This is a genomic window from Streptomyces sp. NBC_00820, assembly GCF_036347055.1.
Classification (GTDB): Bacteria; Actinomycetota; Actinomycetes; order Streptomycetales; family Streptomycetaceae; genus Streptomyces.
The window spans coordinates 4047757-4160823 of the sequence record NZ_CP108882.1; the positions used below are offsets into that span (position 1 = coordinate 4047757).

Annotated in this window: 101 protein-coding genes, 6 tRNA genes and 1 pseudogene (2 of these 108 cut by a window edge); 57 read left to right on the forward strand and 51 right to left on the reverse strand. The window is 71.5% G+C overall.

Annotated features, from left to right (window positions below; translation table 11 throughout):
* Window positions 1-75, forward strand: the end of a protein-coding gene (locus OIB37_RS18330; RefSeq protein WP_330458680.1) for a hypothetical protein. It extends 165 nt beyond the left edge of the window; only the last 75 of its 240 coding nucleotides appear in the window; its start codon lies beyond the left edge, outside the window; it ends in the stop codon at window positions 73-75.
* 125 nt (window positions 76-200) lie between these two features.
* Here the strand turns inward: OIB37_RS18330 and OIB37_RS18335 are convergent, their stop codons facing one another.
* Window positions 201-1874: an LCP family protein gene (locus OIB37_RS18335; RefSeq protein WP_330458681.1), complete on the reverse strand. Its 1674-nt coding sequence runs from the start codon at window positions 1872-1874 to the stop codon at window positions 201-203.
* A gap of 270 nt (window positions 1875-2144) precedes the next feature.
* Window positions 2145-4373: a PT domain-containing protein gene (locus OIB37_RS18340; RefSeq protein WP_330458682.1), complete on the reverse strand. Its 2229-nt coding sequence runs from the start codon at window positions 4371-4373 to the stop codon at window positions 2145-2147.
* A gap of 435 nt (window positions 4374-4808) precedes the next feature.
* On the opposite strand from OIB37_RS18340, the gene OIB37_RS18345 reads away from it, so the two are divergent.
* A complete protein-coding gene (locus OIB37_RS18345; RefSeq protein ID WP_330458683.1) occupies window positions 4809-5333 on the forward strand; it encodes a hypothetical protein in 525 nt (174 codons plus the stop codon).
* 166 nt (window positions 5334-5499) lie between these two features.
* On the opposite strand, the gene OIB37_RS18350 is transcribed toward OIB37_RS18345, so the two are convergent.
* The 5 genes from OIB37_RS18350 to OIB37_RS18370 form a co-directional block, all read right to left on the reverse strand.
* Window positions 5500-6462 (reverse strand): DUF4331 family protein, encoded by a 963-nt coding sequence (locus OIB37_RS18350; RefSeq protein WP_330458684.1) that lies wholly within the window; start codon window positions 6460-6462, stop codon window positions 5500-5502.
* A gap of 113 nt (window positions 6463-6575) precedes the next feature.
* The gene (locus tag OIB37_RS18355; protein ID WP_330458685.1) at window positions 6576-7211 is read right to left on the reverse strand and encodes a poly-gamma-glutamate hydrolase family protein; all 636 of its coding nucleotides are present in this window, start codon (window positions 7209-7211) and stop codon (window positions 6576-6578) included.
* Between the two features lie 41 nt (window positions 7212-7252).
* Window positions 7253-9211 (reverse strand): copper resistance CopC/CopD family protein, encoded by a 1959-nt coding sequence (locus tag OIB37_RS18360; protein ID WP_330461883.1) that lies wholly within the window; start codon window positions 9209-9211, stop codon window positions 7253-7255.
* Between the two features lie 234 nt (window positions 9212-9445).
* Window positions 9446-10069, reverse strand: a complete 624-nt coding sequence (locus OIB37_RS18365; protein WP_330458686.1) for a GNAT family N-acetyltransferase — start codon at window positions 10067-10069, stop codon at window positions 9446-9448.
* Window positions 10062-12242, reverse strand: coding sequence for a penicillin acylase family protein (locus OIB37_RS18370; protein WP_330458687.1), 2181 nt, complete (start codon window positions 12240-12242; stop codon window positions 10062-10064). The genes OIB37_RS18365 and OIB37_RS18370 overlap by 8 nt, the downstream gene beginning before the upstream one ends.
* Window positions 12243-12318: 76 nt before the next feature.
* Here OIB37_RS18370 and OIB37_RS18375 point away from each other — a divergent pair, with 76 nt between their 5' ends.
* The 8 genes from OIB37_RS18375 to OIB37_RS18410 all read left to right on the forward strand — a co-directional run bounded on the left by OIB37_RS18375 (window position 12319) and on the right by OIB37_RS18410 (window position 16687).
* Window positions 12319-13047 (forward strand): siderophore-interacting protein, encoded by a 729-nt coding sequence (locus tag OIB37_RS18375; RefSeq protein WP_330458688.1) that lies wholly within the window; start codon window positions 12319-12321, stop codon window positions 13045-13047.
* Between the two features lie 24 nt (window positions 13048-13071).
* Window positions 13072-13665, forward strand: coding sequence for an HhH-GPD-type base excision DNA repair protein (locus tag OIB37_RS18380; RefSeq protein WP_330458689.1), 594 nt, complete (start codon window positions 13072-13074; stop codon window positions 13663-13665).
* A 147-nt stretch (window positions 13666-13812) separates the two neighbouring features.
* Window positions 13813-14487 carry an HdeD family acid-resistance protein gene (locus OIB37_RS18385; RefSeq protein ID WP_330458690.1) on the forward strand — a complete coding sequence of 225 codons (675 nt, stop codon included), beginning with the start codon at window positions 13813-13815 and terminating at the stop codon, window positions 14485-14487.
* A gap of 94 nt (window positions 14488-14581) precedes the next feature.
* Entirely contained in the window at window positions 14582-14914 is a 333-nt protein-coding gene (locus OIB37_RS18390) for a hypothetical protein (protein ID WP_330458691.1), read from the forward strand.
* A 61-nt stretch (window positions 14915-14975) separates the two neighbouring features.
* Window positions 14976-15098 carry a hypothetical protein gene (locus OIB37_RS18395; protein WP_330458692.1) on the forward strand — a complete coding sequence of 41 codons (123 nt, stop codon included), beginning with the start codon at window positions 14976-14978 and terminating at the stop codon, window positions 15096-15098.
* 202 nt (window positions 15099-15300) lie between these two features.
* The gene (locus tag OIB37_RS18400; RefSeq protein ID WP_330458693.1) at window positions 15301-15480 is read left to right on the forward strand and encodes a YegP family protein; all 180 of its coding nucleotides are present in this window, start codon (window positions 15301-15303) and stop codon (window positions 15478-15480) included.
* A 171-nt stretch (window positions 15481-15651) separates the two neighbouring features.
* Window positions 15652-15948, forward strand: a complete 297-nt coding sequence (locus tag OIB37_RS18405) for a type II toxin-antitoxin system VapB family antitoxin (RefSeq protein WP_003986294.1) — start codon at window positions 15652-15654, stop codon at window positions 15946-15948.
* Window positions 15949-16069: 121 nt separating this feature from the next.
* Complete coding sequence (locus OIB37_RS18410; RefSeq protein WP_330461884.1) at window positions 16070-16687, forward strand: LytR C-terminal domain-containing protein; 618 nt, start codon at window positions 16070-16072, stop codon at window positions 16685-16687.
* 165 nt (window positions 16688-16852) lie between these two features.
* Here OIB37_RS18410 and upp read toward each other — a convergent pair whose 3' ends face one another.
* The gene (gene upp / locus OIB37_RS18415) at window positions 16853-17488 is read right to left on the reverse strand and encodes a uracil phosphoribosyltransferase (protein WP_330458694.1); all 636 of its coding nucleotides are present in this window, start codon (window positions 17486-17488) and stop codon (window positions 16853-16855) included.
* Between the two features lie 710 nt (window positions 17489-18198).
* Between upp and OIB37_RS18420 the strand changes: the two genes are divergently transcribed.
* From OIB37_RS18420 to OIB37_RS18450, 7 genes are all read left to right on the forward strand, one after another.
* Window positions 18199-18738 (forward strand): tRNA adenosine deaminase-associated protein, encoded by a 540-nt coding sequence (locus OIB37_RS18420; RefSeq protein ID WP_330458695.1) that lies wholly within the window; start codon window positions 18199-18201, stop codon window positions 18736-18738.
* A 59-nt stretch (window positions 18739-18797) separates the two neighbouring features.
* On the forward strand, window positions 18798-19229 hold the full coding sequence (gene tadA, locus OIB37_RS18425) for a tRNA adenosine(34) deaminase TadA (RefSeq protein ID WP_330461885.1): 432 nt from the start codon (window positions 18798-18800) through the stop codon (window positions 19227-19229).
* A gap of 44 nt (window positions 19230-19273) precedes the next feature.
* A tRNA-Ser gene (locus OIB37_RS18430) sits at window positions 19274-19358 on the forward strand.
* Between the two features lie 175 nt (window positions 19359-19533).
* Window positions 19534-19713, forward strand: a complete 180-nt coding sequence (locus OIB37_RS18435; RefSeq protein ID WP_330458696.1) for a hypothetical protein — start codon at window positions 19534-19536, stop codon at window positions 19711-19713.
* Window positions 19714-19718: 5 nt separating this feature from the next.
* Window positions 19719-20012 (forward strand): Dabb family protein, encoded by a 294-nt coding sequence (locus OIB37_RS18440; RefSeq protein WP_330458697.1) that lies wholly within the window; start codon window positions 19719-19721, stop codon window positions 20010-20012.
* 192 nt (window positions 20013-20204) lie between these two features.
* Window positions 20205-21089 (forward strand): RNA polymerase sigma factor SigF, encoded by an 885-nt coding sequence (locus OIB37_RS18445; RefSeq protein ID WP_330461886.1) that lies wholly within the window; start codon window positions 20205-20207, stop codon window positions 21087-21089.
* A gap of 313 nt (window positions 21090-21402) precedes the next feature.
* Complete coding sequence (locus OIB37_RS18450) at window positions 21403-22338, forward strand: RNA polymerase sigma factor SigF (protein ID WP_330458698.1); 936 nt, start codon at window positions 21403-21405, stop codon at window positions 22336-22338.
* 345 nt (window positions 22339-22683) lie between these two features.
* On the opposite strand, the gene OIB37_RS18455 is transcribed toward OIB37_RS18450, so the two are convergent.
* Window positions 22684-22881 carry a hypothetical protein gene (locus OIB37_RS18455; protein ID WP_330458699.1) on the reverse strand — a complete coding sequence of 66 codons (198 nt, stop codon included), beginning with the start codon at window positions 22879-22881 and terminating at the stop codon, window positions 22684-22686.
* A 204-nt stretch (window positions 22882-23085) separates the two neighbouring features.
* Here OIB37_RS18455 and OIB37_RS18460 point away from each other — a divergent pair, with 204 nt between their 5' ends.
* The 4 genes from OIB37_RS18460 to OIB37_RS18475 all read left to right on the forward strand — a co-directional run bounded on the left by OIB37_RS18460 (window position 23086) and on the right by OIB37_RS18475 (window position 27611).
* Window positions 23086-23580 carry a MarR family winged helix-turn-helix transcriptional regulator gene (locus tag OIB37_RS18460; RefSeq protein ID WP_330458700.1) on the forward strand — a complete coding sequence of 165 codons (495 nt, stop codon included), beginning with the start codon at window positions 23086-23088 and terminating at the stop codon, window positions 23578-23580.
* Window positions 23581-23593: 13 nt separating this feature from the next.
* Window positions 23594-26137 (forward strand): MFS transporter, encoded by a 2544-nt coding sequence (locus OIB37_RS18465; protein ID WP_330458701.1) that lies wholly within the window; start codon window positions 23594-23596, stop codon window positions 26135-26137.
* A gap of 90 nt (window positions 26138-26227) precedes the next feature.
* Window positions 26228-27049 (forward strand): YceI family protein, encoded by an 822-nt coding sequence (locus OIB37_RS18470; protein WP_330458702.1) that lies wholly within the window; start codon window positions 26228-26230, stop codon window positions 27047-27049.
* Window positions 27050-27140: 91 nt separating this feature from the next.
* A complete protein-coding gene (locus OIB37_RS18475) occupies window positions 27141-27611 on the forward strand; it encodes a PPOX class F420-dependent oxidoreductase (RefSeq protein WP_330458703.1) in 471 nt (156 codons plus the stop codon).
* A gap of 125 nt (window positions 27612-27736) precedes the next feature.
* Here the strand turns inward: OIB37_RS18475 and OIB37_RS18480 are convergent, their stop codons facing one another.
* From OIB37_RS18480 to OIB37_RS18535, 12 genes and pseudogenes are all read right to left on the reverse strand, one after another.
* Window positions 27737-28531 carry a TetR/AcrR family transcriptional regulator gene (locus OIB37_RS18480; protein ID WP_330458704.1) on the reverse strand — a complete coding sequence of 265 codons (795 nt, stop codon included), beginning with the start codon at window positions 28529-28531 and terminating at the stop codon, window positions 27737-27739.
* Between the two features lie 123 nt (window positions 28532-28654).
* Window positions 28655-30055 carry an MFS transporter gene (locus tag OIB37_RS18485; protein WP_330458705.1) on the reverse strand — a complete coding sequence of 467 codons (1401 nt, stop codon included), beginning with the start codon at window positions 30053-30055 and terminating at the stop codon, window positions 28655-28657.
* 53 nt (window positions 30056-30108) lie between these two features.
* Window positions 30109-32364: a glycosyltransferase family 39 protein gene (locus tag OIB37_RS18490; RefSeq protein WP_330458706.1), complete on the reverse strand. Its 2256-nt coding sequence runs from the start codon at window positions 32362-32364 to the stop codon at window positions 30109-30111.
* Between the two features lie 83 nt (window positions 32365-32447).
* Window positions 32448-33686 (reverse strand): annotated as a pseudogene (locus OIB37_RS18495) (glycosyltransferase); the annotation flags it as partial.
* Window positions 33687-33699: 13 nt separating this feature from the next.
* Window positions 33700-35508 (reverse strand): HAMP domain-containing sensor histidine kinase, encoded by a 1809-nt coding sequence (locus tag OIB37_RS18500; protein ID WP_330458708.1) that lies wholly within the window; start codon window positions 35506-35508, stop codon window positions 33700-33702.
* Entirely contained in the window at window positions 35505-36245 is a 741-nt protein-coding gene (locus tag OIB37_RS18505) for a response regulator transcription factor (RefSeq protein ID WP_330458709.1), read from the reverse strand. Before OIB37_RS18505 ends, OIB37_RS18500 begins: the two co-directional genes overlap by 4 nt.
* A gap of 100 nt (window positions 36246-36345) precedes the next feature.
* The gene (locus tag OIB37_RS18510) at window positions 36346-36729 is read right to left on the reverse strand and encodes an antibiotic biosynthesis monooxygenase family protein (protein ID WP_330458710.1); all 384 of its coding nucleotides are present in this window, start codon (window positions 36727-36729) and stop codon (window positions 36346-36348) included.
* 94 nt (window positions 36730-36823) lie between these two features.
* Window positions 36824-37705, reverse strand: coding sequence for a DUF2797 domain-containing protein (locus tag OIB37_RS18515; protein WP_330458711.1), 882 nt, complete (start codon window positions 37703-37705; stop codon window positions 36824-36826).
* A 200-nt stretch (window positions 37706-37905) separates the two neighbouring features.
* Complete coding sequence (locus tag OIB37_RS18520; RefSeq protein ID WP_330458712.1) at window positions 37906-39003, reverse strand: BRO-N domain-containing protein; 1098 nt, start codon at window positions 39001-39003, stop codon at window positions 37906-37908.
* A gap of 107 nt (window positions 39004-39110) precedes the next feature.
* Window positions 39111-39458: an HGxxPAAW family protein gene (locus OIB37_RS18525; protein ID WP_330458713.1), complete on the reverse strand. Its 348-nt coding sequence runs from the start codon at window positions 39456-39458 to the stop codon at window positions 39111-39113.
* 178 nt (window positions 39459-39636) lie between these two features.
* A tRNA-Arg gene (locus OIB37_RS18530) sits at window positions 39637-39709 on the reverse strand.
* A 698-nt stretch (window positions 39710-40407) separates the two neighbouring features.
* Window positions 40408-40498, reverse strand: a tRNA-Ser gene (locus OIB37_RS18535).
* A 209-nt stretch (window positions 40499-40707) separates the two neighbouring features.
* Here OIB37_RS18535 and OIB37_RS18540 point away from each other — a divergent pair.
* Both OIB37_RS18540 and OIB37_RS18545 read left to right on the forward strand, forming a co-directional pair.
* Window positions 40708-41214, forward strand: a complete 507-nt coding sequence (locus OIB37_RS18540; RefSeq protein ID WP_330461887.1) for an SSI family serine proteinase inhibitor — start codon at window positions 40708-40710, stop codon at window positions 41212-41214.
* A 397-nt stretch (window positions 41215-41611) separates the two neighbouring features.
* Window positions 41612-46147: a hybrid sensor histidine kinase/response regulator gene (locus OIB37_RS18545; protein WP_330458714.1), complete on the forward strand. Its 4536-nt coding sequence runs from the start codon at window positions 41612-41614 to the stop codon at window positions 46145-46147.
* A 319-nt stretch (window positions 46148-46466) separates the two neighbouring features.
* On the opposite strand, the gene OIB37_RS18550 is transcribed toward OIB37_RS18545, so the two are convergent.
* The 3 genes from OIB37_RS18550 to OIB37_RS18560 form a co-directional block, all read right to left on the reverse strand.
* The gene (locus tag OIB37_RS18550; RefSeq protein ID WP_330458715.1) at window positions 46467-48122 is read right to left on the reverse strand and encodes a long-chain fatty acid--CoA ligase; all 1656 of its coding nucleotides are present in this window, start codon (window positions 48120-48122) and stop codon (window positions 46467-46469) included.
* A 97-nt stretch (window positions 48123-48219) separates the two neighbouring features.
* Window positions 48220-48777: a SigE family RNA polymerase sigma factor gene (locus OIB37_RS18555; protein WP_330458716.1), complete on the reverse strand. Its 558-nt coding sequence runs from the start codon at window positions 48775-48777 to the stop codon at window positions 48220-48222.
* Between the two features lie 396 nt (window positions 48778-49173).
* Window positions 49174-49488, reverse strand: coding sequence for a hypothetical protein (locus tag OIB37_RS18560; RefSeq protein ID WP_330458717.1), 315 nt, complete (start codon window positions 49486-49488; stop codon window positions 49174-49176).
* Between the two features lie 367 nt (window positions 49489-49855).
* On the opposite strand from OIB37_RS18560, the gene OIB37_RS18565 reads away from it, so the two are divergent.
* From OIB37_RS18565 to OIB37_RS18580, 4 genes are all read left to right on the forward strand, one after another.
* Window positions 49856-50749, forward strand: coding sequence for a bifunctional DNA primase/polymerase (locus OIB37_RS18565; protein ID WP_330458718.1), 894 nt, complete (start codon window positions 49856-49858; stop codon window positions 50747-50749).
* 88 nt (window positions 50750-50837) lie between these two features.
* Window positions 50838-51278 carry a hypothetical protein gene (locus tag OIB37_RS18570; RefSeq protein ID WP_330458719.1) on the forward strand — a complete coding sequence of 147 codons (441 nt, stop codon included), beginning with the start codon at window positions 50838-50840 and terminating at the stop codon, window positions 51276-51278.
* Between the two features lie 466 nt (window positions 51279-51744).
* Window positions 51745-52497 carry a DUF2637 domain-containing protein gene (locus tag OIB37_RS18575; protein ID WP_330458720.1) on the forward strand — a complete coding sequence of 251 codons (753 nt, stop codon included), beginning with the start codon at window positions 51745-51747 and terminating at the stop codon, window positions 52495-52497.
* Between the two features lie 189 nt (window positions 52498-52686).
* Window positions 52687-53973 carry a hypothetical protein gene (locus OIB37_RS18580; protein ID WP_330458721.1) on the forward strand — a complete coding sequence of 429 codons (1287 nt, stop codon included), beginning with the start codon at window positions 52687-52689 and terminating at the stop codon, window positions 53971-53973.
* A 41-nt stretch (window positions 53974-54014) separates the two neighbouring features.
* Here the strand turns inward: OIB37_RS18580 and OIB37_RS18585 are convergent, their stop codons facing one another.
* Genes OIB37_RS18585 through OIB37_RS18600 form a run of 4 tightly spaced genes read right to left on the reverse strand, consistent with a single transcriptional unit; the run spans window position 54015 to window position 56108 of the window.
* A complete protein-coding gene (locus tag OIB37_RS18585) occupies window positions 54015-54488 on the reverse strand; it encodes a GNAT family N-acetyltransferase (RefSeq protein ID WP_330461888.1) in 474 nt (157 codons plus the stop codon).
* Between the two features lie 29 nt (window positions 54489-54517).
* Window positions 54518-54943, reverse strand: a complete 426-nt coding sequence (locus OIB37_RS18590; protein ID WP_330458722.1) for an arsenate reductase ArsC — start codon at window positions 54941-54943, stop codon at window positions 54518-54520.
* Between the two features lie 29 nt (window positions 54944-54972).
* Window positions 54973-55800, reverse strand: coding sequence for an aquaporin (locus tag OIB37_RS18595; protein WP_443058171.1), 828 nt, complete (start codon window positions 55798-55800; stop codon window positions 54973-54975).
* Complete coding sequence (locus OIB37_RS18600) at window positions 55713-56108, reverse strand: ArsR/SmtB family transcription factor (protein ID WP_330458724.1); 396 nt, start codon at window positions 56106-56108, stop codon at window positions 55713-55715. Before OIB37_RS18600 ends, OIB37_RS18595 begins: the two co-directional genes overlap by 88 nt.
* A 79-nt stretch (window positions 56109-56187) precedes the next feature.
* Between OIB37_RS18600 and OIB37_RS18605 the strand changes: the two genes are divergently transcribed.
* Complete coding sequence (locus OIB37_RS18605; protein WP_330458725.1) at window positions 56188-56658, forward strand: ArsI/CadI family heavy metal resistance metalloenzyme; 471 nt, start codon at window positions 56188-56190, stop codon at window positions 56656-56658.
* Between the two features lie 83 nt (window positions 56659-56741).
* Here the strand turns inward: OIB37_RS18605 and OIB37_RS18610 are convergent.
* Together OIB37_RS18610 and OIB37_RS18615 are read right to left on the reverse strand one after the other, a co-directional pair.
* Window positions 56742-56831: transfer RNA gene (locus OIB37_RS18610), tRNA-Ser, on the reverse strand.
* A 286-nt stretch (window positions 56832-57117) separates the two neighbouring features.
* Window positions 57118-57333 (reverse strand): hypothetical protein, encoded by a 216-nt coding sequence (locus tag OIB37_RS18615; RefSeq protein ID WP_330458726.1) that lies wholly within the window; start codon window positions 57331-57333, stop codon window positions 57118-57120.
* Window positions 57334-57475: 142 nt separating this feature from the next.
* Between OIB37_RS18615 and OIB37_RS18620 the strand changes: the two genes are divergently transcribed.
* Complete coding sequence (locus OIB37_RS18620) at window positions 57476-58009, forward strand: NUDIX domain-containing protein (RefSeq protein ID WP_330458727.1); 534 nt, start codon at window positions 57476-57478, stop codon at window positions 58007-58009.
* Here the strand turns inward: OIB37_RS18620 and OIB37_RS18625 are convergent.
* Window positions 57987-59327 (reverse strand): helix-turn-helix domain-containing protein, encoded by a 1341-nt coding sequence (locus OIB37_RS18625; protein WP_330458728.1) that lies wholly within the window; start codon window positions 59325-59327, stop codon window positions 57987-57989. The genes OIB37_RS18620 and OIB37_RS18625 overlap by 23 nt on opposite strands.
* A gap of 125 nt (window positions 59328-59452) precedes the next feature.
* Between OIB37_RS18625 and OIB37_RS18630 the strand changes: the two genes are divergently transcribed.
* The 3 genes from OIB37_RS18630 (at window position 59453) to OIB37_RS18640 (ending at window position 61288) form a co-directional block, all read left to right on the forward strand.
* On the forward strand, window positions 59453-59683 hold the full coding sequence (locus tag OIB37_RS18630; RefSeq protein WP_330458729.1) for a hypothetical protein: 231 nt from the start codon (window positions 59453-59455) through the stop codon (window positions 59681-59683).
* A 253-nt stretch (window positions 59684-59936) separates the two neighbouring features.
* Window positions 59937-60380 carry a glycine-rich domain-containing protein gene (locus tag OIB37_RS18635; protein ID WP_330458730.1) on the forward strand — a complete coding sequence of 148 codons (444 nt, stop codon included), beginning with the start codon at window positions 59937-59939 and terminating at the stop codon, window positions 60378-60380.
* 71 nt (window positions 60381-60451) lie between these two features.
* Window positions 60452-61288: a protein kinase gene (locus OIB37_RS18640; protein WP_330458731.1), complete on the forward strand. Its 837-nt coding sequence runs from the start codon at window positions 60452-60454 to the stop codon at window positions 61286-61288.
* Between the two features lie 1011 nt (window positions 61289-62299).
* On the opposite strand, the gene OIB37_RS18645 is transcribed toward OIB37_RS18640, so the two are convergent.
* Both OIB37_RS18645 and OIB37_RS18650 read right to left on the reverse strand, forming a co-directional pair.
* Window positions 62300-62386: transfer RNA gene (locus tag OIB37_RS18645), tRNA-Ser, on the reverse strand.
* A 121-nt stretch (window positions 62387-62507) separates the two neighbouring features.
* Complete coding sequence (locus OIB37_RS18650) at window positions 62508-64040, reverse strand: S1C family serine protease (RefSeq protein ID WP_330458732.1); 1533 nt, start codon at window positions 64038-64040, stop codon at window positions 62508-62510.
* A gap of 333 nt (window positions 64041-64373) precedes the next feature.
* Between OIB37_RS18650 and OIB37_RS18655 the strand changes: the two genes are divergently transcribed.
* The 3 genes from OIB37_RS18655 (at window position 64374) to OIB37_RS18665 (ending at window position 67109) form a co-directional block, all read left to right on the forward strand.
* Window positions 64374-65201 (forward strand): glycerophosphodiester phosphodiesterase, encoded by an 828-nt coding sequence (locus OIB37_RS18655; RefSeq protein WP_330458733.1) that lies wholly within the window; start codon window positions 64374-64376, stop codon window positions 65199-65201.
* 96 nt (window positions 65202-65297) lie between these two features.
* Complete coding sequence (locus OIB37_RS18660) at window positions 65298-65936, forward strand: ATP-binding protein (RefSeq protein ID WP_330458734.1); 639 nt, start codon at window positions 65298-65300, stop codon at window positions 65934-65936.
* A 207-nt stretch (window positions 65937-66143) separates the two neighbouring features.
* Entirely contained in the window at window positions 66144-67109 is a 966-nt protein-coding gene (locus OIB37_RS18665; protein ID WP_330458735.1) for a DUF5926 family protein, read from the forward strand.
* A 244-nt stretch (window positions 67110-67353) separates the two neighbouring features.
* On the opposite strand, the gene OIB37_RS18670 is transcribed toward OIB37_RS18665, so the two are convergent.
* Both OIB37_RS18670 and OIB37_RS18675 read right to left on the reverse strand, forming a co-directional pair.
* A complete protein-coding gene (locus OIB37_RS18670; protein ID WP_330458736.1) occupies window positions 67354-68028 on the reverse strand; it encodes a hypothetical protein in 675 nt (224 codons plus the stop codon).
* A gap of 163 nt (window positions 68029-68191) precedes the next feature.
* On the reverse strand, window positions 68192-68857 hold the full coding sequence (locus OIB37_RS18675) for a bifunctional DNA primase/polymerase (RefSeq protein WP_330458737.1): 666 nt from the start codon (window positions 68855-68857) through the stop codon (window positions 68192-68194).
* A gap of 606 nt (window positions 68858-69463) precedes the next feature.
* On the opposite strand from OIB37_RS18675, the gene OIB37_RS18680 reads away from it, so the two are divergent.
* Window positions 69464-70930, forward strand: coding sequence for a PP2C family protein-serine/threonine phosphatase (locus OIB37_RS18680; protein WP_330458738.1), 1467 nt, complete (start codon window positions 69464-69466; stop codon window positions 70928-70930).
* Window positions 70931-71096: 166 nt separating this feature from the next.
* On the forward strand, window positions 71097-72584 hold the full coding sequence (locus OIB37_RS18685) for an aminopeptidase P family protein (protein ID WP_330458739.1): 1488 nt from the start codon (window positions 71097-71099) through the stop codon (window positions 72582-72584).
* A gap of 43 nt (window positions 72585-72627) precedes the next feature.
* On the opposite strand, the gene OIB37_RS18690 is transcribed toward OIB37_RS18685, so the two are convergent.
* Entirely contained in the window at window positions 72628-73200 is a 573-nt protein-coding gene (locus tag OIB37_RS18690; protein WP_330458740.1) for a GNAT family N-acetyltransferase, read from the reverse strand.
* Window positions 73201-73403: 203 nt separating this feature from the next.
* The gene (locus tag OIB37_RS18695) at window positions 73404-73850 is read right to left on the reverse strand and encodes an ATP-binding protein (RefSeq protein ID WP_330458741.1); all 447 of its coding nucleotides are present in this window, start codon (window positions 73848-73850) and stop codon (window positions 73404-73406) included.
* A gap of 224 nt (window positions 73851-74074) precedes the next feature.
* Here OIB37_RS18695 and OIB37_RS18700 point away from each other — a divergent pair, with 224 nt between their 5' ends.
* From OIB37_RS18700 to OIB37_RS18745, 10 genes are all read left to right on the forward strand, one after another.
* Window positions 74075-75001: a hypothetical protein gene (locus tag OIB37_RS18700; protein WP_330458742.1), complete on the forward strand. Its 927-nt coding sequence runs from the start codon at window positions 74075-74077 to the stop codon at window positions 74999-75001.
* Between the two features lie 159 nt (window positions 75002-75160).
* Entirely contained in the window at window positions 75161-75970 is an 810-nt protein-coding gene (locus OIB37_RS18705) for a YcnI family copper-binding membrane protein (protein ID WP_330458743.1), read from the forward strand.
* 89 nt (window positions 75971-76059) lie between these two features.
* Window positions 76060-76716 (forward strand): SCO family protein, encoded by a 657-nt coding sequence (locus tag OIB37_RS18710; protein ID WP_330458744.1) that lies wholly within the window; start codon window positions 76060-76062, stop codon window positions 76714-76716.
* Window positions 76717-76817: 101 nt separating this feature from the next.
* Window positions 76818-77264 carry a copper chaperone PCu(A)C gene (locus OIB37_RS18715; RefSeq protein ID WP_330461889.1) on the forward strand — a complete coding sequence of 149 codons (447 nt, stop codon included), beginning with the start codon at window positions 76818-76820 and terminating at the stop codon, window positions 77262-77264.
* Window positions 77265-77277: 13 nt separating this feature from the next.
* On the forward strand, window positions 77278-79350 hold the full coding sequence (locus OIB37_RS18720; RefSeq protein WP_330458745.1) for a copper resistance CopC/CopD family protein: 2073 nt from the start codon (window positions 77278-77280) through the stop codon (window positions 79348-79350).
* An 8-nt stretch (window positions 79351-79358) separates the two neighbouring features.
* Complete coding sequence (gene efeB, locus OIB37_RS18725; RefSeq protein ID WP_330458746.1) at window positions 79359-80642, forward strand: iron uptake transporter deferrochelatase/peroxidase subunit; 1284 nt, start codon at window positions 79359-79361, stop codon at window positions 80640-80642.
* Between the two features lie 198 nt (window positions 80643-80840).
* Window positions 80841-81773 carry a prephenate dehydratase gene (pheA, locus tag OIB37_RS18730; protein ID WP_330458747.1) on the forward strand — a complete coding sequence of 311 codons (933 nt, stop codon included), beginning with the start codon at window positions 80841-80843 and terminating at the stop codon, window positions 81771-81773.
* A gap of 540 nt (window positions 81774-82313) precedes the next feature.
* On the forward strand, window positions 82314-83591 hold the full coding sequence (serS, locus tag OIB37_RS18735; protein WP_330458748.1) for a serine--tRNA ligase: 1278 nt from the start codon (window positions 82314-82316) through the stop codon (window positions 83589-83591).
* Window positions 83588-84406, forward strand: a complete 819-nt coding sequence (locus tag OIB37_RS18740; RefSeq protein ID WP_330458749.1) for an HAD family hydrolase — start codon at window positions 83588-83590, stop codon at window positions 84404-84406. The genes serS and OIB37_RS18740 overlap by 4 nt, the downstream gene beginning before the upstream one ends.
* Window positions 84407-84445: 39 nt before the next feature.
* Entirely contained in the window at window positions 84446-84859 is a 414-nt protein-coding gene (locus OIB37_RS18745; protein ID WP_330458750.1) for a hypothetical protein, read from the forward strand.
* Window positions 84860-84989: 130 nt separating this feature from the next.
* Here OIB37_RS18745 and OIB37_RS18750 read toward each other — a convergent pair.
* The 5 genes from OIB37_RS18750 to OIB37_RS18770 all read right to left on the reverse strand — a co-directional run bounded on the left by OIB37_RS18750 (window position 84990) and on the right by OIB37_RS18770 (window position 88891).
* Window positions 84990-85079, reverse strand: a tRNA-Ser gene (locus tag OIB37_RS18750).
* Between the two features lie 262 nt (window positions 85080-85341).
* A complete protein-coding gene (locus tag OIB37_RS18755) occupies window positions 85342-86061 on the reverse strand; it encodes an ABC transporter permease (protein WP_330458751.1) in 720 nt (239 codons plus the stop codon).
* A gap of 10 nt (window positions 86062-86071) precedes the next feature.
* A complete protein-coding gene (locus tag OIB37_RS18760) occupies window positions 86072-86983 on the reverse strand; it encodes an ABC transporter ATP-binding protein (protein WP_330458752.1) in 912 nt (303 codons plus the stop codon).
* Window positions 86980-87903: an ABC transporter permease subunit gene (locus OIB37_RS18765; protein ID WP_330458753.1), complete on the reverse strand. Its 924-nt coding sequence runs from the start codon at window positions 87901-87903 to the stop codon at window positions 86980-86982. Before OIB37_RS18765 ends, OIB37_RS18760 begins: the two co-directional genes overlap by 4 nt.
* Window positions 87893-88891, reverse strand: coding sequence for an ABC transporter ATP-binding protein (locus OIB37_RS18770; protein ID WP_443058172.1), 999 nt, complete (start codon window positions 88889-88891; stop codon window positions 87893-87895). The genes OIB37_RS18765 and OIB37_RS18770 overlap by 11 nt, the downstream gene beginning before the upstream one ends.
* A gap of 228 nt (window positions 88892-89119) precedes the next feature.
* Between OIB37_RS18770 and OIB37_RS18775 the strand changes: the two genes are divergently transcribed.
* Window positions 89120-89962 (forward strand): M24 family metallopeptidase, encoded by an 843-nt coding sequence (locus tag OIB37_RS18775; RefSeq protein ID WP_330458754.1) that lies wholly within the window; start codon window positions 89120-89122, stop codon window positions 89960-89962.
* The gene (locus OIB37_RS18780; RefSeq protein WP_330458755.1) at window positions 89959-91719 is read left to right on the forward strand and encodes an SDR family oxidoreductase; all 1761 of its coding nucleotides are present in this window, start codon (window positions 89959-89961) and stop codon (window positions 91717-91719) included. The genes OIB37_RS18775 and OIB37_RS18780 overlap by 4 nt, the downstream gene beginning before the upstream one ends.
* A 127-nt stretch (window positions 91720-91846) precedes the next feature.
* Here OIB37_RS18780 and OIB37_RS18785 read toward each other — a convergent pair whose 3' ends face one another.
* From OIB37_RS18785 to crcB (OIB37_RS18795), 3 genes are all read right to left on the reverse strand, one after another.
* Window positions 91847-93010: an NAD-dependent formate dehydrogenase gene (locus OIB37_RS18785; RefSeq protein ID WP_330458756.1), complete on the reverse strand. Its 1164-nt coding sequence runs from the start codon at window positions 93008-93010 to the stop codon at window positions 91847-91849.
* Between the two features lie 143 nt (window positions 93011-93153).
* Window positions 93154-93528, reverse strand: a complete 375-nt coding sequence (gene crcB, locus OIB37_RS18790; RefSeq protein ID WP_330458757.1) for a fluoride efflux transporter CrcB — start codon at window positions 93526-93528, stop codon at window positions 93154-93156.
* Window positions 93525-93992 (reverse strand): fluoride efflux transporter CrcB, encoded by a 468-nt coding sequence (crcB, locus tag OIB37_RS18795; protein ID WP_330458758.1) that lies wholly within the window; start codon window positions 93990-93992, stop codon window positions 93525-93527. The genes crcB (OIB37_RS18790) and crcB (OIB37_RS18795) overlap by 4 nt, the downstream gene beginning before the upstream one ends.
* Before the next feature lie 162 nt (window positions 93993-94154).
* On the opposite strand from crcB (OIB37_RS18795), the gene OIB37_RS36315 reads away from it, so the two are divergent.
* The 4 genes from OIB37_RS36315 (at window position 94155) to OIB37_RS18810 (ending at window position 97408) form a co-directional block, all read left to right on the forward strand.
* On the forward strand, window positions 94155-94451 hold the full coding sequence (locus OIB37_RS36315; RefSeq protein ID WP_443058173.1) for an FmdB family zinc ribbon protein: 297 nt from the start codon (window positions 94155-94157) through the stop codon (window positions 94449-94451).
* A gap of 192 nt (window positions 94452-94643) precedes the next feature.
* Window positions 94644-95291, forward strand: a complete 648-nt coding sequence (locus OIB37_RS18800) for an AmiS/UreI family transporter (RefSeq protein WP_330458759.1) — start codon at window positions 94644-94646, stop codon at window positions 95289-95291.
* A gap of 36 nt (window positions 95292-95327) precedes the next feature.
* A complete protein-coding gene (fmdA, locus tag OIB37_RS18805) occupies window positions 95328-96575 on the forward strand; it encodes a formamidase (RefSeq protein WP_330458760.1) in 1248 nt (415 codons plus the stop codon).
* A 284-nt stretch (window positions 96576-96859) separates the two neighbouring features.
* On the forward strand, window positions 96860-97408 hold the full coding sequence (locus OIB37_RS18810; protein WP_330458761.1) for an RNA 2'-phosphotransferase: 549 nt from the start codon (window positions 96860-96862) through the stop codon (window positions 97406-97408).
* Window positions 97409-97472: 64 nt separating this feature from the next.
* Here the strand turns inward: OIB37_RS18810 and OIB37_RS18815 are convergent, their stop codons facing one another.
* Window positions 97473-98375: an LLM class flavin-dependent oxidoreductase gene (locus OIB37_RS18815; protein ID WP_330458762.1), complete on the reverse strand. Its 903-nt coding sequence runs from the start codon at window positions 98373-98375 to the stop codon at window positions 97473-97475.
* A gap of 474 nt (window positions 98376-98849) precedes the next feature.
* Here OIB37_RS18815 and OIB37_RS18820 point away from each other — a divergent pair, with 474 nt between their 5' ends.
* Window positions 98850-99776 (forward strand): Cof-type HAD-IIB family hydrolase, encoded by a 927-nt coding sequence (locus OIB37_RS18820; RefSeq protein ID WP_330458763.1) that lies wholly within the window; start codon window positions 98850-98852, stop codon window positions 99774-99776.
* 19 nt (window positions 99777-99795) lie between these two features.
* Here the strand turns inward: OIB37_RS18820 and cydD are convergent, their stop codons facing one another.
* The 4 genes from cydD to hisC form a co-directional block, all read right to left on the reverse strand.
* Window positions 99796-103416, reverse strand: coding sequence for a thiol reductant ABC exporter subunit CydD (gene cydD / locus OIB37_RS18825; RefSeq protein ID WP_330458764.1), 3621 nt, complete (start codon window positions 103414-103416; stop codon window positions 99796-99798).
* A gap of 58 nt (window positions 103417-103474) precedes the next feature.
* Window positions 103475-104479, reverse strand: a complete 1005-nt coding sequence (gene cydB, locus OIB37_RS18830; RefSeq protein ID WP_330458765.1) for a cytochrome d ubiquinol oxidase subunit II — start codon at window positions 104477-104479, stop codon at window positions 103475-103477.
* Window positions 104480-104494: 15 nt separating this feature from the next.
* A complete protein-coding gene (locus tag OIB37_RS18835) occupies window positions 104495-106003 on the reverse strand; it encodes a cytochrome ubiquinol oxidase subunit I (RefSeq protein WP_330458766.1) in 1509 nt (502 codons plus the stop codon).
* A 222-nt stretch (window positions 106004-106225) separates the two neighbouring features.
* Window positions 106226-107305 carry a histidinol-phosphate transaminase gene (hisC, locus tag OIB37_RS18840; RefSeq protein ID WP_330458767.1) on the reverse strand — a complete coding sequence of 360 codons (1080 nt, stop codon included), beginning with the start codon at window positions 107303-107305 and terminating at the stop codon, window positions 106226-106228.
* Window positions 107306-107740: 435 nt separating this feature from the next.
* Between hisC and OIB37_RS18845 the strand changes: the two genes are divergently transcribed.
* From OIB37_RS18845 to OIB37_RS18855, 3 genes are all read left to right on the forward strand, one after another.
* Window positions 107741-108853 (forward strand): LacI family DNA-binding transcriptional regulator, encoded by a 1113-nt coding sequence (locus OIB37_RS18845; RefSeq protein ID WP_330458768.1) that lies wholly within the window; start codon window positions 107741-107743, stop codon window positions 108851-108853.
* A 566-nt stretch (window positions 108854-109419) separates the two neighbouring features.
* Window positions 109420-110499 carry a metallophosphoesterase gene (locus OIB37_RS18850; protein ID WP_330458769.1) on the forward strand — a complete coding sequence of 360 codons (1080 nt, stop codon included), beginning with the start codon at window positions 109420-109422 and terminating at the stop codon, window positions 110497-110499.
* A gap of 181 nt (window positions 110500-110680) precedes the next feature.
* Window positions 110681-111550 (forward strand): hypothetical protein, encoded by an 870-nt coding sequence (locus OIB37_RS18855; protein ID WP_330458770.1) that lies wholly within the window; start codon window positions 110681-110683, stop codon window positions 111548-111550.
* Window positions 111551-111602: 52 nt separating this feature from the next.
* Here the strand turns inward: OIB37_RS18855 and thiC are convergent, their stop codons facing one another.
* Window positions 111603-113067 carry the 3' portion of a phosphomethylpyrimidine synthase ThiC gene (gene thiC, locus OIB37_RS18860; protein WP_330458771.1) on the reverse strand. Its footprint extends 332 nt past the window's final position, so only the last 1465 of its 1797 coding nucleotides appear in the window; the start codon falls outside the window, past its right edge — the gene reads right to left on this strand; its stop codon occupies window positions 111603-111605.

Consider the following 113067-nt stretch of genomic DNA (forward strand, 5'->3'; position numbering starts at 1 on the left):
AGAAACGCGCTGATCATCCTGGGCCTCGGCGTCCTCCTGCTCGGCGGCGGCGCCGCCCTCTGTTTCGGCAGCTGAGGGTTGTTCCGGGACGACGGGGTCGTCATCGTCGCCGGAGAACTCGCAGACCACTACAGGCAGAGCCAAGGCCCCGGCCGGGGCACACCGGGGCCGCGCCGAGGCCCAGCCGCCCGGGCCGGGACTTACGGCGCCGAGTCCTTCACCTTGCCGGCGAGGGCGTACGCCTTGGTCGGGGAGGTGCTGGACGGCGGGTTGTCCGCGCTGGTGGGCTTGCCGTTGGCGTCCAGCCCTATGACGTTGTCGTAGGTGCTGACCTGCGTGCACTCCTTGGAGGTGCCGGTCTGCTGGTTGGAGCCCTGCAGGGCCGTCTGCGTGTCGACGGGCGCCGAGGTCGACTTGCCGCCGGGGAAGGTGTCGCCGGTCTTCCAGTCGGCGCCGATGAGCAGCACGATCTGGGAGCCGTCGCCCTGCCTGACCGCCCTGGACGGCAGCCCGAGCGCCTTGGCGACCGTCCGGGCCTGCGCCTGCTGCCCTGCCGGGTAGGTCAGTGAGGTGGCCGTGGCGGGGGTCCCGTTCCCGGAGTCGGTCCGCTCGCTGAATCCCTGGCCGGTCAGTACCTGGGCGATCGCCTCCGCCCGGTGGCCCACCCCGGTGCCGTTCTCGACGTGAACGGCGACCGAGGCGGCGGGGACCGGGGCGGCGGCCGGCGAGGAGGAGCCCGGCTTGGCGGCGGTCTTGGTGAGCGACTGGTCGTCCGCGATGGCCTTGAACATCTCCTTGGCGCCCGGGCCGATCACCGTCTGGTCCTGGCCCGGCAGCTCGACGTCCTGGGTCTGCATGGTGGCCCAGGTGATCCGGCTGGCGGGCACCTTGTTGAGGTCGCGGGCCAGGCCGATGAGCTTGTCGGCGGAGTCGAGGCTGTTGTCGACGGTCAGCGCCTTGGTCGCGGCGTTGGCGATGCCCCACATCTTCTTCGGGCTGCTCAGCGTGCCCTTGCTCTTCATCTGGTTGAGGAGGGCGTTGAGGAAGTCGTGCTGGGCGCCGGTCCGGCCGCGGCTGTCGCTGGCGTCACCGAAGCCGTGCCGGGTCCGCACGAACTCCAGCGCGGCATCGCCCTGCAGCGTGTGGTTGCCCTGCTTCAGCTTCAGGTGGCTGTAGGGGTCGTAGATGTCCTTGGTGACGCAGACGGGCGTCCCGCCGACCGCGTTGGACATCGCCACCACGCCGACGAAGTCGATCACCATGAAGTGGTCGATCGGGATCTTGGTGAGCTGGTGCACCGCGACGACGCTGCAGCCGGGGCCGCCGTTCAGCGCCGAGTTGATCTGCGTCCGGGTCTGCGCCGGGATGCTCGGGTGACCCGAGTCGTGGCAGCCGGTCCAGCTGGTCCGCAGGTCGCGGGGGATGCTCATCACCGTGGCGTTGGACCGGTCCGCGGATATGTGGACGACCATCTCCACGTCGGCCCGGACGCCGCCGCCCTTCCCGCAGTGGCCGCCGAGCTTGCAGTTCGCCGCCTTGTCGCGGTCGTCGGATCCGATGACCAGGATGTTGATCGGGCTGCGTCCGAACGCGTCGACCTTCTCGTGCCCGGCCCCGTCCTTGCCGTTGGCGGACAGGTCGTCGGACTTGATGTTGGCGTTCAGCTTCCAGTACGCGTACGCGGCGCTGCCGACGCCGAGCACCAGCGCGAACCCCAGCGACAGGCCAACGATCTTCAACCCGCGTCTTTTCGCGGGCTTCTTCCTGGCTTTGCGCGCGGCAGCCCTGCCGCCCTCCGGCTCCGCCGGGTCCGCCTCGTCGGACCTGGTCCGGCCGTTGGTACGCCTCCGCGATCCGCTGGGGGGCTGTGCCATGAGAACTTCCTCGTACCTTCAGGGGTCGATGGCTCACAGAGCTGTTCCCGGGGAAGACCTCCGGAGAGGCCGTCAGGTTGCACTCACGTTCGTTTCCGACCGTTTCCTTACGGGGAAATACCGCGGCGGTCGGCCGAGTCGGAGGGCCGGCACCCGCCTCCCGTCCTCCCGGGTCGCCGGCCCGCGCCGTGAACGGCGAAGGTCCCGGCCGCTCTCGGCGACCGGGACCTTCGTCCACTCCGGGTGTGTACGGGACTCCGTACCGCTCGGCTAGCTGGTGAAGAGGATGTACTTCCAGGCGCCGTACGTCGTCGAGTTCACGCTGTCCCCGGAACTTCCGTTGACGTACACGGAACGCACCCGGGCGCGGATACCGGACTCACCGGCGTGGCCCAGGTTGACGATCGACTTGCCGTTGGTGCCGAGCGAGAAGTACTCGGAGTCCGACGAGTACCACTGGCCGTCGTAGTACACCTGGAGGTCCAGGCGGTGGCTGCGGCCCTTGTAGTACGTCATCGTCGTCGTGTCGATGACGTCGGTGTTCTTGTGGAAGTAGTAGTACGTCGTGGAACCGATCTTGCCGGTCCGGTAGTACTTCGACAGCGCCGACGACACCTTCACCCGCGCGTACCCGGTGGACTTCACCGTCTTCGGCGCGCTGCGGGCGTCGCCCTTGAACACGGCGGAGACCGCGGTGTCCCGGGTCATGCTCACGGACACCGACAGGTTGCCGCTGGAGTTGACCTTGCCGGACTTCAGCAGCTTGTTCGGCTTGTCGCCGCCGAAGGGGTCGGCCCAGATCTCGACCGTGCGGTTCTTGTACGTCGCCCCGAGGTGGGCCGTGAAGGTCACCGCCTTGCCGTAGTCGTACAGCTTGCCGTTGTTGTTCAGCGTGAGCGACGGCGTGGTCCGGGAGACCGCGACCGTGTCCGAGGCCGAGACCGGGGCGTGCGTGGCGTCACCGGCGTAGGACACCGTGTACTTGACGCTGCCGCCGGCCGGAGGCGTGTCCTTGAAGGAGAAGGTGCCGTCGGCCTTCGGCGTGACGGACGCCAGCTGCTTGCCGGCGGGGCTGTCCAGGTCGGTCCGCGTGACGCGCAGGGAGACACCGCTCGGCAGCGACACCGTCGCCGACAGCTTGCCCGTCACGGTGAGCGCCTTGGCGCGCGCGGCCGTCGACGGGGCGTTCACCGTCAGGGTCGGGACGTTCATCGTCGGGTCGGTCAGCACCTTGAGGGTGTAACCGCTGCCCGTCTGCGCGAGCGCGAAGATCCGCGAGGAGTCCGGGGCCCACGTCAGGGCGGCCGTGGTCGTACCGGCCGCTCCGACGGTGTAGGTACGGACCGGCTGACCGGCGTTGGGCCGGTAGACGGCCACCTTGGCGCCGTTGACCTGGGCGACCAGTCCGGTCGCGGAGACGTCGGCCCGCTGTCCGGCGGGGTAGGTGCCGGCGGCGGTGAACTTCCCGCCCGCGTAGGCGTCCCGCTGCGCGCCGTTGACGAGCACCTGGGAGCCACCGGGCACGAGGTCGATGTCGCCGATGCCGTCGTTCAGCGAGTAGTCACCGAAGTACCAGGCGGTCAGGGCCGGTTCGGCACCGGACACGTCGACTACCGCCATCGAGTCCGTCGAGATGCCGGTCTCACCGATGGCCAGCGCGCCGGGCTGGGACGGGTCCGTGTCGAGGATCCCCGGGTCCCAGATACCGGGCCACGGTCCCGGGAACTGGCCGAGCGTCACCACGCCCGCGGCCGTCGTACCCGTCGTACCCGTGATGCCCTTCGCAGCCGTCGCGCCGGCCAGGTGGGCCGCATCGGCCGTCGGGTCGGACGTCGGGTCCGCCGTCGGGTCGGCGGTCGGCTCAGACGTCGGGTCCGCCGTCGGGTCGGCGGTCGGCTCAGACGTCGGGTCGGCGGTCGGCTCGGTCGTCGGGTCCACCGTGGGATCCGCCGTGGGATCCGCCGTCGGAGCAGTCGTCGGGTCCGCCGTCGGCTCGGCCGGGGGCGTCGGGTCGGCCGGGGGCGTCGGGTCCGTCGGCTCGGCCGGGGGCGTCGGGTCGACCGAGCCCAGGTTGCCGTCCCACTGGTCGCCGTAGGTGAACCAGACCTTGCCGCCGGCGAAGGCCACGTAGCGCGGGCCCTCCGTGGTGGCGATGGCGTAGCGGGCCTTGACGTCGAGCGTGGCCGCGTCGAGGGCCACGATCTCGTGGGTCCCCTCCGCCGCCGCGTACAGGGTGGAGCCGTCGTCGGACACCGCGAGACCCGAGACGCCCCTGATGCCGGTCACCGAGTCGACGAGGGCGCCGGTGTAGTCGGCGGCCACGATCTTCCCCGCCGTGCGGTCGCCGACGAAGACCCGGTGCAGGGCACCGTCCGCGACGATGCCGCCGGGTGTGGCGACCGACGCCGAGGCGGCCGAGGCGGACCCGGCCGAGGCGGCGCACAGCGCCGCGGAGCTGAAGAGGACCGCGAGCGACGTCGCGGTCGAGATGCTGCGCATACGCACAGTGATTTTCCCCCCACAAGGAAACCAGGTGATCAACCGTGTATCGAGAGCGCCGCGCGACATCCGGACACCTCGCCTACGGACGGCGGCGGTGTGGGGCGCGGCTGCAGTGGGTGAAGCGTAGGGCATGACTGTGACAGCCGCTAAGCGTTATTCCCGGGTGGCCTCCCTCACGGACCGCCCGGCGTCCTCCTTCCGGCGCGCCACCGGCCCGGATGGACACACCCGGCGGCGCGGCGGAGCATGGATGACAGGGGCAGCACACCGGTCACGTACGACCGTTGTGGACGCCGTGCGGCAGTGAACCCGCGCTGGACCCCGAGCCCGGGACAGCGCGCTCGCGTGCGTCCCGGCGCGCGCCTCGGCACGTCTCACCGTCGCCGCCCGCCGCCGCGCCCGGCATGCCCTTCCCGCCCGGGAGGAAGAACGATGACCCGCACCCGTCGCCTCGCGATGTTCACCCCGCTGTTCGTGTCCGCACTGGCCCTCGGTCCGACGGTCGCCGCGCACGGAGCACAGCAGGGGCCTGCCGCCGCCCCCGCCAAACCCAGGTGTGTCCTCACCCAGGACACCGCCAACTCCAAGCCCGACGACCCCAAGTTCACGCTCTCCGCCTCCGGATTCGAGTCCGGCACCGTGTCCTTCTCCGGCGGCAACGGGGGCGGCGCGACGAAGACGGCCAACGGATCCTTCTCCGTCAGCAACCTCGGGCCCGGCCGCTACACCGCCTCGAGCGACGAGGACGGCACGGTCAACTGCGGCCGCACACCGGGGCAGAAGAACGAGAAGAAGGACGCCCGGGCCCAGTACCGGAAGGGCTTCTCGGACGGGTTCTCGGCGATCAGGGCGAACTGCGGCGCGAAGCCGCCGAAGAACGCCAACAAGGCGGACCCGAACTACGAGCGCGGCTTCAAGGACGGGGCGAAACTGGCCGCCAATCGGTTCTGCGACTGAGTCCCGCTGCCGGCCGCCCCAGGCATGCCGAGGCCGGCCGGCCGAGACGTACGCCCCAGGCCGAGACCTACGACCACGGATCCGTCGCCCGTCCCAGCGGGCGCCCGGTGGGCTCCTACCGGGTCCCGCCCGGCTCCCAGCGGCTCCCGGCGGGACGGGCGGACGGTCAGGGCGTCGGGTGCGGGTGGCCCAGGTAGGGGAAGTCGGGGAGCAGGTCGGTGTGCGGGGCGATGTGGTCGTCCGTGATCCTGCCCCCGGAGACCATGGCGAGCCGGGCCGAGGTGACGTCGTCGGCGAGCGTGCGGCCGTTGGGGTAGGCCGCCGGCCGGGAGCGGTCGTAGCGCAGCACGTCGGGCAGCACGGTGCGCAGGGTCTTCTCGGCGTCCTCGGCGCTGTAGCCGCCGGTGTGGGCGAGTACGGCGCTCCACGGCTCCAGGTAGGTGTCCCAGTCGTCGGCGGGCTCACCGGTGTTGTAGGTCTCCTTGGCCTCGTCGGATTCGTTGAAGTACGCGGTCAGGGACGGGTGGGCGCCTCGGTCCACGGAGACGAGTTCGCCGTCCTGGTCCACGCTGACCCGCGCCCAGACGCCGATCGGGCCGTCGCCCAGCTCGCTGTCGGGGACCTCCACGACGATGCCGAAGACGTTCTTGTCGATCCCGAAGTCCTTGCCGGTCCACTGGAAGTTGTCGACGATCCCGTCCAGGTCCGCGAAGAAGGGGTCACTGCGCAGGCCCGCGGAGAACCGGAGGTCACCGGCGGTCACGATGTTCGGCTCGGCCCCGAAGGCGACCTCCGCGCCGGAGACGACCACTTCGCCGCCGGCCGCCCGGTCCTTGGCCTCGGCACCGGTCGCCCGGTGGACGGTGACCGTCTGGCGGCCGTCGGCAGGGGCGGAGAAGACGAAGCTGTAGGCCAGGTCGGCGACGTCGTCCCCGTCGGTGTCCACGTCGATCCGGTACACGGCGTCCGGGTGGAACGCCTCGCCCTGGGCCGGCGCGAACGGATTCACGTTCATGATCAGGACGGTGCGTCCGTTCTCGGCGGCGGGAAAGGCGAAGACGTCGGTCAGGTCCAGGCGGGCGTCGTCCTTGGGGGAACGCAGGTGAGGTCCGCTGAGGTGGTGGGACATGGTGGCCTCTCGCTGATGTGCCGGCCCCCCTCACACCGCAAACGCGGTTCCAGAGAACCACAGCGTGCCGCCGGGTGCCCGGTGGCCGACTCCGGACGGCGGTCCCGGGCGGATCACCGGGAACGGCGCGGAAGGCGGACCCGCCGGGCTCCGGCCGTCAGCGCGGTCGTCACCCGGGACGGCGGTGTGTCCGGCGCTCCCTGGACCCTGCCGGGCCGTGCGGTCCGCGCGGTCAGGGGGAGTTCGATCTGCACCCCGCCCGACCGGGTCAGGTTCACGGGGTTGCGGGGGTTCAGGCCGCGCAGGCCGGACGGGATCGCGGGCATGTCCGTGACCGCCTCGAAGGACGGGGCGAGCGGTGCGAGGGCCTCGGCCATGGTGTGCGCGGCCTCGCGGTTGGTGCCGCCGAGGAAGATCGAGCGGGGCGTCTCCCGTCTCAGGTGCCCGTGCAGGGAGATCGTCAGCGAAACGTGGGCGAGGAACTCCCGCAGGCTCTCGCAGTGGGGCACGGACATCCGGTGCGAGGGGATGTGCACCGGGTCGCCGGCGGGCTGCGTGAAGACCAGGCAGGTGGCACCCGTGCGGGCGGCCACCTCGTGCGCCAGCTCCGCCGTGCCGCCCTCCCTGCTCCCGTGCAGGGCGAGCAGGCCGACGTCCGAGCGGACCGTCAGGGTGGCGAGGAACTCCACTCCCTCGATCACGACCCGTTCGGCCCGCTCCTGCGGGTCCGTCCACGCCTCCCGCGCCATACGCTCCGCCTCTCCTCACGTACGGGGCGGCCGCCGCCCCGCTACCGCGTCACCCGCACCGGCCTGGACACCGTCACCTGGTCCACCTCCGACACCCGCACGGTCACCTTCATCGTCCATTCCCCGGGGATCGGCAGGGCGAAGGAGTCGGCCGCCCAATAGCCGCCCCGGTCGGTGACCTTGGTGTCCAGGGGGCCGATCCGCTGGGCGGGCAGGGTGAAGGTGACGCGGAGTTCGGGGACGGAGGACAGGCCGCCGTCGGGGCCGTAGACGACCGCCTGGACGGAGTTCACGCCGACCCTGCCGGAGTCCAGGGTGATCTGCACCTCGCCGTGGCCGCCGGCGGTACCGACGTCGAAGGGGATGGTGGTGACCGAGGCGGTGGGGATGCCCGTCGTCGTCGTGGCCGCCGCCGGTTCCGCCGTCGCCTCGGTCGCCGCACGGCCGGGCAGGGTGCTGGTCAGGAGCGTCGTCAGGACGAGGACCACGACCCCGACCGCCACCTCCGCCAGCACCGAACGGCGGAGGTACTGGTAGAAAAACGAGGGCGGGGGCCGGAACGGGTGGGACGGGTCCGTCGAGTCCGCGGGATTCGTGGAGTCAGTTGTGCCCGTCGTACCCGTCGTACCCGTGGAATCCGTCGTGCCCGTGGAGTCCGTCGTGCCCGTGGAGTCCGCGCTGAGCGGAGCGAGCGGAGGGCCTCCGGCCGGCTGGGGCACACGACTCTCCTCCGACTGCGGAACGCGGGCCTCCTCCGGCTGGGGGACCCGACTCTCGGGGGCCGCGGACGGGGCGGCCAGGCGGAGCGTCCAGTTGCGGGAGAGGGACGCCGCCATGAGCAGCAGGACCACCGCGCTGAGCTTGACCGTCAGGATGCGGCCGTAGGAGGTGCCGGTGAGCGCGGCCCAGGAGCCCAGGCCGCGCCAGGACTGGTAGACGCCGGTGGCCACGAGCACGGTCACCGAGGCGAGGGCGAGGCGGGAGAAGCGGGCGACGACGCGCACCGGCAGCGCGGCCGGGTCCGTGGCCGCCCGGCGCAGCGTCGCGAGCAGGGCCGTCAGCCCGCCCAGCCACGCGGCCGTCGCCAGGAGATGGAGGGCCGCGGAAACGACCGCCACCGGGACCTGGAGGCCCACCGAGGCGTGCTCGGCCGCCGCCCAGGTCAGGGAGAGGACCACTGCGAAGGTCGCGCCGACCGCCAGGGCGTCGCGGCGCGGCACCCTCCGCCGCCATCGCCTCGGGAGCAGCACCCGCGCGTTCTTCAGAGCCAGGGCGAAGGCGGCGGCCCCGAGCAGCAGGGCCAGGCGCAGCAGCAGGAGTTCGCCGGGGCGGGACGTCACCGTGCGGGACAGGGAGGAGAGGGCGAAGGCCCGTGCCGGGGAGGCGCCCTCCTCGTACGGGCCCCGCAGCAGGAACAGGGCGACCGTCGAGCCGAGCAGGGTCCAGCCGCCGGCGAGCAGCAGGGGACGCAGATGGGCGCGCGACGGCGGCCGGCAGTAGGCGACGAACGCCGCCGTGCCCAGCAGGAGGGCCACGGAGAGGTAGGCGAGATAGCGCCCGATGTCGTACAGGCGGCCGGCCGCGCCGTCCCCCGTCCCGTCGGGGACGACGCTCGTCGTGCTCGCCGTGCGCTCGCCGACCGAGAAGGTGAGCGCGCCGGACACCGGGTGGCTGTCCGCCGACACCACGCGCCAGGCCACCGTGTAGGTGCCGTGGCGCAGGCCGGCGGGGAGGGGGACGCGGACCGTGTCGGAGTGGCCGGGGACGTGGGCCGCCTCGCCGGTGCGGACGCGGTGGTTCGTGGGGTCGTAGACGCGCAGGGAGTCGGTGAGCAGGCCCACCGACTCGGTGAAGGCGAGCGTCACCTGCCGGGGGGCCTTTTTCACCAGGCTGCCGTCGCCCGGGCCGGTGCCGCGCAGGGCCGCGTGGGCCGAGGCGGGGGCGGCGGTGCCGAGCAGGAGGAGGCACAGGGCCGCACCCAGCAGGAGCAGCCCGCGCAGCCGCCGGGGGTGGCGGGGGTGGCGGGGGTGGCGGGGGTGGCGGGGGTGGCTGCGTGGGCACCCGGCCCGCCCGCCACTGTCCGCGGCGTCCAGGACCTCCCCTGGCTTCCCCTCCTGGCCCTCCTGCCCCTTGCGCCCGTCCCTCGCTTCGTGTGCCTCGGCCCGCACGTCACCCGCCTTCCGTCCCAGGACCTGCGTCTCCCCTGATACGTACGGACGGACCGGCCACCGTGCTCAAACCGTGCCGGTGTCCTCCGGGAAGGCCTTCTCCCGGGTGAGGAAGGCCAGTCGGGCGCGCTTCTCCGGGAGGAAGACGTCCGGCAGGTCGATCTCGGGCAGGACGACCTCGGGACCGGAGGCGAAGCCCTGGCGGGCGAAGCGGGCGATCGCCTTGGTGTTGCGCACGTCCGGGTCGACCACGATCCGGTGGCGGTCCAGGACCAGCAGGACGTACGACGTCATCGCGGCCAGCAGCACGGAGGTCCAGCCGGGACGGTGGCCGGCCGGTCCGGCGGGGGCGAGCAGGAGGTGGACGCCGATGTCGCCGGGGCGGACGTCGTAGCACTCGCCGACCCGGTCGGCGTCGGGCTCGTAGGTCTGGAGCAGCGCGACCGGTTCGCCGTCCTTGAGGACCAGGTGGGCGTGGTGGGTGTCGAGGGTGGCCATGTGGGCGTAGATCTCGGCGACTTGGGCTGGGGTGAGGCCGTTCATGCCCCAGAAGGCGGCGCGTTCCTCGCTCACCCAGGTGTGGATCACCGCCGCGTCGGCCTCCGGGTCGAGGGGCCGGATGCGGACGGTGCCGTAGCCGTCGACGTGCTGTTCGTGAACGGGAGTCGGGGTGACGTACCGGTCAGACATCGATCTCCTCAGTCCTCTCTGCCTGTTCTGCCTGCTCTGACATCTCTGCCACCTGTGCCACCTCTGCTGCCGCCGTATCCGCCGTATCCGCGCGTTCCAGCGTGAGCCGGGTCCAGTCGGTGACCACGGCGGCCAGCTCTCCCCCGAGCCACAAGGGGAGTTGGTCGTGGTGGTGGGGTTCGCCGGGGACACCGTCCGCGCCGAAGGGGACCACCCAGCGGCTGTCCTCGCGGCGGGCCAGGTCCCAGACGTAGCGGGCGGCCGGGCCGCGGGCCGCCCGGTCGGTGAGGCCGGGGACGGCGGAGGTGCACAGCACGCAGTCGTGGTCGCCTGCCAGGCCCGGTCCGTCGTACGGCTCCTGCGGCAGCGCACGCCAGGGAGCGAGGCGGTGGATGTCTGACCAGGCGCCGGCCGGGGGTGCGGCGGCGACCTCCTCCAGGGCCGTCCGGACCGCCTCGGCGCGGTCGATGCCGTACAACTCCTCGGCGGACAGCAGGTGTTCCAGGGCGAACCCGATGCGCGGGGTGAGAGCGAGCCAGGGGAGCAGGACCTCGGGGTAGGCGGGGGGTTCGGTGAGGGGCTCGAAGGCCGGGTGCGCGGCCAGGTGCCGTACGACCGCGGTGCGCACCGCCGCGTAGGCCGCCGCGTCGGTGCTGTCGGCGTCCATGCGGCGGTTCCAGGCCAGGAGGCGGTCGCGGAGGCGGGCCGCCTCGGGGGTGAGGCCGTCGAGAGCGGCGACGTGGTCCAGGAGGGGGGCGGCGGAGGCCAGATGGGTGTCGGTGTGGATCGCGGACATGCCGTCGGCGGACCAGGTGCGGCGCTCTTCGAGGAGGGCGCGGATGCGGTCGGCGCGGTGGGGCGGCGCGAACTCCACGCCCAGGGGCGTGGCGAGGCCGCGCTGGTTCGCCATCACCGCCACGCCGTCGTCCGGTTGGGCGTACGCGGGCTCGTGCCAGCCCTGCCAGGCGTGGCCGGGTTCCCAGGCGGGGACCAGGCGGACCCGGTTGGCCCGGGCGCGCAGGGGGACGCGGCCCGCGACGCGGTGCAGGAGTCCGCCTTCGGTGTCGGCGGCCTGGACGACGTTGACCGGTTCGGCCCAGACGTCGAAGGCCCTGTCGATGTCCGCGACCGTGCGGGAGCGGAGGAGGGGGAGGAGGGCGCTGAAGCCGAGGTCGTCCGTCACCCGGGGCGGGTAGCGCAGGGACAGGGCGGCGGGGGGCCGCGCGCCCGTGTCCGGCATCGCCTCCAGCCCCTCGGGGCCTCCGGCGATCACCGGCCCGCGGTCGGTCTCCACCACCTCGATCTCGGCCGGCGCCTCCCCCGCCACCTCCACGGTCTCCGTGTGCCGGTGGACGGCGTGCCACTGTCCGTCGGGCCCCAGGGCCTCGATGCCCGCGCCGGTGCGCCGCAGGCGTTCGCGGTAGAGGTCCTGGTAGTCGGCCATGGCGTTGGTGATGGACCAGGCGGCGGTGCCGGTGTGGCCGAAGTGGGGGATGCCGGGGACGCCGGGGACGGCGAGGCCGATGACGTCGAACTCGGGGCAGGAGAGGCGGATCTGCTGGTAGACGCCGGGGTCCTCGATGAAGCGGTGCGGGTCGCCGGCGAGCAGGGGCTGCCCGGTGGTGGTGCGGGTGCCGGCGAGGAGCCAGCCGTTGCTGCCGGCGGTGCCGGGGCCGTCGGTGGCGAAGAGGCCGGCCGCCTCGGGGCCGAGGTGCCGTATCGCCTCCTCGCGCCACAGCTTGGCGGGGAAGCCGGCGAAGAGGATGTGGGTGGTGAGCCAGATGCCGAGCGGGGTCCAGGGCCGCCAGGGGCCGGGGGTGAGGCCGGTGCGGGCGAACTCGGGTGCGCGGGCGGCCCCTTCGGGCAGGCCGGCGTTGACGCCGTCGGCGTACGCCCGGACCCATTCGGCGGTCTCCGGGTCGCTTTTCTCCAGTGCGGCGAAGCAGCGCCTGGCGGTGTCGTCGAGGCGGGCGCGGCGGGCGAAGACGTCCCAGGGCAGCGACTCGGCGCCGAGGAAGGACGCGGAGGTGCCCTGCGCGCGGTGGCGTTCGACCTCGATCTGCCAGGCACGGTCCACAGCGGTCACCCGGCCCTGTGCGTGGGCGAGTTCGCGGACGCCGGAGGCACGCAGGTGGGGGATGCCCCAGGCGTCTCGGTAGGTCTCGGTGGTCACCCTGGACACCCCTTCGCTTTAGGTTAGCCTTGCCTAAGTTAGCAACCGGGGAATCGTACGCGAGGGGTGGACCGGGATGGGACAGGTGCGTCGGGGCTGGGAGGGGGCGGTCCTCAAGCTGATGCGCGCGAAGGACTTCGTGTGCACGGTCACCGAGGCGGAGGACGTCACCCCGCACTACCGGCGGCTGCGGATGAGCGACGGCGGGCTGCTGGCCGCGACCGGCGTCCATCCCACGATGTGGGTACGGCTGTGGTTCTCCGACGCCGACGGCCGGCCGCACCAGCGGGCCTACACACTCGTCGACCCCGACCCCGAAACCGGCACCTTCGGACTGGAGTTCGCCCTGCACGAGGGCCACGCCTCGGACTGGGCCCGCACGGCCCGGCCGGGCGACACCATCGAGGCGACCGTCCAGGGCACCGGGTTCCAGCACCCCGAACCGACGCCCTCGCACCTGATCGCCGTAGCCGACACGGCCTCGCTGCCCGCGCTCAACTCCCTTCTCACCGCCCTGGACACGACACCGGCGACCGTGTGGTTCGAGGGCTCGCTGGAAGGCCTGCACCGCCGCTCCGACCCGGCCCGGCACGAGATCCGCGAGGTCCCCCGCCGGGACGCGGGCGCCCATCTGGCCGCCCGGGTACGCGCCGAGCTGCCCGGCGTGCTGTCCGCCACCGCGGACCCGTACGTCTGGATCGCCTGCGACACCGCGACGACCCGCGCCCTGGCGTCGTACGTCCGCAAGGACCTGGGCGTGCCGAGGACGCGGCTGCACGCCCTCGGGTACTGGCGGGCGGACTGAGCCCGCGCGCGGGATCATCGACCCATGGACGTCACTCTGCACCTCGCCCAGGACCCCGAAGCCGACGCGCTGCTGGGGCGCAGTCCGCTCGCCGCGCTCACCGGGATGCTGCTGGACCAGCAGATCCCGATGGAGTGGGCGTTCAAGGGTCCGGAGACCATCGCCCGGCGGATGGGCGGCGACGACCTGGACGCCCACGACATCGCCGCCCGCGACCCGGAGGCCTTCGCCGCGCTGCTCTCCGAGAAGCCGGCCGTGCACCGCTACCCGGGATCGATGGCCAAGCGAGTCCAGCAGCTGTGCCAGTACCTGGTCGAGCACTACGACGGGGACGCCGAGGCGGTGTGGCGGGGCGTCACCGACGGGCCCGAACTGCTCAGGCGACTGCAGGAGCTGCCCGGGTTCGGCAAGCAGAAGGCGCAGATCTTCCTCGCGCTGCTCGGCAAGCAGCTGGGGGTGCGGCCCAAGGGCTGGCGGGAGGCCGCCGGGGCGTACGGGGAGGCCGGGTCCCACCGGTCCGTCGCCGACATCACCGGCCCCGAGTCGCTGGTCAAGGTGCGGGCGCACAAGCAGGAGATGAAGGCGGCGGCCAAGGCGGCGAAGGCCGCCGGGAAGTAACCGCCTCCGACCGGCCGGGGCCCGCCGGGAAGTAGCCGCCTCCGGCCGTCCAGGGACCCGTCAAGGCGGCCGGCCTCGGTCGGCCCGTCTCAGTCGGCCGGCCCCTCCCGGGTGGCGGGGGCGCCCCGGGCGGTCCAAGCATGGAGCATGACCGAGGCACCCAGCGGCGGACCCTCCTGGGACCGCGAGTCCGACGACCGCAGCGTCCACTCACCCCACGCCCCTCACGGGGTCCACGAACACGAACCCGAACCGCCCTTCGAGGGCCCCCTGCACGCCCTGTCCCGAGCCGCCTGGCAGGTCGTCCTGCTCACCGGCATCGCCTCGCTGATCCTGGGCGTGCTGGTGCTGGTGTGGCCAGGCCCCTCCCTGCTCGTCGCCGGCATCCTGTTCGGCGTCTACCTCGTGGTCAGCGGCGTCTTCCAGCTGATCTCCGCGTTCGGCACGCACAAGAAGACCTCGCTGCGCGTGCTGGCCTTCGTCAGCGGCGGCCTGTCCATCCTGCTGGGCCTGCTCTGCTTCCGCGGGCCCATGCAGTCGATCCTGCTGCTCGCGCTGTGGATCGGCATCGGCTGGCTGATCCGCGGGATCACCCAGACCATGGCCGCCGTCTCCGACTCCTCGATGCCCGGCCGGGGCTGGCAGATCTTCCTCGGGGTCGTCACCTTCATCGCCGGCATCGTGCTGATCGACTCGCCCTTCGAGTCGGTGGCCGTACTGACCCTGGTCACCGGCTGGTGGCTGATCGCCGTCGGCATCGTCGAGATCGTCACCTCGCTCCAGATCCGCAGCCGGGCGCGGAAGATCCCGCAGACGGTATGACCGGCGTCAACCGCGAGGCCTCCGAGGTACGCCGAGCGAGCGGATCTGACCGCCGCACGATGAACACCGTGCCTCGCACGGGGAGATGACCAGGGTGAGCACCGCACGAACCCGCCCGCCGCGCCACCGCGCGTGGCTACGGCTGCTCGTGCTGCTGCTCGCCCTGCTCGTTCCCGGCGCCCACGCGCAGGCCCAGGCCGCGCCGGCGCTGACCGCGTCCGCCGAGCCCGCCGAGCACGACGCCCTCGACACGCTCGTACGACCGCCCGCCCGCGCCCTCCACCAGGCCGACGCACCCGAACGCGCCACGCCCCTGCCCGGCCAGGCGCCCGCCGGAACCGCGGCGCACCCGCGCCCCCGGGCGTTCGGGGCGCCCGGGGCGCCGTTCGCCCTCCCCCTGCTGCGCACGGTGGTCCTGCGCTGCTGACACGCGCCTCGCTCCCGCAAGGCCCTGTCAGTCAGACGCGAGGAACACGAGGAACACAGCCATGCCCACCGACCCCTACGCGGTCCTGCGCGCCCTGCTGCGCGCGGAGGCCAGGCGCAACACACCCTCCCGACCGGCCGGCGAGTCGCCGCAGGCGCGGCAGCCGAAGAAGACCGCCCACTGACGTGCCGGCGGAGGCGGCCCTCGCCTCCGCCGGACCGCGATCCACAGCCTGTGGACAACGTGACGCCACGGCGGCGCGGACAGCGTGAACAACGCGGACGGCCACCGAAAGACCCTCGCACCCTCCGGACTTCGTCAAGCTGCGCGGACACCTCACCCGGCTTAGCGTCATCCCAGGGGGCAGATCCGAGAGGTGACTCGCCATGACGGGCAAGTTCGAGGTCTACGAGGACAAGGATCACAAACACCGCTTCCGCCTCAAGGCGGGCAACGGCGAGATCATCGCGGCGAGCCAGGCCTACGAGAGCAGAGAGTCCTGCATGAAGGGCATCGAGTCCGTGAAGCGGAACGCCCCCACCGCTCCGGTGATCGACCAGGAGTAGACGGCGGCCTGACGGCCTGTCGGCCGGCGCGCCGACAGGCCGCCCGCCCCTCGACGGAGGGACACCGGCGCGCCGATAGTCACCCGTATGCCAGCTTTGTCGCATCTTTTCAAGCGGCGCACTCCGCCGCCATGGCTGCGCCCGGAACGCCTCGCCCGGTAGGCTTTCCGTGTGATCTTCAAGCGCATCGGAAACGGCCGGCCGTACCCCGACCACGGCCGGGAAAGCACCCGGCAGTGGGCGGACGTCGCGCCGCGCCCGGTCCGCCTCGATCAGCTCGTGACCACCAAGCAGCAGCTCGATCTGGAGACGCTGTTGGCCGAGGACTCGACGTTCTACGGCGACCTCTTCGCGCACGTCGTGAAGTGGCAGGGCGACCTCTACCTGGAGGACGGGCTGCACCGCGCGGTCCGCGCCGCCCTCCAGCAGCGCCAGGTGCTGCACGCACGCGTGCTCGAACTCGGCTGACCCCGACGCCACGGCCTTTGACCCTTTCGGGTTCCGCTGGGCGCCGTCAACTGATCATCTAATAGGCATCGCCGCCCCGGCACACTACGCTGCGCCCATGAGCATGCTGACTCCCCCCGGCATGGGTGGCCAATACCGGATCACGGGGGACAAGTACCCCCGGATGCGCCCTCCTCGGCGGCGCGGCAGGCTGGTGTTCGCCGTCGTGGCGTCCGCAGCCGTGCTGGGCCTGATCGGCTGGGGCACGCTGCAGCTCATCGACGTCTTCACGGGCGGCGACAAGCGTGTCTCAGCGGCGACCAGAGCGGACTGCCGGACCGCCGCGCATCCCGCCACCGCCGAGACCAGGGTGTCGCCCAGGCCGGGCGAGATCACGGTGAACGTCTACAACGCCACCGCGCGCACCGGGCTGGCCAAGCAGACGGCGGACGAGCTGAAGAAGCGCGGATTCAAGATCGGCGCCGTGGGCAACGCGAGCAAGGACTTCGACAAGAAGGTCAAGGGCGCCGGAGTGCTCCTCGGCCCCGCCGCCGCGCTCGACACCACGCTGCCGGTACTGACCGCCCAGCTCACCGGCGCCGAGCGCCGTACCGACGCCGCCCGCAAGGGCGGTGACCTCGACCTGATCATCGGTGACGGCTACAAGAGCCTCACCCAGCGGGCGGCCGCCGACCTGGCCGTGGCCAAGCTGACGTCACCCGACCGGACGGCCGACGCGCCGAAGAAGAAGGGCTGCTGAGCCGGGGCCCATCGCCGCGGCGGGCCGGACGGCGGCCGCCAGGCCCCGGTCCGGCCGGAAGTCCTGCTCCGGCCCGGAGTCCCGGTCCCGCCGGGAAGCCGGCCGGGAACCATGGTCCCGCCGGAAGCCCGGCCCGGACCGGGCCGGGACGTCGCGCGGCCGGTGTTACTCCGCCGCGCCGTACAGACGGTCGCCCGCGTCGCCGAGGCCGGGGACGATGTAGCCGCTCTCGTTGAGGTGGTCGTCGACGGCGGCCGTCACGACCGTCACCGGCGTCCCCGCCAGCTCGCGCTCCATGACCTCGACGCCCTCCGGGGAGGCGAGCAGGACCACGGCGGTGACGTCGTCGGCGCCCCGCTTGATCAGCTCCTGGATCGCCGCGACCAGGGTGCCGCCCGTGGCCAGCATCGGGTCCAGGACGTACACCTGGCGGCCCGAGAGGTCCTCCGGCATGCGCGAGGCGTACGTCTCGGCCTGCAGCGTCTCCTCGTTGCGGATCATGCCCAGGAAGCCCACCTCGGCGGTCGGCAGCAGCCGGACCATGCCGTCCAGCATGCCGAGGCCGGCGCGCAGGATCGGCACCACCAGCGGGCGCGGACGGGCGAGCTTCACACCCGTGGTGCGGGCGACCGGCGTCTGGATGTCGACGGCCTCGGTGCGCACGTCCCGGGTGGCCTCGTAGGCGAGCAGGGTGACCAGCTCGTCGGCGAGACGGCGGAAGGTGGCGGAGTCGGTGCGCTGGTCGCGCAGCGTGGTGAGCTTGTGAGCGACCAGAGGGTGGTCGACGACATGGAGACGCATGTCCCTAACAGTAACCGCGCCCGGCCACCGCTCGCTCTGGCACCAAACCGCCCGTCCGAGGGAAACCGGGAGGGGCGGACCTGACGGGTACGACCGTGCCCGGCCCGCCCGACCTGCCTGACCTGGCCAGGAACGGCCCCGGAGCCACCACCGGCGCCACCTGGCCGGAGGCCGCCCGCACCCGGCCCGGCACGCCCCGTGTCGCCCCCGTGTCGCCCCCGTGTCGACCCCCTCCCGGCCCTCTCCCAGCTCTCTTCCGCTCCTCGCCCGGCGCCCCTCCCGGCCAGGGACCGATGCCGCGCGGCCGTGTCCGGACCGCCTCGCTGGGGCGTCCCGGCCGCGCCACGCCATGCGCGGGCGTACGTTCCGCGGGCAGGCCCCGCCGTCGTACGGTCCTGTACGCAAGGACCGCGGGGAAGAACCCGGCAGGAGGAGATCGAAGCCCGCTTCGGTGTCGCGGAGGTGGCCGTGCGGCGGCGTCTGGAAAGCCGCGTACGATCCGCAGGTGGTGGCAACAAGAGCGCTGGTGGGTCGAAGAGGGATCCACGATCGAAACAGCCAGACACAGGGTGCCGAAGACGTCCCCTGAACGCCTTGTTTCTGCCACGATTCCGAGTGGGCGGGGCTCGGAGCGCAAGCCTTCGCTCCGCCCAGGACCTCCGCCGGGGGGACCCCCAACCGGCACGCCTCTGACCAGTGGGAGAGTCACGGTGTACTTCGCCGCACTGCTCGCGCGCACCGAAGACGGGTGGAAAGCGAGCGACACAGAGCTCGACGATGTGGAGACCCTGTCGGATCTGGCCGACCTCGCCCGGGAAGCCTCTCCCGAAGAGGACACGGTGCTCGTCCTGATCGAGCAGGAGGACGCCTGGTTCGGCGTCGTCCGCCTGGACGGCGAGGACGACCCCCGCATCTACGTCTCGGACGCGGCCGCCGCGGCCCGCAGCGCCTACGGTGAGCTGCTGCTCACCGACGAGCTGCTGGGCCGGGACCCGGACGCCGACGACGGCACCGATCTGGACTCCTTGGACCTCGACGGCACGGAGGACGGTGAGTCCGAGGACGAGGACGAGGACGACGAGGACGGCCCGTCCGCCGACGCCGTGCCGCACAGCCCGGTGGGCGACAGCGAGATCCTCGACGACCTGGGGATCGGCCAGAAGGAGCTGCGCACCCTGGACGCCGAGGACGCCCTCGGTGCGATCGCCGAGGCCCTGGGCGCCTCGGAGGTCCTGGAGACCGTCCGCTGACCGCACCACAGAACCCGCACGGCGCGCCGGACCCGGTGCGCGACCCCTGGCGGACCGCGATGCGGCTCGCCCTGGCCGAGGCGGAACAGGCCGTCCGGGGCGGCGACGTACCCGTCGGGGCCGTCGTCCTGTCACCGGACGGGACGACGGTGCTCGCGACCGGGCACAACGAGCGCGAGGCCACCGGTGACCCCACGGCGCACGCGGAGGTCCTCGCGCTGCGCCGGGCCGCCCAGGCCCTCGGGGAGTGGCGGCTGACCGGCTGCACACTCGTGGTCACCCTGGAGCCCTGCACGATGTGCGCGGGCGCGCTCGTGCAGTCCCGGGTGGACCGGGTGGTCTACGGCGCCCGCGACGACAAGGCCGGCGCGGCCGGCTCCCTGTGGGACGTCGTACGCGACCGCCGGCTCAACCACCGTCCCGAGGTCGTCGAGGGCGTGCTGGCCGGGGACTGCGCCCGGCAGCTCACGGAGTTTTTCCGGGACCGCTGAATCCGATTTCAGACCATGCCCCACCTTGCTGTAAGGTCTCCCTCGGTAGCGTGTCCGAGCGGCCGAAGGAGCTCGCCTCGAAAGCGAGTGTGGCGCAAGTCACCGAGGGTTCAAATCCCTCCGCTACCGCCGAAGAAGGGCCCCGTCGCGAGACGGGGCCCTTCGTGCATGTGTTTCACGGCGCGGCGCGGCGGAAAGCAAGAGCCCTTGGCGGGCGGGCCGTTGATCCCCTCGGAACGCGTGACGGTTACACTCGCCGCCGGCAGCAGGGGGCCCACGGGGCACAGGGACAGGGGAGGCCGCGGTGGCGGTGAACGCCAAGAAGATCGCCATGTACGCGCTCGTGGTGTTCGCGCTGTACGTCATCATCACGGACCCGGCGAAGGCGGCGGACTACGTCCAGATAGGCTTCGAGGGCATATCGGACGCGGCCAAGGCCATAGGCGACTTCATGACCTGGGCCGCCAACGGAGGAAAGGGCTGACCCCCATGATCCGCCACCTGGTCCTGTTCAAGCTCAACGAGGGCGTCGACCGCGACGATCCGCGGGTCGTGGCGGGCGTGGCGGCCTTCCGGGCGCTCGGCGGCCAGATCGGGGAGCTGCGCTTCTGGGAGTGCGGCTGGAACGTCACCGACCGGCCGATCGCCTACGACTTCGCGATCAACTCGGCCGTCGAGGACAAGGACGCGCTGGTGCGCTACCTCGAGCACCCGGCCCACCAGGCGGGCGTGACCCTGTGGCGCGAGTTCGCCACGTGGGTGATCGCCGACTACGAATTCTGAGCCGCCGCCCTTCACGGCCGCCCACCGAACCCAGGCCCTCCGCCGTTACGGCGGGGGGCTTTCGCGCGTCCGGCGACCCAACTTGGCGCCGCCAGGCCACAACACGGCGTTATGGGGTGCTTGCACACAGTGCACATGTCTTGTGATGCTATGACCGCTTTTGACGGATGATTGACCGATGAAGAGGTGGCGTTGACCGTGTCGGCCAGTACTGCGCCGCCCCAGGCGGAGGCCTCCGCCCCCGCCCCCGTTCCCCCGTCTCCCGCCCCCTCTCCCGACCCGTCCCCCGCCCCCGTCACCGCCCCCGAGAAACGCCGTGGCGCCGACACCCGCGCGCTGACCCAGGTGCTCTTCGGCCAGCTCAAGGACCTCACGCCGGGCACGCCGGAGCACAACCGGGTACGGGGGGCGCTCATCGAGGCCAACCTCCCGCTCGTGCGCTACGCCGCGGCCCGCTTCCGCTCCCGCAACGAGCCGATGGAGGACGTGGTCCAGGTCGGCACCATCGGCCTGATCAACGCCATCGACCGGTTCGACCCGGAGCGGGGCGTGCAGTTCCCGACCTTCGCGATGCCGACCGTGGTCGGCGAGATCAAGCGCTACTTCCGGGACAACGTCCGCACCGTCCACGTGCCGCGCCGGCTGCACGAGCTGTGGGTGCAGGTCAACAGCGCGACCGAGGACCTGACGACCGCCTTCGGACGCTCACCGTCCACCGCCGAGATCGCCGAGCGCCTCAGGATCAGCGAGGAGGAGGTGCTGTCCTGCATCGAGGCGGGACGGTCGTACCACGCCACCTCGCTGGAGGCCGCGCAGGAGGGCGACGGGCTGCCGGGCCTGCTGGACCGGATCGGCTACGAGGACCCGGCCCTGGACGGCGTGGAACACCGCGACCTGGTCCGCCACCTCCTGGTCCAACTCCCCGAACGGGAGCAGCGGATCCTGCTGCTGCGCTACTACAGCAATCTCACCCAGTCGCAGATCAGCGCGGAACTCGGGGTGTCCCAGATGCACGTCTCGCGGCTCCTCGCGCGCAGCTTCCAGCGGCTGCGCTCCGCCAATCGCATCGAGGCATGACCGGCGCACGGGAGCACGGAGCGCAACACAGCAGCTCACACCGGTTCGCAAGCGGGATCGAACGGTCACCGTCGAGAGCGAATCGTGCACCGGCGCCGTTCCCGGCTGTTCTGCGCTGAAAAGCCGTCAGACCCCCTGTTTCCAGGGCCGATTCGCATCTTGCTTGTCGACATGTCACTACAGCGCGTTGCCGACATGTGACATTCTGCGGGAAGCGCGTTTGCCGTGGCTCCGGCTCCGGTATTCAGGTGAAGGCCGCGCTGCCCGGAAAAGGCAGCGCACCGCGACCGTCCCGCGACCCAAAGGGGGTGGCATGTCCGCAGACCAGGGCAGCTCGAAGGTACTCACGCCCACGAGCGAGGCAGCGCCCAAGAAGCTTGACGTTCTCGACGTCCTCGACGGCATCGAGGGCGTCACGCCTCTCGACGCCGTCCCCGCCCCGGCGGGAGCGGCCCCGGCCGCCGAACCGGCACTGCCGGCCACGGGGGACATCGACACCCGAACCCTGTCCCGCTCCCTGTTCCTGCGGCTCGCCGCACTGGACGAACACAGCCCCGAGCACGCCTACGTCCGCGACACCCTGATCGAGCTGAACCTTCCGCTCGTGCGCTACGCGGCGGCCCGCTTCCGCTCCCGCAACGAGCCGATGGAGGACATCGTCCAGGTCGGCACCATCGGCCTGATCAAGGCGATCGACCGCTTCGACTGCGAACGGGGCGTGGAGTTCCCGACGTTCGCGATGCCGACGGTCGTGGGCGAGATCAAGCGCTTCTTCCGCGACACCTCGTGGTCGGTGCGCGTGCCGCGCCGGCTCCAGGAGCTGCGCCTGGCCCTGACGAAGGCCAGCGACGAGCTCTCCCAGAAGCTGGACCGCTCGCCGACGGTGACGGAGCTGGCCGCGGCCCTCGGCGTCTCCGAGGAGGACGTGGTCGACGGCCTCGCGGTCGGCAACGCCTACACCGCCTCCTCGCTCGACTCCCCGGCACCCGAGGACGACGGCGGCGAGGGCTCGCTGGCGGACCGCCTCGGCTACGAGGACACCGCGCTGGAGGGTGTGGAGTACCGCGAGTCCCTCAAGCCGCTGCTGGCCAAGCTTCCGCCGCGGGAGCGCCGGATCATCATGCTTCGCTTCTTCGCGAACATGACCCAGTCGCAGATCGGCGAGGAGGTCGGCATCTCCCAGATGCACGTCTCCCGGCTGCTCACGCGCACACTGGCGCAGCTGCGGGACGGGCTCATCTCGGACTGAGGCCCCGCCGACGGCGAAGCGCCGTGGCCCCGCGCCGGCCACGGCGCCGGTCCACGGCGCTCGGCGCATCGCACGGCGGTCCGTACGGCGCCCGTCGGCCGACGACTCGTACCGCGCCTCGTACGGCGCCCTGCACGGCGCTGTGTACGGCGCCCTGCACGGCTATGGCGCCCTCGCGCGCCGCTCCTGACCCACGCCCGTCACAGCGCGGGCACAGGGGCGCCGAGGTGCCGTCCTGGCGGTGCCGGCGGCTGCCGCGTGCGGCAACTCGCGTGACGGCACGGGAAATTCGCCGGGGGCGACCACCGCCCTCGGCGACTCCGGTGCCGCTGACGCGCGAGGGTGCTACTTGAACGCGAGCCAGGCCACCGCGGCGACGACGGCCACGGCGACGACGATGCCGACGATCAGGCCGACGCGGGGACCGGACGAGGCGGCCTGCTGCTGCTGTTGTACCGGCGGAGCCTCGTCGACGAAGGCACGGAACATCTGGGTGCTGCCTGCCGGGTCGTAATTGCCCTGAGGGCCCTGGGTGTTAGCCATGGGCCGAGACACTAGCGAATCCCGGGGTGCGGCCCAAGTGCGGGGCCACCGGGACAGAAGAGGGCACGTCACCCGCGCCCACCTGCATATTTACTTTTACAATACTTGCCTTTGCCAAGTTTTTGCGCCGCCATCCACCTCATTATTTGCCTGCGGCAACCAAGCACCCTTACGGTTGCCTCAAGCAACAATTACGGAGGTGCCATGGCCGAGCAGGCGCAGTTCGAGGAGCTGGCGCGACAGCTCACCGCCGTCGGCGCCGTGAAACGGGACATGGGGCGCATCCTGCCGCCCGACTGCCCGGCCGGGTCGGCCACCGTGCTGACCCTGCTCGGCCGCCACGGCGACATGCGCATGAGCAGACTCGCCGAGCTGCTCGCCGTGGACATGTCGGTCACCAGCCGGCATGTCGCGCACGTCGCCGTACGCGGCTGGATCGAACGGTCACCGGACCCGGCGGACAAGCGCTCGCGCATCCTGCACCTGACACCCGCGGGCCTGGAGCAGCTCGACGAGCTGTCCCGGCGGACCACCCGGCTGCTCGCCGAACGGCTGGCCGACTGGAACGACGAGGACCTCGCCCAGCTCACCCGGCTGATGACGCGCCTGCGCGCATCCTTCGGCGACTGTCGCTCCACCCCGTCGCGGCCGTCCGCACCCGTAGTCGACGAGACCACCCGTACACCCGCAAGCACGTAAGAAAAGGAAGCCCATGGCAACAACCACACCAGCCGGTGTGCGGGCTCACGCCAAGCACGGGGGAGGCCCCGACCAGGCCCCCATGACGCACAAGCAGATCATGGAGGCGCTCTCCGGCCTGCTGCTCGGCATGTTCGTGGCCGTTCTGTCCGGCACCATCGTCTCCAACGCCCTGCCGAAGGTCATCGGCGACCTGGGCGGCGGCCAGTCCGCCTACACCTGGGTGGTCACCTCCGCCCTGCTGTCGATGACCGCGTCCACCCCGCTGTGGGGCAAGCTCGCCGACCTCTACAGCAAGAAGGCGCTCGTCCAGATAGCCCTGGTCATCTACGTCCTGGGCTCGGTGATCGCCGGCCTGTCGCAGAACCCCGCCATGCTGATCGCCTGCCGCGTGGTCCAGGGCATCGGCGTCGGCGGTCTGACCGCCCTGGCGCAGATCATCATGGCCGCCATGATCTCCCCGCGCGAGCGCGGCCGTTACTCCGGCTACCTCGGCGCCACGTGGGCCGTGGCCACCGTCGGCGGTCCGCTGATCGGCGGTGTCATCACCGACACGTCCTGGCTGGGCTGGCGCTGGTGCTTCTACGTCGGCGTGCCCTTCGCGGTCATCGCGCTGATCGTGCTGCAGAAGACCCTGCACCTGCCCGTCGTGAAGCGACAGGTCAAGGTCGACTGGGCCGGCGCCCTCTTCATCACCGCCGCCGTCTCGCTGCTGATGGTCTGGGTGACCTTCGCGGGTGACAAGTACGACTGGCTGTCGTGGCAGACGTACGCGATGGTCAGCGGGTCGATCGTGCTCGGTCTGCTCTTCGTCCTGATCGAGTCCCGCGCGAGCGAGCCGATCATGCCGCTGCGCCTGTTCCGCAACCGCACCATCACGCTCGCCTCGCTCGCTTCGCTGTTCGTCGGTGTCGCGATGTTCAGCGGCACGGTCTTCTTCAGCCAGTACTTCCAGCTGGCGCGCGACGAGTCCCCCACGATGTCGGGTGTCCTGACCATCCCGATGATCGCCGGTCTGTTCGTCTCCTCCACCGTCTCCGGCCAGCTCATCACCCGCACCGGACGCTGGAAGGCGTGGCTGGTCAGCGGTGGCGTGCTGACGGCGGCGGGCCTGGGCCTGCTCGGCACGCTCCGGTACGACACCACGTACTGGAAGATGGCCGTCTTCATGGTGCTGGTGGGCATCGGCCTCGGCATGATGATGCAGAACCTGGTGCTCAGCACGCAGAACCAGGTGTCGGCCGCCGACCTCGGCTCGGCCAGCTCCACGGTCGTCTTCTTCCGCTCCCTCGGCGGCGCGATCGGCGTCTCCGCGCTGGGCGCGGTGATGTCCCACAAGATCACCGACTACGTCAAGGACGGCCTGGCCGCCCTGGACCCGAAGTACGCCGCCGCCCTGGCCGGTTCGAACTCCTCCGGTGAGATCCCGGACATGGACAAGCTCCCCGCTCCGCTGCGCACGGTCATGGAGAGCGCGTACGGCCACGGCATCGGCGACGTGTTCCTGATCGCGGGCTGCCTGGCGGCGGCCGCCTTCCTGATCACGCTGTTCATCAAGGAGGTCCCCCTGCGGGCCAAGAGCGCTCCGGCGCAGGACACCACCGAGCCGCAGGCCGCCGAGACGGTCGCGGCCGCCGCCCAGACGCTCGCGGCCGCCGAGGCCGCCGCGCCCGCCCCCGAGCAGGTTCCGGTCCCGGCCATGGCCGTGGCGAGCACCGAGGAGGGCACCGGGGCGGCTCCCGCCGCACAGCCCGTCGCCCTCGCGGCCACGGACACCTTCGAGCAGCCCGGCTCCGCCGGCGTCCCCGTCCACGGCTTCGTCCGCGGCGCGGAGGGTGCCCCGGTCGCGCAGGCCGCGGTCACCCTGATCTCGCTCTCCGGCCGCCAGCTGGGCCGCGCGGTCACCCGGGCCGACGGCTCCTACGCGGTCGACGCGCCGGGCACGGGCTCGTACGTCCTGATCGCCGCCGCCGACGGCCACCAGCCGCAGGCGTCCACGATCGTCGTGCAGGACGGCCCGCTGTCGTACGACATCCTGCTCAGCGGGACCAGCGGGCTGACCGGTGTGGTCCGGGCGGCCGGGAGCGCGCTGCCGGTCAAGGGCGCGATGGTGATCGTCACCGATGTGCGCGGGGACCTGCTGGCCACCGCCTCCACCGGTGAGCAGGGCGAGTTCGGCTTCGCCGACCTGGTGCCGGGCATGGTGACCGTCGCGGTCAACGCGAGCGGCTTCCGGCCGCGCGCGCTGCCGGTCGAGGTCGCGGCCGCCGGGATCACCCGGGTCGAGGCCGACCTGGACGCCGGCGCCCGGCTCCAGGGCGTCGTACGGGCCCCGCACGGCCCGCTGGCCGACGCCCGGGTGACCCTGGTGGACCAGGCGGGCAACGTGACCGGCACGGCCACCACCGGTTCGGACGGGGCGTACGCCTTCACCGACCTGGACGGCGGCGAGTACACCGTCATCGCCACGGGCTACCCGCCGGTGGCCACCGCGCTGACCGTCTCCGGCCCCGGAGTCGACGGCCACGACATCGAACTCGCCCACCCCGGCGAGTAGTTCACCCCCGGCCCGTGGCGCGCGTGAAGGCGCGCGCCACGGGCCGGACTCTTTGCGACCAATTTTTAGGCTTTTACAGGGAGAAACGGGATGGGACTGACCGCGAGAATCCGCACCCGGGACGGATGGGCCGTGTCGCACGCGGTCGTCACGGTGACCGACTCGACCGGCAGGCAGGTGCTGCGGGCCGAGGCCGACCCCGAGGGGGCCGTGCGGGACACCACCGCTCTGGCGCCGGGCGCCTACACGGTGATCGTGACCGCCGTGGGGTACGCGCCCGCCGCCTCCAGCGCGATCGTCACCGCGAGCGGGCGTGCCGAGGTCGGCACGGTCACGCTGGCCCGGCAGGGCGGCACCGAGCTGCCGCCGCCCGGCCCGTGGACCATCGACCCGGCCCACTCCTCCGTCGGCGCCGTCGCCCAGCACCTGGGCATCTCCAGCGTGCGCGGACGGTTCACGGAGTTCGGCGGGACGATCGAGATCGCGCCAGGTGACCTCACCAAGTCCCGCGTGGAGGCGGTGATCCGGGCCGCGACCATCGACACCGGCAACGCGATGCGCGACACGCACCTGCGGTCCGCCGACTTCCTGGACGTCGAGCGGCACCCGGAGATCACCTACACGGGCGGCGAGCTGACCCAGGCCGGCCCTGACCGGTGGACCGTGCACGGCGAGCTGTCGATGCACGGCGTCGTCCGTCCGGTCGACCTGGACCTGGCCTACCTCGGCACCGGCGCCGACCCGTGGGGCGGCACCCGGGCCGCCTTCCGCGCCACGGCCGAACTGCACCGCGAGGACTTCGCGATGAACTACAACCAGATCCTCCAGGCCGGCATCGCCGCCATCGGCACGACCCTCAAGGTCGAGCTGGACATCCAGGCGGTCCAGGGCGACGCCCTGCCCGCCGCCTGAACCGGCGGGGCCGCCCGCCGAGAGGTGACGTCCTGGTCCTGCGCACAGCGGGATCAGGCGGACCGGGCCGCACGCGCTCTACGCTGCGGCCATGGCACCCCACATCGCGACGAACACCCGTGTATCCCTCGACGGACTGCTGGACTTCGTACGCCCCCGCCACCGCGCGATCCTGCTCACCCGCCGCGCCGACGGCAGCCCCCAGGGCTCCCCGCTGACCTGCGGCGTGGACGACTCGGGCCGCATCGTGGTGTCCACCTACCCAGAGCGCGCCAAGACCCGCAACGCCAGGAACGACCCCCGGGTCAGCCTGATCGTCCTGAGCGACGACTGGAACGGCCCCTGGGTCCAGATCGACGGCACCGCCGAGGTCGTGGACGCCCCCGACTCCGTCGAGCCCCTGGTCGAGTACTACCGCAACATCGCCGGCGAGCACCCCGACTGGGACGAGTACCGGCAGGCCATGGTCAAGCAGGGCAAGTCCATCATCCGGGTGACACCGGAGCGGTGGGGACCCGTGGCGACCGGCGGCTTCCCGGCCCGCCTGGCGGAGGAGGAGTAGCCGACCGGGCGCCTGGCGGTCGGTCGGCGGCCGGTGGCCGTCGGCCGGGCGCGGCGGCCGGTGGCCGGGGGCGGCGGGCGGTGGCCGGGGGCGGCGGGCGGCGGCCGGTGGTCAGGGGTCAGCGGTCAGCCGCGGGCCACCATCGCCTCGATGCCGGCGATCAGCAGGTCCAGGGCGAAGACGAAGTCGCGGTCCATCATCTCCGCGACCGTGTCCCCGCCCCGGGCCGCCATGATGTCCCTCGACTCCCGGTACACCTCGGCGGACCCCAGGGCCTCGGACACCAGGCTCATGGCCTGCTGGAAGTACTCGTCCGCGCTCAGTCCCGTGTCCGCGATCCGGGCGAAGAAGTGGCCCTCGATCGTGCCGTAGCCGTACACGAACTGGAAGACGGCCGAGATCGCCCCCGTCACCCCGTGCGCGGGCAGTCCCGTGCGGCGGACCACCCGCTGGACCACCCGGGAGAACGCGAGCGAGTTCGGGCCGATGTTGAGGAAGCGCCCGGCGAGCGGGGACAGCCAGGAGTGCCGCACCAGCAGCGCCCGGTACTCGGCGGCCAGCCCGCGCAGCTGGTCCCGCCAGCCGGCGTCCGGGTCCTCCAGGTCGGGCAGCGGCAGCTCTCCGAAGGCCGCGTCCAGGGCGAGTTCGAGCAGGTCGTCCTTGGTGTCGACGTACCAGTACAGGGACATCGCGGTGACGTTCAGCTCGCCGGCGAGGCGCCGCATGGAGAACTTCTCCAGCCCGTCGGCGTCCAGCAGCCGTACGGACACCGCGGTGATCCGCTCCCGGTCGAGCCCCGAGGGCTGCCCGCCGCGCCCACCGCGCCGGTCCTGCCGCTCCTGCCGGTCGTGCCGGTCGTGCCGGTCCTTCGCGTCCAGCCAGACGCTGCCCCGCGCCGCCCCCGCACCCGCCTTCGCCATCGACGCACCCTCCTGGAACTCCGGCCATCCCTCACGATGCTAGGCGCCGTCCGGGGGGCGGAGGGAACCGCGCTACCGGCCACGGTGAACCCGCGGCCGCGCGCCCGCCCCTGCCCCCGGCTCTCAGGCGGCCGCCCGCTCCGCGCGCCGCAGCAGCCCCGCCGCCAGCAACCCCCCGACCAGCACGGCGACGGCCCCCACCAGCTGCCCGGCCCCCAGCCCGGACGCCAGGGACTTCCCCGAGGCGACGGAGGAGCTGAGCACGGCCCCCAGCACGGCCACGCCGAGCCCGTTGCCGAACTCGGCCAGCGTGCCGTTGATCCCGGCCCCCACTCCGGCCTTCTCCGGCGGGATCGCGCTCATGATGGCGTGCGCCATGGCCGGGTTGGCGACCGCACACCCCACCCCGATCAGCACCAGACCGAGCAGCGTCCCCGCGTACCCACCGGAGTCCAGCTCCGCGATGGACACCAGCCCGAGCGCCATCACCACCATGCCCAGCGCGATCGACACCGGCGTCCCCAGCCGCGCCGCCCACTTCGCCGACAGCCCGGTGAAGTTGAGCAGGACGACCGACAGCGCCAGCGGTGCCGTGCGCAGTCCGGCCTCCAACGGGCCGTATCCGAGGACGGACTGCAGATGCTGGGTCAGCAGGAACAGCGCCCCGCCCATCCCGAAGGTGATGAGCACGGCCCCGGCGACCGCCCCCGTGAACCTGCGGTTCCGGAAGAACTGGAGGTCGACCATCGGCTCCTCGGTCCGGCTCTCCCAGAGCGCGAAGAGACCGAGCGCCACCACCGCCACACCCGCGGCGCCGAGCACCCGCGGCGAGGTCCAGCCGTGCCGCGGACCGGAGATGACCGCGAACACCAGCGAGGCCATGCCGACGGTCGACAGCAGCGCGCCGAGCAGGTCCGGACGGCCACCGCTCACGGGCGGGTTCTTCGACTCCGGTACGAGCACCACCGCCGCGGCCACGCCCAGCGCCGCCACCGGGATGTTGATCAGGAAGATGGCGCCCCACCAGAAGTGGTCCAGTACGAAGCCGCCGATGAGTGGGCCGGCCGCGAAGCCCAGCGAGTTCACCGCGCTCCAGATCCCGATCGCCTTCGGCTGCTCCTCGGGCGCGAAGATCTGCATCGCCACGGCGAGCGTGGTGGTCAGCAGCAGCGCCCCGCCGACGCCCATGCCGGCCCGCGCGGCGATCAACTGGCCGGTGGTGTCGGCGAGTCCGGCCACCAGCGAGCCGATCCCGAACAGGGCGAGCCCCGCGATCAGCATCTTCTTGCGGCCGTACCGGTCGGCGGCGCTGCCCGCGGTGAGCAGCAGGCCGGACTGCACCAGGGAGTAGGCGTTGATCATCCACTGGATGTCGGAGGTGGCCGCGTGCAGCGCGCGGGTGAGGGAGGGGATGGCCACGTTCAGGACGGTGTTGTCCAGCAGCACGGTGAGCTGGGCGAGGCAGATGACACCGAGGATCAGCCAGCGCTGGGGATGGCCTGCGGCAGGGGTCGTACGCGACATGCCGTACACCGTATAGGACCTGCTATACGGTGTACGGCTATTTTGGCCGGGGGTCAGGTGCCCGACGCTCGCGTCAGGTCGTAGAACGTGGCCGACCCGACCGTCACCTTCGTGAAGGTGCTCTCGACCCAGGAGGTGATCCGGGAGGCCGTACCGCTGCCGGCGCCCGCGCGGCCGCCCTCGCCCATGCCGCCGCCCATGCCGCCCATGCCGCCGCCGGCGATGAAGTAGTGGATCCTTCCGTCGGTCACGTACTTCTTGAACTGGGCGAGCGTCGGGGACGGGTCGGTGCCGTTGAAGCCTCCGATCGCCATCACCGGGTCACCGGTGGCCAGCTGGTAGCTCGCGGCGTTCTGGGAGCCGATGGACGCGGCGGCCCAGGTGTAGCGCCCGGCGTCCTTCTCCAGCAGCTTCTTCGCCGCGGCGGAGACGTTCGCGCCGTCCAGCAGGCCGCCGGCGCCACCGCCGGGACCACCCGTACGACCGCCCTCGCCGGGCACAGCGCCGCCGGGGAAGCCGCCGCCGGGGAAGCCGTTGGCCCGGCCGTTGCCCTGGCCCTGGCCCTGCGGGGTGCCGTTCTGGCCCGGTGTTCCGCCGCCGGGGAAGCCCTGCCCGGGTCCCTGGCCCTGGCCGGGCATGCCCCCGTTCCCGTTCGGTTGACCCTGACCCTGGCCCGGCATGCCGGGGGCGCCGAAGCCGCCCCGCGGTCCGCCGTCGGCGCCCGCGCCCCGGCGGCCGCCGCCGAAGCCCATCGCGCTCGCGCCCGCCGGGCCCGCCGTCGGAATGGAGCCGGTGTGCGCGGAGTCCACGGTGCTCAGCGTGTACGCCGTGGGACCGGCCAGCGCGGCCACGAGGGCCACCGACGCCGTGGTGAGCGCCAGGAGGCGGGAGAGCCGGCCCGCGAAGACCAGCCCCAGCGCCGCCACCAGGCCACCGGCCAGCACCAGCCACCGCAGCCAGGGCAGGTAATCGGGGGTGCGCTCCAGCAGGACGTACCCCCACACGCCGGCGGCCACCACGGAGGCCGCCAGGGTGAGAGCCGCCCAGGTCTCCCTCCGCCGTTCCCACAGCAGCCCGGCGCCCATACCGGTCACGGCGGCGGCGTAGGGCGCGAGGGCGACCGTGTAGTACTGGTGGAAGATGCCCGCCATGTAGCTGAAGACGGCCATGGTGATCAGCAGCGAGCCGCCCCACACCAGGAACGAGGCGCGCGTGACGGACGCGCGGCGCAGTCCGCGCGTGGCCCACAGGCCCGCGATCAGCAGGATCAGCGCGGCCGGGAGCAGCCAGGAGATCTGGCCGCCGACCTCGGAGCCGAACATCCGGTCCCAGCCGGTCTCGCCCCACCGCCCGGAGCCGTTGGCACCGCCCCCACCGCCACCGCCACCGACGCTTCCGGTCTCGTCGCCGCTGATGCGGCCCAGCCCGTTGTAGCCGAACGTCAGCTCCAGGAAGCTGTTGTTCTGCGAGCCGCCGACGTAGGGACGCGAGGACGCCGGCCACAGCTCGACGACCGCGACCCACCAGCCGCCCGACACCACGAGCGCGAGGGCCGCAAGACCCAGCTGCGCCAGCCGCCTGCGCAGCCGTACCGGACCGCAGACGGCGTACACGAGTGCCAGCGGCGGCAGGATCAGGAACGCCTGGAGGGTCTTGGCGAGGAAGGCGAAACCGATGGCGACACCCGCCCCCACCAGCCACCTGGTCCCGCCGTCCTCGACGGCACGTACGACGAAGTAGCAGGCCAGCGCCATCAGCAGGGCCAGCAGCGCGTCCGGGTTGTCGAACCGGTACATCAGCGCCGCGACCGGAGTGAGCGCGAGCACCGCGCCCGCGACGAGACCGGCCACCGGGCCGAACCGGCGGCGTACACCGGCGTACACGACCGCCACCGAGCCGACCCCCATGAGGACTTCGGGGACGAGGATCGCCCACGCGTTCAGGCCGAAGATCCTGACCGACAGCTCCATGGGCCACAGGAAGGCCGACGGCTTGTCGACGGTGATGGCGTTGCCCGCGTCCAGCGAGCCGAAGAAGAACGCCTTCCAGGACCTGCTGCCCGCCTGCACGGCCGCCGAGTAGAAGGAGTTGGCGTAGCCGGAGGCGCCGAGGTCGTACAGGTAGAGCAGGAGGGTGGCGGCCAGCAGACCCAGGAAGGCCGGGCGCACCCAGCGCGGGTCCTCGGGGTGGCCGCGCCACAGCCTCCGTACGACGGACGCCCGCACGGGCTCACCGGGCACGGACGCGGTGGGCGGCGCCCCGGCGGGCGGGCTGCCCTGCGGGGCCGACGGGTCGTAATGGGTGGTCATCGGGGGGTCTCCCTGATCGGACTCGTGGACGTACGGCGGGTTCACCGGCTCACCGGCTCTCTGATTCACCGGTTCTCCGGTCACCGGTTCTCCGGGAAGACCCAGGCGCGGAAGAGGAGGAAGCGCAGGACGGTCGCGGCGAGGTTGGCGGCGACGAGGACGGCCAGTTCGGTGGAGTGGGCGGGGGCGCGGGTGGCGGTGTTCAGGGCGGCCAGCGAGCCGCTGGTCAGGGCGAGTCCGACGGCGAAGACGACCAGGCCCTGCGCCTGGTGCCGTACGGCACCGCCGGGGCCGCGCACCCCGAAGGTGAGGCGGCGGTTGGCGGCCGTGTTGACGACGGCCGCGACGAGCAGGGCGAGCGCGTTGGCGGTCTGGGAACCGGCGAACTGCCGGAAGCCGCTGTAGAGGAGCAGGTAGAAGAGGGTCGACAGACCGCCGACCACGCAGAACCCGACGAGCTGCCTGGCCAGCCCTCTGGGCACGTCCTGGATCTCGCGGTCGCGCGGGTCGTCGCCGAAGGGCCGGGTGAGCCGGTCCAGCGGCAGCGAGCCGCCGGCCAGGGCCCTGCCGACACGCCACACGCCCTTGAGGTCGTCGGTCGCGGTCCGCACGATGCGGACCGTGGACTGTGGGTCGTCGACCCAGTCGACCGGCACCTCGTGGATGCGCAGCCCGGCCCGTTCGGCGAGCACCAGCATCTCGGTGTCGAAGAACCAGCCGGTGTCCTCCACCAACGGCAGCAGCACCTGGGCCACTTCGCGCCGGATCGCCTTGAAGCCGCACTGCGCGTCCGAGAAGCGGGCCTGGAGCGAGCCGCGCAGGATCAGGTTGTAGGCCCGGCTGATGAACTCCCGCTTGGGGCCGCGCACCACCCGGGAGGCGCGGGAGAGCCGGGAGCCTATCGCCAGGTCCGAGTGGCCGGAGATCAGCGGGGCCACCAGCGGGAGCAGGGCGTTCAGGTCGGTGGACAGGTCGACGTCCATGTAGGCGAGGACCGGCGCCTCGGAGGCGGACCACACGGCCCGCAGGGCGCGTCCGCGGCCCTTCCGCTCCAGCCGGAACGCCGTGACCTCGGGGATCTCCGCCGCCAGCCGGTCCGCCACCAGCGGGGTGGTGTCCGTGGACGCGTTGTCCGCGATCGTGATGCGGAAGGGGTACGGGAAGGTGCGTGTCAGGTGCGCGTGCAGTCCGCGCACGCACGGTTCGAGGTCCTTCTCCTCGTTGAGGACGGGGATCACCACGTCCAGGACGGGCGTACCGGCGTCCTCGGCCGGCAGGTGCTCCCGCGCCGGCAGGGCGCCGGGAGAAGAGTCGGTTCGCATGGACCGACTCTTCTCAACTGCCCTGTCGCACCCGTGTGGTGGCGCTGTGCGGGGGCTGTGAGTCCTGTTGCCCACCGGGACCGGAGACGCGCCCGACGGTTCCGGAGACCTGCCCGACGGCTCCGGAGACCGGACGCGGGGTGGGGGTGGCCGGGCTCGGGACGGGTGCGACCGGGCTCGGGACAGGTGCGACCAGGCTCGGGACAGGGGAGGCCGGGCTCGGGACAGGGGAGGCCGGGTCGGATGCGGGGGCGACCGGGTCGGATGCGGGCAGCCGGACGATGAACACGGTGCGCCCCGGGGCGCTTTCCACGCTCACCGCACCGCCGTGCGCGGCGGCGACGGCCCGCACGATGGCGAGCCCCAGACCGGTGGAGCCGGTGGCGCGGGAGCGTGCGGAGTCGCCCCGTGCGAACCGTTCGAAGACGTGCGGCAGCAGCTCGGGCGGGATGCCGGGCCCGTCGTCCTCGACGTCGGCGCACAGCCACGGCCCCTGACGCCGCACGCGCGCGGTGACCGTCGTACCGGGCGGGGTGTGGGTGCGGGCGTTGCCCAGCAGGTTCACCAGCACCTGCTGGAGGCGGGCCGCGTCGGCCGGGGCTAGCGCCGGTTCGTCGGGCAGGTCGAGCCGCCAGTTGTGGGCCGAGCCGACCGCGCGTGCGTCGCTGACGGCGTCCACGACGAGCGGCACGAGGTCGGTCCGCTCGAACCGCAGCGGCCGCCCCGCGTCCAGCCGGGCGAGCAGCAGCAGGTCCTCGACGAGGAGGGTCATCCGGCCCGCCTCGGACTCGATACGGCCCAGCGCGTGCCGGGTGTCCGGGCCGACCTGTTCGCGGCCGCGCCGGGTCAGCTCGGCGTAGCCGCGGATGGAGGCGAGCGGGGTGCGCAGCTCGTGGCTGGCGTCGGCGACGAACTGCCGTACCCGCGTCTCGCTCCGCTGGCGGGCGTGCAGGGCGTCGTGGACGTGGTCGAGCATGCGGTTGAGCGCGGCGCCGACCCGGCCGACCTCGGTGTGCGGGTCGCACTCCGCCTCCGGGACGCGCTCGCTGAGGTTCACCTCGCCGCTGTGCAGGGGCAGTTCGGAGACGCGGGTGGCGGTGGCGGCGACCCTGCGCAGGGGGCGGGTGGCCACGCCGACGATGACGGTCCCGGCGATGCCGGCGGCGACGAGCCCGGCGACGGTGACGCTGACCTCGATGAGGATCAGGGTGCCGATCGTGCCGTCGGTGTCCTTGGTGGGGATGCCGACGTAGAAGTCGCCGTTGGGGCCGTGGGCGTACTGCACCCGGTAGGAACCCAGCCCGGGCACCCTCACGGTGTGCGGCTGCCCGTCCCGCGGGACGGAGTCGAGGGCGGCCAGCTGGGCGCCGTCGAGGGACCTGGCAATCATCTGGAGGGTGGCGGCCGACTTCTGGCCCAGCTCGCCCTCGGTTGCACTGCCGTTCTCGACCTCGGCCGCGATGGTGAACTGGGGCTGTGGGCCGCGGGTGACGAATGCGGACAGGCTCTTCTCGCCGCCGAACCGGCCGGTGTGCCCGATGCCGGGCCCGGCCGCATTTCCTTGAGCTGTCGGCTTGCCCTGGCCCAGCGGCTCTCCCTGGCCGGGCGGGGCGAACTCCCCGGACAGGCGCCTGCCCGCCTCGTGCAGCCCGCCGTCCAGCTGCTCGTACAGATGCGAGCGCAGGGCCAGCGTGGTCACGGAGCCGATCACCGCGCACACCACGGCGATCAGCGTCACGGACGCGACGACGAGCCGTGTCCGCAGGGTGCGCGGCTGTCCCGCCCGCCCCCTGCGCGTACGCGGCCGTCGTCGCCCGCTCATGCCACGGCGGGCTTGATCAGGTAACCCGCCCCGCGCCGGGTGTGGATCATCGGCTCCCGGCCGGCGTCGATCTTCCTGCGCAGGTACGAGATGTACAGCTCGACGACATTGGCCTGGCCGCCGAAGTCGTACGACCACACCCGGTCCAGGATCTGGGCCTTGCTGAGCACCCGGCGCGGGTTACGCATGAGGAAGCGCAGCAACTCGAACTCGGTGGCGGTGAGATGGATGCTGTCCCCGGCCCGCCACACCTCGTGGCTGTCCTCGTCCAGGGTCAGGTCCCCCACCACGAGCACGGACTCCGAGCGGCGGTCCGCGGCCCCGGCCCGGCGGATCAGCCCGCGTAGCCGGGCCACGACCTCCTCCAGGCTGAACGGCTTGGTCACGTAGTCGTCGCCGCCCGCGGTCAGCCCGGCGATCCGGTCCTCCACCGCGTCCTTCGCGGTCAGGAACAGCACGGGCACGTCCGGAAGTTCACGCCTGAGCCGGCCGAGCACCGCCAGCCCGTCCATGTCGGGCAGCATCATGTCCAGCACGACGGCGTCGGGCCGGAACTCCCTAGCCGTCTGCACGGCCCCCTGCCCGTCCCCCGCACTCCTGATCTGCCAGCCCTCGTACCGCAGAGCCATGCTCAGCAGTTCGGTGATGGACAGTTCGTCGTCCACCACGAGCACACGGACGGGGCTCCCGTCCGGCCTCAGCAGTTCGGTGCGTCCTTGGGAGGAGGTCGTCGTCATGGTGGCCACCTTGTCGGCGACCTCTGAGAAGAGGCTTTCCTCAATCTGTGATTTCCCTGAGAAACGCACAGGTGACTCTCAGGGAACACCTGGGAACCGCTCACCCGTGACTGTGGCTGTGACCGTGGCTGTGGCTGTGCTCGACCCGGGCGATGTGGATCGTGTACCGCTCGAACCACCGCTCACGGCCGCGCCGTTTGGCCGCCAGGTGGTCGGGGTGCCGCCGCCACTCCTCGATCCCCGCGAGGTCGCGGAAGTAGGCGACGGAGATGGCGAGTCCGCCGGGGGTGCGGGCGAAGTCCTCGCCGAGGAAGCCGGGGACCTCCCGCACGAGGCGGGAGAGGTGGGCACCGGTGCGGTCGTACGCGTCAGGGTCCTCGGGATCGTCGGCCGTACGGGTGGAGGTGAACACGACTGCGTAATAAGGGGGTCGGAGGGCGGGGGTCGGACCGGGGACGACAGGACTGTCCTGCTGATCACTCATGGCGTCCACGATGTCCGCCGGCGCCGGAGCGGGTCCATGGACCTTGCCCAAAGGGATCCGTACGGGATCCAAGTCTTGACCTTGGCGGCCCGGATCAGAAGAGACCTTCCTGCTCCCTCCTGAACTCCCGGACCGGCAACGTGACTTCACTGAGCCCCGCACGCAGCGGGGCCAGTCGCCAGCCGGGCAGCAGACGGGTGTCGAGGACGACGACGCCCCGCCCGGCGACGGCGAGATGCAGATCGGGTCCGGCGGCGGCGACCAGCTCACCGCTCACACGGCCGCCCGCGAGAAGCTCCACCACGTCCCCGACGGCAGGGTCCGCGCCGGCGATCCCGAACACACCGACATGATCGACGACTTGGCAGGGTTCACGGGTGAGCGATTCGGGCCAGCCGCCGAGGTCGACCGCCCGCGCGTGCAACTCCGTGATCTCCGCCGCCCGTTCGGCCTCGGTCGCCGGCAGGGTGGACCGCACCGCCCGCTTCACGGCGTACGGGATCCGGTCCGGGACCTGGAGGGCGGCCCGGAGCAGCTCCTCGGTGCGCCGGGCGGCCATCAGCGGACCGGTACCGAGCCAGCTGAAACAGACGGCGCCCTGTTCGAGCAGCCGCGCCGAACCCCGCTCGAGGGCCGTGATGCCGACCTTGACCAGGCCGGGGCCGAACCAGGCCAGGTAGACGCGGTACGGCCGCGGGTCGTCCGCGATCGTGTCGGCGGCCACGGAGTGCGCCCGGTCCAGCCGCGCGCACTCCTCGCACCGCGCCCCCTTACTCCGCCCCGGCACCACCGCCCGCACCGGGCACGCGTTCCCCCGCGCGCCGACACACCCCCGCGCCGAGCCGTCCACGACCGCGAAGGCGACCCGCTTCCCCCGGGACAGCGCGCTGCGCCGTCCCCCGCCCCAGAGCAGGAGCGGCCCGTCCGGCGTCCAGCGCAGCCCGGAGCATTTCCATACGTGTGCGTCGTGTGCCATCACTCTTGAGGGTACGAGGAGGCGCTGACAGCGGTACGTGGACCGCGGCGCGCGGTAGCGTGTGAAACGGCCCGAAGCCGCAACCTCGCGATGCGACTTCGGGCCGTTCCTCTTCGGGCCGTTCCTCTTCGGGTCGTCCCTCTTCGGGCCGTCCCTCCGGCACACGGAGGCGGCGCCCGGCAAGATCCGGAAGACGGGTCCTACGGCAGCACGTACACCGGCCTCCCGTCCGCCGCACTGCCCACCTGCCGCATGCAGCCCCGCTTGATCAGCATCCGCACGCAGTCGTGGACACGGTCGAGGGTCAGTCCCGTACGGCCGGCGACCTCTTCCAGCCGGCAGGGAACGGGGCCCCTCACCAGCGCCGGCGCCAGGTAGGCGGCCACGGCGTGCACATCCTCGGTGACGACCAGGTTCTTCTCCCGCCAGGTCGCAAGCAGCCGCTGCGGTGTGATCACCGGGGGCGGGCCGGCCACGGGAGCGGGCGGCCGCAGCCGCTCTGCGATCACGTCAAGGGTGTCGGCGATCCGCCCGAGCACATCCTGCAGGCCGCCCGCGCGGGCACCAAGGACACTGAGGCGTGCGTCGATGCCGCCCAGGTGGTCGTTGGCACGGCCGAGGTTCTCGTCGACTCGGCCCAGATGTTCGCCGACTCGGCCCAGGTTCTCGTTGACTCGGCCCAACTGCTCGTTGCCCCGGCGCATCTGCTCGATCCGCTCCGACTGCGCGACCGCCAGCGCCTCGTCCGCCCGGATGTTCCGCTCCTCCAGCCTGACGATGGCGTCGGCGACCTGCTGCGGCATGAGGTACGCGGTGTCGCCGGTCGGGGCGGGCTGCACGGGGGCGGCCTCGAGAGTGTAGGAACCGTCGCGCTGGACGGTCGCGATCACTTCGGAGACCCAGGCTTTGAAGGGTGCGCACTCGGGCTTGGTGCAGCCGCTGACGAGGGCGATCAAACCCCGCAGACTGACCAGCTTCATCGACTTCTGCAGCCTGTGACCTGCGAGTTTGCGCAAGGCGTCTACTGGATAGACGCCTTGCGCAAACTCAGCGAGCCGCTTGGTGCAGTCCGGCGCGACGTGCCACAGGAGTGCTTGCCGCGTGTTCGCGTAGCCGAGATTCACCGCCACGTCCGCCGCCGGAAACCAGTGCTCGCCCTCCGGCGTTGTCAGCCTCCGCACCCGCGCCCCTGTGGCCGCGAACACGAAGTCGTTGACGTCGATCGCGTCCCGCCGCTGCTCCCCCGACTGTCCTGGTTGCCCCGACTGCCCCGACTGCGTGTCGTCGTACTCGTACATCGAGCATCACCTCCACCCCGGAAGCTAGGGACGCAAATCCCCAACTACCGTGCAGAGGAAGCACATTCACTCGATAGGTGTCAGAGGTATCGATTCCGCACCGGGTGTCACCCGGCCTCCCCGGGCACCGCAGCCCCCGCCACCTCGACCGACCGGCTGTCCCGCCCCCGTCCCGCCAGCCGGCAGGCCACGCACCCGGCATGTCCCGCCCGGGCCTGGGAGTCCCGCACCCGCATCCCCCACTGCCCCCGGGGCCGCACGCCCGGCGGCTTGCCCCAGCCGGCGAGATGGAGGGCCCAGGTGACCAGGACGCCCGCCCCCGCGATCACCAGCCCGGCTCCGACGGCCGGCAAGGAGGCCACGCACACCCCCGCCCCCGCCAGCCCGCTCCCGGCGGCGCCGATACAGAAACCGGTCCAGCCGGCGATCGTGTGACCCTCGTCGTGCAGACTCATGAGCGGCCCCCCAAGGACTCTGTCTCGTGGACTGAGAGATGCACGCCCGACTATCCCAGGCAGCGGAGAACTCAGGAAGACGGACGACAAGGCGAACGACGCCATTGCACCCGCCTCGCGGAAAGCCCGCACGCGAAACGCCGAAGGCCCCGGATCTCTCCGGGGCCTTCGGTCTGTGTGCACTCGGCAGGATTCGAACCTGCAACCTTCTGATCCGTAGTCAGATGCTCTATCCGTTAAGCTACGAGTGCTTGTTCTTTTGTTTTTGTCTCCGTTTCCGGCCCTTTCGGCCCGTCCCGGCGACAAGAAGAACATTACACGACTGCCACCGACATGTGAAATCCGTTAGGCATACCCCTTCTGACCTGCGGAAACGCCGATTCGGCGGCTCGCGGGCGTCGGCCGGAAACCATGCGGGAGGGCGGAGCGGGACAGGTCACTCCGGCCTTTGTGCGCCGAAGGCAAGCCCCTGCGCGGCTTCCAGGGATCTGAGTCGGCATCCGCGATCACCGGGAGCTTCCGTCAGACGGGGAGGACTGCCCGCTCGTCCGTGGCCCGTCCCTCGCGTCGGCGGCCAGGCCCGAACTCCCGTTCCCGGATCACCGCTTGGCACCCGCTGGATACCGACCAGGTCCGGGCAGCCCTCCGGGCAAGGCTCTTCGTGGGTGCGGGCAGGGCGGGTTCACCGTCCAGCGCGTGGGGTGCTGTGGCCCAGGTCACGTCCTGCCCAGGTGTTTCCGGTCGCGGCACGCACCCGGCCAACTCCCGCGACCGCCGAGTCGGAGTAGGAGTAGGAGATAGGAGTCGGACCCGGACTCGGACCCGGAGTCGATCACGGTTCGTCCCGTTGCCCTCGATCGGGAAGGGCGGGGCACGCGCCAGGAGCGCTGCTCACGCAAACGACTCAGGGAGCCCAGCCGATATCGGTTGGACTCCCTGAGTCAAAGGGCGGAGGCGGAGGGATTTGAACCCTCGATGGGCTTTAAGACCCAAACCGCATTAGCAGTGCGGCGCCATAGACCGGACTAGGCGACGCCTCCAGCACAACCACTCCCGCGAGCGCGCGAACGGTGCGTGCAGATGATGACACAGACGAGTGCGGTGTCACCAATCGCCACCCACGGTACTAGGCGCGGGGGCCACAGGGCAAAGGCCTTCGCCGGGCGAGGCGGCAGGTGGGGACACCGGAGGCGGACCGGGCCACCGGGTGAGGCCGCAACGTCCGGGGAGCGTGCGCGTTGGGCAGGCCATGGTCTCTTTCCTGCCGGGCGTCCCGCGGGACGTCCTCGTGTCGTCCCTCGCCGCCGCCGTCTCGTCCCTGGCCGCCCTCGGCGCCGCACCCGCCGCGGCCGTGTCCGCGTCCATCCCCACCTCCACCCCCGCGTCCGTCATGCCTCCGCCCGTTCGGACGGAGGACCGGGCCGGTGACCACCTCACGGTCGTCGTCCGGCAGGCCGGGCCCGGGCGGGACGGGACGTACGAGGTGTTCTGTCATCCCGCCGCCGGCCGTCACCCGAACGTGGAGGGGGCCTGCCGCGTGCTCGACGAGAACACGCGGTGGGGACAGGACACCTTCGCCCCGGTGCCCCCCGGAAGCATCTGCACCATGATCTACGGCGGTCCGGCCACCGCCCACGTCACCGGCACCTGGGCCGGCCGCCCGGTCGACGCCCGGTACGACCGCGGCAACGGGTGCGAGATCGGACGGTGGGACCGGCTGGTGCCCTTCCTGCCGAAGATCGACGCGTCCGCGTGAGGGGACGCGAACGCAGGGCGTGAGAGGAAGGGGCGCTCCTCCTCCCCCTCACGACATCACCCCTGCCGTCACCCCCGTCATCACCCCACCGTCACCCTGCCCTCACCCCCGCCGTCAGCGCCGCCATCACCCCCGTCATCAGCGCCGTGACCGTAAAGGTCCGGCGAAGGTCTCGGGGAGCCGGTGCGTGGCCGAGGGGGTGGGTGGCACGGCGCCGAACCCGCTCTGGAGGAGGTCCGCACGCCTGTTCACCGTCACTTAGTCGTGCGACCTCCCCCTCATCCGGCACCGCGCGCCCAACTCGTGCCTTTAGACTCCCTCGCGTGACACGCTGCGGGCCGGTTGGCAAGATGGCCCGAGCAGTCGGCAAGGTGCGGTAACAGGGAGGAAGCGTCTCGTGAGCAGCAGGCCATCCCGAGGCGCTGCTCGCCTCGCGGCGATACTCGACGCGCTGCCCGACGCGTTGGTCCTGGTCAACGCCAACGGGACCGTCGTGAACGCCAACACCATCGCCCTGGAGGCCTTCGAGGCCCCGGGGACGGCACTCGTGGGGCGTGGGCTGCTGGATCTGCTGCCCGAATTCGACTCCAGGCTCATCCCGGGCTCCATGCGGCGGCCCGATCACATGGACCCGCACGGACGGACCAAGCCGACGCGGATGGTCGCGCGGCGCACCGACGGGAACGAGTTCCCGGTCGAGGTCACCAGCGCGAACCTGGAGAACGGGCAGCAGGCGTACGACGGTTACGGCTACACCGGCGACGAGCTGCTGATGATCGTCGTACGGGACCTGTCCGGGACCGTGGACACCGAGGCCGAGCTGGCCCGTTCGCAGCGGCAGACCGAGATGATCCTGCGGGCGGCCGCCGAGGGCGTCGTGGGCACCGACACCGACGGGCGCATCGTGCTCGTCAATCCGGCCGCCGCCCAGATCCTGGGGTTCCGGGCCGGCGAGCTGGGCGGCAAGGAGCTGCACACGCTCTTCCTGCACTCCCGCGCCGACGGCTCCCCCTTCCCGTACGACGAGTCGCCGCTCGCCGACACCCTGCGCTCCGGGCGCAAGCACCGGGTGCGCGGGCAGGTGCTGTGGTCCAAGAGCGGGGACCAGGTCTCGGTCGACCTGACCACCGCGCCCGTGCGCGACGGCGACCAGCTCGTCGGCGCCGTCATGACCTTCACCGACCGGCGGCCGTACGACACCCTCGCCGACGAGAAGGCCACCCTGGAGAAGGCCCACACGGAAGAGCTGGAGAAGCTCTCAGAGGAGCACGCCTCCGACCTCACCGCGCTGCGCCAGCAGCACGTCAGCGAACTCGAGGAACTGCGCGAGCAGCACACCGCCGAACTCACGGAGCTGCGCGAGCAGCACGAGGAGGAGGTGGCCGCCGGCGAGGAGCGGTACGCCGCGCTCGGCGAGCGGGAGAAGGACCGTTACGAGGCCATCGCCGGGCGGTACGAGCAGCTGCTCACGCTGCTCGGCGGGTCCCTGCGCGGACCGCTGGACGAGCTGCGGCGCGAGCTGGCCGCCCTCGCCGCGGACGACGCCGGACAGCTGTGGCCCGAGGCCAACCAGGTGCTGCACCACCTGTCGGCGGGCTACTCACGGATCACGACCCTCATCGACAACGTCCTCGGCTACCAGCGGCTCGACGCCGGCACGGAGGACATCACCCGGACGAAGGTGATGCTCGACGCCGTCGTCGCCGCCGGTGTCGACGGGGCCGTCGAGCTGATCGGGCCGGGGCGCGTGCAGTTCGCCGTACATGCACCGCCCATCGAGGCCGAGGTCGACCCGCAGCGGCTCGCGACCGCGCTCGCGCACCTCGTGGCCGACGTGGCGGGTGTGGACGCCACCGGAAACTCGCCCGTCTCGACGGGTGGTTACCTGGACAACACGGTCGTGGTCGCCGCCGCGCAGCGCGGTGAGGTCGCGCGCATCGAGGTGCGCGGTCCGTACGCCGGGGGCGACTCGGTGCACGAGCCGATCGTGCGCGGAATCGTGCGCGCCCACGGTGGTGTGCTGCAGACGCACGAGGTGCCGGGCATGAGCGGCAGCGCCTACGTGCTCGAAGTGCCGCTCGGGGGCGGGGCCGGGGCGGTCGCCGCCCGGGTCCCGGACGCCGAGGACACCACGGCGGCGGAGAGCGCCGCGTCGGCCGATCAGGCGGCCGGCGGACGGCGGCGGGCCCGGCGGTCCTCCACCGACGCCTTCCTGGAGATCGACGTGCCGGGCCGGGTTCCGGCCGAGGGCGCGGGCGGTGACACCGAGGCGTCCGCGCCGACCGGTCGGCGCCGCAGGCGTGCCGGGGCGCCCGCCGAGGAGGCGGGGCCGCTCGCGATCGAGAGCGTGGAAGCCGTCGCCTCCGCCGCCTCCGGCGGCACCGGACGGCGGCGCGCACGCCCCGCCGAGATCGGTGCCGGTGCCGGTGCCGGCGAAGCGTTGGCCGAGGGCGCTATGGGCGCCGTGGGCGCTGTGGTGACCGCGGCCGAGCACGCGGCGGGAGCCGCCGCCTCCGGTTCGGGGCTCGGCGGCGCCGTGCCGCCCCGGGGCGTACCCGTGGCCGCCGGGCAGCGTGCCCCGCACGACGACAACCGGGCCCAGGCGGCCCTGCCGCCCGCACTGCCGGCGGCGACGGGTGGCCAGGCGGCTCCGGGTGCCGAGGCGGTCACGGGCACCGACGCCGACGCGGACGACGACGCACAGCCGACCGGGCGGCGCCGGCGTGCGCTGGCCGCGGCCGCGGAGCGTGCGGCGGCTCAGGAGGCGGGCGGTCGTCCGGTCTTCGCGCTGCCCCCCGCCGAGGCCGACCGCTCGCCCGAGCCCGCCGAGGCGGGGACGGGTGTTCCGGCAGGCGTTCCTGCGGGTGTTCCCGTGGGGCCCGGGGCACTGGCGCCGGCGCCCGGCGGCGACGGGCGGCACGACGCCGTACCGCTCGACCAGAGCGAGGACCACACTCCGCCTCAGCCGCATTCCGCCACCGCTCCGACCGGCCGCCGCAGGCGGGCCGTCGCACCACCGGCGGAGGCCCCGGAGGCCGTACCCACCGTGCAACCGGCCGTGCAGGCCGTTCCCGCTCCGATGGCGCCGGTCCAGGGCGTTCCCGCTCAGCAGGGCGTTCCGGTTCAGCAGGGCGTGGCCGCCGCCGGTCAGCCGGTCCCCGGGGCCGGTATTCCGGCCCAGGGTGCGGCCGTACAGGGTGTCCCGGCCCCCGTGCCGGCACAGGTTCCCGGGCAGGTTCCGGCACCGATCGCCGCGCAGGCCGCCCCCCGCCAGGCGGTGCCGACCGCCGGCGCCGTCGTGCCGGCGCCGGGCGTCCCGGGTCAGGGAGTGCCCGTGGCTCCTGGCCAACCGGTTCCGGCGCAGGTCGCGCCCGGCCAGCCCGTTCCGGTGCCCGCGGCCTCCGGCCAGCCCGTTCAGGTTCCGCCGGGCCCGCCCGTACCCGCGCAAGCCGTTCCCGGGCAGCCCGCCCCGGCCCAGCCGCAGGCCGTGGCCGCCCCGGCACCGCAGCCCGTGCCGCAGGCCGGTCAGCCGGCCGCGGCTCCCGCCGCCCAGCCGCTCCCGGCCCAGTCGCTCCCCGTCGAGGCCGCCCCTGGCGCGCCGCAGACCCCCGCCGCCGGGGTGCCGCAGCAGTGGCCCGGTACCGATGACACGTCCGGCGTGGGTACGCCGGTCCCGCAGGCACCGCAGATCCCCGCACCGGCCCCCGCTCCGGTTCCCGCGGCGAACGCCGCCGCCCAGCCGCCGCGGGCCGCGCAGCCGTTGCCCGCCGAGGCGTCCGGAGCGGCCGTGTACGACCCGAACTCCACGCAGGGGCGGGCGATCAGCGTGCGGACGCTGGGGCAGGGCGTGCCCTTCGCCCGGCAGGCCGCACAGGTACAGCTGCCGGGCGCGACGCCGCCCCCGCACGCCCCGGGCGGAGGTGGCCGCCGGCGCAAGCTGGGGACCCCGCCCGACCCGGGCGCGCGCGCGGAGTCGCAGCCGGAGCAGGCGGGCCGGCCGAACCCGCCCGCCGAGCCGCTGCCCGCACAGCCGTCGGGCGCCGGACAGTCCCGGCTCGCCCCGACCACCGAGGGCGCCGGACGGTCGTACGCCATAGGCGCCCCGGACGCGAACGCGGACGAGGGGCCCGAGCCGCTGGACGGTCCCGGTGGGGCCGTCGAGGTCTCGGACACCCCGCGCCCGCAGCCGATGGACGACGAGCTTCCCCCGGAGCCGCTGGACAACCCGCGCCGGCTGCTGGTGTGGCCCGCGCCCGACGTGACGACCCAGCAGGCACTGAGCGACCGCGGCTACCGGCCCGTCGTCGTGCACTCCCGCGAGGAGGTCGCCGCGCAGATCGCGGCCTTCCCGGCGGCGCTGTTCGTGGACCCGCTGACCGGTCCGATCACCCGTACCGCGCTGCAGTCGCTGCGTCAGGCGGCGGTCGCGGCCGAGGTGCCGGTGCTGGTCACGGCCGGGCTCGGACAGGCGACCCGCGAGGCGGCGTACGGCGCCGATCCGGCCGTACTCCTGAAGGCGCTGGCGCCGCGCGACAGCGAGCAGCACCCGCCGAGGGTGCTGCTGATCGAGGAGCACGCGGAGATCGCGCTGGCGCTGACCTCGACGCTGGAGCGGCGCGGGATGCAGGTGGCGCGGGCCGCGAACGACAACGACGCGGTGACGCTGGCGGGGCAGTTCAGGCCGAACCTCGTGGTGATGGACCTGATGCAGATCCACCGGCGGCAGACCGGGGGCACCGGGATCATCGACTGGCTGCGCGCGAACGGGCAGCTCAACCGCACCCCGCTCGTCGTCTACACCGCCGCCGTCGACCCGGCCGACCTGCCGAGGCTGGCCTCGGGCGAGACGGTGCTGTTCCTCGCGGAACGGTCCACCAGCGACGAGGCCCAGGCCCGGATCGTGGACCTGCTGGCCCGGATCGGCACGAACTAGAGCATCGGCACGCGCGGGGATCCGACACCGGCCGGTGTCGCGGTACCGGCCGGTGGCCCGATGCCGGTGGGGTGTGGAGGGCGCCGGCCCTCAACCGCCGTCGCCCGCATGGCCTGGCGGCGGCGCATGGCTGGCGGCGGCCATGACCCGGTGGCGGCGTGGCGGCGTGCCCGACGCAACGGCGTGGCACCCCTGTACCGACCCGTGGCCCCATGCCCCGTACCGGCCATGACCCGGCGCCTGCCCCGCCCGACACCGGCGTGGGTGCCCCCGTGTCGAGTGCACCCACCTCGTCCCCGGCCGCCCGGCGCCCGGCCGGTCAGAGCGTCGTGACGTCCAGCTCGCCCTCCGCGTACTGCCTGCGCAGCACCTTCTTGTCGAACTTGCCCACGCTCGTCTTCGGGACCGACGCGATGACCGTCCAGCGCTCGGGGAGCTGCCAGCGGGCGATCCGGGCCTCCTCGGCGAGGAAGGTGCGCAGGGTCGCGAAGTCGGCGTTCGCGCCGGCCTTGAGGACGATGGTGGCCAGCGGGCGCTCGCCCCACTTGTCGTCGGGCACGGCGACCACGGCGGCCTCCGCGACGTCCGGGTGGGACATCAGCGCGTTCTCCAGCTCGACCGAGGAGATCCACTCGCCGCCGGACTTGATGACATCCTTGGCGCGGTCGGTGAGGGTGAGGAAGCCGTCGGGGGAGATGGTGCCGACGTCGCCGGTCTTGAGCCAGCCGTCGTCGCTGAACTTGTCGGCGGGGCGCAGGGGCGGGGCGCCGGGGCCGTTGTAGTAGGCGCCCGCGATCCACGGGCCGCGGACCTCCAGCTCACCCGCCGACTCGCCGTCCCAGGGCAGGCGTTCGCCGTCGGGGCCGGTGAGGCGGGCCTCGACGCCGGCCGGGAAGCGGCCCTGGGTGAGCCGGTAGGCGAACTCCTCATCGGTGCCGACCGCGTGGGCCGGCGGCCGGGAGACCGTGCCCAGCGGGGAGGTCTCCGTCATGCCCCAGGCGTGGCAGACGCGCATGCCCAGCGCGTCGAAGGCCTCCATGAGGGACGGCGGGCAGGCCGAGCCGCCGATGGTGACCTGGGAGAGGGTGGAGACGTCGCGGGGCCGCGCCTGCAGTTCGGCCAGCAGGCCCTGCCAGATGGTGGGGACGGCGGCGGCGTGCGTCGGCCGCTCGCTCTCGATCATCTCGGCGAGCGGGGCGGGCTGGAGGAAGCGGTCGGGCATCAGCATGTTGACGCCGGTCATGAAGGTCGCGTGCGGCAGGCCCCAGGCGTTGACGTGGAACTGCGGGACCACGACCAGCGAGGTGTCCTCGTCGGTCAGGCCCATCGACTGGGACATGTTGACCTGCATGGAGTGCAGGTAGATCGAACGGTGGCTGTACACCACGCCCTTGGGATCGCCGGTGGTGCCGGAGGTGTAACACATCGAGGCGGCACGGCGTTCGTCCAGCTCGGGCCAGTCGTAGGCCTCCGGCCGGCCGGCGATCAGGTCCTCGTACTCGTGCACCCGCGCGGTCGCGCCCGCCAGCGGGGCACGGTCGCCGGGCCCGGAGACCACGATGTGCTCCACGGTCGGCAGCTTGGGCAGCAGCGGCGCGAGCAGCGGGATCAGCGAGCCGTTGACGATGATCACGCGGTCGGCGGCGTGGTTGACGATCCACGTCAACTGCTCCGCCGGCAGGCGCAGGTTGAGGGTGTGCAGCACCGCGCCCATGGACGGGATCGCGAAGTACGCCTCGACGTGCTCGGCGTTGTTCCACATCAGGGTGGCGATCCGGTCGTCGTCCCGGACGCCGAACTCGTCCCGCAGCGCGTGTGCCAGCCGGGCCGCACGGGTGCCGATCTCGGCGAAGGTGCGCCGGTGCGGCTCGGCCTCCCCGGTCCAGGTGGTCACCCGCGACGTTCCGTGGACCGCCGACCCGTGGGTCAGGATCCTCGAGATCAACAGCGGTACGTCCTGCATGGTGCTCAGCACGGGGCCTCCTGGGCGACATCGCCTCGCGGCAGTAAGGGTTGCGCTGATTCTGCGCACATACCGCGCGGTATGTCACTAGCCGAGGCGCGATTCGCCCTCAGCGGACAAGGCCCAGCTCCGGATCCTCGCGCAGTTTGCCGAGCGCGCGCGACACCGCCGACTTCACGGTGCCCACCGAGACCCCGAGCACCTCCGCGGTCTGGGCCTCGCTGAGATCCTCGTAGTACCTGAGGACGACCATCGCCCGCTGCCGCGTGGGGAGCTTGGCGATCGCGCGCCACATGGCGTCGTGCAGCGCCTGCCGCTCGGCCTGGTCCTGTGTGCCGGGCACGGGCTCCGGCTCCGGCAGATCGTCGCAGACGAACTCGTCGACCCGGCGCTTGCGCCACTGCGAGGTCCGCGTGTTCAGCAGGGCCCGGCGCACATAGCCGTCGAGTGCCCGGTGGTCCTCGATGCGCTCCCACGCGACGTACGTCTTGGCCAGCGCGGTCTGCAGCAGGTCCTCGGCGTCGCTCGGGTTCGCGGTCAGCGAGCGGGCGGTACGCAGCAGGACGGGCTGGCGGGCCCGTACGTACGAGGAGAAGGAGGGGTACGGATGAGCCTGCCGCGCCGGTGCGGCGGCGGCCGAGGCGCTGGTGCAGACAGGTGTGGTCATGTCTTCCACGCTAGGAGCGGACCGTGTCCCGGGGATCGGCCCCAGGTGCCGAAGGAAGGTCCCCCTCAGGTTGTAGGGGTGGGGCCGCCCCCACCTCCTGAAGGTGGACGGCGGGTCCGCCTCCCCTGCGGGTCGACCCCGAGAGGGCGGACGGCCGGGGACATCGAGGGCGCACAGCTGGGACGCGGAGGGCGAACGGCCGGGGACGCGGAGAGCGGACGGCCGGGGACGCGGAGGGCCCACGGCCGGGGACATCGGGAGCGCATCGGGGGACAAGCGGCCGTACGGCACGGCGAAACGCCTGCGCGGCGGTACCGAAGTACCGCCGCGCGGACGTGTGACGACCCCGAAGCACACCCCACGAGATCCCTCAGCGGGAGGGACCTCGTCCGAGGGTCACCACCACAGGGGGCCGAAGTGGATGGCGACGTTCTCGTTGCCCTGCTGGATGGAGGTGAAGGCGGAGCCGTGGACCTGCGCGGTGTTGCTCTGGTTCGAGGCGCCCGCGCCGACGGCGTTCTGCTGGGTGGTGGACGAGTTCCCGTTGTTGTCGTGGCCCACCCCGCTGCCGATGACGCTCGCCACCCCCGCGTTCGATCCGTCGTCCGCGATGGCGCCGTTGTCCGCCGCCGCGACGCCCGAGAAGAGTGCGACGGCGAGCGGGAGAGCGGAGACGGCGGCGAGAACGCGGGCGGTACGGATGCTTGCCATGTTGTTCCTCCAGAACCAAGAACTCGGCGGCCACAGCGGCCGGAGTACGTGAAGTACTGCTGGTGTCAAGGCAGTTGGCCTACCGCCTCGACTTCGTGGACGACGTCGCGAATCCAGAGTTGCCCACCGGATCACCGCCGAACCACCCCGGAAGCCCTGATTCGCACGCAAGCGTGATGACAAGTCGATAAACCCCCTTCACCACCTTTACTGGCCCTACGCCACAAGATCGGACAGGCCGGACCTTCACTCCCCAGGCGCCACAAGCGCCGAACCGTTCCGTCATATTTCCGGCCAATCCACCCACCCCGGCGCGTCGCGGGCACGCCCCCTTCCCATTTTCGAACACGAGTACGAACATGGAGGCATGGCCACCACCGACCGGCAGGCCACGACACTGGCCCTCGCGCACGCCCTGTCAGCCGCCGAGCGCGGCCTGGCCGTCATCCCCCTGTCCCGGACGAAGCTCCCGGCCCTGCGCTCCCCGCACCGCGGCGAACACCGGCCCGCCCCCTGCCACGGCGAGTGCGGCCGCTTCGGGCACGGCGTGTACGACGCCTCCACCGACCCCGTCCGCATCCGCGCACTGTTCGCCGCGGCACCCTGGGCCACCGGCTACGGCATCGCCTGCGGCCTGCCCCCGCACCACCTCATCGGCATCGACCTCGACACCAAGTCCGGCACGGACGCCGCGGCCTCCTTGCGCGAACTGGCCCTGCGGCACCTGTTCACGATCCCCGAGACGGTCGTCGTACGCACCCCCAGTGGCGGCAGTCACCTGTGGCTCACCGGGCCGCCGTACGTCATCGTCCCCAACTCCGCCGGCCGCCTCGCCCCCGGCATCGACATCCGGGGTGCCGGCGGATACCTGGTCGGCCCCGGCTCGCGCACCGCGCACGGCGTCTACACCACCGCCCCCGGCACCGCCCACCTCGCTCCCGCCGCCTGCCCGCCGGCCCTGCTACGGCTGCTGGCACCCCCGCCGCGCCCCGCGCACCCCACACACTCCACGGACCCCGCGCACCCCGCTCCGGCGCCCACCGCCGAGCAGGGCGCCGGCCTGGTCCAGTTCGTCCTCGCCGCGCACGCGGGCCAGCGCAACACCCGTCTGTTCTGGGCGGCTTGCCGTGCCTACGAGAACGGCGCCGGTCCCGCCCTGGCCGACGCCCTGATCGAGGCGGCCCGCACCGCGGGTCTCGGCGAACGCGAGGCCCGCGCGACGGTCGCGTCGGCGGCGCGAATGACGGGCCACACCCCGTGAAGCCCGGAGGACCGGCGCTTTCCCGCCCTGGCTAGAATCCGCCTGCCTTTGTGGCGACAACGTCCCCGTCCCACCCCTGAGAGAGTTCATGAACAAGCGTAGAAACCGTCAGCTGCTCGAAACGGCCTCCCCGCTCCTGCTCGGCGGTGAGCAGGTCGAGCTCACCGGAATGGCGAACGTCGGGTCCGTCTCGGCCAAGCGCCAGGTCCTTACCACGGCGCTGGTCGCCGCCGTTTCCGCCGGCACGGTCATAGCCACGGTCCAGCCGCGCCCCATGTACTGGGTGCTGACGGACCAGCGACTGCTGTTCTTCGACGGCAAGACCGCCACGGGCAAGCCGGGCAAGCTGCTGGTGAACATCCCGCGCCAGATCATCACCGCGTCCCCGCTGAGCCGGGCCCTGCTCGGCCTCGGCCTCAAGACCATGCTGACCGTCGAGGGCCAGGAGAAGGCCCTGAAGGTGGTGTTCCCGCCCGCCGCCAAGGCCGCGGGCCGCGACTTCGCGACGCGCATCCCGTCCTCGCTCTGACGCCGGGCCACACACGGAAGGGGTGTCCTCCACCGGGGGGGGCACTCCTGTACGGAAGGGGTGTCCTCCACCGGGGGCACTCCTGTTCTGTACCGCTGCTCCACACCGTTCTACGCCGCTGTTTCCCTCCGCTCCGTGCCGCCGTTTCCGCCCGCATCGATCAGGTGTTCCGTTCGCGCGCCCGGAACGACACGTTCGAGGGACTCAATCGCCCGAACGCCGGACATCCCCTTGGTGATCACGCTCGTTATGCCTGGCGAGACAGGGGGGCGGGTACAGAAAAAGGATTCTTCTGCTCGGTATCCGCTCGCCCCACGGATGTTCTTCCGAACACGATCAGGGACATGGCCACCGACTGCCCGCGGGCGGCCGCGAGTGGCACGGGGCAGCCCGCCCCGTGCCGGACATCGTCCCGCTCCCGTGCTCCGAACGGAACATCCTTCACACGGGCGTGGAGGAATATCAGATGGACAGGTACTACGACGAGGCACACCTTTACAGCCCGCAATATCCCTTGAGTACGGAACACGACACGCTGAGCCAGTACGGCTCCATTCCGTTCCCGGCCCAGCAGTCATGGAGCGGCGCGGCACCGGCCGTCACGCTGAACGCCTGGGATCTGGACGAGGAACTGGCCCACATGCTCTCCGCGGCGCCCGATCCGGAACCCGCGCCCGCGCCCGCTGCCGCTCCTGTTCCCACGCCCGCTCCCGCCCCCGCTCCGCTGCACCGGCAGCCCAGCCGAAGCGAACGGCGACACATGCAGCGGCAGTCGCACCTTCTCCCCGGCGACCGGCGCATCACCCATGCCACGATCCTCATCGCCGTGATCGCGGTGTGCGCGGCCTCGCTGCTCGGCTGGTCCATCACCTACACCTACGGCCAGCTCCGCACGATCGCGGAATCAGTGCTGCCGGGAAATCTGGCACATTGGTGGCCGCTCACGGTGTACGGACCGTGGTTCGTGGCAGCCCTGTCGATTCTGCGGGCGACCATCCAGCACCAGCGCGCTCCCCGCTCCTGGGGCGTGATCCTGACGGCCTCGGCCATGGCGGTGGCCCTGTGCGTCAGCCACTCCTCCCGCTCGCTGCTGGCCTACGTGATGCTCGGAGTCCCGCCGATCACCGCCCTGGTGTGCTTCTGGGAACTCGTCGGCCAGGTCTCCTCCAAGTACCGGACCCGGCAAGGGGCCCACGCCCAGCACAGGTCCGGTACCTGAGGGACTCCCGGGCCGCCGGCCCTTGGCGTTGCGGGGCATCCGGGCGGGCGTGACACTTGAGGGGAACGAGACCCGCGGTGGCGTGCCGTTGGGTTTCCCGGTGACCGGGGAGCCCAACTCGGCGGCCACAGGCCTGTGGTGCGTCGCTCTCCGCCATCTGTTGTCGCGAGCCACGGACGGAGAGGCTCCATGCACTCCCTCAAGCGCACACTGGGAGCCCCCGCCCTGGCGGTGCTGGGCTTCCTCACCATGGCCACCGCTCCGGCGGATGCCGCGACGCCGGCACGGACCGCGCGGGCCGCGCCGCCCCCTGTCTCCTGCGGATGGCCCGCCGTCGTACGGCCCAGCAGGCTGAACTTCGCCTTTCCCGAGACGAACGCCACCTACTGGATGATGCCGTACCGCCTGGCCGCCGGAGAGCGGCTCACGGTCCAAGGGACCTACCCCGCCGCCCGGTTCACGTCGCTGACGTCGTACGACCTCAAGGGCGCCCCGGTCGACTCGCTCGCCGACCGCCAGATCTCCCCGGCCCCCGGCAGCCGGAATCCGTTCGCCGAGGCGCACGCCGGTACCGATGCGGCCCGGCACCGGTACAGCGTCACCGTGAAGCCGGGTGTGCCCGCCGGACCCGGTGGCAACACGATGGCCGCCACCACGGGCAGCGCGGCCTCCGGATCCGGCTTCCTGGTCCTGCGGATCTACGTGCCGGACAACGCCGCCGACCCCACCGGCGGAGTGCCCCTTCCCGCGCTGTCGGTACGGCACAAGGACGGCAGCACCAGCAGCGTCGGGACCTGCGCCGGCGCCGGATCGGCCAAGGGCTCCGCGGGCCCGCTGGCCGGCTTCCTCAGGCAGCGGGTGCAGGAGGACGCGGCCGCCGGAGGCTTCGAGGGGTGCGGCAGGTCCACCGCCAAGTCCCCCGGCTTCGCCCTGCCCGACAAGACCGCGGGGTACTTCCCCAACCCCTACAACAAGTACCTGTGCACCCCGGTCGGCCATGAGCCCGGCCGCATCGCCGTCATCCGGGGCAAGGCGCCCACGTTCCCGCACACCAGCGACGGACAGTCGGTGCTCACCAGAACGCAGGTCCGCTACTGGTCGCTCTGCCAGAACCAGTGGCGACTGCCCTACCCGGCGACGTCCTGCGCCGGCGACTTCCAGACCGCGCTGGACAAGGACGGCCGCTACACCATCGTGGTCTCCGACCCGAAGGACCGTCCCGCCAACGCCACCACCGAGAACAGGGTGACCTGGATCCCCTGGGGGCCCACCGACGTCACCGGCATCCTGCTCTTCCGCACCATGCTCCCGGCCAAGGACTTCGACGGGGCCGTCCAGAACGTGCGCGAGGGCCAGAACCCGGCCAAGGCCATGGGCGACTACTTCCCGGTCATCAGCTACTGCACCAAGGACCTGTTCGCCAAGGGCGGCACGGGCGCCTGCGCCGCCACCGCCGAGGTCGGGCACTCAGGCTGACGGGCAACCCGATCGGTTCTCCGGCGGACCGGCCGCCAGGCCTATTCGACAGCAGGGCTGCGACGCTCGATCAGCACGACGTCGCGCCACACGCCGTGGTGCCTGCCGATGCGCTCACGGGTCCCGATGACACGGAACCCGGCCTTGCGGTGCAGGGCGAGACTGCCGGCGTTCTCCGGGAAGACGCCGGACTGGATCGTCCAGACGCCCGCCGCCTCGGTCGAGTCGATCAGCGCCCGCAGCAGAGCCGAACCGACCCCGCGGCCACGGGCCCCGGGGCAGACGTACACCGAGTGCTCGACCACGCCGGCGTACGCGCACCGGTCGGACACCGGCACGGCCGCGACCCAGCCCAGCACCTTGCCCGCCTCGTCGACCGCGACGCATCGGTGCTGTGGCAGCCTGGCGGCGTCGAACTGTTCCCAGGTGGGCGCTCTGGTCTCGAATGTGGCGTCGCCCTCGTCGATGCCGAGTCGGTAGATCCTCAGGACCTCGTCGGCGTGCTCGGGGCCCATGGCCACGATGCGGACTCTCGGCGCGTCACTCACGCCCGGCTCGCCGGGGCGATCTCGTCGAGAAGGCCGCGAACGCGCTTCTCGATCTCGTCGCGGATGGGACGGACGGCGTCGACGCCCTGTCCGGCGGGGTCGAGGAGCTGCCAGTCGAGGTAGCGCTTGCCCGGGAAGACGGGGCAGGTGTCGCCGCAGCCCATCGTGATGACCACGTCGGACGCCTGGACGGCTTCGACCGTGAGCACCTTGGGCACCTCGGCCGAGATGTCGACACCCGCCTCCGACATCGCTTCGACCACAGCCGGATTGACCGTGTCGGCAGGCGCGGAACCGGCGGAACGCACCTGTACGCGGTCGCCCGCGAGGTGAGTGAGGAACGCGGAGGCCATCTGGGAGCGACCGGCGTTGTGGACGCAGACGAAGAGCACGGAAGGACGCTCAGCGACGGGAGTGGTCATGGCACGTGTCTTTCTGGACGGAAAACAGGTCAGGAGAGGTCGGGGGCGGCGAGTTCGGGTTCGTCGTGGAGAGGGACGGTGCCGGCCTGCACGGATGCCGGGCGTCCGAACACGGCGAGCACCAGCCCCAGCCCGATCGCGGTACCGACCAGCTGGGCCGCGACGAACGGACCGAGTGAGCCGGGAGCGATGCCGGCGAAGGTGTCGGTGAAGGCCCGGCCGATGGTGACCGCGGGGTTCGCGAACGAGGTGGAGGACGTGAACCAGTACGCCGCGCCGATGTAGGACGCCACGGCCACGGGGCCGAAGTGCGCCCGGCCGGTACGCGCGAGTCCGAAGATCAGCAGGACGAGCCCGGCGGTCGCGACCACCTCACCGAGCCACAGATGGCCGGCGAAGCGGTCATGGGTGGACCACCGCACGAGCGGCTTGCCGAACATCGCATCGGCCACGACGGCACCGGTGACGGCTCCCGCGACCTGAGCGGGGATGTACGCGGCGACGTCCCGCCCGGTCGGCCCGTCCTCGCCGCGACGGCCGGTGAACCAGGCCGCGAGCGTGACGACCGGATTGAAATGAGCGCCGCAGACAGGCCCCAGGAGCGCGATGAGGACGCCCAGGCCGAAGACCGTGGCCAGCGAGTTGGCCAGCAGTTGCACGCCGACGTCCCGGGTCAGTTCGGTGGCCTGGATTCCGGAGCCGACGACCACCGCGACCAGTGCGGCCGTCCCCACGGCTTCGGCAAGGGCCCGGCGTCCCAGCGGGGCGCTCACGCGGTGTCCCCGGCCGTCCGCGACGTCTTCAGGAAGACGGCGAGCCGGTCGAGGGTGGCGGGCAGGGCCCAGTAATAGACCCATGTGCCCCGGCGCTCGCAGTCGATCAGACCGGCCTGCCGCAGCAGCTTGAGGTGATGCGAGATCGTCGGCTGGGACAGGTCGAAGGCCGGCGTCAGGTCGCAGACGCAGACCTCACCGCCCGCACGCGAAGCGATCATCGAGAGCAGACGCAGGCGCACCGGGTCGCCCAGCGCCTTGAACAGCTTCGCCAGCTCGGCGGCCTGGTCCTCGCCCAGGGGCGCGGTCACCAGCCCCGGGCAGCACGCATCGGTCTCGTCGGCACCGGTCTCGTCGCTCCGTCCGAGCACCACAAGCTCTTGTTTCGACATGCGTCTATGTTGACACCCTTCGATGCAAGCCACAAGCTTGCATCGACAGACATCAATGCAAGTCGATGGGAGCGTCGCCATGTCCCGTGCTCAGCTCGCCCTGCGTGTCAGTGACCTCGAAGGGTCGATCGCCTTCTACTCGAAGCTCTTCGGCACCGAACCGGCCAAGCGGCGCGAGGGCTACGCCAACTTCGCCATCGCCGAGCCCCCGCTCAAGCTCGTCCTGATCGAGGGGGAGCCCGGACAGGAGACCCGCCTCGACCATCTCGGCGTCGAAGTCGAGTCCGCCGACCAGGTCGGCGCCGCCACCAGCCGCCTGAAGGACGCCGGTCTCGCCACCTTCGAGGAGAACGACACCTCCTGCTGCTACGCCCTCCAGGACAAGGTGTGGGTCCACGGCCCCGGCAAGGAGCCCTGGGAGGTCTACGTCGTCAAGGCCGACGCCGACACCCTCGGCAAGAGCGCCGGCCCCGACGACCCTGGCGACGCCTGCCGCACCACCCGGTCCACCGAGTCCGACGCGGCGGCCGCGGGCTGCGACTGCGGCTGACCTCCACGATGTGGTCCCGCATGCGGAAGGGGTGCCCCTCACCGAGGGGCACCCCTTCCGAACTGCGACTTCTATGACCTCTGCGGAGGCGGTGGGATTTGAACCCACGGTGACATCGCTGCCACGACGGTTTTCAAGACCGTTCCCTTCGGCCGCTCGGGCAACCCAGCTCCTGCCCATCTCACCTGGGGCGAAGCGGCTACAGCCCACTGGCTGCACGCCTTGCGCGGGAGCCGTGGTCCACACGAGGTCCACTGAACTCCGCCCCCGCCTCAGAGCCAGCGATCCGACGCCAGACCGATGTGGAGCGCCCCACCTGCCTGGAACCTTCTGATCCGGAGGATCGGGCGGCATGTTGGGCCGGTGCTCGGCTTTCTTCCGGGCTGATCGTTGACGGTCGCGATCAAGAGCCTCTGTGTGGCGTCGTTGCCGTCATTGGCGGAAGGCGCCTGCACGTCCCTACGGCGCCGGAGTCGGCCTCCTGCGCCGGGCGAAGCGACGCCCAGCTACCCAGAAATTGGTCAAGAACACAGCCGATCCCGCGATGAGCCAGCCTATCGAACCACCATTGCGATAGGTCTCGACACCCAGTGCCAGCAGCATTGCGCCGACCACCAGCCCTCCCAAGTCGAGGAGGATGTCTGCCCATCTCGCGATCTTCGGAAGGTTGACCACGGCCTGATCATGACAGGAGTACGCGCCCATCGACAAGGGCGGGTGAAAGCCATCTCGTCAAGCTGACGCGAAATGACCCGAACCTACGTCCGTCGCTGCATCGGTCTGAGACCCTGGAGGCCGATCGAGAGGGGCCGCAGGTATGGAGTGGAAGACTCACGGTGAGCGACAGATCTACACCAACAAGTGGGTGAATCTGTGTCTGGTTGACGTCCAACAGCCGGACGGTCGCAGGTGGGAGTACCACGTCGTCCGCCTCCGGCACCTGGCAGTGGCCGCCGTGGTCAACGACCGCCAGGAGGTCCTGATGATGTGGCGGCACCGCTTCATCACGGACTCGTGGGCCTGGGAGTTGCCTATGGGCCTCGTCGAAGAGGGCGAGACCCCGGAGGAGGCGGCGGCCCGGGAAGCCCTGGAGGAGACGGGCTGGCGCCCTGGGCCGATCAAGCCGCTGATCTACGCCGAGCCGGCCAACGGGATCACCGACTCGCAGCACCACGTCTTCCGTGCGGACGGCGCGACTTACACCGGGCCGCCCACGGAGAAGAACGAGTCCGACCGCATCGAGTGGTTCCCTCTCTCGGAGGTGCGGGGCATGATCGACCGCCGCGAGATCGTGAGCAGCGGATCGCTCGTAGGTCTGCTTTACCTGCTCATGGATGAAGCGATCCGCTGACCGGTGGCAAGAGTTCCCGTAGCCGCGCCTCGAAGGCCAGCGCTACAGGCTCTTGCCTGTGCGGCGCCAACTGGTCGTAAAACTCCCTGAGATGCCCTGTCACTCGTGCCGAATCCACCGCCGACGCGGGTTCCAGCGCTTGCGTGGCAGTGTGGCATGCCTGGTCGAGCTTGCCCTGGTCCAACTGCGTGCGCGCCAGCCAGAACGCGTGAAAGGCCCGTCCGCGCTGGTTCGTGCGGTTCTCCCGCCGCAAAGCGTCCGCGATCATGGGTTCAGCGGTCGCCGCTTCACCCAGTCGGCCATGCGCGATTCCCGTGTCCACGATGAGCTTCGGCTCATCGAAGTAGGTCACCCACGACGGATCCGGATCGCTCACCCGGACCTGCTCGAAGTGGCGGTACGCCTCCCCGATCGCTCGGTGAGTGGAGTCTCGGTTGCCGAGGGTGGCATGGGCGAAGGCTTCCCGCATGGACAGCATGGACAGGACGCGCGGGGTGGTGCCGAGGGATGATCGTGCCTGATCCTGGGCAGCGGTCACGAGCGCGAGGGAATCCGCGGGCTTGTCCTGGTAGGTCGCCTGCAAGCTCATGCAAGCCAGGACGTTGGCCATGAACTGGCGGTCGTCGACTTCCTTGGCCAGTTGGAGCGCTTTGGTGAAGTAGGCGCGGGCCTGGTTGTACTGGCGGGCGTCGAAGTAGGTCCAGCCGGTGAGGCGTGCCAGCTCGGCTGCGATGCCGTACAGGCCGTTCCGGATGGATGGTGGCCGGTTCTCCTTCAGAAGGCCGCCGACATACCGGAGCTGGCCGACGATGGCTGGCCTCAGAGCTTCGCCGCCGTGCTGGTCGTCCCGTCGCCAGTAGTCCTCGATGGAGGAGCGGAAGGCTTCGAGCGTTGCTGCACTGAGGTTCGTGCGGGTAGCCAGCGCGAGGATGCTGTCCACGTCGGGGCCCGGCAGAGAATCAGGAGTCTGCTGCTCGGCCTCTGACATTTGCGGTGCTTCGCGCTCGGCGGCCACGAGTGCCTGGGGTGTCTCCCACGACCTCCGGGCAAGCCCGAGCATGTGTCCTGGGATGCGTAAGCCGTCCGCGATGCGCTCGATGACGTCCATGTGCTGCAACTGCCGGCGTCCCGCGACCACTTCGCCGACTCGGCTGGGGGTCAGGTCGCAACGCCTGGCGATCATCGACGGGTAGATGCCCGCCCTGTTCTTCACCAACCTGAAGACGCCGGCAAAGTCCCGCACCCGGCACGCATTGATCATGTCGGGGTCCGTGAGCAGCCTGGCAGGTAGTTCCTGCGGCCGGTCGGCGTCGGGCATTGGGCAGGCTCCCCACTGCGAGGGCTACGCAACGTCGCTTCTTCTCTACTTGCAGCGATGCTACCCAAGTTGGGTAATCAGCCGGACCTTTTGGCAGCCACCACCGAATCGCGATGCTCCTTTACATGGCGAGCAACCAGCAGACCAGACCAGGCATCGGTGAACTGGCGAAAGACAGCGCCAAGGGCCGTATCGGCGTCGTCATGGGTGAGGTCGGCGGCCGCGTACAGATAAGGCCGGTCGGCGGCGGCACCGAGTGGGATGCCATGCCGGACAACGTGGTGGCGCCGAGTGCGCGCGAGGAACTGAGCGCACGCCTGGCCATCAAGAACGGCAACAGTCGGGCCGGTCTGTGATGCGCGCCATCGGCCGCTATGCCGGAGTCCTGTTCATCGTCGTGATCAGCGGGTCGTGCGGCCTGGTGATCGGCATGGCTCTCGGTATTCGCCAGTAGACCGGCCGGCTCCGAGCAGGCGCCAATTCCTTGGCTCCCCCTTCCCGCTCGGGGCCGGCCACCCAAGCCCCGCGTCCTGGTCGTTCGTGAGCAATGGGTCGGCGACCGACGCGGGCAGTACGTGCCATGCACCGCCACACACGAGGAGTTTTCGCATGACGGCAACAGCGAACGATCAGAGAACGGGGCGCGCGGTGGCTGGTGAGGAGCTGCTCGACAGCCTCACCCACTTCGTGGTCGTCCACAACGGCCAGTCAACCGAGCGTGCCGAGCGGATCGCGTACCAGGCGGTGGCCTTCGTGGTCACCGCGGCCACCGCCACCGTCCCCATGGTCCCGTCGGACGACGTGGACCTCGGGCTGCACGCGCTCATCCTGCACACGAAGGAGTACGCCGAGCTGTGCGACCGGTACGCCGGCCGCTTCCTGCACCACAACCCGAAGCCCGGCGGCGGGGCCCGTGACCCGGAGCAGGTCGCCGCCTCGGCACACGCCATGAAGACCGCCGGGTTCATGGTCTTCGACGACCTGTGGACCGTGGACGGCACGAACCTCGCGCAGTGCGACTCGGACTGCGGCCGTCCATACGGTCAGGCGTAGCACTCGACAGCGACGAGTGTGGCCGGCCTCGACTCGCGGTCGGCCGCACTCGTCCGGAAGGAGAACAGACGTTGTCCGGGTCACCCCCCGAGCTGCCCCTCGTGGTGCTCGATGCGCTGATGCCGAAGACACAGCGCCTGGTTGCGAACCGTCGGGGCTCGATGGTCTGGGAGGTCGAAGGCAATCGGGGCCGCTACGCCGTGAAGGTCGGCTACCCGATCGAAGCCACGGCCGACTGGCCTGCCCAACCCTGGACCGCGCTCGCGCCCGCACGCGAAGGGACCATCCTGCACCGCCTCGGCTTCGATGACTTCGCGTACGGAGAGTGGGAGCGCGGAACCTGGAACTTCCAGCCGTGGCGCGAAGGGCCGGACCTGTACCAACTATGGGAGCCCTGCCGTAGACGAGACTCCCCGATCGAACCGCACACCAGCGGCGCGTTGGGCTGTGTCGAGGCGCTGGCTGAACTCCACGCCAAGGGCTGGGCGCACGGCGACGTACAGCCCGCCCACTTCATCATCGGGCCGGAGCGGACACATCTCATCGACCTCGCCCTTGCCCAGGGTGGGCACGTGCCCCAGGGGTACGACTTCCCGTTCCGCGGCTGCCTCGTCCACTACGAGGCTCCGGAGATCGCCCGCAGCGTGCTCGCGACCGGAAAGGCCGAGCCGACGCAGGAGGCCGACATCTACGGGCTCGGCGCCTCCCTCCTCATCTCCGCCACCGGTTGGCGAGCAGTTGAGTACCCGGACGATGCTCCGCGCCCCGTCCAGAGAGAGGCCGTGGCGAACGGCAAGCGTCGTCCCGTGAAGGCACCCGGCGAGTTGGGTGAGTTGATCGACGCGATGCTCAGTCACTCTCCGGAAGACCGGCCGTCCATCTACGAGGTGGGCAAGGCCCTGAGCTGACTCCCCGTAGCAAAAGACCGGACCACCCCTGAGCCTGGACAGCATCCCGGGTGGTCCGGTCGAGGAGTCCCTCATCAGGACCCCGGTGCCGATGATGCCGGCGTCGTTGGCGTGCTCGGATGCGGGCGCTGCCGCAAACCTCGGCTTCGCATGAGCGATCGACGAGCACGACGAATGGGGGAATTCGTTTCGTAGGGCGTCCCGCATGGGGCGCCTTACCTGTTTTGGGAAGCGATGCAGATCCGAAGCCTCTTGCCTGCATCCTGCCTTCATGGATCAAGGACTTGTGGCACTCGTGTCTGCGGGCGTTGGCCTCCTGGGAGCGATCGGTGGCGCCGCCATCGGGGGAGTAGCAGCCGCGAGAGGAGCACGCCTCGGAGCGGAGACGGCAGCGAATGCAACAGCCAGGCAAGTAACGGAGCAGGCAGCCGTTGATCACGAGCATTGGCTTCGGGGACAGCGACTGGAAGCGTGCCGCGCATTACTCGCAGCGTACGACGAGTACGCGATAGCCGCATCGAACATCACCCGAGTGATCGAGAGGGAGATACAGGGCTCTGGCGATCTAGGCCGGACGTTCGGGCAGACGGTCTCTGAATTCAGAAACGCATACTTCGAGGTCCGGCTTGTAGCCTCCCCAGACGTGCGTGAGCATGCCCTACGGCTAAGGAGGCACGTAGAAAATCACAAGGACTGCGTGGATGGGTGGTTGGACGCGACCCTCAACATGCACGGTCCGACGATGGCGGCTGCGCAAGCAGAAGAAGAGCAACTCCGCATGCAACTGGGCCGTCGTCACGACGCGTTCTTGGAGGCAGCTACCCGCTCAGTAGGCGACTGAGCTGCAGGAGTACGCCTGCTCGACAGGCACATGGGCCGCTCTGCGCCTGGTCCACACACAGTGATCCACGCAGCGCGGCAGAGGCGGATCAGGTGAGACAGGTTCCATGCAGATGGGGTGTCCCTCCGGAGAGGGACACCCCATCTGACCTGCAACATCTATGACCTCTGCGGAGGCGGTGGGATTTGAACCCACGGTGACATCGCTGCCACGACGGTTTTCAAGACCGTTCCCTTCGGCCGCTCGGGCACGCCTCCCCGCGCCGCCCACCTGGGACGGAGCGGGTACAGCGTACCGGGACCGGGAGGGGTCGTGGGGGCTGGGCGGGCTCGAAGGGGCATCCCGGCGTGCGGGCGCCCCTTCACACGCGCGTGCCGGTCAGCCGTCGCCCATACGGGAGCCCAGGGTCAGCTGGACCGTGTGGTCCTGGCCGCCCCGCTTGTAGGTGACGGTCACCTTGTCGCCGGGCTGGTGGGTCCAGATCTCGCCGATCAGGGTCGGGCCGCTGTCGATGACGGAACCGTCGAGCTTGACGATGACGTCGCCGGGCTTGAGGCCGGCCTGGGCGGCCGGGCCGCCCGACTCGACCGGGGAGGAACCGCCGGCGCCCTGGTCGGTGATCTTCGCGCCGTTGGTGGAGTCCTCCAGGGAGACGGAGGCGCCGATCTTGGCGTACACCGGCTTGCCGCTTCGGATCAGCTGCTGGGCGACGTACTTGGCCTGGTTGATCGGGATGGCGAATCCGAGGCCGATCGAGCCGGACTGGCCGGAGCCGAACCCGCCGCTGGTCGAGGACTGGATCGCCGAGTTGATGCCGATCACCGCGCCGGCGGCGTCCAGCAGCGGGCCGCCGGAGTTGCCCGGGTTGATGGACGCGTCGGTCTGCAGGGCGCTCATGTACGACGCCTTGCTGCTGGCGCTGCCGTCGCTGGAGGCCACGGGACGGTTCTTGGCGCTGATGATGCCCGTGGTGACGGTGTTGGACAGGCCGAAGGGGGCGCCGATGGCGATGGTCTCGTCGCCGACGGCCACCTTGTCGGAGTTGCCGAGGGCGAGCGGCTTGAGGTCCGACGGCGCGTTCTTCAGCTTGATGACGGCGACGTCGTAGCCCTGCGCGTGGCCGACGATCTCCGCGTCGTACTTCCTGCCGTCGGGGAAGGTGGCGGTGAGCTTGCCGCCGTCGACCGCGTCGGCGACCACGTGGTTGTTGGTGACGATGTGGCCCTGGGTGTCGAAGACGAACCCGGTGCCGGTGCCGCCCTCGCCGTTGGTGCTCTCCGCCTCGATGGTGACCGTGCTGGGCAGCGCCCGCGAGGCCACGTTGGCGATCGTGCCGGGGGCGCGCCTGACCTGCTCGGCGGTGCCGTCGGCGGCGGAGACGGTGGTGGAGCCGTGGGTGTCGTTGTCCTTGGCCAGCGTGTAGCCGAGGCCGCCGCCCAGGCCGCCCGCGACCAGCGCGGCCACCAGGACCGCGGCGATCAGCCCGCCGCGGCCGTTGCGCGGCTGGGGGGCGGGCTGCTGGTACGACGATCCCCAGCCGTCCGCGCCGGCGCCGCCGTCACCGTAGGCGGGCGTGACCGGGGGCGGGGGCGGCCAGGCGCCGGCGGGGGTGCCGTAGGGGTGCTCCGCGTCGGGCGCGGGGCTGCCGTACGGCTGCTGGAGCGCGTCGGGCGCGGGGGCGCCGTACGGCTGGTGCGCGTCGGGGCCCTGGCCGGCGGCCGGGTCGTGGTGGGTATGCGTCGCGGGTGCCGCGGCCTGCTCCGGCGGGCCCTGCGGTACCGGCGGCAGCGAAGCCGTCGGCGCGCCTCCGTCGGGCGCGGTGCCCTGCGGGGAGGCAGCGGGAGATTCCACCGGCACGGGAGGTGCGGACGGGGACGGGGGTACCGCGTTGCCCTCGTTCTCGGTGCTCACAGCTCTTCTCCTCGATCCATGGCTGTTGTCGTCGGTCGCACTCGGACCCGCTCGCTCATGCTCGGTCACGCTCGTCGTGGTGGGCACGGTCGTCACCCGAGAAGCGCGGGCCCGGCGCGATGCGGCTGCGCATGGTTCCGTTCCTGTTGTACGCGAACAGCTTTTCCCACGGCCCGTCAGAGCACCATAAGCGGTGCCTGTGGGTCCGGGGCCACTCTTTATATAGGACTGTTCCGACAAACGTTACACAGATGGGTATTCCGCATGCCCAGCTCACGGTCCGGACGCCTCCCTGCCGTCCCGCGTACCCCGCGACGGTGGGACCATGACGCGGTGACCCACGCAGCACAGCGCGCCCCCCAGGTCGTAGCCCACCGGGGAGCCTCCGAGGACGCGCCCGAACACACCCTGGCCGCGTACCGGAAGGCGATCGAGGACGGTGCCGACGCCCTGGAGTGCGACGTCCGGCTGACCGCCGACGGCCACCTGGTCTGCGTCCACGACCGGCGGGTGAACCGTACCTCCAACGGCCGTGGCGCCGTCTCGGCCCTGGAGCTGGCCGACCTCGCCGCCCTGGACTTCGGCTCCTGGAAGTCGCGCGAGGCCTGGCGCGGCCGGGACGAGGAGCCCGACTGGGAGCACCGGCCCGAGGACCGCGAGGAGACCTCCGTGCTCACCCTGGAGCGGCTGCTGGAGCTGGTCACGGACGCCGGCCGGCGGGTGGAGCTGGCCATCGAGACCAAGCACCCCACGCGCTGGGCGGGACAGGTCGAGGAGCGGCTGCTGACACTGCTGAAGCGGTTCGGCCTGGACGCGCCGGCCTCCGCCGCCGATTCACCGGTGCGCGTCATGAGCTTCTCGGCGCGCTCGCTGCACCGCGTGCGTGCCGCCGCGCCGACGCTGCCGACGGTTTACCTGATGCAGTTCGTCTCACCCCGGCTGCAGAACGGCCGGCTGCCCCTCGGCGTGGGCATCGCGGGCCCCTCGATCCGGATCGTGCGCCACCACCCCGCGTACGTGGAGCGGCTGAAGCGGGCCGGCCACCAGGTCCACGTGTGGACCGTGAACGATCCCGAGGACGTGGACCTCTGCGTCGGGCTGGGCGTCGACGCCATCATCACCAACCGCCCGCGCGCGGTGCTGAGCCGACTCGGCCGCTGACCCGGCTCGCCGCTGAGCCGACTCGGCCGCTGGCCCCGCGCACCGCCGCCACCAGGGAGTGCTCCGGCGCGTTCGGGCCGTGGCCGAAGGTTTCGAATGCGTCACCGGAAGGGGATTGGCCGGTTTCCGGTACAGGCCAAAGGGGCATCCACTCCGTGGCGTGGGGCAAAGGAGGTCTCGGGGGTGGCGTTGGTGGTGGCACAGGAGGTGCCCACGTCGTCGAGCATGGCCGTACCCCATGGCCCTGCGGGCGTGGGGAACGCGAGACACCGGATGCGGGCGCAGTTGCGCGGCGGCGGTGTGCCGGAGTCGGTCATCGACGATGCCGTTCTGATCCTTTCCGAACTGCTGAGCAACGCGTGCAAACACGGGCGGCCCCTGGGCGACGAGCCCGCCGGGGACGGCGCCGTGCGCGCCGCCTGGCGGATCGACCCTCGCGGGCGGCTCATCGTGGAAGTGACGGACGGCGGCGGACCGACCCGCCCGGCCCCGGCCCATCCGTCGGTCACCGCGCACGGCGGCCGCGGGCTGAACATCATCGAGGCGCTCGCCGACGACTGGGGCGTCCGGGACGGCATCCGGGGCGAGGTGACGGTCTGGGTGGTGGTCCACGAGGACGTGCACGATCCGGACGCCGGGTGCCGGCACGACACGTTCGCTACGCGCGTCGCGGCCGTCCCGCTCCCGGCCCTGGCCGACCTGGACTTCGCGGACGCCTTCGAGAACCTGGACTGAACCGCCCGGCCCGGCCCGGCAAGGGCATCGGCATCGGGGGCCTGCGGCGCGTCCGGCCGGGCGTCCGCGGCGCGTCCGACCCGGGGCGCCCGCGGTGTCACCGTCGCCGCCGCCGCGTGCGGGTTGTCCACAGGTTCCCCTCGCGCGAGGCGCGAACGGCTAGGCTCCCGCCCGTACGAGATGAGCCGCACCCGGGAGACAGCCACGATGGCCAAGAAGCGACCCCAGACGAAGGGCACGCGCCCGCAGATCACGGACGGGGAGATCCCGGTTGTCGGTGCCCGCGAGCCCTGCCCCTGCGGCAGCGGCCGGCGCTACAAGGCCTGCCACGGCCGGGCCGCCGCGCACGCGGCGACCGAGCTGGTGCAGCGCCCGTTCGAGGGGCTGCCGGGCGAGTGCGATTGGGTGGCGCTGCGCGAGCTGGTGCCCGCCGCCACCGTCGAACTGACCCTGAAGGAGGGCCTGCCCGAGGGCGTCCCCTCGGTCTCCCTGGCCACGGTGCTCCCGATGGCCTGGCCGGCGCTGCGCCGCGACGACGGCTCGGTGCTGCTCGGCCTGCAGAACGACACGCCCTCCGGTGACATCAGCCGCGACCTCGCCGACACCCTGCGGCGGGCGCTGGAGGCGGCGCCCGGCACCCCGGTGGAGGGCCGCCGCGCCCCCGCCGACGGTCCGCGACTGCAGGAGCTGCTCGACCCGGACGGCACGTTCGAGCCGTTCGTGCACAGCGGCTTCGAGTTCTGGGTACCGGACGCGGAGAACGCCACCCCGGAGGTGACCGCCTCCCTGGAGCGCGCCAACGCCGCCGCCATCCCGACGGTGAAGCTGTCGGGCGTCGAGGCCGCGTACTGGTGCGAGACCCCGGAGAAGAACCACCTGCGCTGGGTCATGCCGCATCCCGAGGAGCAGCTTCTGGACGCTCTCGCGCGACTGCACGCCGCGGGCCGCTCCGCCCTCGGCGAGGGCACCCGGCTGGTCGGTTCCTTCCGTGCTCACGGCCTCACCGTGCCGGTCTGGGACCTGCCGAGCGAGGTCACCGCGGAGGACGTGGAGAAGCCGGCCGCCGAGTTCGCCGAGCGCCTCGCCGCCGCCCTCGCCGTCACCGAACCGCTCACGGCCGACGAGCGCCGGGCGCGCGGCGGCCTGACCAACCGCCAGGTCACGCTGAGCTGACGCGGGCGTCGCGCACCGTTCCGCGGCTGACCGGTCGGTCAGTCGCGGGGCGTCGGCGCGGAAGGTGACTCCGGTCACAACTCCCGGACGTCGCAGGGAAATCGATGTCCGAATAGCCGAGATCGAATTTGCGAACCGCCGATCTCTTGTTACCGTTCCAGTAGCCCGGTTGCTGGTGCATCCCCCGTCGCCAGCAACCGGGCCTTTCCATGTCCGCGTACGGCGCACAGCGCGTCGCGGATCATCAACTCCCCGCTGTTTCGCGGGAGTTGCTGCCGGAGCGCAGCAGCAGCGGCCCATCGGTCCCACGCGCGGAGAACTCGGTCACGGCCGTGTAGTCACCCGGCGCGCCCTGGGTGCCCCGGGTCCGCTCACGGGGTGTCTCGCAGGTGGCGGGCTCGTCGTCGGTCCCCGTGACGCAGCGCGTCTGCACGGTCCGCCCGGCCGGCCCCATCAGGCTCAGCACGGCTTCCAGGGCATCGCCGCTGGTGTTGCGGTAGTAGGTGCGCGCCCAGGTGTCCTCGCCCTGCGTCAGCACACAGGTCTGCGCCTCGATGCCGTCGGGGGAGGAGAGTTCGGGCCCGCAGCGGGCCGCAGTGGCCAGCCCCAGGCCGAGCACCAGGGGGGAGCGGCTGGGGGCGGCGGACGGCTTCCCGGCACCACCCCGCCCGGCCGCGCCACCCTCTCCGGCTGTGCCGCCCTCTCCGAGCGCGCCACCGCGCCCGGCCGCGTCACCGTTCCCTCCGGCCGCGCCGCCGTCCCGTCCGGCCGCGTCACCGTCCCGTCCGACCGCACCGCCGTTCCTCCCGGGCGCGTGGAAGATGGCCGGCGCGTCCTTCCCCGCGGTCTCCGCGGAGTCGCCCACCTGTCCCGCGTTCGCGGTCAGCGGCAGCACGACCGCGGTCGCCACGACGCCCATGAGGGCGAGCAGACGCAGCCGTCGGGTGTCCGGCCCGCCGCGGCGCGGGCCTCGGACGCCGTGGCGCCCGGAAACTCGGGTGCCTGGGCGCCCGGAAAATCGCAGCATGGGCGGAACATAACGAGCGCGGACGGGCATCCGGGCCCGCTCCGCCCCGACACCCCTACAACTCGGGCGCGCTCACACCCGTACGAGTGAGGGCGTCGACCACGCCGTCCACCACCGCCTCCACGTCGGGCACCCAGGGCGAGGCGGAGCCGGGCAGCGGGGCCCGCTCCCAGCGGACTCCGCCCTGCCCCGTCTCGGACGGCGGCAGGGTGATGTAACCACCCTCGCCGTGGAAGCGCAGGGAGCCCGGCACGAAGTCCTTGGCGTACAGCAGTTCGCCCAGCTGCTCCATGGAGTACGGCTTGACCAGCAGCGCCCATCGGGCGGGCGCGGCGACCACCGGGCCGAGGCGCATGCCCCGGCGGTCGAGCAGGTTCAGCGCGCGGGCCGCGGCGGGCGCCGGCAGGCTGACCGCGCACGGGGCGTCGCCCCCGGTCGCGAGGACCACGGGCGCGCTCGGCCGGTTGGTCCACCACCAGCGCACCATGCGCTCGTCGGTGGTGGCCGCGAGCAGGCCGGGGTCGAAGGGGTGCGCACCGGGAACCGTGCACTCCGGGTCGGGGCAGCCGCAGCCGGCCCGCCCCTGCGGGTCCGGGGCCACGCCCGGGAGTACCGGCCACTGCCATTCCGTGGCGAAGGTCAGGGCCGCGCTGATCAGCTCAGGCCTCCCGTCGTTCCGCTTGGACAGGAGCCTGCGTCGCCTTCCGAGGATCTCGCGCATGAGCGCTCGTTCCTTTCCGTTGCACCGCTGGCAACACCGAGGACCACATCACACCATGTGTCGATCACTTCACTGTGCGTACCTGATGGCGCATCACACCCTCGCGCCGGGCGAGGGGAACCCCAGGGGGTCGAGCATGGGCCGCGTCCCCGGTGCGTCGGGCATAAGCACGGGTGCGGCGCGGGGGTGGCGAAGTCTGGCGTTTTGCTGTCGCGCGTATTTCTCTTCGCCTCCGCCACGGGAGGATGGGGCTCGGCCGTCGGTGGCTATGACGCCCGGGTCCGTCGCCAGGTTCCGGGTGGCCCCCAACCACCCCTGGTCTTCTCCGAGTACGTACCCATCACGACCGTAGTGACGCTCCGTGGAGCGAGGCCAGTCGACCGCAATGAAGCAATACCTAAGGCAGTTTCAAGCCAACTTGACAGTAAGGCAAGGGTTTCGGAAGGAATCCACTTCGGCCTCATGGACACCAGGAATCCTCGCAGGACAATGCTGGACATCCCCTCACGAGTGCGTGTACATGTGGAGCCACTGCCGGCGGCGCAGAATGACATGGGGGTTTGCGATGCTTCTGAGCAATACGCACCGGTCTGAAAGCCGGACGCCATGAACGCCCCCCACCCTCCGAAAGTGGCTGGAATCGATTCAACGGTTCCCACTCCCGCACACACTGTCGCGCCCGTCTCCCCCGCACCGGGCGCCACCGCCTCCCCCGACACCACTGCGTCCGTCCCCGCTCCCACCGGCCCCGCCCCCGGCACCCTGCTCCAGGACCGGCTGGCCGGCTGGGTCTCGGACCTCACTACGCTCCAGGAACTCACCGAGCGCCTGTCGCGCACGACCACGCTCGAAGCCGCCCTCCAGGAACTGCTGCGCGCCGGCTCGGCCCTCGTCGGCGCCCGCCGCGGCCTCGTCGTCCTGCGACCCGCCGGCGGAGCGGGCCCCCGCACCACCCTCGGCCTCGGCCTCGGCCGCGCCGACCTCGGCCACATCGAGACCGTCCCGAGCGGCTCCCTGCCCTACGGCCGCCTCCTCGACGACCCCCTCCCCGACAGCGCCTTCCCCGACGGCACCAGCACCAGCACCAGCACCAGCACCAGCACCGAGATCGTGCACGCCGACCTGTTCGCCGAGGAAGGCCTCGACCCCCGCCACCGCGAGGTGGCCGCCCGCCTCGGCTACGCCGCCAGCTACGCCCTGCCCCTGTCCGCCGAGTCCGCCGGCCGCCTCGGCGCCGCCGTATGGCTGTACGACGAGCCCGCCGAACCGGACGAGCACCACCGTCACCTGGCCGGCATCTACGTCCGCCACGCCGCCGAGCACATCGCCCTGCTGGTCGAGGTGGAACACACGCGCGCGTGCGCGGCGACCATCGCCGAGGAACTGCTGCCCTCCCGGCTGCCCCGGGTGCCCGGCGTCCAGCTCGCCGCCCGGCACCGCAGCGGCCCGCGCGGCGGCGGCGACTGGTACGACGCCCTGCCGCTGCCGGACGCCGCCCTCGGCCTGTCCGTGGGCTCGGTCACCGGATCCGGGCCCAGCGCGGTGGCCGCCATGGGCCGGCTGCGCGCCTCCCTGCGGGCGTACGCCGTGATGGAGGGCGAGGACCCGGTCGCCGTCCTGTCCGACCTGGAGCTGCTGCTGCGGCTGACCGAGCCCGCCCGCAGCGCCACCGCCCTGTTCGCCTACTGCGAGCCCGCCCTGCGCAAGGTCACCCTGGCCGGCGCCGGACACAGCCCGCCGCTGCTGATCGGTGAGCGGCGCACCGAGTTCGCCGAGACCTCCGTCTCCGCGCCGCTCGGCATGCTCGCCTGCTGGGAGGCGCCCAGCCTGGAGATCCAGGCGGAACCCGGAGAGACGGTTCTGCTCTACACCGACGGGCTGCTGCACCGTACCGGCGACCCGATGGACCGGGCCTTCGCCCGGCTGCACGCGGCCGCCGCGAGCGTCCCGCGCGCCCTGCGCGCCGACCCGGGCGCCATCGCCGACCACGTGCTGCGCACGGTCCTGCCCGACGGCCTGGACGCGGTGGACAGCGAGGAGGACGTCGTCCTGCTGGCGGCGCGCTTCGACTGACGACCGCCGGAGCGTGCGCCCTGGCGTATCGCATGACCGGGCATAACAGCTTGTCCGGCCCCGGTCGCTCTCCGGTACGAACGTACGATGATGAAGGCCCCCGGCTCAGCCACAAGCGAGAGCGTCGGGCCTGGGGGGAGATCAGATGTCGTACCGAGGAGGATCAGTGTCCGACGAGCTCAACCCGGCTGTTTCGGATTCTGCCGCTATCGCGGCGGGCCCGGAATCCGAGTCCGAGGAGCCCATCAAGCAGCGGAAGAACGGCCTGTACCCGGGCGTCTCCGACGAGCTGGCCGAGAACATGCAGTCCGGCTGGGCCGACACGGAACTGCGCGACCTCAAGCCCGTCCCGCAGGCCGCCGAGACCGCGCGCCGCCGCGCCGCCCTGTCCGCCCGCTTCCCGGGCGAGCGTCTGGTCATCCCGGCGGGCAACCTGAAGACCCGCTCGAACGACACCGAGTACGCCTTCCGCGCGTCGACCGAGTACGCGTACCTCACCGGCAACCAGACGGAGGACGGCGTCCTCGTCCTGGAGCCCACCGCCGACGGCCACCAGGAGACGATCTACCTCCTGCCCCGCTCCGACCGCGAGAACGGCGAGTTCTGGCTCTCCGGCCAGGGCGAGCTGTGGGTCGGCCGCCGTCACTCCCTCACCGAGTCCGAGGCGCTCTACGGCATCCCGGCCTCCGACGTGCGCGAGCTGGCCGGCGCGCTGCGCGAGGCCACCGGCCCGGTTCGGGTCGTGCGCGGCCACGACGCCGGCATCGAGGCGGCCCTGACCGACAAGGTCACCGCCGAGCGCGACGAGGAGCTGCGCGTCTTCCTCTCCGAGGCCCGCCTGGTCAAGGACGCCTTCGAGGTCGGCGAGCTGCAGAAGGCCGTCGACTCCACCGCGCGCGGCTTCGAGGACGTCGTGAAGGTCCTCGACAAGGCCGAGGCGACCTCCGAGCGCTACATCGAGGGCACCTTCTTCCTCCGCGCGCGCGTCGAGGGCAACGACATCGGCTACGGCTCCATCTGCGCCTCCGGCCCGCACGCCTGCACCCTGCACTGGGTCCGCAACGACGGCCCGGTCCGCTCCGGCGACCTGCTCCTGCTGGACGCGGGCGTCGAGACCCACACGCTGTACACGGCCGACATCACGCGCACGATGCCGGTGAGCGGCACGTACACCGAGATCCAGAAGAAGATCTACGACGCCGTGTACGAGGCCCAGGAGGCCGGCATCGCGGCCGTGCAGCCCGGCGCCAAGTTCCGCGACTTCCACGACGCCTCCCAGCGCGTGCTCACCGAGAAGCTCGTGGAGTGGGGCCTGGTCGAGGGCCCGGTCGAGCGCGTCCTGGAGCTGGGCCTGCAGCGCCGCTGGACCCTGCACGGCACCGGCCACATGCTCGGCATGGACGTCCACGACTGCGCCGCCGCGCGCACCGAGACCTACGTCGACGGCACCCTGGAGCCCGGCATGGTCCTCACCGTCGAGCCCGGCCTGTACTTCCAGGCCGACGACCTGACGGTCCCGGAGGAGTACCGCGGCATCGGCGTCCGCATCGAGGACGACATCCTCGTCACCGAGGACGGCAACCGGAACATGAGCGCCGCGCTGCCCCGGCGTTCCGACGAGGTCGAGGCCTGGATGGCCTCGCTCAAGGGCTGACACCTGTTCGATGGCCGGGCACCGACGCAGTGCCCGGCCATCGTCACAAGGCCGGGGCGTTGTCGTGCAGCACCCGCTGGAAAAGGCGGCTGTCCCGCCATTCCCCGTTGATGTGCAGGTAGTTGGGGGCCAGCCCGATCGGCTCGAAACCGCATTTCTCCAGCACCCGCTGTGAACCGGCGTTGTCGACGCGCGTGGACGCCTGAACGCGGTGCAGTCCGAGCGTATCCCTGGCGATCGCGCAGACCCGCTCCACCGCGGCGCTGGCCAGGCCCCGGTTCTGCTGGTCGGCGGCCACCCAGTAGCCGAGGCTGGAACTGCAGAAGGGCCCCCGGACGATGTCGGTCAGATTGATCGCCCCGGCGATCCGGCCGTCCGACGCCTCGAACAGCCACGGCACCAAGGTTCCCCCGGCGAACTGCCGCAGCAGCCCCTCGATGCGCTCGGCCTGGCCCTCGGCGGTGTAGAAGGACTCCGGCCTGACCGGATCCCACGGCCGCAGGTGCTCACGGTTCTCCGCGTAGGCGGCGGCGAGCGCCGGGGCGTCGCTCCGGGCCAGGGTGCGCAGGGTCACGCCGGCCGCTATCTCCTGGCCCTCAAGGGTTTCGGTAACCATGCGCGCACCCTAGGGGGTGTCGTTTGGATCAGGTCGGTTCAGGCCGCGGCGTCCGGTGCGGTGCCTCGCAAGGCGGAGGATCTGCCGCGTACTGGACGTACTCGGCTGATCCGACAACGCGGCGAGGTGCCGTGCCGGGCGTCGCGGACCCGAGCTGATCCAAACGACACCCCCTAGGCCGCACGGGCTCACCGCGGGACCCCTCAAGCCGTGAGCAGGGAAGGGTCCTTCGTCCACTTGAGGATCTTGTCGAAGCTCACCACCGTGCCGGTCCGGCCCGGCCTGGCTCCGATGTGGACGTGGTCGGCGAGCTCCCGGATCAGACACAGGCCCCGGCCGTGCTCGGCGTCCGCGCGCGCCGGTCTGACGTCCTGTGCGCGGACGTAGCCGGGCCCCGAATCGGCCACCTCGATACGGCACTTCTCCCCGTCCAGATACGCGGTGACCCGGTAGCCCCCGGATCTGCCGCCGCGTACCGCGTCGCCGCCGTGCTCGACGGCGTTCGCGCAGGCCTCGGTGAGGGCGACGGACAGGTCGTAGGAGACGTCCGGGTCCACCCCCGCGGTCTCCATCGTGCCGACCAGCAGCCGCCTGGCGAGCGGCACGCTCGCGGCCTCGCGGCGCAGATGGAGTGACCACCAGATGCTCATGCTCCAGCCTCCTGGCCGCGGCTCGACATACCGTTACCTATTGCCGCATGTGCCCACCCGTAAGCACTCCGTTGACGTGACGCCGCCCATATGGGCGATGCGCCCGTGGACGAATCGGTGTATGAGGGGATGACTCGCGACCGGACACGGCCCACCGAAGATGGCGGAATCCCGCGGACCTGCCGCAGGGCACCCGGGGACGCAGTGCGATGATGAGCCCCGCCATGACTGCCCCCCAGCCGCGCACGACGCGCCCCGGACGTGAAGTCCGGATCCTGCGGGCCGCGGTGTTCGCCGCGGTCTGCGTCGTGCTGGCCGCGGCCGGGCACAGTCTGGCCGCCTGCGCGCGCGTGCCGCTGTGGGCGCTCGGCGCGGGATTCCTGGGCACCCTGCTGCTCGTGGCACCGCTCGCCGGACGCACCCGCTCCCTGCCGGGCATCGCCGCACTCCTCGCCCTCGGCCAGACCGCGCTGCACACGCTGTTCGGACTGGCCCAGCACGGGGCCGCCGGCACCACCTGGACACAGATGGGCCCCATGGGCTCCATGGGCTCCATGGGTGCGACGGGGCCGGCCGGGCCGATGGGGGTCACCGGTGCGACGGGCTCCATGGGCGGCGCGGACGCCGCGCTCGGCGCGGGCGCGCTCGTCGAACGGGCCTCCCGGCTCGTGTGCGGCTCCGCGCCCTCCGCGCTCACCCCGGGGCACGCCTACCGCCTCCTGCTCGACGCGCATCTCATCGACCCCTCGGGCCGGTTCGTGGGCGGCACGCCCGCCGCGCCGCCCACCTACGACGTCACCGGCCCCTCGACGGCCCTGCTGCCGTCCCTGCCGATGCTGCTCGGCCACGTCCTCGCGGCCCTCGCCGCGGGCTGGCTGCTGCGCCGCGGCGACCTGGCCGTACTGCGGCTGATCGAGCTGTCGTCGCACGGAGTCGCCGAGGGCATCGCGGAGGGGGCGCTCGTACGGTCCCTGCGTGCGGCGCTCGCGCTGACCCGCGCCCTGTGCGCCGGACTGACGCCCGCCGCCGGACCGCTCCCGCGCGGCCGCCGTACCGCCCGGGACGAGGCACCCGCCCCGCACACCACCACGCTCCAGCACACGGTGATCCGGCGCGGGCCGCCCGCCGCCGCGTTCCTCCTCGCCGCCTGACGCGACGCGACTCCACCACACTCCGCTCCGGTCCATCCGGCGGACAGGGGCCGCCGTCACGCGGCACGCGCGCGTGCGCACCTCGCACGAGTGGCACCGCCACGCGCACGCGTACCCCTCTTCGTCACCGGACCTCACTCAGAGTGGAGTGCTCCTGTCATGCAGGCTTCTCGTACCGCCTCGCGCACCCCGTCCCGCGTCGCCACCCGCGTCGCCACCCGCGTCGTCGCCGCCACCGCCGTCGCCGGCGTGGCCGTCCTCGCGCTGTCGGCTCCCGCCTTCGCGCACGTCTCCGTGCAGCCCGAGGGCGCCGCGGCCAAGGGCGGTTACGCGGTCGTCGACTTCAAGGTCCCCAACGAGCGCGACGACGCCGCGACCACCAAGCTCGAGGTGAACCTCCCGGCCGACCACCCGCTGGCCTCGGTGATGCCCCAGCCCGTCCCCGGCTGGTCCGTGAAGGTCACCAGGTCCAAGCTGGCCAAGCCGCTCACCATGCACGGCGAGAAGATCGACGAGGCCGTCACCAAGGTCACCTGGACCGCCGACGGCAAGGGCATCGAGCCCGGCTACTTCCAGAAGTTCCCGCTCTCCCTGGGCGCCCTGCCCGAGGACACCGACAAGCTCGTCTTCAAGGCCCTCCAGACGTACTCCGACAAGGAGGTCGTGCGCTGGATCGAGGTCCAGCAGGAAGGCCAGGAGGAGCCCGAGAACCCGGCGCCGGTGCTGGAGCTGTCCGCCGCCACCGACGACCACCACGGCGCCGCCGACGACGCCTCCGACAAGACCGAGGGCAAGACCGACGGCAAGACCGACGGCAAGGCGGACGCCACGACCGGGAAGACGGCCGCCGCCGCGGACACGAAGGGCGGCAGCGACACCACCGCGCGCGTGCTCGGCGTCGTCGGCATCGTCATCGGCGTCGCGGGCGTGGCCTACGGCGTCCTCGCCGGCCGCCGCCGCACCGCCTGACCCCACCGTTCCGTGTGCGCGCCGGGGCCGGCGACCCGCTCGTACGGCCCCGGCGCGCACCGGAGTTCACCTATCTGGGACATTTCTCCATGCGTAACAAGACGTTCGCGGTGGCCGCGCTGCTCGCAGCCGCCGCCACCCTGACCCTCTCCGCCTGCGGCAGCGGCGACGACGCCAAGTCTCCCGTCACCGTGGTCTCCGAGGAGACCGGCTCGGGCAAGGCCGCCACCGTCCTCGACCAGCCGTTCGAGAAGCCGGACCTGGTCCTCACCGACACCCACGGCAAGAAGTACGACCTGCGCGCCGAGACCAAGGGCCACCCGACGCTCGTCTACTTCGGCTACACGCACTGCCCCGACGTGTGCCCGACGACCATGAGCAACATCGCCGTCGCGAAGAAGGCCCTGCCCAAGGCCGCGCAGAACGACCTCAGGGTCGTCTTCGTCACCACCGACCCCGGCCGCGACACCCCCGCCGAACTGGGCAAGTGGCTCAAGGGCATCGACCCGGAGTTCATCGGCCTAACCGGAGACTTCGCCACCATCCAGGCCGGCGCCCGCTCCCTCGGCATCTCCGTCGAGCCGACGACGAAGGACAAGAACGGCAAGGCCGTCTCGGTGCACGGCACCCAGGTCATCGCCTTCTCCCCGAAGACCGACGGCGGTTACGTCCTCTACGGCGAGGACGCCACGGTCGACGACTACACCAGGGACCTGCCGAAGCTCGTCGAGGGAGCCAAGCCGTGAGGCGTGCCCTCCGCGCCGCCGGTGCCGCCAGTGCCGCCGGTACCGCCGGTACCGCCAGTGCCTTCAGTACCGCCGGTGCCGTCCGGGGCCTCCCCGCGGCGTTGCCCGTGGCCGCGCTCGCCTGCGCCCTGGCCCTCACCGGCTGCGGCGCCGGCTCCGGCTCCGGCTCCTCGAAGGCGGAGCTGTCCGTGAGCGGGTCGTACATGCCCCAGCCGGTCTCCGCCGACATGGCCGCGGGCTTCCTGACCATCAGCAACAAGGGCGGCACGCGGGACGAGCTCACCTCGGTCAGCAGCGACGCCGCCGGCCAGGTCACCATGCACAGCACCACCGGCGGCACCATGGCCGAGCGCAGCTCCTTCGCCATACCCGCGCACGGCCGGCTCGTGTTCAGAAGCGGGGGCAACCATCTGATGTTCGACGGGCTGAGGCACGAGCCGAGGCAGGGTCAGACGGTCACCGTGAAACTCACGTTCGCCGAATCCGGACCCCTCACCGTCGAGATGCCGGTGAAGTCCGCCACGTACAACCCGTCGACCGGACACTGAGGGAGGGACCATCGTGACCCGCACCATCACCCCCCGCCTGCGGACCCTGGTACTGCTGCTTCTCGCCGTCACCGGAGCCCTGCTCGCGGGCGCCGGACCGGCCTCCGCGCACGCCGCGCTGACCGGCAGCGACCCCGCGCAGGGGGTGGTGGTCGACAAGGCGCCCACCCAGGTGTCGCTCACCTTCTCCGAGACCGTGGCGATGAGCGACGACTCGCTGCGCGTCCTCGACCCCCGGGGGAAGGCCGTCCAGAAGGGCAAGCCCGCCAACGTGAGCGGGACGACGTACGCCGTCCGGCTCAGGAGCGGCCTGGCGGACGGCACCTACACCGTCACCTACCAGGTCGTCTCGGCGGACAGCCACCCCGTCGCCGGCGCCTACACCTTCTCCGTCGGAGCCCCCTCGCAGACCGTCGTCTCCGACGTCGGGCCCGCGGCCGGCGGCGGGGTCGTGGGCCGCCTCTACGCGGTCGGGCGGTACGTGTCGTACGCCGGCTTCATCGTGCTCGCGGGCGACGCGGCCTTCGTGCTGGCCTGCTGGCGGCGCGGCGCGGGCGTACGGGCCCTGCAGCGGCTCGTGGTCGGCGGCTGGCTCGCGCTCACCGCCGCCACCCTGTGGCTGCTGCTCCTGCGCGGCTCGTACACCACCTCCGGGAAGTTCGCGGACGCCTTCGACCTGGACCTGCTCGGCCAGGTGCTCCAGACCAAGACCGGCGCCATGCTGGTCTCCCGGCTGCTGCTGCTCGCCGCCGCCGCGCTGTTCGTCGCCGTCCTCTTCAGCGCCTACACCAAGCGCGAGGACGACGAGAAGCGCGACCTGACCTTCGGGCTCTCGATCGGCGGCGTCGTGGTGGCCGCCGGTCTGGCGGCGAGCTGGGCGATGGCCGAGCACGCCTCCACCGGACTCCAGCCGGGCATCGCCATGCCGGTCGACGTCGTGCACCTGCTGGCCGTCGCCGCCTGGCTGGGCGGCCTCACCGCCCTGCTCGTGGCGCTGTACCGGGCGCCCGTGGACGCCCCGATCGAGGCCGCCGCCGTCCAGCGCTTCTCCCGCGTCGCCTTCGGCTCCGTCCTCGCGCTGGTCGCCACCGGCGTCTACCAGTCCTGGCGCCAGCTGGGCTCCTGGTCGGCGTTCACCGAGACCGAGTACGGCCTGCTGCTGCTGCTCAAGATCGGCCTGGTGGCGCTGCTGGTCGGCATCGCGTGGATCTCGCGACGGTGGACGGGACGGCTCGCGGACACGGCCGACGACGCCGGTTCCACGGAGGATTCCGTCGCCGATTCATCCGCCGACTCGGCTGCCGATTCCGCGGACGAAATGGCTGGGCGGCCCGAGAAGGAGCCCGTTCCCGCGTCGACGTCCGCGGCCAAGGCGGCCACCACCGGTGCCGTGGTGCTCGCCGGTACGGGTACCGGTGGCGGTGACCGTGATGGTGCCGGTGCCGGTGCCGATGACACCGCGGACGACGACAACGCTGACGGTGACCGTGACGGCGACGGCGAGCGCGCCGCGCAGCTCGCCCGGCAGCGGGTTGCGGTGGACGCCGCCCGGCGCAAGCGGCTCAGGGACGGTGACCCGAACCGCTTCGGGCTGCGCCGCTCGGTGCTCGCCGAGGCGGGCGTCGCGATCGTCCTGCTCGCCGTGACCACCGCGCTGACCCAGACCGAGCCGGGCCGTACCGAACAGGACGCCAAGGCCTCCGCCTCCCCCTCCGCCAGCTCTTCGGCGGCGACCTCCTCGTCCGGCGCCGTCACCCTGGACATGCCCTTCGACACCGGCGGCAGCGACGGCAAGGGCCTGGTCCGAATCGACCTCGACCCCGCGCGCGTGGGCGGCAACGAGATGCACGTCTACGTGCAGCGGCCCAACGGACGCGCCTTCGACGTCCCCGAGGTGAAGGTCGCCTTCACCCTGGAGGCGAAGAAGATCGGGCCGCTCCCCGTGAACCCCGACCACATCACCACCGGCCACTGGGCGGCCGACGGAGTGCAGATCCCGATGGCCGGCGACTGGAAGATCACCGTGACCGTGCGGACCTCCGACATCGACCAGGCGACCGTTTCCAAGAACGCGCAGATCGGCTGAACGACACCATGCCCGACCAGTCCATCCCCCAGGCCCGTACGCCCGAGTCCGAGGTGCGAGAGCCCGACGCACCCGGCGGCCGGGGCGTCTCCCGGCGCGCGCTGCTCGGCACCGCCGGGGCCACCGGGCTCGTGCTCGGCGCGACGGGCGGGGCCGTGGGCTACACCGCCGCGCCCGCCCAGGCGACTCCACTCACCTCGGTCGGCTCCGGGCAGGCGATGTTTCACGGGAAACATCAGCCCGGCATCACCGAGGGACTCCAGGCGCGCGGCCACCTCGTCGCCTTCGACCTGGTGGCCGGCGCGGGACGCAAGGAGGCCGCGGCCCTGCTGCGTCGCTGGTCGGTGACCGCCGAGCGGCTGATGGCCGGTGAGGCGGCCCCGCACGACGACACCGGCGTGGCCCGGGACTCCGGCCCCTCCTCGCTGACGGTCACCTTCGGCTTCGGCCACGGCTTCTTCGCGAAGACCGGCCTGACCAAGCAGCGGCCGACCGCGCTGGACCCGCTGCCCGACTTCTCCGCCGACCGGATCGACAGGGCGCGCAGCGGCGGAGACCTGTGGGTGCAGATCGGCGCCGACGACGCCATGGTCGCCTTCCACGCCCTGCGCGCGCTCCAGAAGGAGACGGGCGGCGCGGCCCGCCTCCGCTGGCAGATGAACGGGTTCAACCGCTCCCCGGGCGCCACCGCCCACCCCATGACGGCCCGCAACCTCATGGGCCAGCTCGACGGCACCCGCAACCCCAAGCCCGCCGAGCCCGACTTCGACGGGCGGATCTTCGTGCCCGCCTCCGGGGAGCCCGCGTGGATGGCGAACGGCTCCTACGCCGTCGTACGCCGTATCCGCATGCTCCTCGACGACTGGGAGAAACTGGCGCTCCCCGCACAGGAGGCGGTCATCGGGCGCCGCAAGGCCGACGGGGCGCCCCTGTCCGGGGGCGGCGAGACCACGCCGATGGACCTGGAGAAGGCCGACGCCAAGGGCGAGTACGTCGTCCCGCTCAACGCCCACGCCCGGATCAGCCGGCCCGACCAGAACGGCGGCGCGGCCATACTGCGGCGCCCGTTCTCGTACCACGACGGCTTCGACGCGGACGGCACTCCCGATGCGGGGCTGCTGTTCGTCTGCTGGCAGGCGGACCCGCTGCGCGGCTTCGTACCGCTGCAGCGCAAGCTCGACCGGGGCGACGCGCTGTCGCGGTTCCTCCGGCACGAGGCGAGCGCCCTGTTCGCGGTGCCGGGCGGCGCGGCGAAGGGGGAGTACGTGGGGCAGCGGCTGCTGGAAGGGTGAGCCCCCCCCTCCCGGCGTGAGCCCCTGGCGTGAGCCGGCAGGGAGGCCCAAGTCCAAGGGCGGCCCAGGGACGGCCGAGGGACGACCGAAGGGCAGCCCAGGGCCGTTCGGGTGAAGTTCCGGGGTTGAAACCACCCGCACGGGTGGCTGTCGTGAGACGCATGAGCCGGGCTCCCGTGCGGCCATTAGGGTGAGGACATGCCAGCGAGCTATGCGTATCTCGGTCCCGAAGGCACCTTCACCGAAGTCGCCCTGCGCACGCTTCCCGAGGCGGCCACCCGGGAGCTGATCCCGTACGTGTCGGTGCAGTCCGCACTGGACGCGGTGCGGACCGGCGAGGCCGAGGCCGCGTTCGTGCCGATCGAGAACTCCGTCGAGGGCGGCATCACCACCACCCTGGACGAGCTGGTCGCCGGCAAGCCGCTGATGATCTACCGCGAGGTGCTGCTGTCGATCACCTTCGCGCTGCTGGTCCGGCCGGGCACGAAGCTCGCGGACATCAAGACGGTCTCCGCGCACCCGGCCGCCCAGCCGCAGGTCCGCAACTGGCTCAGGAAGAACCTCCCGGACGCCCACTGGGAGTCGGCCACCTCGAACGCGGACGCCGCGCGTCTGGTCCAGGAGGGCCAGTACGACGCCGCCTTCGCGGGCGAGTTCGCGGCCGCCCGGTACGGCCTCGAGGCCCTGGAGACCGAGATCCACGACGCGGAGAACGCGCAGACCCGGTTCGTGCTGGTCGGCAGGCCCGCCCGGCCCGCCGCGCCGACCGGCGCCGACAAGACCTCGGTGGTGTTGTGGCAGCGGGACGACCACCCCGGCGCGCTGCGTGATCTGCTCGGCGAGTTCGCCAGCCGGGGGATCAACCTGATGCTGCTCCAGTCCCGGCCGACCGGTGCGGGCATCGGCAATTACTGCTTCTGCATCGACGCCGAGGGGCATATCTCCGACCGGCGGATGGCCGAGGCGCTGATGGGGCTGAAGCGGATCTGTCTCCAGGTGCGTTTCCTCGGCTCCTATCCCCGCGCCGACATCAGGCCGGGCGAGGGTCGGCCCACGCTGCCCGGCACCTCCGACGAGGAGTTCGTGGCCGCGTCCGACTGGGTGGCGCGCTGCCAGGACGGCCGTTTCTAGCCCCGTTCCGCCGGTACTACCTGCGTATCTTCGTTATCCACAGAAGTTATCCACAGGTCAGCTTCTCGACCTGGGGACAAGTCGATAACAACATGCCGCTCGGTCGACAAATCGCCCTACAGCCCGCAAGAGAGGTCACGGGTGCGCAGATCACCCTTCGTCCACCCGTTTCCATTGGTTCACCTTTTAGGGCGACCCCTTTCCATCCGAAAGTGGGTGTCATGGCACGCTGGACCGACAATTCCCAGGTGGGGACGACAGTTCCGGAGTGATCAATTCCGAAATCCACAGACTTTCCTCACAGCCTGTGGATAACTTTGGCCAGGATGTGGATTCCTGTGGACAACGTCGTCCCCAAGTGCCGCGCCAGACAAGGGAGTCCGGTCAACCAGGGGTCCGGCGCCTGCCCCGTTCCAGGGAATGAGACGGCCTTTATTGACCTCGCCCGGCACTCTGCGCAATCGCGCCATGGCGCGACGTAGGGCGCGAGCCGCAATACTGGGTCGTGGCCCGCGAGCTCGCACCGGTAGCCTTGGCCTCGTGATTGACCTTCGCCTGCTCCGTGAGGACCCCGACCGTGTGCGCGCGTCCCAGCGCGCCCGTGGAGAGGACGTCGCACTCGTCGACGCCCTCCTGTCTGCCGATGAGCGGCGCAGGTCGTCCGGCGTCCGCTTCGACGAACTGCGTGCCGAGCAGAAGCAGCTCGGCAAGCTGATCCCCAAGGCCACTCCCGAGGAGAGGGCCGAGCTGCTCAAGCGTGCCGAGCAGCTGAAGACCGACGTCAAGGCCGCCGACGCCGAGCGCGACGAGGCCGACTCCGAGACCCAGCAGCTGCTGCTCCGGCTCGGCAACCTCGTCTACCCCGACGTGCCCGTCGGTGGCGAGGAGGACTTCGTCACGCTGGAGACGCACGGCACGATCCGCGACTTCGGCGCCGAGGGCTTCGAGCCCAAGGACCACCTGGAGCTCGGCCAGATCCTCGGCGCGATCGACGTCGAGCGCGGCGCCAAGGTCTCCGGCTCCCGCTTCTACTTCCTCACCGGCGTCGGCGCCCTGCTGGAGCTGGCCCTGGTGAACGCGGCGATCGCGCAGGCCACCGAGGCCGGCTTCACGCCGATGCTGACCCCGGCGCTGGTGCGCCCGCAGTCCATGGCCGGCACGGGCTTCCTCAGCCAGGCGGCCGAGGACGTCTACCACCTCGACAAGGACGACCTGTACCTGGTCGGCACCTCCGAGGTCCCGCTCGCGGCGTACCACATGGACGAGATCATCGACGCGAGCAAGCTGCCGCTGCGCTACGCCGGCTTCTCCCCGTGCTTCCGCCGCGAGGCCGGTTCGCACGGCAAGGACACCCGCGGCATCTTCCGCGTCCACCAGTTCGACAAGGTCGAGATGTTCTCGTACGTCGCTCCGGAGGACTCGCAGGCCGAGCACCAGCGCCTGCTGGAGTGGGAGAAGCAGTGGCTGACCTCGCTGGAGCTGCCGTTCCGCGTCATCGATGTCGCCACCGGTGACCTCGGCGCCTCGGCCGCCCGTAAGTACGACTGCGAGGCGTGGATCCCGACCCAGGGCAAGTACCGCGAGCTGACCTCGACGTCGGACTGCACCGAGTTCCAGTCCCGCCGCCTGTCGATCCGCGTCCGCGACGGCAAGCAGGTCAAGCCGCTGGCCACGCTCAACGGCACCCTGTGCGCCGTACCGCGCACGATCGTGGCGATCCTGGAGAACCACCAGCTGCCCGACGGCTCCGTGTACGTGCCCGAGGTGCTGCGTCCGTACCTCGGCGGCCGAGAGGTCCTGGAGCCGGTCGCCAAGTGAGCCCCGTGGTTCCCTCCGGGAGGTTCCCGTACCAGCTGATCGCGACCGACCTCGACGGCACGCTCCTGCGTGGCGACGGGTCGGTCTCGCGGCGCACCCGTGACGCCCTCGCCGCGGCCACCGCGGCGGGCGCCGCGCACATCGTCGTCACCGGCCGCGCGGCCCCCTGGACCCGGCACGTCCTCGACGACCTCGGCTACGAGGGCCTCGCCGTCTGCGGACAGGGCGCCCAGGTCTACGACGCCGGGCAGCACCGCCTGCTGACGGCCGTGACCCTTGACCGGCAGCTCGCGGGCGTGGCCCTGGCGAAGATCGAGGCGGAGGTCGGCCCGCTGTACCTGGCGGCGAGCCGCGCCGGCCTGGACGGCGACGTGATCGTCGGCCCGGGCTACGCGCCCGTAGGCAAGCTCCCTGCCACCCCGTTCACGGACGCGTCCGATCTCTGGGCCGAGCCGCTGAACAAGATCTACATCCAGCACCCGACGCTGAGCGACGACGAGCTGGCCGAGACGGCCCAGCGCGTGGCCGGCGGGTTCGTCAACGCCGTCATGGCCGGCGCGGGCATCGTGGAGCTGCTGCCGCTCGGTCTGTCCAAGGCCACGGGCCTGTCCCTGGCGGCCCGCCGCCTGGGCCTGAAGGCCGCCGGCACCATCGCCTTCGGCGACATGCCCAACGACATCCCCATGTTCGCCTGGGCCGCCCACGGCGTGGCCATGGCCAACGCCCACGACGACCTGCGCGCGGTGGCGGACGAGGTGACGGCCTCCAACGAGGAGGACGGCATCGCGGTGGTCCTGGAGCGGTTGCTGGGCTGAGGCCCCGGTCGGTACCGGGCGCTGCTACATTCGGCGCCCATGCGATCACGCGAGTACGACCTCGACTTCCGCGACGGCTCGGCACGCATACGCACCTGGGGCGTCGTCCTGCTCGGCGTGGCGGGCCTGCTGTGGACCTGGTGCGCCGTACTGCTGCTCACGCCGTACCAGGTCGACCGGGAACCCGACGACCAGTACCCGAAGCAGTGCGAGGCGCGCCTGTTCACGGACCGCGGCACCGCCAACGAGGGTGTCTACCGGGGCGATTACTGCGCGGACGAACGGGACTGGCCCGAGGCGCTCCTCGTGCTGGGCCTGTCGGTGCCGGTGTCGGTCGTGGGTGCCGCGCTGGTCACCACGGGGGTGGTGAGCAGGCGGATGAGCGCTCACGCGGAGGCCATGCGCGAGCTGGACAGGATCGCCGACCAGCGTGCGGCGGCCCAGTCGGAGTGACCACGGGGTGACCTTGTCCGTCGCCCCGGAGGGAATGCCGCGGAGCACAGGGCGGAACCTGGGGCGGAACGTCTGGCGATACGTCTGCCGACACACGCGGGATGTCTGTCGACACACGGGGCGGAACGTCTGGCGGAGGATGCACGGATCGAACGTGCGCGGGCTTTCCAGCCCGACCTTGGCTCAGCAAGCCAGTGCCTTACCACTCGGCCAATCCTCCGGGTGGGCGGCCCACGCGAGAGCGACATCGCGTGCTCGAAGCGGCCGCCCCGGGCAGTCGGCGGCTGCGGAGAGGTAATGGCTACTCCGGAGCCGGCCTCGGGCTGCCCTGTCGGGAGCTGGGCGTACTGCCGTGCATGGGCATCGCCGTGCTCCTCTCCCAGTCGGTGACGCCGGGTCCGTCCCGGCGGGTGGGGCACCACCAATGTGCCCTGCCCACCGATCGGGACGCAACCGAATTAGCGCGGGCCCGTGGGGCCTGCCTACTCCTCGCCCGCCAGCTTCAGCGAGCGCAGCTTCTGCCCGGCGTACCAGGTGGCCAGCACGGTGACCGCGACCAGCAGCACCGTGGCGGTCGTCAGGCTGACGTCGGAGGTCACGAGGTCCCCGCCGGCGACCTTGTGGGCGACCGCCAGAGACCACTGCTGGACGCTGAGCGTGCGCGCGCCGGGCACCAGGGAGCCGAAGAGCGTCTCCCAGACGAGCGCGTAGACCAGTCCGAAGACCACCGCGTGCCGCGAGACGGTACCCAGCAGCAGGAACAGCGCGGAGTAGGCGATCGAGGAGACCAGCGCGGCGACCGTGTAGGCGACGGCGATCTGCTGGCCGTTGCCGTTGAGGATCAGGCCCGCGATCAGGGTCGGCAGCGCGGAGAACACCATGGTGACCGCGATGGCCACGATCAGCTTGGTGAAGATGATCACCGGCCGCTTCAGCGGCTTGGACAGCAGGTAGACGACGGAGCCGTCGTCGATCTCCGGGCCGATCGCCCCGGTGCCGGCGATGACGCCGATGATCGGAACCATGGTGGCGATCGCGAAACCGCCGAGGACGTCGGCGGCCGTCTGGTCGTCGGCGCCGGACAGGAGGCGCACGGCGACGGCGATGACGATCAGCAGCATCGGCAGCGCGCCGAGGATGAGGGCCCGGCGGCGGCCGAGCAGGGCCCGATAAGTGAGCCGGGCGACGGTGGGGTCGTACATCTTCGGCCTCCTACGCCGCGACGAGATACGAGAAGACGGACTCGAGGGACTCGTCGGACGGCGAGACCGTGAGCAGCCGGATGCCGTGGTCGCGGGCGACCTTGGGCAGCAGCGCGGTGAAGCGGCCGAAGTCGACGGCCTGGACGCGCAGCGCGCCCTCCGCGTGGTCGACCTCGATGCCGGACGTCGACGGGTCGGCGATCAGCGCGGCCGCGAGGGCGCGGTCGTCGCTGGAGCGCACCAGGTAGCGGTGCGGGCGGTCGGTCATCAGGCGGCGGATCCTGCGGAAGTCGCCGCTGGCCGCGTGCCGGCCGGCGACGATCACCTCGATGTGCCAGGCGAGCTGCTCGACCTCTTCGAGGATGTGGGACGAGAACAGCACCGTGCGGCCCTCGTCGCCCATGCGCCGCAGCAGGTCCATGAGCTGCATGCGCTGGCGCGGGTCCATGCCGTTGAAGGGCTCGTCGAGCAGGAGCAGCGACGGGTCGTGCACGAGGGCGCTCGCCATCTTCACGCGCTGGCGCATGCCCTTGGAGTAGGTGGAGATCTGCCGGTCCTGCGCGTACTCCATCTCGACCGTGGCCAGCGCCCGCGCGGCCGCCTTCTCACCGAGGCCGTGCAGTTCGGCGTTGGCGACGACGAATTCGCGGCCGGTGAGGAAGTCGTACATCGCCTCGCGCTCGGGGACGATGCCGATGTGCCGGTAGATCTTCTCGTTGCGCCACACCGGCTGTCCGTCGAGGGTGACCGTGCCGGTGGAGGGGGCGAGGAAGCCGCCCATCATGTTGATGAGGGTGGACTTCCCGGCGCCGTTGGGGCCGAGCAGGCCGGTGACGCCAGGGCCGACGGTCATGGTGATGTCGTTGACGGCGACCACGTTGCCGAACCAGCGGGAGACGTGGTCGATGCTGAGTGTTGTCACAGGCCGACCTTCTTGTAGCGGCGGATCAGGAGGCCGTAGGACGCGGCGATCAGGCCGAGGACGGCGAGGACGTACACCACTCCCTCTCCCGTGGAGGGGCCGGTTCCGCCGGGGAAGGAGGAGCCGCCGCCGAGGAGGGAGGACTGCACACCGTCGATCAGCGTGACGGGCGAGAACAGGCCGATCCAGGGCACGGCACCGGTGTGGCCGTTGAAGTCGGAGATGCCCTGGAGCGTGGAGACCGCGCCGTAGGAGATCGTCAGCACGGCGATCACGGCGGCGATGCCGAAGCCGCGGCGCGGGGTGACGGCGGCGATGACCAGGCCGATGCCGGCGAACAGCAGCGAGAGCAGCGCCACGGAGACCAGTCCCTCGCCGAACTGCTCGCTCTGGTGGGCGAAGCCCATCTTGGCCAGCAGCGCGCCCACGTAGAGCACGATCAGCGGGGCGCCGGTGAGGATGAACAGGGCCGAGGCGAGCGCCGCGAACTTCGCCAGGACGTAGTCGGCGGTCTCGATGGGCCGCGAGAAGTACAGCGGGATGGTCTTGAAGCGCAGGTCGCGCGAGACGGCCTGGGGTGCCTGCGAGGCGACGTACAGGCTGATCACGGCCTGCATGACGATCGCGTAGCGGGTGAAGGCGTGGGGCAGCGGGAGTTCGTGCGCCTTGGTGGCCACCGCGACGGCGACCATGATGGCGGCGGGCACGCACATCACCGCGAACAGCAGCATCGGCAGCACCTTGGACTTCACCGAGCGGCCGAGGCCGTAGGAGCCGCGCAGGGACTGCGAGTACAGCGAGCGGCGGGCGTAGGCGCGGCCCAGGCGCGGGCCGTCGTAGCCGCGGTAGCCGATGTCGTGGATGCGGGTCTGGTCGCCGGCCGGTGTCACCGCCGGCTGGAGGGGCTGCTCAACCGCCATGGCCGACGGCCTCCTTGTGCTGCTCGTCGCTGCTGGTGAACACCTCGGAGATGCGGTGCCGGCGCTGTTCCATGCGCACCAGGCCGAGTCCGAGGTCGGCGACGACGTCGCGTACCAGGTCGTACGTCTCGTCGCCCGTGGCCGTCAGCAGCAGGATGTGTCCGGCGCCGGGCAGGCCGTCGCCGTCGCCTTCGGTTGCCACCCCGCGCGCGTGCAGCGCCTCGCGGACCGCGCGGGTGCCGTCGGGGTGATCGTCGCTGTCGGTGACCTCGATCGCGAGGGTCGTCGTGGTCTGCGTGAAGTCGGTGGTGGACGAGGAGCGCAGCAGCTTGCCGCCGTCGACGACGACGACGTGGTCGCAGGTGCGCTCCAGCTCGCCCAGCAGGTGGGAGGTGACCAGGACCGAGATGCCGAAGTCGGTGTGGATGCGGCGGATCAGGCCGAGCATCTCGTCGCGGCCGACCGGGTCGAGGCCGTTGGTCGGCTCGTCCAGGAAGACCAGCCGCGGGTCGTGCACCAGGGCCTGGGCGAGCTTCACCCGCTGCTTCATGCCGGTGGAGTAGCCGCCGATGGGGCGGTAGCGCTCCTCGTACAGGCCGACGTGGCGCAGGGTGTCCGCGGTGCGCTCGCGCGCGGCGGTGGGCGGCAGGCCGGACATGCGGGCCATGTGCACGACGAACTCGGTGGCCGAGACGTCGGGCGGCAGGCAGTCGTGCTCCGGCATGTAGCCCACGCGCTCGCGGATGGCGGCGCCCTCGGTGGCCACGTCGAGGCCGAGCACCTCGGCGCGGCCCTCCGTGGCGGGGGACAGACCCAGCAGGATCTTGATCAGGGTCGACTTGCCGGCGCCGTTGGCTCCGACGAGTCCGGTCACACCGGCTCCGATGTCCACGGACAGCCGGTCGAGCGCGGTCACCCGGGGGAACCGCTTGCTCAGGCTTTCGGTCGCGATCACAGTCACGCCTTTGACGGTAGTGACCTCCGCCATGCCGGTCGTCAGACCTCAGAGCCGTCTTCACGTCAGCCCCGAGTATTACGGCGCCCTTACGTGAGGATGAGGGAAACCCTGAGAGACGCCCCTCGGGGGCCACCCTCCGCGCGCACCGCCCACGGCCCTTGATCCCCCTATTGACGCCGCCTCTAACAACTGCGACATTCACCGGTGTCACGTTACGGACGCGTACCGCAGTCGACGGAACAGGACGGGGCGGGCGGGATGACGACGGCAGTGAGCAGCGAACTCTCCGCGGAACTGCGGGGATTCAGGCGGGTGCAGCGCCTCGCCTACGAGTGCGCGGAGGCGGTCGCGGCACGCCTGGAGCCCGGCGTGACCGAGCGCGAGGCGGCGCGCATGCAGCGGCGGTGGCTGCACGAGCGGGGGGTACGGGACTGGTTCCACCTGCCCTTCGCCTGGTTCGGCGACCGCACGGCGTTCACGGGCTTCCGCGTCCCGCTGCAGTTCTTCCCGACCGACCGCGCCCTGGAACCCGGGATGCCGTTCATCCTGGACATGGCCCCGGTGCACGAGGGCTTCACGGCGGACATCGGCTACTCGGGCGCGCTCGGCGACCACCCGGTGCAGGCCCGGCTCATGGCCGACCTTCGGGCGCACCGCGAGCTGATCCTGCGCGAGGTGCGCGAGCGGCGCCCGCTGCGCGAGATCTACGAGGACGTGGACCGCCTCATGGTCCGCCAGGGCTACGCCAACCGGCACCGGGCCTATCCCTTCGGCGTGATCGCCCACAAGGTGGACCGGGTGCGGCAGCGCCGCCTATCCGCACACCTGTTCGGTTTCGGTACCCAGTCCCTGAAGGGACTGGCGAGCGACGCGCTGCACGGTCACCGCGAGGGCTGGTCGCCCCTGTGGTCGCCGTACCGCTTCTCCGACCACCCCCCGCGACCGGGCCTGTGGGCGGTCGAACCCCACCTCGGCTTCAGAGGGACGGGCGCCAAGTTCGAGGAGATCCTGGTGGTCACCGACTCCCGGGACCCCGCGGAGAGCGCCTTCTGGCTGGACGACGATCTGCCGCACACGCGGCGCTGGGCGGAGGACAAGTGACGTTGAAGGGCGCGCGAGAGCGCCGGGTACGGACCGGCGGGGTCGAGCTGTGCGTCGCCGAGCTGGGCGACCCCACGCGGCCGACGGTGGTGCTGGTGCACGGCTACCCGGACAGCAAGGAGGTCTGGTCGGAGGTCGCCGTCCGCCTGGCCGAACGCTACGGCTTCCACGTCGTCCTCTACGACGTCCGGGGCCACGGCCGCTCCACGGCACCCCGGCCGCTGCGCGGCGGCTTCACCCTGGCCAAGCTCACGGACGACTTCCTCGCCGTCGTCGACGCGGTCAGCCCCGACCGCCCGGTGCACCTCGTCGGGCACGACTGGGGCTCGGTGCAGTCCTGGGAGTTCGTGACGGTCGCCCGCACCCGGGGCCGTATCGCCTCCTTCACCTCCATGTCCGGGCCGTCCCTCGACCACTTCGGGCACTGGATCAACGCGCGCGTGAAACGTCCGACGCCCCGCCGGGTGGGACAGCTCCTCGGCCAGGGCGCCAAGTCCTGGTACGTGTACCTGCTGCACACTCCCGCCCTGCCGGAGCTGGCCTGGCGCGGGCCCCTCGGCAAACGCTGGCCGAAGATCCTCCAGCGCGCCGAGAAGATACCCGCCGGCGACTACCCGACCCCGTCCCTCGCCTCCGACGCCGCGCACGGCGCCTGGCTGTACCGGGACAACGTCCGCTCCCGGCTGCGCAGGCCGCGCCCGGACGCGCACGCCCACGCGCCCGTGCAGCTCATCACCCCGCAGGCGGACGCGTTCCTGTCCGAGCGGCTCTACGACGACCTGGAGCAGTGGGTCCCGCGGCTCACCCGGCGCACCCTCCCGGCCAAGCACTGGATCCCGCGCACCCGCCCCGACCAAGTGGCCGCCTGGATCGACGAGTTCGTGACCGCCGTCGACGGCGGCCGCACCGAGGTGGCCTCCGCCGGACACCACTCCGACCGTTTCCACGGGCAGTTGGTGCTCGTCACCGGCGCCGGCAGCGGCATCGGCCGGGCGACGGCGTTCGCGTTCGCGGAAGCGGGCGCCCGCGTGGTGGCCGTCGACCGCGACGCCGAAGCGGCCGCCCGCACCGCCGAGTTGGCCCGCCTGATCGGCGCGCCCGAGGCCTGGGCGGAGACGGTGGACGTCGCCGACGAGCAGGCCATGGAGAAGCTGGCCGAGAAGGTGCACCGCGACCACGGCGTGGTGGACGTGCTGGTCAACAACGCCGGCATCGGCCTGTCGGGCTCCTTCTTCACCACCACCCCCGCCGACTGGCGCAGGGTCCTGGACGTCAACCTGTGGGGTGTGATCCACGGTTGCCGTCTCTTCGGCGCGCGCATGGCCGAGCGCGGCCAGGGCGGCCACATCGTCAACATCGCCTCCGCGGCCGCCTTCCAGCCCTCCCGGGCGCTGACCGCCTACAGCACCTCCAAGGCGGCGGTGCTGATGCTCTCCGAGTGCCTGCGCGCCGAACTGGCCGCGCAGGACATCGGGGTCACCGCGATCTGCCCCGGCATCGTCAACACCAACATCACCTCCACGACCCGCTTCACCGGCGTCGACGAGGCCGAGGCACAGCGCCGGCAGAAGAGTTCGGCCCGCCTGTACGGGCTGCGCAACTACCCGCCGGAGAAGGTCGCCGGGGCGATCCTGGACGCGGTGGTCCACAACCGGGCGGTGGTCCCGGTGACCCCTGAGGCCCGGGGCGCGCATCTGCTGTCGCGGTTCATGCCGGGGGTGCTGCGGAGGATCGCCCGCGTCGAACCGAAACTGTGAGGCCGGTGAGGGCTTCACCGTTTCGCACGGAGGCCGGTGAGGAGGGCTTCGCCGGTTCGGCCGCCGAGGCCTCCGCCGGTGAGCCCTCCGCCGGTTCTCCGTTCCGGCGACCGTCCGGCCCGGTGCGTCATCCGGCGACCGTGTAGGAGCGCGCCCCCGACCCGGCGAGCCCGCCGCCGTCCACGATCAGGTAGTCCGGGCGGATGGGGCGCCCCTCGAGCCAGCACTCCAGGATCTCCCGGGTGCCGGCCGCGTAGCGGGCCTGCGCCGAGAGCGTCGAGCCGGACACGTGCGGTGTCATCGCCTCGTTGGGCATCGTGCGCCAGGGGTGGTCCTCCGGCGGCGGCTGCGGATACCAGACGTCACCGGCGTACCCGGCCAGCTGACCGCTCTCGAGCGCCCGCACCACGGCGTCCCGGTCGACGATGAGCGCGCGTGCGGTGTTGACGATGTACGAACCCCGCTTCATGGCGCCGATCAGCTCGTCGTCGAAGAGGTTCTGCGTCTGCGGATGCAGCGGCGTGTGGATCGACAGCACGTCGACCGCGGCGGCCAGCGACTCCGGGTCGGGATGCCAGGTCAGCCCCAGCTCCTCCTCGACCTCCTCGGGCAGCCGGTGCACGTCGTGGTAGTGCAGGCGGACGTCGAACGGCTTGAGGCGGCGCAGCACCGCCTGGCCGATACGGCCGGCGCCGAGCACGCCGACGTCCATGCCCTCGATGTCGTACGCGCGCGAGACGCTGTCCGCGATGTTCCAGCCCTTCTTGGCGGTCACCCAGTCGTGGGCGGGCATGTAGTCGTGCACCAGGGTGAGGATCTGCATGACCGCGTGCTCGGACACGCTGATGCTGTTGCTGTAGGTCACCTCCGCCACCGTCATGTCGTGGGCGATCGCGCTCGGCAGGTCGACGTGGTCCGAGCCGATCCCCGCGGTGATCGCGAGTCCGAGCCGCGGCGCCGCCTCGATCCGCTCGGGGGTCAGGTAGGCGGGCCAGAACGGCTGCGAGATCACCACGTCGGAGTCGGACAGCTCACGGTCCAGGGTGGAGTCGGGCCCCTCCTTGTCGCTGGTCACGACATAGGTGTCGCCCCTGTCCTCCAGGAAGTCACGCAGTCCGAGTTCTCCCGAGACACAGCCGAGGAGCTGGCCCGGGGTGAAATCCACGGCTCGCGGGGTCGGCGCGGTCTGGCCGCCCGGATAGCCGGTGATTCGGGGAATCTCGTCGCGGGCGTAGCGCGGAGGGTAACCGCCCACGGGGTCGGGATAGAGCACCGCAAGAATCTTCGCCATGACCGTCCTCCACCGGTGAGGAAAAAGGCCCTGGTAATCCGGGCAGGACACCGATGTTTTCCTCAACTTTAGTCGCGCGTGCGCAGACGCGGCAATCCCGTCGAAAACATGGGAGTGACCCCGCCGGGTGGGCGCGGCGCCAGCTATCCGAATACGGCCTGCGCGAGAGCCACACCGCCGAAGACCGCCCCGAGTCCGGCGACGACCGACGCGAGCACATTGGCCGCCGCGAGAAATCGCGATCCCGCCTCGGCCAGCGTCAGCGTCTCGTACGAGAACGTGGAGTAGGTGGTCAGGGCACCGCACAGGCCGGTGCCGAGGAAGAGCTGCACGCCCGGCGAGGCCACCCCGGCCAGGGCCGCCCCGGTCAGCACACCCAGGACCGCCGACCCGGCGATGTTGGCGGCGAAGGTGCCCCACGGGAAGACGGTGTCGTGACGGGCCCGGACCGCCCGGTCGATCAGGTACCGCAGCGGGGCACCGAGGGCTCCGCCGAGCACGACGAGCAGGAACCTCATCCCACCCGCCTCCTCGCCCGGACCCCCAGCCGGACACCGGTCACCCCGAGCCTCACACAGACCAGCGCCGCGACCACGGTCGCCACCAGGTAGACCAGAGCCACACCGGCCCTGCCCTCCCGCACCAGCCGCTCGATGTCGGCGCAGTACGTGGAGAACGTCGTGAAGCCGCCGAGGACCCCCGTACCGAAGAAGGGGCGCAGCAACGGGTGCGCACCCCACACCTCGGTGATCGCCGCCAGGAAGGCGCCGATGACCAGACAGCCCACCGCGTTCACGCACAGCGTCGTCCAGGGGAAGGCCGCCCGGCCGGTCGGCCACAGCAACGCCGCCTCGTACCGGGCACAGGCACCCAGTGCCCCGCCCACGGCGATCACGACGATCACGGGGATCACGGTGATCACCCGCGCACGCCTGTCGCGGGCGCCCGAACCCCGGGGCGCGTCGCACGGGAGCCCCGTCATACGGCCGCTCCCCTCATAAGTCCGTGAATCCCACACTAATCCTCTGTCCTGACACCCCTGCGGCCCTGTTGTCCTGAGACCACTGCGACAGGACAACACCCCCTTGACATCAGGAATTACGAGACGTCTCCTGGAAGGGGGAAAAAGCATCGGAGGCTGCCGATGGCAACCTATGAATATCTATGCAGCCGCTGTGGCTCTTTCGATGTGACGCTGCCGATCGGCACCGCACCCAAAGCTTATGGTTGCCCCGATTGCGCGGGCGCGGGAAGACGTGTGTACTCCGCCCCCGGCCTCGCGCACACCCCACACGCGGTCGCCGCTCTCCATGCCCGGGAGGAGCGGTCCCGCGAGGCCCCGGCGATCGTGTCCGAGGTGCCGCCACGCGGAGAAGCGCCACCACGCGGAAGAGCACGACCGCCCGCGCATCCCGCGCTCTCGCGGTTGCCGCGCCCGTGAGGACGGTGGTCGTCGACCAGGCAGACCAGGCAGAACGTCTCGAACGTCGGCACCCGGACCCGGACGCCGAGCCCACGCGGTGCGTGGAACGCGGCCGCCGCTGACACAACGGCCGTCGCACAGCGCGTTCATCCCTCACGGCGCGTTCGTCCCACACAGCGCGTTCATCGCGGACTTAGGAGGTGCGTCCCCATGGGCAACGTGGGGCTGCTCTTCGTCGGTGCGGTTCTCTTCATGAACGGGCTGATCCTTCTCGACAAGGTGGAAGCCCGGTCGGCAGCGGTGTTCAACCTTTTCATAGGCGCACTCCAGGTGCTGACACCGACGTACCTCATCTTCGTCGCCGGAAGCGATCCCAAACAGATACTTGCGGCGTCGGGAATCTACCTCTTCGGCTTCACCTACCTGTACGTGGGTATCTGCCTCCTCGCCGACATCGAATTGACCGGTGTCGGCTATTATTCGCTCTTCGTGGCCGTAGCGGCCCTAGGGTACTCGTTCGTCAATTTCCGCCTCTTCAAGGACTACCCATTCGGAGTCATCTGGCTCTACTGGGCATTCTTGTGGTTCCTGTTCTTCTTGCTCCTCGGACTCAAGCAGGACAGGCTCCGCCACTACGTCGGCTGGGTCACGGTGATCGAAGGCTGGATCACCGGCGCGATCCCCGCCGGCCTGTTGCTCTCCGGTTACTGGAAACACCCCGACGAGACCGCCATCGCACTGGGCGCCTTCGCCGTGGTGGTGTTCACGGCTCTGTGGCCGCTCACCCGGAAATCGCGGGAGCCGGCCTCCGCCCATTCGAATGCCGGCCAGAACGCGCCCGCACCGGATCGGCGGTAACGGATCGGAAGCATCACAATCAAAGAGGAAACCGTCATGCCCGAAGTCATCTTCACAGTGGACCAGAGCAAATCCATGCGCGACCAGGACCCGCCCGGTCACAACAGGTGGCATCCGGATGTGCCCATAGCCGCCATGGTGAAGCCGGGAGCGGAATTCCGCGTGGAATGCCGTGACTGGACCGACTGCCAGGTCGGCGACAACGACTCCGCCAACGACGTGCGCGACATCGACCTCACCATCCCCCACATGCTCAGCGGCCCGATAGGCGTGGAGGGCGCCGAGCCCGGCGACCTGCTCGTCGTCGACATCCTCGACCTCGGTCCCATACCGCAGCGGAAGGGGGACGCGGCCGGCGAGGGCTGGGGCTATACCGGCATCTTCGCCAAGGCCAACGGCGGAGGCTTCCTGACCGACTACTTCCCGGACGCCTACAAAGCCATCTGGGACTTCCACGGCCAGCAGGCGACCTCCCGCCACCTGCCCGGCATCCGCTTCACCGGCATCACCCACCCCGGGCTGTTCGGCACCGCCCCGTCGGCCGAACTGCTCGGCCGCTGGAACACCCGCGAGGCGGCGCTGATCGAGACGGACCCGGACCGGGTCCCGCCGCTCGCCGTACCCCCGGACGTCACCAACGCGCTCGCCGGCAAGGCCACCGGCGACCTCGCACGGCACATCGCCGAGGAAGGCGCGCGCACCGTGCCCGCCCGCGAGAACGGAGGAAACCACGACATCAAGAACTTCACCCGGGGATCGAGGGTCTTCTACCCCGTCCACGTCAAGGACGCCAAGTTCTCCGGTGGCGACCTGCACTTCAGCCAGGGCGACGGCGAGATCACCTTCTGCGGCGCCGTCGAGATGGGAGGCTTCATCGACTTCCACGTCGATCTGATCAAGGGCGGCATGGAGACGTACGGCATCCACACCAACCCCGTGTTCATGCCCGGCAACGTCGAGCCGCGCTACTCGGAGTTCCTCACCTTCATCGGGATCTCCGTCGACGCTGACACGGACACGAACTACTACCTGGACGCGACGCTGGCCTACCGCCGGGCCTGCCTCAACGCGGTCGAGTACTTCAAGAAGTTCGGCTTCAGCGGCGAGCAGGCCTACCTGCTGATAGGCGCCGCCCCCATCGAGGGACGCATCAGCGGCATCGTGGACATCCCCAACGCCTGCTGCTCGCTCTACATCCCCACCGCCATCTTCGACTTCGACGTCCGGCCGACCTCCGCCGGCCCGACGAAGGCCGACCGCGGACAGTGCGCGGTGACCAGCTGACCGGCCGCGAACGGATCCTCAACCCAAGGGAGTTCATCAACACGAGGCCGGGGCACGGGTGTTGGGCGCCCCGACCTCACCAGCCCCATAACGTAGTGAAGTTGGCGAATCACCCGAAAGCACAGGGGAGTTGTCCACAGCTTGCCCAAATCCCGTGTGGATAACTCCAGTTGGCTGTGGATCAAACCTCGAAAGGAAAACAACCTGCGTGATCCACGTCTCTCCGTCATCCTGTCCGAATGGCATCTGATACTGACCATACGAAAGAAGGACAAGCGGGAGAGATGGACGACCGACGCGTGGTGAAGGTGTCGAAGTACCTCTCGAAACACCTGCGTCACCAGCCCGAACGCATCGGGCTCACCCTCGACGCGGCCGGCTGGGTCGAGATCGACACGCTGATCGCCGCGGCGCTCGCCCACGGCTTCCGGTTCACGCGCGAGGAACTCGACCATGTCGTGGCCGCCAACGACAAGCGGCGCTTCGCCATCGACGGCTCGAGAATCCGCGCCAGCCAGGGCCACAGCGTCTCGGTCGACCTCGGTCTGCCCCCGACGGCCCCACCGCCGTACCTCTACCACGGCACGGTGGCGGCCGCCCTGGAGTCGATCCGCGCCGCCGGGCTCAAGCCCATGAGCAGGCACGACGTCCACCTGTCGGCGGACCGCGAAACCGCGACCCGGGTCGGCGCCCGCCGCGGCAGGCCCGTCGTCCTCGCGGTCGACGCCGGCGCCATGCACCGCGACGGCCATGTCTTCCAGGTCAGCGCGAACGGGGTGTGGCTGACGCGGGCCGTACCACCGCGTTACCTGCGCTTCCCCGGCCCCCGCTGACGTCCGGGCCGACCCGGAGGCCGACCCGGAGGCCGACCCGGAGGGCACCCCGGCCGGGCGGCCGTCACGCCAGCTGCGCCGGAGCCTCCAGGGCGATCCGCTCGAAGACCTTCTCGTCGGCGGCGAAGTCGGAGTCCGGGATGGGCCAGTGGATCACGATCTCGTCGAAGCCCAGCTCCTGATGCCGCCCCGCGAAGTCCACGAACGCGTCGAACGACCGCAGCGGGCGGCCGCGGTCCGGGGTGAAGCCGGTGAGCAGGATCTTGTCCAGCCCGGCCGCGTCCCGACCGGCCTCCGCGCAGGCCTCGGACAGCTTGCCGAGCTGCCCGCGCAGCGCCTCCACCGACTGCTCCGGGGTGCCGTTCTCGTACAGCTTGGGGTCGCCGGTGGTCACCCATGCCTGCCCGTACCGCGCGGCGAGCTTCAGCCCGCGCGGACCCGTGGCCGCGACCGCGAAGGGCAGCCGGGGCCGCTGCGCGCAGCCGGGGATGTTGCGCGCCTCGTGCGCCGAGTAGAACCGGCCCTCGTGCGTCACCGTGTTCTCGGTCAGCAGCCGGTCCAGCAGCGGCACGAACTCGGCGAACCGGTCGGCGCGCTCGCGCGGGGTCCAGGGCTCCTGCCCGAGGGCGGTCGCGTCGAAGCCGGTGCCGCCGGCACCGATGCCGAGCGTGATCCGGCCGCCCGAGATGTCGTCCAGGGAGACCAGTTCCTTGGCGAGCGTCACCGGGTGCCGGAAGTTGGGCGACGTGACCAGAGTGCCCAGGCGCATCCGCTCCGTGACGGCCGCGGCGGCGGTCAGCGTGGGCACGGCACCGAACCAGGGGCCGTCCCGGAAGCTGCGCCAGGACAGGTGGTCGTAGGTGTAGGCGCTGTGGAAGCCGAGCTGCTCGGCGCGCTGCCACGCCTCGCGGCTCCCCTCGTGCCAGCGGCGGTACGGGAGGATCACGGTGCTCAGACGCAGACTCATGCCTGAGAGCCTACGGCGACGGCCACCGCGTCCGGACAGCGGCGGACGCGGAGCCGAACCGCCCCCCGACGGCCTCCGACCGACCTCCGGCCGGGCTCCGTGCCGGACACCCGCCCTGACGGCCCCGTCCCCGGCCCCACCGCGCGCACGATCCGCGTCCCGGGCTGTGAGCAACCTCTCCGCCGCCGGAGGTCGCCGCCCGGCCGGGATCAGCGGGTGCGCCTCGTTGGCCTTTCCGGGCACGGCGGTGCACCTCGATGTCTCGTCCGGGCACGGCTGAGTGCTTTCCATGCCTGTCCGGACGCGGCTGAGCGCCTTCCATGCCTGTCCGGGGCGAGGGCGCGCCTCCCCGTCCGATCCGGGTGCGTCCGCGTGCCGTCGGCCTCCGGTCCGCCGCGGGCCCGGTGTCGCGCGCCTCACGCACAGCTCACGCGCGCCTCGTCCGGGCGAAGTGCCACGCCCTCGGGCGGCCGTATGCGCGAGAATGACGCGGTGACCTCAGCGACCAGACGGCCCGGGACACCGGCCTCCCCCAAGTTCTCGGCCTCGCGCGAACCGGAAGGCCCCGCGGGCCCGCCGCCGCGGCTGATCGCCACCGACCTCGACGGCACGCTGCTGCGCGACGACCAGTCGGTCTCCCCGCGGACCGTCGCCGCCCTGGCCGCCGCTGAGGACGCGGGCATCGAGGTCTTCTTCGTCACCGGCCGCCCGGCCCGCTGGATGAACGTCGTCAGCGACCATGTGCACGGCCACGGCCTGGCGATCTGCGGCAACGGCGCCGCCGTGGTCGACCTGCACGGCGGCCCCGGCGCCCACCGGTTCGTGAAGGTGCGCGAGCTGGCCAGGGAGCGCGCGCTGACGGCCGTACGGCTGCTGCGCGAGGCGGCGCCCGGCACGATGTACGCGGTCGAGCAGACCTACGGCTTCCACCAGGAGCCGGCCTACCCCAAGCTGCACATGGAGATACCGGGCACGCTGCTGCCCGCCGAGGAGCTCCTCGCACCGGACGGCCCGGACGCCGATCAGCCCGTGCTCAAGATCCTCGCCTACCACCCCGAGCTCGACCCCGACGCCTTCCTCGGCGCCGCCCGCCTCGCGATCGGCGACCACGCCAACGTCACCCGCTCCAGCCCCAGCGCCCTGCTGGAGATCAGCGGTCCGAGCGTGTCCAAGGCCAGCACGCTGGCCCTGTGCTGCGCCGAGCGCGGCATCGCCCCCGAGGAGGTCGTCGCCTTCGGGGACATGCCCAACGACGTCGAGATGCTGACCTGGGCCGGCCGGTCCTACGCGATGGGCAACGCCCACCCCGACGTCATCGCCGCCGCCTCGGGCCGCACGGTCGCCAACAACGAGGACGGGGTGGCGGTCGTGATCGAGCGCCTGCTCGCCGACCGCCGCTGACCCCGCCGGGGGCGGCCCGTCAGCGCGCCCCCACCAGCGACTCCGCCTCCGCCTCCCGCCGCGCCATCGCGCGCAGCGGGCCGTCCACGGCGACCAGCTCCGCGTACGGGCCCCGCTGCACCACCCGGCCGTCGTCGAGGACGACCACCTCGTCGACGGCGTCGAGCCCCGCGAGCCGGTGCGTGATCAGCAGCGTCGTACGGCCTTCGGTGGCGGCCAGCAGATCCGCGGTGAGCGCGTCGGCCGTCGGCAGATCGAGGTGCTCGGCGGGCTCGTCCAGGACGAGCACGGGGAAGTCGGCGAGGAGCGCGCGGGCCAGCGCGAGGCGCTGACGCTGCCCGCCGGAGAGCCGGGCGCCGTGCTCGCCGACGTGCGTGTCCAGCCCGTCGGGCAGGGTCTCCACCCAGTCCAGCAGCCGGGCCCGGGTCAGCGCGTCCCGCAGCTCGGCGTCGGTGGCGTCCCTCCGGGCGAGCAGCAGGTTCTCCCGCACGGTGCTGTCGAAGAGGTGCGCGTCCTGGGCGCACAGGCCGACCAGCCGTCGTACGTCGTCGCCGTCCAGCGTGTTCGCCTCCACCCCGGCGAGCGTGTAGCTGCCCGCCCGCGCGTCGAGGAACCGCAGCAGCACCTGGGCGAGGGTCGTCTTGCCCGAGCCGGACGGTCCGACCACGGCGATCCGGCGGCCCTGTTCCAGGGTGAGGTCGAGTCCGGTGAGCGCGTCGCGGTGCTGTCCGTCGTGCCGGGCGGCCAGGTCCCGGACCACGAGCGGGAAGGGCGCGGCGGGCGCCTGCTGGGGCTGCGCCGGCTCCTGCACGGGATCGGGGGCGTCCAGGACCTCGTACACCCGCTCCGCGCTGCGCCCCACCCGCTGGCGGTACCGCACGGCGAGCGGCATCCCCAGGACGGCCTCGAAGGCGGCCAGCGGGGTGAGGACGACCACGGCCATCAGCACGCCGCCGAGCCGGCCCTCGGCCACCGCGTGCGCGCCGAGCAGCGCGGTGGCGGTGACGGTGAGGCCGCAGATCAGGGCGGTCAGACCGTCACCGATCCCGGTGACGGCGGCCGCGCGCGAGGCGATCCGGGTGAGCGTGCCGTCGGCCTTACGAGCGGCGGCGGTACGGGCGGGCAGGGCACCGGCGACGGTCAGCTCGGCGTTGCCGGTGAGCAGGTCGGTCACCCGGGTCGCGAGCACGCCCCGCGCGGGCGCCAGCCGCCGTTCGGTGCGCCGGGCCACGGCACCGGTGAGCAGCGGGACGCCGACACCGGCCGCGAAGAGGCCCGCCGCGAGTGCGGCCCCGGCCTCGGGCAGCAGCCAGGCCGTGAAGCCGACCGAGCCGGCGGAGACGACCGCCGCGACACCGGCGGGCAGCAGCCAGCGCAGCCAGTAGTCCTGGAAGGCGTCCACGTCGGCGACCAGTCGGGTGAGCAGATCGCCGCGCCGGGTGGCCCGCAGGCCGGCGGGGGCCAGCCGCTCCAGTCGCCGGTAGACGGCGACCCTGGTGTCGGCCAGCATCCGCAGCACGGCGTCGTGCGACACCAGCCGCTCGACGTACCGGAAGACGGCCCGCCCGATGCCGAAGGTCCGGGTCGCCGTCACGGCCACCATCAGATACAGCACCGGCGGCTCCTGCGAGGCCCGCGAGATGAGCCATCCGGAGGTCGCCATCAGCCCGACGGCGCAGCCGAGCGCCAGGCTGCCGAGCAGCAGCGCCAGGAGGAGCCGGCCGCGCCGGGGCCTGCCCAGTGCCCGCACGCGTGCCAGAACGCGCCTCTGGGAGGCGCCGGGGCCCGTCTCGGGCTCGGCCTCGGCCTCCCGTCGGGTCCGGGCCGGGGGTGCCGCGTCGAGGGGCTCGGCGTGCGTCGCGTCGGCCACGGGTGCGGCGGGTTCGGGGACGAGGATGTCGGCGCCGGGGACCGGTGAGCCGGCCGCGAGGACATCGCCCGCCGTGGCGGCCACCGGCTCGGCGACGAGGTCGTCGGCGTCGGCAGTCGTCAGCTCGGCGGCGGACTCCTCGGCGAGATGCAGCCGCACCACCCGGTCCGCGACCTCCAGCAGGGCCGGCCGGTGCACCACGAGCAGCACGGTGCGGCCCACGGCCAGGCGCCGTACGGCGGCCACGACCTCGGCCTCCGTCGCCCCGTCCAGGGCGGCCGTCGGCTCGTCCAGCAGGAGGACCGGCCGGTCCGCGAGGAAGGCCCGGGCCAGTGCCAGCCGCTGCCGCTGTCCGGCGGACAGTCCGGCTCCGTCCTCCCCGAGCGCCGTGGCGGCGCCCTCGGGGAGTGCGTCCACGAACTCCAGCGCGCCCGCGTCCCGCAGTGCCTGGCGTACGGCGGTGTCGTCGGCGTCGGGCCGGGCCAGCCGGACGTTCTCCGCGATGGTGCCGGCGAACAGGTGCGGGCGCTGCGGCACCCAGGCGATCCGGGAGCGCCACTGCTGGAGGTCGAGTCCGGCGAGATCGGCTCCCCCGATCAGCACCCGGCCCTCGGTGGGCTGCACGAAGCCGAGGAGCACGCTGAGCAGCGTCGACTTGCCCGCGCCGCTGGGCCCGACCAGGGCCACGGTCTCGCCCGGCTCGACGGTGAAGGACGCGTCGGTCACGGCATTCGCCGACCGGCCCGGGTAGCGGACCGTCACCCCGTCGAAGGCGAGCGCGCCCGCGGGGACCGCGGCGGTGCCGGACGCCGGGACCGGCGTCTCCAGCACGGCGAAGATCTCCTCGGCCGCGGCCAGGCCCTCCGCCGCCGCGTGGTACTGCGCGCCCACCTGTCGCAGCGGCAGATAGGCCTCCGGTGCCAGCACCAGGATGACCAGGCCGATGTACAGGTCCATGTCGCCGTTCACAAGGCGCATGCCGATGGTCACGGCGACCAGGGCGACCGACAGCGTGGCCAGGAGTTCCAGGGCGAAGGAGGAGAGGAAGGCGATCCGCAGGGTCTTCAGGGTGGCCTGGCGGTACTCGCTGGTGATCTTGCGGATGGACTCGGCCTGCGCCTTGGCCCGGCCGAACACCTTCAGCGTGGGCAGTCCCGCGACCACGTCCAGGAAGTGACCGGAGAGCCGGGACAGCAGTTCCCACTGCCGGTCCATCCGGGCCTGGGTGGCCCAGCCGATCAGCATCATGAAGATGGGGATGAGCGGCAGGGTGATGACGATGATCGCCGCCGACACCCAGTCCTCGGTGACGATCCGCGCCAGTACGGCCACCGGGACGACCACCGCGAGCCCCAGTTGCGGGAGGTAACGCGAGAAGTAGTCGTCGAGGGCGTCGACACCGCGCGTGGCCAGGGTGACCAGCGAGCCGGTCCGCTGCCCGCTCAGCCATCCGGGACCGAGTGCCGCCGCCCGGTCGAGCAGCCGCTCTCTCAGCTCGGCCTTCACCGCCGCGCTGGCCCGGTGGGCCGCGAGCTCCGTGAGCCAGGAGACCAGTGCCCGGCCGCATGCGACGGCCGCCAGCAGCAACAGGGGAGTGGCGAGGTCACCAGCGGACTTGCCGTGCTGGAAGGCCCCGACCACCACCTCGGCGATGAGCATCGCCTGGGCGATCACCAGGAGAGCGCCGAGTCCACCCAAGGCAATGACTGCCATGAGGAAGAGGCGCGTGGCGCCGGCGTATCGCATCAGGCGGGGATCGATCGGTTTCACGTGAAACGTGTCTTTCATCCCGAGGGTGTGTTTCACGTGAAACATACCCTTGAGAGGCTCAGTGTGCGGCTTCGGCGATGTGCTGGGTCCCAATGCGCTTACGGAACACCCAGTAGGTCCAACCCTGATAGAGCAGGACGATCGGCGTGGCGATCACGGCGCACCAGGTCATGATCCTCAGGGTGTACGGACTCGATGCGGCGTTGGTCACGGTCAGGCTCCAGGCCCCGTCGAGCGTGGAGGGCATGACGTTCGGGAAGAGCGACAGGAAGAGCATCGTCACCGTGGCCGCGACGGTCACACCGGACAGGGCGAACGCCCATCCCTCACGCCCCACCCTGGTGAATACCAGCGCGGCAACCAACGCGGCCACCGCGACGATCAGGGCCACCAGGCTCTCCCCGTCCCCGCTGTGGGCCTGCGTCCACAGCAGGAAGCCGAGCACCACCACGACGGTGACGAGACCGACCCGCAGCGCCAGCTTCCGTGCCCGCAGGCGGATGTCCCCGGCGGTCTTGAGCCCGGCGAACACCGCCCCGTGGAAGGTGAACAGCGTGAGCGTCGCCAGGCCGCCGAGCAGGGCGTAGGGGTTCAGCAGGTCCCCGAGACCGCCGGCGTACTCGAAGTGCCGGTCGATCTTCACGCCCCGCACGACGTTCCCGAAGATCACGCCCCACAGGAACGCCGGGACCAGCGAGGTCCAGAAGATCGCGGCTTCCCAGTTGCGCTGCCAGTTCTCCTCGGGCCGCTTGGCCCGGTACTCGAAGGCCACGCCCCGCACGATCAGGCAGACCAGGATGGCCAGCAGCGGCAGGTAGAAGCCGGAGAACAGGGTGGCGTACCACTCCGGGAAGGCGGCGAAGGTCCCGCCGGCCGCCGAAAGCAGCCAGACCTCGTTGCCGTCCCAGACGGGTCCGATCGTGTTGATCAGCACACGCCGCTCGGGCCGGTTCCGGGCCAGCAGCTTGGTGAGAACGCCGATACCGAAGTCGAAGCCCTCCAGGAAGAAGTAACCGGTCCACAGGACGGCGATCAGGACGAACCAGACGTCGTGAAGTTGCATGGCTGTTCCCTCGGCCTAGTAGGAGAAGGCCATCGGCTTGTCGGCGTCCCGCAGGTCGCCACCGATCTTCGTGGGCGGGTTGAGGTCGTCCTCGGTCAGCTCGGGCGGGCCGGCCTTGACGTACTTCACGAGCAGCCTGACCTCGATCACGGCGAGGACCGCGTACAGCGCGGTGAAGACGATCAGCGAGGTGAGGATCTCGCCCTGGGAGACACCGGGGGAGACCGCGTCCCGGGTCCGCAGGACGCCGTAGACGGCCCAGGGCTGGCGGCCCGTCTCGGTGAATATCCAGCCCCAGGAGTTGGCGATCAGGGGGAAGGCAAGGGTCCACACCGCGATGCGCCAGAACCAGGGGGTCAGCTTCGGGCCGAGCGTCCTGTTCTTGAACAGGACGAGATGGGGCACCTCGTCCTCGGCGACCCTCAACTGCTGCGGCAGCATGAACTTCTTGCGGGTCAGCCAGAGCCCGGCTATGCCGAGGGCGAAGGAGGCCATGCCGAAGCCGATCATCCAGCGGAAGCCCCAGAAGGCGACCGGGATGTTGGGCCGGTAGTCGCCGGGCCCGAACCGCTGCTGCTCCGCCTTGTTCACGTCGTTGATGCCAGGGACGTAGGAGGAGAAGTCGTCGTTGGCGAGGAAGGACAGCAGGCCCGGGACCTCGATCGCGACGGTGTTGTGTCCCCTGTCCACATCGCCGTAGGCGAAGACCGAGAACGGCGCCGGCTTCTGTCCGTCCCACAGCGCCTCGGCGGCCGCCATCTTCATCGGCTGCTGACGGAACATGACCTTGCCGAGCACGTCCCCGCTGACGGCGGTGAGCAGACCGGCGATGACCACGGTCACCAGGCCGAGCCTCAGCGAGGTCTTCATCTCGCGGACGTGCTTCCTGCGGGCCAGGTGGTAGGCGGAGATGCCCACCATGAAGGCACCGCCGGTCAGGAAGGCCGCGGCGAGCGTGTGGAAGGCCTGGCTGAGCGCGGTGTTCTGGGTCAGCACCGCCCAGAAGTCGGTCAGTTCGGCACGCCCCCTCGCCTTGTCGATCCGGTAGCCGACGGGGTGCTGCATCCAGGAGTTGGCCGCGAGGATGAAGTACGCCGACAGGATCGTGCCGAGGGAGACCATCCATATGCAGGCGAGGTGGATCCTCTTGGGCAGCTTGTCCCAGCCGAAGATCCACAGACCTATGAAGGTGGACTCGAAGAAGAAGGCGATCAGCGCCTCGAAGGCGAGCGGCGCGCCGAAGATGTCACCGACGAACCGTGAGTAGGCGGACCAGTTCATGCCGAACTGGAACTCCTGCACGATGCCGGTGACCACACCCATCGCGATGTTGATCAGGAAGAGCTTGCCCCAGAACTTCGTCGCCCTGAGGTACCGCTCCTTCTCCGTACGCACCCAGGCGGTCTGCAGGCCGGCCGTGAGGGCGGCCAGCGAGATCGTCAGGGGGACGAACAGGAAGTGATAGACGGTGGTGATGCCGAACTGCCAGCGCGCCAGTGTCTCCGGCGCCAGAGCCAGTTCCACTTCGTCACTCTCCTTACTTCGCCGCAATACAGTGGCGTTTCGCCCCATGTGTCACGAAATGCACAGGGCAATCGGTCGAGCTTGTGAAAGCGTTCACATTCACAAGCCATTATGGCGCACAGGTATTCGGGGAGAGAAGGGGGGTCCACCAGGCAACGAGAAGGGCCCCGCTCAAGGCGGGGCCCTTCGGCGTCAGTTCGGGACTCCTGGCGAGTCCCAGGCTCAGGCGTCCTTGCGGAACGCCTCGGCGACCTTCAGGAAGATGTCGTTCCCCTCGGTCTCCCCGACCGTCACGCGCACGCCCTCACCCGCGAACGGCCGAACCACCACGCCATGCTCCTCACAGGCCTGCGCGAACGCGGCCGTACGCTCCCCCAGCCGCAGCCACACGAAGTTGGCCTGGGTCTCCGGCACCGTCCACCCCTGGGCCCGCAGCGTCTCGACCACGCGCTGACGCTCGCACACCAGCGAGCCCACCCGGCCCAGCAGTTCGTCCTCCGCCCGCAGCGAGGCGACCGCCGCCTCCTGCGCGAGCTGGCTGACGCCGAACGGCACCGCCGTCTTGCGCAGCGCCGCGGCCACCGGCTCATGGGCGATCGCGAAACCGACCCGCAGCCCGGCCAGGCCGTACGCCTTGGAGAAGGTGCGCAGCACGCACACGTTCGGCCGCGTCCGGTACAGCTCGACGCCGTCGGGCACCTCGGGGTCGCGGATGAACTCCCGGTAGGCCTCGTCCAGCACCACCAGCACGTCCTTCGGAACCCGGTCCAGGAACCGCTCCAGCTCCGCCCGCCGCACCACCGTGCCGGTCGGGTTGTTGGGGTTGCACACGAAGATCAGGCGCGTCCGGTCGGTGATCGCGTCCGCCATCGCGTCCAGGTCGTGCACGTCGCCCGCCGTCAGCGGCACCCGTACCGACCGCGCGCCGCTGATCTGCGTGATGATCGGATAAGCCTCGAAGGACCGCCAGGCGTAGATCACCTCGTCGCCCGGCCCGCTGGTGGCCTGCACGAGCTGCTGGGCCACGCCCACCGAGCCGGTGCCGGTGGCCAGGTGCGAGAGCGGGACACCGAAGCGGTCCGACAGCTCCTCCATCAGCCCGGAGCAGGCCATGTCCGGGTAGCGGTTGAAGTCGCCGGCGGCGGCCATGACGCTTTCCATCACGCCCGGCAGCGGGGGGTAGGGGTTCTCGTTGGAGGACAGCTTGTAGGCGACCGGACCCTCGGCCGCGGCAGCCTTGCCCGGCTTGTAGGTGGGAATACCCTCCAGCTCCGCGCGCAGCTTGGGGTTCGTCTCGCTCACCGCAGTCCTCCTCGCGACAAGCCGGCGGACCGTCGACGCCGCCGGCTTCCTCCAATACTCCTCACCTTATGAGGATTCGGCGCGCTTGCGTACCTGCGCGAGGGGCGACAGCAGGCGGGCCTCGTCACGCCCTCGGGCATCGGGGGCATCGCCGTACGAAGGCGTACGTATCGGGGGGCGCGCTCCACATATATCTATGCGCCGGTAGCTCGCGCCGTGGCGCGCATCCCTCGTGCAGGTGAGTTGAGACCTCTTCGAAACATCGGACACTTGGCAGGCCCATGCGCGCCGACGAGTCACGTACCACCTTCGATGCCACCAACTTCCTGGCATTCCAAGGCAGTTGATCCTTTATGATCATGCAGAAACGTGCCTGTCAACGCGTGCATATGCGTCCGCACTACCCCACCGCATGAGCCCTACTATCGGCTCGCCATGACAGCAGCAGGGAAGCACCAGGTGAGCCGCGCGGAAACCTCACGTCGAGGCAGCCGGCCGGGCCGGGCGGGCATCAGAGACGTGGCCGCCGCCGCCGGCGTCTCCATCACGACCGTGTCCGATGCCCTCAACGGCAAAGGCAGGCTCCCGGACGCCACCCGGCGCCATGTCCGCGAGGTCGCCGACCGGCTGGGGTACCGCCCCTCGGCCGCCGCCCGTACCCTCCGTACCGGCAAGTCGGGCCTGATCGGCCTGACCGTGACGACGTACGGGGATGAACCTTTCACCTTCACCGAGTTCGCGTACTTCGCCGAGATGGCGCGGGCCGCCACCTCGGCCGCGCTCGCCCGCGGCTACGCGCTCGTCATCCTGCCCGCGACCTCCCGCCACGACGTGTGGTCGAACGTCGCCCTGGACGGCACCGTCGTCATCGACCCCTCCGACCAGGACCCGGTCGTCAGCGAACTGGTCCGGCAGGGCTTACCCGTCGTCTCCGACGGCCGCCCGGCCGGATCGCTCCCGGTCACCGCCTGGGTCGACAACGACCACGAGGCCGCCGTCCTCGGCATCCTCGACCACCTCGCCGACGCGGGCGCCCGCCGGATCGGCCTGCTCACGGGCACGACCACCGACACGTACACCCATCTGTCGACCACCGCCTACCTGCGCTGGTGCGAGCGGGTCGGCCAGGACCCGGTCTACGAGGCCTACCCGGCGCACGACCCCTGTGCGGGCGCCGTCGCCGCCGACCGGCTGCTCGCCCGCCCGGACCGCCCCGACGCCGTCTACGGCCTGTTCGATCCCAACGGCACCGACCTGCTCGCCGCCGCCCGCCGCTACGGCCTGCGCGTCCCGGACGACCTGCTCCTGGTGTGCTGCAGCGAGTCCACGGTGTACGCCACCACCGAGCCGCCCATCACCACGCTCTCCCTGAAGCCCCGCCGTATCGGCACGGCGGTCGTGCAGCTCCTCATCGACGCGATCGAGAACGTCGATTCGGACCAGCCGGTCGAGCAGGTGATGCCGACCGAGCTGATCGTGCGCACATCGTCCCAACGGCGCACGCAGCGCACGACGGTCAGCCCTCCGAGGGCGCCGGAAGGCGGATAGCGGGACCTGCCCGCTACGGGGAGCCGAGCCGCGGAGAGCCCAGCCGCGGGACGGCGAGCGCGCGCCGCGGCGGCACGGATCCGCTCGCAGCGGGCATCGGCAACGAGCACCAGTGCGCGACGCACGGGAGCGGCCCGGCTCGGCGGTCCCCGTTCGGCCGTGGCTCGGGCCCGAGCCGACCAGGCGCGGCTCGGCTCGGCGGTCCTTCGCCCCTGCGCGGGTGCGTGTCCTCCGCGCGGGCAGGGCCCACCGGCCCGGCGGGGAGGCACCGGGCGACGGTCTGTACGGCCTGAGTCACTCCTCGCACACCTGTGCAGACCTGTGTACACCGTCCAGCAGACCGGGTGACCGCCCCGGCGGGTGACCGAAGGGGTGAAGGACAGCTGGTCGAACCCCTGCCCAAACGGGGCGAAAGCCGCGGTGAACAGGCACCTTGCGCCGATTCACCACCCCTGGGTCATCACACGGCGCGACGCGCATTCCTATGATGGGCGCACGACACCGCGGGCCGCTGCGACCAGGCAGTCCGAAGCGGTGCAGATGCGGCGCGATGGTGGAGGGGTCTGATGACTCAGGGGGCCGGTCAGGGACCCGCGACGGAGCGGACGGCGACGCTGCGCGACTTCCGCGTACCCGCGTACGTCCATGAGACTGGTCCGTACCCGGACGTCCCGCACCCCGGCGACGGCCATCCGCCCGCCGACGAGTCCTATCCCGAGGGCTACACCCCGACGCAGCGCGACCTGCCCGTCATCAGCCGCGGCGACAGCCTCCAGGTCCCGGCCGAGCCGGCTCCGGCCGGCTCCGCGCCGCACCCCGGCGCCGGCCACGGCCCGCTGTACGTCGTCGGCGACGTCCACGGCTACCTCGACGAGCTGCTGGCCGCCCTCCGCGAGAAGGGGCTGATCGACGACGCGGGCCAGTGGTGCGCGGGCACCGCGCGGCTGTGGTTCCTCGGTGACTTCACCGACCGCGGCCCGGACGGCATCGGCGTCATCGACCTGGTGATGCGGCTGTCCGCCGAGGCGGCCGCGGCCGGCGGCTACTGCAAGGCCCTCATGGGCAACCACGAGCTGCTGCTGCTCGGCGCCAAGCGGTTCAGCGACACCCCCGTCAACTCGGGCGCGGGCACCGCCACCTTCCAGGCGGCCTGGCTGCTCAACGGCGGCCAGAAGACCGACATGGACCGCCTGCAGGACCACCACCTGCAATGGATGGCCCGCCTCGACGCCGTCGAGGAAGTCGACGGCTATCTGCTCGTCCACTCCGACACCACCGCCTACCTCGACTACGGCGACTCGATCGAGGCGGTCAACGACACCGTCCGCGAGACGATCACCCGTAACGACGCGGACGAGGTGTGGGACCTGTTCCGCAAGTTCACCAAGCGCTTCTCCTTCCGTGACGAAGGCGGCGCGGACGCCGCGCGCTCCCTCCTCGATACGTACGGCGGCACCCGTGTCGTTCACGGTCACAGCCCCATTCCCTACCTGCTCGGCCAGGTCGGCTCCGAGGACGGCGAGGACAACGGCGGACCCCACGTCGAGGGACCGCATGTCTACGCCGAAGGCCTTGCCATCGCCATGGACGGCGGCGTGACCATGGCCGGAAAGCTGCTGGTGCAGCAACTGCCCCTGGAAGACTGAACGTTCACCGGGCATACCCGCCCTGGCCGGGCGTGCGCGGGTCGGTCCGCAATTTCCGGCAACCCCCTGTCACCGTGTGCCGTCACGGCTCTACCATCGGCTTATCCGTAGCAGGCTCCCCTCCGTTTCTGCCCGACGGCTCGTCCGCGTGCGAGCCCCAAGCCCTACGGAGCATCGGGGGATGCACATGAACAGCGTTCCGCAGCACCTGCTGAGCGAGGACCGCCAGGAATTCGAGCGGGCCCTCGATGAGGCGCTGCGCTCCGCACCACACCGGCCGGAACTCGCCGCCGTAGGACAGCGGCTCAACTCCGAACAACTGCGCACCATGGCACTCAACGCCACCGCCCTCATCACCGCGGCCGCGGCGAGCGAGTACCAGCACTATGTGAAGGCCCGCCAGGAACTGCGCCGACCCGCCCCGTCGGCCGGCGCCGATTCCGGTTCCGCGGAACCGGAGTCGGAGTCGGGCGCGCTGGGCCTCGCCACCACTCTCGGCGAGGCCGCCGAGGCCGTCGAGACCACCGGGGCGGGCGCCATCGCCGTGGTCGCCGTCCTGGCACCCGTCCTCGCCGGAACCGCCGCCGTGATCTTCCTGCTGGTCGGCTACATCCTGAGGATGACGGCCCCCGGACAGACCTTCGCCCGGACCATGCTCACCGCCGGCTGGGTCTTCGGCGCCATGACGGCGGCCTCGGTCCTCGTCGCCGCCGTGGGACTGCTGCTCACCGCCCTGCGCAACAGCGCGTCCGCGGAAGCCACAGACCACGAGGAGGCGAGCCAGCTGGTGGCGAGGGCCAAAGAAGCCTGGCGGGACGCCCTGCTGGAGCGCGGCATACTGCCGTTCCTCCAGGAGGCCCTCGCCCAGCCCGGCCCGGCGGCCCTGCACCACACGGCTCCACCGGCCCCGACCGGCAGGATGCCGCGCCTGGGCTATGGCCGTCCCGGCTTCAGCAGCCCCGATGACGGCGCCGCCTCCGGCCGTCCGAGCTTCACCAGCCCGGACTACACGAGCCCCGACTTCGGCGGCCCGGAACACCAGCCGGAATAGCCCCGGCCTGCGCCCCGCCGGGGGCGCAAGCCGGGCGTCCGGTGAGCGAGGGTCACTCGGCGATCGGCAGATAGACCCGGTTGCCCGACGCCGCGAACTCCTCCGACTTCCGCGCCATTCCCTCCTCGATCTCGGCCAGGCTGCCACCGTGTTCGCGACGGATGTCGTGCGAGATCTTCATGCTGCAGAACTTCGGCCCGCACATGGAGCAGAAGTGGGCCGTCTTGGCCGGCTCGGCCGGCAGGGTCTCGTCGTGGAACTCCCGCGCCGTGTCCGGGTCGAGGGCGAGGTTGAACTGGTCCTCCCACCGGAACTCGAAGCGGGCGTCGGACAGTGCGTCGTCCCACTCCTGTGCACCCGGGTGCCCCTTGGCGAGGTCGGCAGCATGAGCGGCGATCTTGTAGGTGATGACACCGGTCTTGACGTCGTCGCGGTCGGGCAGGCCCAAGTGCTCCTTGGGCGTGACGTAACAGAGCATCGCCGTGCCCCACCAGGCGATCATCGCGGCACCGATACCGGAGGTGATGTGGTCGTACGCCGGCGCGACGTCGGTGGTCAGCGGGCCGAGCGTATAGAACGGAGCTTCATCACAGATCTCCTGCTGAAGGTCGATGTTCTCCTTGATCTTGTGCATCGGGACGTGCCCGGGGCCCTCGATCATCGTCTGTACATGGAAACGCTTCGCGATCCGGTTGAGTTCCCCGAGCGTGCGCAACTCCGCGAACTGCGCCTCGTCGTTGGCGTCCGCGATCGAACCGGGCCGCAGTCCGTCGCCGAGCGAGTAGGTGACGTCGTAGGCGGCGAGGATCTCGCAGAGTTCCTCGAAGTTCTCGTACAGAAACGATTCCTTGTGGTGCGCCAGACACCACGCGGCCATGATCGAGCCGCCGCGCGAGACGATGCCGGTCTTGCGACGGGCAGTGAGCGGGACGAACGGCAGCCGGACACCGGCGTGGACGGTCATGTAGTCCACGCCCTGCTCAGCCTGCTCGAGGACGGTGTCCTTGTAGATCTCCCAGGTCAGCTCCTCGGCCTTGCCGTCGACCTTCTCCAAGGCCTGATACAGCGGCACCGTGCCGATGGGCACGGGGGAGTTGCGCAGCACCCACTCGCGGGTGGTGTGGATGTTGCGGCCGGTGGAGAGGTCCATGACCGTGTCCGCGCCCCACCGGGTCGCCCAGGTCATCTTCTCGACCTCCTCCTCGATGGAGGAGGTGACCGCGGAGTTGCCGATGTTGGCGTTGACCTTCACCAGGAACCGCTTACCGATGATCATCGGCTCGGTCTCCGGGTGATTGACGTTGGCCGGCAGGACCGCCCGGCCGGCCGCTATCTCCTCGCGGACCACCTCGGGAGAGACACTCTCCCGCAGGGCCACGAACTCCATCTCCGGCGTGATCTCGCCCCGGAGCGCGTACGCGAGCTGTGTGACCGCCTTGCCGTCGCGGCCCCGGAGCGGCTGGCGGGGCCGTCCGGGAAAGACCGCATCCAGGTTGCGCAGGCCACCACGGGGTGAC

What these genes read in the sequence shown, in the direction of transcription:
- tadA (WP_330461885.1), top strand. Translation starts at nt 18,798, where the DNA reads ATGCGGCTCGCCCTGGCCGAGGCGGAACAGGCCGTCCGGGGCGGCGAC.
- OIB37_RS18500 (WP_330458708.1), bottom strand. Translation starts at nt 35,508, where the DNA reads ATGAGCGGGCGACGACGGCCGCGTACGCGCAGGGGGCGGGCGGGACAG.
- OIB37_RS18810 (WP_330458761.1), top strand. Translation starts at nt 96,860, where the DNA reads ATGGACGACCGACGCGTGGTGAAGGTGTCGAAGTACCTCTCGAAACAC.
- OIB37_RS18670 (WP_330458736.1), bottom strand. Translation starts at nt 68,028, where the DNA reads ATGGGCGTCGTGGCGACCGCGGTCGTGCTGCCGCTGACCGCGAACGCG.
- OIB37_RS36315 (WP_443058173.1), top strand. Translation starts at nt 94,155, where the DNA reads ATGGCAACCTATGAATATCTATGCAGCCGCTGTGGCTCTTTCGATGTG.
- OIB37_RS18625 (WP_330458728.1), bottom strand. Translation starts at nt 59,327, where the DNA reads ATGCCCGACGCCGACCGGCCGCAGGAACTACCTGCCAGGCTGCTCACG.
- OIB37_RS18815 (WP_330458762.1), bottom strand. Translation starts at nt 98,375, where the DNA reads ATGAGTCTGCGTCTGAGCACCGTGATCCTCCCGTACCGCCGCTGGCAC.
- OIB37_RS18605 (WP_330458725.1), top strand. Translation starts at nt 56,188, where the DNA reads ATGTCCCGTGCTCAGCTCGCCCTGCGTGTCAGTGACCTCGAAGGGTCG.
- cydB (WP_330458765.1), bottom strand. Translation starts at nt 104,479, where the DNA reads ATGCAACTTCACGACGTCTGGTTCGTCCTGATCGCCGTCCTGTGGACC.
- OIB37_RS18585 (WP_330461888.1), bottom strand. Translation starts at nt 54,488, where the DNA reads ATGGGCCCCGAGCACGCCGACGAGGTCCTGAGGATCTACCGACTCGGC.
- OIB37_RS18800 (WP_330458759.1), top strand. Translation starts at nt 94,644, where the DNA reads ATGGGCAACGTGGGGCTGCTCTTCGTCGGTGCGGTTCTCTTCATGAAC.
- OIB37_RS18565 (WP_330458718.1), top strand. Translation starts at nt 49,856, where the DNA reads ATGGCCACCACCGACCGGCAGGCCACGACACTGGCCCTCGCGCACGCC.
- OIB37_RS18470 (WP_330458702.1), top strand. Translation starts at nt 26,228, where the DNA reads ATGGGACTGACCGCGAGAATCCGCACCCGGGACGGATGGGCCGTGTCG.
- OIB37_RS18380 (WP_330458689.1), top strand. Translation starts at nt 13,072, where the DNA reads ATGGACGTCACTCTGCACCTCGCCCAGGACCCCGAAGCCGACGCGCTG.
- fmdA (WP_330458760.1), top strand. Translation starts at nt 95,328, where the DNA reads ATGCCCGAAGTCATCTTCACAGTGGACCAGAGCAAATCCATGCGCGAC.
- OIB37_RS18695 (WP_330458741.1), bottom strand. Translation starts at nt 73,850, where the DNA reads ATGAGCATCTGGTGGTCACTCCATCTGCGCCGCGAGGCCGCGAGCGTG.
- OIB37_RS18540 (WP_330461887.1), top strand. Translation starts at nt 40,708, where the DNA reads ATGGTCTCTTTCCTGCCGGGCGTCCCGCGGGACGTCCTCGTGTCGTCC.
- OIB37_RS18665 (WP_330458735.1), top strand. Translation starts at nt 66,144, where the DNA reads ATGGCCAAGAAGCGACCCCAGACGAAGGGCACGCGCCCGCAGATCACG.
- OIB37_RS18450 (WP_330458698.1), top strand. Translation starts at nt 21,403, where the DNA reads ATGTCCGCAGACCAGGGCAGCTCGAAGGTACTCACGCCCACGAGCGAG.
- OIB37_RS18560 (WP_330458717.1), bottom strand. Translation starts at nt 49,488, where the DNA reads ATGGCAAGCATCCGTACCGCCCGCGTTCTCGCCGCCGTCTCCGCTCTC.
- OIB37_RS18510 (WP_330458710.1), bottom strand. Translation starts at nt 36,729, where the DNA reads ATGAGTGATCAGCAGGACAGTCCTGTCGTCCCCGGTCCGACCCCCGCC.
- OIB37_RS18395 (WP_330458692.1), top strand. Translation starts at nt 14,976, where the DNA reads ATGCCCACCGACCCCTACGCGGTCCTGCGCGCCCTGCTGCGCGCGGAG.
- OIB37_RS18485 (WP_330458705.1), bottom strand. Translation starts at nt 30,055, where the DNA reads ATGTCGCGTACGACCCCTGCCGCAGGCCATCCCCAGCGCTGGCTGATC.
- OIB37_RS18465 (WP_330458701.1), top strand. Translation starts at nt 23,594, where the DNA reads ATGGCAACAACCACACCAGCCGGTGTGCGGGCTCACGCCAAGCACGGG.
- efeB (WP_330458746.1), top strand. Translation starts at nt 79,359, where the DNA reads ATGCCCGACCAGTCCATCCCCCAGGCCCGTACGCCCGAGTCCGAGGTG.
- OIB37_RS18700 (WP_330458742.1), top strand. Translation starts at nt 74,075, where the DNA reads ATGACTGCCCCCCAGCCGCGCACGACGCGCCCCGGACGTGAAGTCCGG.
- OIB37_RS18555 (WP_330458716.1), bottom strand. Translation starts at nt 48,777, where the DNA reads ATGACCACACCTGTCTGCACCAGCGCCTCGGCCGCCGCCGCACCGGCG.
- OIB37_RS18680 (WP_330458738.1), top strand. Translation starts at nt 69,464, where the DNA reads ATGAACGCCCCCCACCCTCCGAAAGTGGCTGGAATCGATTCAACGGTT.
- OIB37_RS18475 (WP_330458703.1), top strand. Translation starts at nt 27,141, where the DNA reads ATGGCACCCCACATCGCGACGAACACCCGTGTATCCCTCGACGGACTG.
- OIB37_RS18385 (WP_330458690.1), top strand. Translation starts at nt 13,813, where the DNA reads ATGACCGAGGCACCCAGCGGCGGACCCTCCTGGGACCGCGAGTCCGAC.
- OIB37_RS18785 (WP_330458756.1), bottom strand. Translation starts at nt 93,010, where the DNA reads ATGGCGAAGATTCTTGCGGTGCTCTATCCCGACCCCGTGGGCGGTTAC.
- OIB37_RS18745 (WP_330458750.1), top strand. Translation starts at nt 84,446, where the DNA reads ATGCGATCACGCGAGTACGACCTCGACTTCCGCGACGGCTCGGCACGC.
- OIB37_RS18705 (WP_330458743.1), top strand. Translation starts at nt 75,161, where the DNA reads ATGCAGGCTTCTCGTACCGCCTCGCGCACCCCGTCCCGCGTCGCCACC.
- OIB37_RS18365 (WP_330458686.1), bottom strand. Translation starts at nt 10,069, where the DNA reads ATGTCTGACCGGTACGTCACCCCGACTCCCGTTCACGAACAGCACGTC.
- OIB37_RS18845 (WP_330458768.1), top strand. Translation starts at nt 107,741, where the DNA reads ATGACAGCAGCAGGGAAGCACCAGGTGAGCCGCGCGGAAACCTCACGT.
- OIB37_RS18590 (WP_330458722.1), bottom strand. Translation starts at nt 54,943, where the DNA reads ATGACCACTCCCGTCGCTGAGCGTCCTTCCGTGCTCTTCGTCTGCGTC.
- OIB37_RS18345 (WP_330458683.1), top strand. Translation starts at nt 4,809, where the DNA reads ATGACCCGCACCCGTCGCCTCGCGATGTTCACCCCGCTGTTCGTGTCC.
- upp (WP_330458694.1), bottom strand. Translation starts at nt 17,488, where the DNA reads ATGCGTCTCCATGTCGTCGACCACCCTCTGGTCGCTCACAAGCTCACC.
- OIB37_RS18770 (WP_443058172.1), bottom strand. Translation starts at nt 88,891, where the DNA reads ATGGCGGAGGTCACTACCGTCAAAGGCGTGACTGTGATCGCGACCGAA.
- OIB37_RS18455 (WP_330458699.1), bottom strand. Translation starts at nt 22,881, where the DNA reads ATGGCTAACACCCAGGGCCCTCAGGGCAATTACGACCCGGCAGGCAGC.
- OIB37_RS18690 (WP_330458740.1), bottom strand. Translation starts at nt 73,200, where the DNA reads ATGGTTACCGAAACCCTTGAGGGCCAGGAGATAGCGGCCGGCGTGACC.
- OIB37_RS18675 (WP_330458737.1), bottom strand. Translation starts at nt 68,857, where the DNA reads ATGCGCGAGATCCTCGGAAGGCGACGCAGGCTCCTGTCCAAGCGGAAC.
- OIB37_RS18575 (WP_330458720.1), top strand. Translation starts at nt 51,745, where the DNA reads ATGGACAGGTACTACGACGAGGCACACCTTTACAGCCCGCAATATCCC.
- OIB37_RS18660 (WP_330458734.1), top strand. Translation starts at nt 65,298, where the DNA reads ATGCGTCACCGGAAGGGGATTGGCCGGTTTCCGGTACAGGCCAAAGGG.
- OIB37_RS18350 (WP_330458684.1), bottom strand. Translation starts at nt 6,462, where the DNA reads ATGTCCCACCACCTCAGCGGACCTCACCTGCGTTCCCCCAAGGACGAC.
- OIB37_RS18505 (WP_330458709.1), bottom strand. Translation starts at nt 36,245, where the DNA reads ATGACGACGACCTCCTCCCAAGGACGCACCGAACTGCTGAGGCCGGAC.
- OIB37_RS18410 (WP_330461884.1), top strand. Translation starts at nt 16,070, where the DNA reads ATGGGTGGCCAATACCGGATCACGGGGGACAAGTACCCCCGGATGCGC.
- OIB37_RS18480 (WP_330458704.1), bottom strand. Translation starts at nt 28,531, where the DNA reads ATGGCGAAGGCGGGTGCGGGGGCGGCGCGGGGCAGCGTCTGGCTGGAC.
- OIB37_RS18440 (WP_330458697.1), top strand. Translation starts at nt 19,719, where the DNA reads ATGATCCGCCACCTGGTCCTGTTCAAGCTCAACGAGGGCGTCGACCGC.
- OIB37_RS18600 (WP_330458724.1), bottom strand. Translation starts at nt 56,108, where the DNA reads ATGTCGAAACAAGAGCTTGTGGTGCTCGGACGGAGCGACGAGACCGGT.
- OIB37_RS18710 (WP_330458744.1), top strand. Translation starts at nt 76,060, where the DNA reads ATGCGTAACAAGACGTTCGCGGTGGCCGCGCTGCTCGCAGCCGCCGCC.
- OIB37_RS18340 (WP_330458682.1), bottom strand. Translation starts at nt 4,373, where the DNA reads ATGCGCAGCATCTCGACCGCGACGTCGCTCGCGGTCCTCTTCAGCTCC.
- OIB37_RS18460 (WP_330458700.1), top strand. Translation starts at nt 23,086, where the DNA reads ATGGCCGAGCAGGCGCAGTTCGAGGAGCTGGCGCGACAGCTCACCGCC.
- OIB37_RS18490 (WP_330458706.1), bottom strand. Translation starts at nt 32,364, where the DNA reads ATGACCACCCATTACGACCCGTCGGCCCCGCAGGGCAGCCCGCCCGCC.
- OIB37_RS18635 (WP_330458730.1), top strand. Translation starts at nt 59,937, where the DNA reads ATGACGGCAACAGCGAACGATCAGAGAACGGGGCGCGCGGTGGCTGGT.
- OIB37_RS18630 (WP_330458729.1), top strand. Translation starts at nt 59,453, where the DNA reads ATGGCGAGCAACCAGCAGACCAGACCAGGCATCGGTGAACTGGCGAAA.
- OIB37_RS18520 (WP_330458712.1), bottom strand. Translation starts at nt 39,003, where the DNA reads ATGTACGAGTACGACGACACGCAGTCGGGGCAGTCGGGGCAACCAGGA.
- crcB (WP_330458758.1), bottom strand. Translation starts at nt 93,992, where the DNA reads ATGACGGGGCTCCCGTGCGACGCGCCCCGGGGTTCGGGCGCCCGCGAC.
- OIB37_RS18855 (WP_330458770.1), top strand. Translation starts at nt 110,681, where the DNA reads ATGCACATGAACAGCGTTCCGCAGCACCTGCTGAGCGAGGACCGCCAG.
- OIB37_RS18850 (WP_330458769.1), top strand. Translation starts at nt 109,420, where the DNA reads ATGACTCAGGGGGCCGGTCAGGGACCCGCGACGGAGCGGACGGCGACG.
- OIB37_RS18595 (WP_443058171.1), bottom strand. Translation starts at nt 55,800, where the DNA reads ATGGGTCTATTACTGGGCCCTGCCCGCCACCCTCGACCGGCTCGCCGT.
- OIB37_RS18355 (WP_330458685.1), bottom strand. Translation starts at nt 7,211, where the DNA reads ATGGCGCGGGAGGCGTGGACGGACCCGCAGGAGCGGGCCGAACGGGTC.
- OIB37_RS18580 (WP_330458721.1), top strand. Translation starts at nt 52,687, where the DNA reads ATGCACTCCCTCAAGCGCACACTGGGAGCCCCCGCCCTGGCGGTGCTG.
- OIB37_RS18820 (WP_330458763.1), top strand. Translation starts at nt 98,850, where the DNA reads ATGCGCGAGAATGACGCGGTGACCTCAGCGACCAGACGGCCCGGGACA.
- OIB37_RS18335 (WP_330458681.1), bottom strand. Translation starts at nt 1,874, where the DNA reads ATGGCACAGCCCCCCAGCGGATCGCGGAGGCGTACCAACGGCCGGACC.
- OIB37_RS18570 (WP_330458719.1), top strand. Translation starts at nt 50,838, where the DNA reads ATGAACAAGCGTAGAAACCGTCAGCTGCTCGAAACGGCCTCCCCGCTC.
- OIB37_RS18525 (WP_330458713.1), bottom strand. Translation starts at nt 39,458, where the DNA reads ATGAGTCTGCACGACGAGGGTCACACGATCGCCGGCTGGACCGGTTTC.
- OIB37_RS18375 (WP_330458688.1), top strand. Translation starts at nt 12,319, where the DNA reads ATGGGACAGGTGCGTCGGGGCTGGGAGGGGGCGGTCCTCAAGCTGATG.
- OIB37_RS18755 (WP_330458751.1), bottom strand. Translation starts at nt 86,061, where the DNA reads ATGTACGACCCCACCGTCGCCCGGCTCACTTATCGGGCCCTGCTCGGC.
- pheA (WP_330458747.1), top strand. Translation starts at nt 80,841, where the DNA reads ATGCCAGCGAGCTATGCGTATCTCGGTCCCGAAGGCACCTTCACCGAA.
- OIB37_RS18765 (WP_330458753.1), bottom strand. Translation starts at nt 87,903, where the DNA reads ATGGCGGTTGAGCAGCCCCTCCAGCCGGCGGTGACACCGGCCGGCGAC.
- OIB37_RS18775 (WP_330458754.1), top strand. Translation starts at nt 89,120, where the DNA reads ATGACGACGGCAGTGAGCAGCGAACTCTCCGCGGAACTGCGGGGATTC.
- OIB37_RS18515 (WP_330458711.1), bottom strand. Translation starts at nt 37,705, where the DNA reads ATGGCACACGACGCACACGTATGGAAATGCTCCGGGCTGCGCTGGACG.
- OIB37_RS18620 (WP_330458727.1), top strand. Translation starts at nt 57,476, where the DNA reads ATGGAGTGGAAGACTCACGGTGAGCGACAGATCTACACCAACAAGTGG.
- crcB (WP_330458757.1), bottom strand. Translation starts at nt 93,528, where the DNA reads ATGAGGTTCCTGCTCGTCGTGCTCGGCGGAGCCCTCGGTGCCCCGCTG.
- OIB37_RS18400 (WP_330458693.1), top strand. Translation starts at nt 15,301, where the DNA reads ATGACGGGCAAGTTCGAGGTCTACGAGGACAAGGATCACAAACACCGC.